The sequence below is a fragment of the Curtobacterium sp. PhB137 genome (genome assembly GCF_003814955.1).
GTDB lineage: Bacteria > Actinomycetota > Actinomycetes > Actinomycetales > Microbacteriaceae > Curtobacterium.
On the sequence record NZ_RKQO01000008.1, the window covers coordinates 1 to 115343 of the forward strand.

Annotated in this window: 106 protein-coding genes, 2 tRNA genes and 1 pseudogene (1 of these 109 running past the window's edge); 27 read left to right on the top strand and 82 right to left on the bottom strand. The window is 71.2% G+C overall.

Annotated elements, in window-relative coordinates:
* Positions 1–543 precede the first annotated feature (543 nt).
* The 9 genes from EDF28_RS14465 to EDF28_RS14505 form a co-directional block, all read right to left on the bottom strand.
* Complete coding sequence (locus tag EDF28_RS14465; protein ID WP_123938785.1) at positions 544–1386, bottom strand: hypothetical protein; 843 nt, start codon at positions 1384–1386, stop codon at positions 544–546.
* Between the two features lie 528 nt (positions 1387–1914).
* Positions 1915–2514: a hypothetical protein gene (locus tag EDF28_RS14470; RefSeq protein ID WP_123938786.1), complete on the bottom strand. Its 600-nt coding sequence runs from the start codon at positions 2512–2514 to the stop codon at positions 1915–1917.
* 109 nt (positions 2515–2623) lie between these two features.
* Complete coding sequence (locus tag EDF28_RS14475) at positions 2624–2803, bottom strand: hypothetical protein (RefSeq protein WP_111092345.1); 180 nt, start codon at positions 2801–2803, stop codon at positions 2624–2626.
* Positions 2804–2881: 78 nt separating this feature from the next.
* On the bottom strand, positions 2882–4426 hold the full coding sequence (locus tag EDF28_RS14480) for a hypothetical protein (protein ID WP_123938787.1): 1545 nt from the start codon (positions 4424–4426) through the stop codon (positions 2882–2884).
* 1879 nt (positions 4427–6305) lie between these two features.
* A complete protein-coding gene (locus EDF28_RS14485; RefSeq protein ID WP_123938788.1) occupies positions 6306–6968 on the bottom strand; it encodes a hypothetical protein in 663 nt (220 codons plus the stop codon).
* A gap of 225 nt (positions 6969–7193) precedes the next feature.
* Entirely contained in the window at positions 7194–7718 is a 525-nt protein-coding gene (locus tag EDF28_RS14490) for a hypothetical protein (RefSeq protein WP_123938789.1), read from the bottom strand.
* Between the two features lie 331 nt (positions 7719–8049).
* Positions 8050–8123, bottom strand: a tRNA-Pro gene (locus EDF28_RS14495).
* A 153-nt stretch (positions 8124–8276) separates the two neighbouring features.
* Entirely contained in the window at positions 8277–8873 is a 597-nt protein-coding gene (locus tag EDF28_RS14500) for a hypothetical protein (RefSeq protein WP_123938790.1), read from the bottom strand.
* Positions 8870–9700: an endonuclease/exonuclease/phosphatase family protein gene (locus EDF28_RS14505; protein WP_123938791.1), complete on the bottom strand. Its 831-nt coding sequence runs from the start codon at positions 9698–9700 to the stop codon at positions 8870–8872. Before EDF28_RS14505 ends, EDF28_RS14500 begins: the two co-directional genes overlap by 4 nt.
* A 70-nt stretch (positions 9701–9770) precedes the next feature.
* Between EDF28_RS14505 and EDF28_RS14510 the strand changes: the two genes are divergently transcribed.
* The gene (locus EDF28_RS14510) at positions 9771–11261 is read left to right on the top strand and encodes a hypothetical protein (RefSeq protein ID WP_123938792.1); all 1491 of its coding nucleotides are present in this window, start codon (positions 9771–9773) and stop codon (positions 11259–11261) included.
* A 77-nt stretch (positions 11262–11338) separates the two neighbouring features.
* Entirely contained in the window at positions 11339–13468 is a 2130-nt protein-coding gene (locus EDF28_RS14515) for an ATP-dependent DNA helicase RecQ (protein WP_123938793.1), read from the top strand.
* Between the two features lie 93 nt (positions 13469–13561).
* On the opposite strand, the gene EDF28_RS14520 is transcribed toward EDF28_RS14515, so the two are convergent.
* The 15 genes from EDF28_RS14520 to EDF28_RS14590 all read right to left on the bottom strand — a co-directional run bounded on the left by EDF28_RS14520 (position 13562) and on the right by EDF28_RS14590 (position 27742).
* Positions 13562–14083 (bottom strand): hypothetical protein, encoded by a 522-nt coding sequence (locus tag EDF28_RS14520; protein WP_123293894.1) that lies wholly within the window; start codon positions 14081–14083, stop codon positions 13562–13564.
* Between the two features lie 143 nt (positions 14084–14226).
* Complete coding sequence (locus EDF28_RS14525) at positions 14227–14868, bottom strand: hypothetical protein (RefSeq protein WP_123938794.1); 642 nt, start codon at positions 14866–14868, stop codon at positions 14227–14229.
* 127 nt (positions 14869–14995) lie between these two features.
* Positions 14996–16516: a ribosome biogenesis GTPase Der gene (der, locus tag EDF28_RS14530; protein WP_123938795.1), complete on the bottom strand. Its 1521-nt coding sequence runs from the start codon at positions 16514–16516 to the stop codon at positions 14996–14998.
* A 108-nt stretch (positions 16517–16624) separates the two neighbouring features.
* Positions 16625–17308, bottom strand: a complete 684-nt coding sequence (gene cmk, locus EDF28_RS14535; protein WP_260155057.1) for a (d)CMP kinase — start codon at positions 17306–17308, stop codon at positions 16625–16627.
* A 212-nt stretch (positions 17309–17520) separates the two neighbouring features.
* Entirely contained in the window at positions 17521–18633 is a 1113-nt protein-coding gene (locus tag EDF28_RS14540) for a prephenate dehydrogenase (protein WP_123938796.1), read from the bottom strand.
* Between the two features lie 105 nt (positions 18634–18738).
* On the bottom strand, positions 18739–19530 hold the full coding sequence (locus EDF28_RS19600; RefSeq protein WP_240347709.1) for a pseudouridine synthase: 792 nt from the start codon (positions 19528–19530) through the stop codon (positions 18739–18741).
* 1267 nt (positions 19531–20797) lie between these two features.
* Positions 20798–21517 (bottom strand): SMC-Scp complex subunit ScpB, encoded by a 720-nt coding sequence (scpB, locus tag EDF28_RS14550; protein WP_243692392.1) that lies wholly within the window; start codon positions 21515–21517, stop codon positions 20798–20800.
* Positions 21507–22310, bottom strand: coding sequence for a ScpA family protein (locus EDF28_RS14555; RefSeq protein ID WP_111084610.1), 804 nt, complete (start codon positions 22308–22310; stop codon positions 21507–21509). The genes scpB and EDF28_RS14555 overlap by 11 nt, the downstream gene beginning before the upstream one ends.
* Positions 22294–23169 (bottom strand): ParA family protein, encoded by an 876-nt coding sequence (locus tag EDF28_RS14560; protein WP_111084609.1) that lies wholly within the window; start codon positions 23167–23169, stop codon positions 22294–22296. Before EDF28_RS14560 ends, EDF28_RS14555 begins: the two co-directional genes overlap by 17 nt.
* A gap of 103 nt (positions 23170–23272) precedes the next feature.
* Positions 23273–24100: an SseB family protein gene (locus EDF28_RS14565; protein WP_123938798.1), complete on the bottom strand. Its 828-nt coding sequence runs from the start codon at positions 24098–24100 to the stop codon at positions 23273–23275.
* 4 nt (positions 24101–24104) lie between these two features.
* On the bottom strand, positions 24105–24851 hold the full coding sequence (gene priA / locus EDF28_RS14570; RefSeq protein WP_111084607.1) for a bifunctional 1-(5-phosphoribosyl)-5-((5-phosphoribosylamino)methylideneamino)imidazole-4-carboxamide isomerase/phosphoribosylanthranilate isomerase PriA: 747 nt from the start codon (positions 24849–24851) through the stop codon (positions 24105–24107).
* A 100-nt stretch (positions 24852–24951) separates the two neighbouring features.
* Positions 24952–25587, bottom strand: coding sequence for an imidazole glycerol phosphate synthase subunit HisH (gene hisH / locus EDF28_RS14575; protein WP_123341022.1), 636 nt, complete (start codon positions 25585–25587; stop codon positions 24952–24954).
* Positions 25584–26186 (bottom strand): imidazoleglycerol-phosphate dehydratase HisB, encoded by a 603-nt coding sequence (hisB, locus tag EDF28_RS14580; protein ID WP_111084605.1) that lies wholly within the window; start codon positions 26184–26186, stop codon positions 25584–25586. Before hisB ends, hisH begins: the two co-directional genes overlap by 4 nt.
* On the bottom strand, positions 26183–27289 hold the full coding sequence (locus EDF28_RS14585; protein WP_123938799.1) for a histidinol-phosphate transaminase: 1107 nt from the start codon (positions 27287–27289) through the stop codon (positions 26183–26185). Before EDF28_RS14585 ends, hisB begins: the two co-directional genes overlap by 4 nt.
* 75 nt (positions 27290–27364) lie before the next feature.
* Positions 27365–27742 carry a LysM peptidoglycan-binding domain-containing protein gene (locus EDF28_RS14590; RefSeq protein WP_123938800.1) on the bottom strand — a complete coding sequence of 126 codons (378 nt, stop codon included), beginning with the start codon at positions 27740–27742 and terminating at the stop codon, positions 27365–27367.
* A 235-nt stretch (positions 27743–27977) separates the two neighbouring features.
* Between EDF28_RS14590 and lexA the strand changes: the two genes are divergently transcribed.
* Complete coding sequence (gene lexA / locus EDF28_RS14595; RefSeq protein ID WP_123293903.1) at positions 27978–28622, top strand: transcriptional repressor LexA; 645 nt, start codon at positions 27978–27980, stop codon at positions 28620–28622.
* 164 nt (positions 28623–28786) lie between these two features.
* On the opposite strand, the gene hflX is transcribed toward lexA, so the two are convergent.
* A complete protein-coding gene (gene hflX / locus EDF28_RS14600; protein WP_123938801.1) occupies positions 28787–30325 on the bottom strand; it encodes a GTPase HflX in 1539 nt (512 codons plus the stop codon).
* A 61-nt stretch (positions 30326–30386) separates the two neighbouring features.
* On the opposite strand from hflX, the gene EDF28_RS14605 reads away from it, so the two are divergent.
* Positions 30387–30998, top strand: coding sequence for a class I SAM-dependent methyltransferase (locus EDF28_RS14605; protein WP_123938802.1), 612 nt, complete (start codon positions 30387–30389; stop codon positions 30996–30998).
* 198 nt (positions 30999–31196) lie between these two features.
* On the opposite strand, the gene dapF is transcribed toward EDF28_RS14605, so the two are convergent.
* The 14 genes from dapF to EDF28_RS14675 form a co-directional block, all read right to left on the bottom strand.
* Entirely contained in the window at positions 31197–32087 is an 891-nt protein-coding gene (gene dapF, locus EDF28_RS14610) for a diaminopimelate epimerase (RefSeq protein ID WP_123938803.1), read from the bottom strand.
* Positions 32084–32995, bottom strand: a complete 912-nt coding sequence (gene miaA, locus EDF28_RS14615; RefSeq protein ID WP_123939006.1) for a tRNA (adenosine(37)-N6)-dimethylallyltransferase MiaA — start codon at positions 32993–32995, stop codon at positions 32084–32086. Before miaA ends, dapF begins: the two co-directional genes overlap by 4 nt.
* A 94-nt stretch (positions 32996–33089) precedes the next feature.
* Entirely contained in the window at positions 33090–34583 is a 1494-nt protein-coding gene (gene miaB, locus EDF28_RS14620) for a tRNA (N6-isopentenyl adenosine(37)-C2)-methylthiotransferase MiaB (RefSeq protein ID WP_123938804.1), read from the bottom strand.
* A 26-nt stretch (positions 34584–34609) separates the two neighbouring features.
* The gene (locus EDF28_RS14625; RefSeq protein ID WP_123938805.1) at positions 34610–35476 is read right to left on the bottom strand and encodes a regulatory protein RecX; all 867 of its coding nucleotides are present in this window, start codon (positions 35474–35476) and stop codon (positions 34610–34612) included.
* Positions 35473–36534 (bottom strand): recombinase RecA, encoded by a 1062-nt coding sequence (gene recA / locus EDF28_RS14630; protein ID WP_111084595.1) that lies wholly within the window; start codon positions 36532–36534, stop codon positions 35473–35475. Before recA ends, EDF28_RS14625 begins: the two co-directional genes overlap by 4 nt.
* 282 nt (positions 36535–36816) lie before the next feature.
* A complete protein-coding gene (locus EDF28_RS14635) occupies positions 36817–37041 on the bottom strand; it encodes a DUF3046 domain-containing protein (protein ID WP_111084594.1) in 225 nt (74 codons plus the stop codon).
* A gap of 93 nt (positions 37042–37134) precedes the next feature.
* Positions 37135–37443: a helix-turn-helix domain-containing protein gene (locus EDF28_RS14640; protein WP_027464765.1), complete on the bottom strand. Its 309-nt coding sequence runs from the start codon at positions 37441–37443 to the stop codon at positions 37135–37137.
* Between the two features lie 154 nt (positions 37444–37597).
* Positions 37598–38143 carry a CinA family protein gene (locus EDF28_RS14645; RefSeq protein ID WP_395875290.1) on the bottom strand — a complete coding sequence of 182 codons (546 nt, stop codon included), beginning with the start codon at positions 38141–38143 and terminating at the stop codon, positions 37598–37600.
* Positions 38140–38784: a CDP-diacylglycerol--glycerol-3-phosphate 3-phosphatidyltransferase gene (gene pgsA / locus EDF28_RS14650; protein ID WP_185094255.1), complete on the bottom strand. Its 645-nt coding sequence runs from the start codon at positions 38782–38784 to the stop codon at positions 38140–38142. The genes EDF28_RS14645 and pgsA overlap by 4 nt, the downstream gene beginning before the upstream one ends.
* 5 nt (positions 38785–38789) lie before the next feature.
* Positions 38790–41699: a DNA translocase FtsK gene (locus tag EDF28_RS14655; protein WP_123938806.1), complete on the bottom strand. Its 2910-nt coding sequence runs from the start codon at positions 41697–41699 to the stop codon at positions 38790–38792.
* A gap of 119 nt (positions 41700–41818) precedes the next feature.
* On the bottom strand, positions 41819–43495 hold the full coding sequence (locus tag EDF28_RS14660; RefSeq protein ID WP_111084591.1) for a ribonuclease J: 1677 nt from the start codon (positions 43493–43495) through the stop codon (positions 41819–41821).
* A 49-nt stretch (positions 43496–43544) separates the two neighbouring features.
* Positions 43545–44522 carry a 4-hydroxy-tetrahydrodipicolinate synthase gene (gene dapA, locus EDF28_RS14665; RefSeq protein WP_111084638.1) on the bottom strand — a complete coding sequence of 326 codons (978 nt, stop codon included), beginning with the start codon at positions 44520–44522 and terminating at the stop codon, positions 43545–43547.
* A gap of 248 nt (positions 44523–44770) precedes the next feature.
* A complete protein-coding gene (locus EDF28_RS14670) occupies positions 44771–45271 on the bottom strand; it encodes a dihydrofolate reductase (RefSeq protein WP_123938807.1) in 501 nt (166 codons plus the stop codon).
* Positions 45271–46101 (bottom strand): thymidylate synthase, encoded by an 831-nt coding sequence (locus tag EDF28_RS14675; protein WP_123293913.1) that lies wholly within the window; start codon positions 46099–46101, stop codon positions 45271–45273. The genes EDF28_RS14670 and EDF28_RS14675 overlap by 1 nt, the downstream gene beginning before the upstream one ends.
* A gap of 38 nt (positions 46102–46139) precedes the next feature.
* Between EDF28_RS14675 and EDF28_RS14680 the strand changes: the two genes are divergently transcribed.
* Positions 46140–47060 carry a TIGR01777 family oxidoreductase gene (locus tag EDF28_RS14680; RefSeq protein ID WP_123938808.1) on the top strand — a complete coding sequence of 307 codons (921 nt, stop codon included), beginning with the start codon at positions 46140–46142 and terminating at the stop codon, positions 47058–47060.
* 7 nt (positions 47061–47067) lie between these two features.
* On the opposite strand, the gene EDF28_RS14685 is transcribed toward EDF28_RS14680, so the two are convergent.
* Together EDF28_RS14685 and EDF28_RS14690 are read right to left on the bottom strand one after the other, a co-directional pair.
* Positions 47068–47538 carry a tetratricopeptide repeat protein gene (locus EDF28_RS14685; protein WP_395875293.1) on the bottom strand — a complete coding sequence of 157 codons (471 nt, stop codon included), beginning with the start codon at positions 47536–47538 and terminating at the stop codon, positions 47068–47070.
* A 4-nt stretch (positions 47539–47542) separates the two neighbouring features.
* Complete coding sequence (locus EDF28_RS14690) at positions 47543–48289, bottom strand: 4-hydroxy-tetrahydrodipicolinate reductase (RefSeq protein ID WP_228505012.1); 747 nt, start codon at positions 48287–48289, stop codon at positions 47543–47545.
* A gap of 23 nt (positions 48290–48312) precedes the next feature.
* On the opposite strand from EDF28_RS14690, the gene EDF28_RS14695 reads away from it, so the two are divergent.
* The gene (locus tag EDF28_RS14695; protein WP_123938810.1) at positions 48313–48804 is read left to right on the top strand and encodes a GNAT family N-acetyltransferase; all 492 of its coding nucleotides are present in this window, start codon (positions 48313–48315) and stop codon (positions 48802–48804) included.
* Here EDF28_RS14695 and EDF28_RS14700 read toward each other — a convergent pair.
* Together EDF28_RS14700 and EDF28_RS14705 are read right to left on the bottom strand one after the other, a co-directional pair.
* Positions 48801–49403 carry a histidine phosphatase family protein gene (locus EDF28_RS14700; RefSeq protein ID WP_111084585.1) on the bottom strand — a complete coding sequence of 201 codons (603 nt, stop codon included), beginning with the start codon at positions 49401–49403 and terminating at the stop codon, positions 48801–48803. The two genes, EDF28_RS14695 and EDF28_RS14700, sit on opposite strands and share 4 nt — an antisense overlap.
* A gap of 8 nt (positions 49404–49411) precedes the next feature.
* Complete coding sequence (locus tag EDF28_RS14705) at positions 49412–50746, bottom strand: pitrilysin family protein (protein ID WP_123938811.1); 1335 nt, start codon at positions 50744–50746, stop codon at positions 49412–49414.
* Positions 50747–50992: 246 nt separating this feature from the next.
* Between EDF28_RS14705 and EDF28_RS14710 the strand changes: the two genes are divergently transcribed.
* Entirely contained in the window at positions 50993–51640 is a 648-nt protein-coding gene (locus tag EDF28_RS14710; protein ID WP_123938812.1) for a TetR/AcrR family transcriptional regulator, read from the top strand.
* 238 nt (positions 51641–51878) lie between these two features.
* On the opposite strand, the gene EDF28_RS14715 is transcribed toward EDF28_RS14710, so the two are convergent.
* Positions 51879–52844, bottom strand: a complete 966-nt coding sequence (locus EDF28_RS14715; RefSeq protein ID WP_123293918.1) for a ferritin-like domain-containing protein — start codon at positions 52842–52844, stop codon at positions 51879–51881.
* 259 nt (positions 52845–53103) lie between these two features.
* Here EDF28_RS14715 and EDF28_RS14720 point away from each other — a divergent pair, with 259 nt between their 5' ends.
* On the top strand, positions 53104–53631 hold the full coding sequence (locus tag EDF28_RS14720; RefSeq protein WP_123313522.1) for a YbhB/YbcL family Raf kinase inhibitor-like protein: 528 nt from the start codon (positions 53104–53106) through the stop codon (positions 53629–53631).
* 69 nt (positions 53632–53700) lie between these two features.
* On the opposite strand, the gene EDF28_RS14725 is transcribed toward EDF28_RS14720, so the two are convergent.
* On the bottom strand, positions 53701–55968 hold the full coding sequence (locus EDF28_RS14725) for a polyribonucleotide nucleotidyltransferase (RefSeq protein WP_123938813.1): 2268 nt from the start codon (positions 55966–55968) through the stop codon (positions 53701–53703).
* 281 nt (positions 55969–56249) lie between these two features.
* Between EDF28_RS14725 and EDF28_RS14730 the strand changes: the two genes are divergently transcribed.
* On the top strand, positions 56250–57464 hold the full coding sequence (locus tag EDF28_RS14730; protein ID WP_123938814.1) for a lytic transglycosylase domain-containing protein: 1215 nt from the start codon (positions 56250–56252) through the stop codon (positions 57462–57464).
* A 25-nt stretch (positions 57465–57489) separates the two neighbouring features.
* Here EDF28_RS14730 and EDF28_RS14735 read toward each other — a convergent pair whose 3' ends face one another.
* From EDF28_RS14735 to EDF28_RS14765, 8 genes are all read right to left on the bottom strand, one after another.
* The gene (locus tag EDF28_RS14735) at positions 57490–57723 is read right to left on the bottom strand and encodes a ferredoxin (RefSeq protein WP_123938815.1); all 234 of its coding nucleotides are present in this window, start codon (positions 57721–57723) and stop codon (positions 57490–57492) included.
* Entirely contained in the window at positions 57720–59036 is a 1317-nt protein-coding gene (locus EDF28_RS14740) for an NADH-ubiquinone oxidoreductase-F iron-sulfur binding region domain-containing protein (RefSeq protein WP_123938816.1), read from the bottom strand. The genes EDF28_RS14735 and EDF28_RS14740 overlap by 4 nt, the downstream gene beginning before the upstream one ends.
* Complete coding sequence (locus EDF28_RS14745; protein WP_123938817.1) at positions 59033–59590, bottom strand: ferric reductase-like transmembrane domain-containing protein; 558 nt, start codon at positions 59588–59590, stop codon at positions 59033–59035. Before EDF28_RS14745 ends, EDF28_RS14740 begins: the two co-directional genes overlap by 4 nt.
* Positions 59590–60555, bottom strand: coding sequence for an FAD:protein FMN transferase (locus tag EDF28_RS14750; protein WP_221182569.1), 966 nt, complete (start codon positions 60553–60555; stop codon positions 59590–59592). The genes EDF28_RS14745 and EDF28_RS14750 overlap by 1 nt, the downstream gene beginning before the upstream one ends.
* Positions 60552–60911 (bottom strand): hypothetical protein, encoded by a 360-nt coding sequence (locus EDF28_RS19295; RefSeq protein WP_185094275.1) that lies wholly within the window; start codon positions 60909–60911, stop codon positions 60552–60554. The genes EDF28_RS14750 and EDF28_RS19295 overlap by 4 nt, the downstream gene beginning before the upstream one ends.
* Positions 60912–61037: 126 nt before the next feature.
* Positions 61038–61655 (bottom strand): CE1759 family FMN reductase, encoded by a 618-nt coding sequence (locus tag EDF28_RS14755; RefSeq protein WP_123938818.1) that lies wholly within the window; start codon positions 61653–61655, stop codon positions 61038–61040.
* Positions 61656–61792: 137 nt separating this feature from the next.
* The gene (gene rpsO, locus EDF28_RS14760; protein WP_070416523.1) at positions 61793–62062 is read right to left on the bottom strand and encodes a 30S ribosomal protein S15; all 270 of its coding nucleotides are present in this window, start codon (positions 62060–62062) and stop codon (positions 61793–61795) included.
* A gap of 102 nt (positions 62063–62164) precedes the next feature.
* Positions 62165–62611 (bottom strand): VanZ family protein, encoded by a 447-nt coding sequence (locus EDF28_RS14765; RefSeq protein ID WP_123293926.1) that lies wholly within the window; start codon positions 62609–62611, stop codon positions 62165–62167.
* A 143-nt stretch (positions 62612–62754) separates the two neighbouring features.
* Between EDF28_RS14765 and EDF28_RS14770 the strand changes: the two genes are divergently transcribed.
* Genes EDF28_RS14770 through EDF28_RS14780 form a run of 3 tightly spaced genes read left to right on the top strand, consistent with a single transcriptional unit; the run spans position 62755 to position 65215 of the window.
* The gene (locus EDF28_RS14770) at positions 62755–63810 is read left to right on the top strand and encodes a glycoside hydrolase family 6 protein (RefSeq protein WP_185094256.1); all 1056 of its coding nucleotides are present in this window, start codon (positions 62755–62757) and stop codon (positions 63808–63810) included.
* Between the two features lie 41 nt (positions 63811–63851).
* Positions 63852–64901 carry a M4 family metallopeptidase gene (locus EDF28_RS14775; protein ID WP_123938820.1) on the top strand — a complete coding sequence of 350 codons (1050 nt, stop codon included), beginning with the start codon at positions 63852–63854 and terminating at the stop codon, positions 64899–64901.
* 38 nt (positions 64902–64939) lie between these two features.
* Complete coding sequence (locus EDF28_RS14780; RefSeq protein WP_123938821.1) at positions 64940–65215, top strand: protealysin inhibitor emfourin; 276 nt, start codon at positions 64940–64942, stop codon at positions 65213–65215.
* Positions 65216–65369: 154 nt separating this feature from the next.
* Here the strand turns inward: EDF28_RS14780 and EDF28_RS14785 are convergent, their stop codons facing one another.
* From EDF28_RS14785 to EDF28_RS14795, 3 genes are all read right to left on the bottom strand, one after another.
* Positions 65370–67613, bottom strand: coding sequence for an AAA family ATPase (locus tag EDF28_RS14785; RefSeq protein ID WP_243649878.1), 2244 nt, complete (start codon positions 67611–67613; stop codon positions 65370–65372).
* A gap of 73 nt (positions 67614–67686) precedes the next feature.
* Positions 67687–68523 (bottom strand): aldo/keto reductase, encoded by an 837-nt coding sequence (locus EDF28_RS14790; RefSeq protein ID WP_123938823.1) that lies wholly within the window; start codon positions 68521–68523, stop codon positions 67687–67689.
* Positions 68523–68894: an FKBP-type peptidyl-prolyl cis-trans isomerase gene (locus EDF28_RS14795; protein ID WP_123293932.1), complete on the bottom strand. Its 372-nt coding sequence runs from the start codon at positions 68892–68894 to the stop codon at positions 68523–68525. Before EDF28_RS14795 ends, EDF28_RS14790 begins: the two co-directional genes overlap by 1 nt.
* 69 nt (positions 68895–68963) lie before the next feature.
* Here EDF28_RS14795 and EDF28_RS14800 point away from each other — a divergent pair, with 69 nt between their 5' ends.
* Positions 68964–70283, top strand: a complete 1320-nt coding sequence (locus EDF28_RS14800; RefSeq protein ID WP_123293933.1) for an MFS transporter — start codon at positions 68964–68966, stop codon at positions 70281–70283.
* A 237-nt stretch (positions 70284–70520) separates the two neighbouring features.
* Positions 70521–71606, top strand: coding sequence for a YihY/virulence factor BrkB family protein (locus tag EDF28_RS14805; RefSeq protein WP_123293934.1), 1086 nt, complete (start codon positions 70521–70523; stop codon positions 71604–71606).
* 36 nt (positions 71607–71642) lie between these two features.
* Here EDF28_RS14805 and EDF28_RS14810 read toward each other — a convergent pair whose 3' ends face one another.
* From EDF28_RS14810 to EDF28_RS14820, 3 genes are all read right to left on the bottom strand, one after another.
* Positions 71643–73133: an aspartate ammonia-lyase gene (locus tag EDF28_RS14810; RefSeq protein ID WP_111084566.1), complete on the bottom strand. Its 1491-nt coding sequence runs from the start codon at positions 73131–73133 to the stop codon at positions 71643–71645.
* 314 nt (positions 73134–73447) lie between these two features.
* Complete coding sequence (locus EDF28_RS14815; RefSeq protein ID WP_123293936.1) at positions 73448–73744, bottom strand: hypothetical protein; 297 nt, start codon at positions 73742–73744, stop codon at positions 73448–73450.
* A 55-nt stretch (positions 73745–73799) separates the two neighbouring features.
* The gene (locus EDF28_RS14820) at positions 73800–75056 is read right to left on the bottom strand and encodes an inorganic phosphate transporter (RefSeq protein ID WP_123938824.1); all 1257 of its coding nucleotides are present in this window, start codon (positions 75054–75056) and stop codon (positions 73800–73802) included.
* 117 nt (positions 75057–75173) lie between these two features.
* Here EDF28_RS14820 and EDF28_RS14825 point away from each other — a divergent pair, with 117 nt between their 5' ends.
* The 3 genes from EDF28_RS14825 to EDF28_RS14835 all read left to right on the top strand — a co-directional run bounded on the left by EDF28_RS14825 (position 75174) and on the right by EDF28_RS14835 (position 79000).
* Positions 75174–76862: a sodium:proton antiporter gene (locus EDF28_RS14825; RefSeq protein ID WP_123341057.1), complete on the top strand. Its 1689-nt coding sequence runs from the start codon at positions 75174–75176 to the stop codon at positions 76860–76862.
* A gap of 231 nt (positions 76863–77093) precedes the next feature.
* Positions 77094–78482, top strand: coding sequence for an ABC transporter permease (locus tag EDF28_RS14830; protein WP_123938825.1), 1389 nt, complete (start codon positions 77094–77096; stop codon positions 78480–78482).
* A gap of 230 nt (positions 78483–78712) precedes the next feature.
* Complete coding sequence (locus EDF28_RS14835) at positions 78713–79000, top strand: hypothetical protein (protein ID WP_111084562.1); 288 nt, start codon at positions 78713–78715, stop codon at positions 78998–79000.
* 30 nt (positions 79001–79030) lie between these two features.
* On the opposite strand, the gene EDF28_RS14840 is transcribed toward EDF28_RS14835, so the two are convergent.
* Positions 79031–79549 (bottom strand): 8-oxo-dGTP diphosphatase, encoded by a 519-nt coding sequence (locus EDF28_RS14840; protein ID WP_159573127.1) that lies wholly within the window; start codon positions 79547–79549, stop codon positions 79031–79033.
* 64 nt (positions 79550–79613) lie between these two features.
* Between EDF28_RS14840 and EDF28_RS14845 the strand changes: the two genes are divergently transcribed.
* Positions 79614–79964 (top strand): tryptophan synthase subunit alpha, encoded by a 351-nt coding sequence (locus EDF28_RS14845; protein WP_123938827.1) that lies wholly within the window; start codon positions 79614–79616, stop codon positions 79962–79964.
* Positions 79965–80044: 80 nt separating this feature from the next.
* On the top strand, positions 80045–80935 hold the full coding sequence (locus EDF28_RS14850; protein WP_123938828.1) for an aminodeoxychorismate lyase: 891 nt from the start codon (positions 80045–80047) through the stop codon (positions 80933–80935).
* Between the two features lie 111 nt (positions 80936–81046).
* Here the strand turns inward: EDF28_RS14850 and EDF28_RS14855 are convergent, their stop codons facing one another.
* Positions 81047–82246, bottom strand: coding sequence for an amidohydrolase (locus EDF28_RS14855; RefSeq protein ID WP_111084558.1), 1200 nt, complete (start codon positions 82244–82246; stop codon positions 81047–81049).
* A gap of 74 nt (positions 82247–82320) precedes the next feature.
* Between EDF28_RS14855 and EDF28_RS14860 the strand changes: the two genes are divergently transcribed.
* Complete coding sequence (locus EDF28_RS14860) at positions 82321–83703, top strand: Fic family protein (RefSeq protein WP_123938829.1); 1383 nt, start codon at positions 82321–82323, stop codon at positions 83701–83703.
* Between the two features lie 40 nt (positions 83704–83743).
* Positions 83744–85888: a S9 family peptidase gene (locus tag EDF28_RS14865; RefSeq protein ID WP_123938830.1), complete on the top strand. Its 2145-nt coding sequence runs from the start codon at positions 83744–83746 to the stop codon at positions 85886–85888.
* A gap of 95 nt (positions 85889–85983) precedes the next feature.
* Here EDF28_RS14865 and EDF28_RS14870 read toward each other — a convergent pair whose 3' ends face one another.
* From EDF28_RS14870 to EDF28_RS14875, 3 genes are read right to left on the bottom strand one after another with little or no spacing between them, the layout of a single operon-like run.
* Positions 85984–87513 (bottom strand): CYTH domain-containing protein, encoded by a 1530-nt coding sequence (locus EDF28_RS14870; RefSeq protein ID WP_185094257.1) that lies wholly within the window; start codon positions 87511–87513, stop codon positions 85984–85986.
* Positions 87510–88349, bottom strand: a complete 840-nt coding sequence (locus EDF28_RS19300) for a hypothetical protein (protein ID WP_185094258.1) — start codon at positions 88347–88349, stop codon at positions 87510–87512. Before EDF28_RS19300 ends, EDF28_RS14870 begins: the two co-directional genes overlap by 4 nt.
* Positions 88346–88672 (bottom strand): PadR family transcriptional regulator, encoded by a 327-nt coding sequence (locus tag EDF28_RS14875; RefSeq protein ID WP_123938832.1) that lies wholly within the window; start codon positions 88670–88672, stop codon positions 88346–88348. Before EDF28_RS14875 ends, EDF28_RS19300 begins: the two co-directional genes overlap by 4 nt.
* Positions 88673–88740: 68 nt before the next feature.
* On the opposite strand from EDF28_RS14875, the gene EDF28_RS14880 reads away from it, so the two are divergent.
* Positions 88741–89013 carry a mycoredoxin gene (locus EDF28_RS14880; RefSeq protein WP_123293947.1) on the top strand — a complete coding sequence of 91 codons (273 nt, stop codon included), beginning with the start codon at positions 88741–88743 and terminating at the stop codon, positions 89011–89013.
* Positions 89014–89145: 132 nt separating this feature from the next.
* On the opposite strand, the gene EDF28_RS14885 is transcribed toward EDF28_RS14880, so the two are convergent.
* The gene (locus tag EDF28_RS14885) at positions 89146–91272 is read right to left on the bottom strand and encodes a DEAD/DEAH box helicase (RefSeq protein ID WP_165901102.1); all 2127 of its coding nucleotides are present in this window, start codon (positions 91270–91272) and stop codon (positions 89146–89148) included.
* 622 nt (positions 91273–91894) lie between these two features.
* Positions 91895–93139, bottom strand: coding sequence for an aminoglycoside phosphotransferase family protein (locus tag EDF28_RS14890; protein ID WP_111084551.1), 1245 nt, complete (start codon positions 93137–93139; stop codon positions 91895–91897).
* Positions 93140–93219: 80 nt separating this feature from the next.
* On the opposite strand from EDF28_RS14890, the gene EDF28_RS14895 reads away from it, so the two are divergent.
* Entirely contained in the window at positions 93220–94293 is a 1074-nt protein-coding gene (locus EDF28_RS14895; RefSeq protein WP_123938833.1) for an aromatic acid exporter family protein, read from the top strand.
* Between the two features lie 60 nt (positions 94294–94353).
* On the opposite strand, the gene EDF28_RS14900 is transcribed toward EDF28_RS14895, so the two are convergent.
* Positions 94354–94677, bottom strand: a complete 324-nt coding sequence (locus EDF28_RS14900) for a hypothetical protein (RefSeq protein WP_123938834.1) — start codon at positions 94675–94677, stop codon at positions 94354–94356.
* A 225-nt stretch (positions 94678–94902) separates the two neighbouring features.
* On the opposite strand from EDF28_RS14900, the gene EDF28_RS14905 reads away from it, so the two are divergent.
* Positions 94903–95580: a response regulator transcription factor gene (locus tag EDF28_RS14905; RefSeq protein ID WP_111084549.1), complete on the top strand. Its 678-nt coding sequence runs from the start codon at positions 94903–94905 to the stop codon at positions 95578–95580.
* On the top strand, positions 95577–97088 hold the full coding sequence (locus EDF28_RS14910; protein ID WP_123293948.1) for a HAMP domain-containing sensor histidine kinase: 1512 nt from the start codon (positions 95577–95579) through the stop codon (positions 97086–97088). Before EDF28_RS14905 ends, EDF28_RS14910 begins: the two co-directional genes overlap by 4 nt.
* Positions 97089–97138: 50 nt before the next feature.
* Here EDF28_RS14910 and EDF28_RS14915 read toward each other — a convergent pair whose 3' ends face one another.
* The 7 genes from EDF28_RS14915 to rsfS all read right to left on the bottom strand — a co-directional run bounded on the left by EDF28_RS14915 (position 97139) and on the right by rsfS (position 106298).
* The gene (locus EDF28_RS14915; protein ID WP_123341069.1) at positions 97139–100564 is read right to left on the bottom strand and encodes an error-prone DNA polymerase; all 3426 of its coding nucleotides are present in this window, start codon (positions 100562–100564) and stop codon (positions 97139–97141) included.
* Positions 100565–100586: 22 nt separating this feature from the next.
* Positions 100587–102215: a DNA polymerase Y family protein gene (locus EDF28_RS14920; RefSeq protein ID WP_123938835.1), complete on the bottom strand. Its 1629-nt coding sequence runs from the start codon at positions 102213–102215 to the stop codon at positions 100587–100589.
* 72 nt (positions 102216–102287) lie between these two features.
* Entirely contained in the window at positions 102288–103148 is an 861-nt protein-coding gene (locus tag EDF28_RS14925) for a hypothetical protein (protein ID WP_123938836.1), read from the bottom strand.
* A 66-nt stretch (positions 103149–103214) separates the two neighbouring features.
* Positions 103215–104759: an anthranilate synthase component I family protein gene (locus EDF28_RS14930; protein ID WP_123938837.1), complete on the bottom strand. Its 1545-nt coding sequence runs from the start codon at positions 104757–104759 to the stop codon at positions 103215–103217.
* Positions 104738–105661: an aldose 1-epimerase family protein gene (locus EDF28_RS14935; RefSeq protein WP_123938838.1), complete on the bottom strand. Its 924-nt coding sequence runs from the start codon at positions 105659–105661 to the stop codon at positions 104738–104740. Before EDF28_RS14935 ends, EDF28_RS14930 begins: the two co-directional genes overlap by 22 nt.
* Before the next feature lie 78 nt (positions 105662–105739).
* Positions 105740–105815 (bottom strand) — tRNA-Ala (locus EDF28_RS14940).
* A gap of 108 nt (positions 105816–105923) precedes the next feature.
* Complete coding sequence (rsfS, locus tag EDF28_RS14945; protein WP_111084542.1) at positions 105924–106298, bottom strand: ribosome silencing factor; 375 nt, start codon at positions 106296–106298, stop codon at positions 105924–105926.
* 44 nt (positions 106299–106342) lie between these two features.
* On the opposite strand from rsfS, the pseudogene EDF28_RS19710 reads away from it, so the two are divergent.
* Positions 106343–107200 (top strand): annotated as a pseudogene (locus EDF28_RS19710) (hypothetical protein); the annotation flags it as partial.
* A 782-nt stretch (positions 107201–107982) separates the two neighbouring features.
* Here EDF28_RS19710 and nadD read toward each other — a convergent pair.
* From nadD to rplU, 7 genes are all read right to left on the bottom strand, one after another.
* Positions 107983–108582, bottom strand: a complete 600-nt coding sequence (gene nadD, locus EDF28_RS14955) for a nicotinate-nucleotide adenylyltransferase (protein ID WP_111084540.1) — start codon at positions 108580–108582, stop codon at positions 107983–107985.
* Between the two features lie 10 nt (positions 108583–108592).
* The gene (locus EDF28_RS14960; protein ID WP_123293955.1) at positions 108593–108793 is read right to left on the bottom strand and encodes a hypothetical protein; all 201 of its coding nucleotides are present in this window, start codon (positions 108791–108793) and stop codon (positions 108593–108595) included.
* Between the two features lie 41 nt (positions 108794–108834).
* Positions 108835–110100 carry a glutamate-5-semialdehyde dehydrogenase gene (locus tag EDF28_RS14965; RefSeq protein WP_123938840.1) on the bottom strand — a complete coding sequence of 422 codons (1266 nt, stop codon included), beginning with the start codon at positions 110098–110100 and terminating at the stop codon, positions 108835–108837.
* A gap of 306 nt (positions 110101–110406) precedes the next feature.
* The gene (proB, locus tag EDF28_RS14970) at positions 110407–111225 is read right to left on the bottom strand and encodes a glutamate 5-kinase (RefSeq protein WP_228505024.1); all 819 of its coding nucleotides are present in this window, start codon (positions 111223–111225) and stop codon (positions 110407–110409) included.
* Positions 111226–111232: 7 nt separating this feature from the next.
* The gene (gene obgE, locus EDF28_RS14975; RefSeq protein WP_123938841.1) at positions 111233–112822 is read right to left on the bottom strand and encodes a GTPase ObgE; all 1590 of its coding nucleotides are present in this window, start codon (positions 112820–112822) and stop codon (positions 111233–111235) included.
* Positions 112823–112980: 158 nt separating this feature from the next.
* Positions 112981–113232, bottom strand: coding sequence for a 50S ribosomal protein L27 (gene rpmA, locus EDF28_RS14980; RefSeq protein ID WP_071257351.1), 252 nt, complete (start codon positions 113230–113232; stop codon positions 112981–112983).
* A gap of 12 nt (positions 113233–113244) precedes the next feature.
* Positions 113245–113553 (bottom strand): 50S ribosomal protein L21, encoded by a 309-nt coding sequence (gene rplU, locus EDF28_RS14985; protein WP_111084536.1) that lies wholly within the window; start codon positions 113551–113553, stop codon positions 113245–113247.
* 179 nt (positions 113554–113732) lie between these two features.
* On the opposite strand from rplU, the gene EDF28_RS14990 reads away from it, so the two are divergent.
* Positions 113733–114005 (top strand): DUF4031 domain-containing protein, encoded by a 273-nt coding sequence (locus EDF28_RS14990; protein ID WP_123313478.1) that lies wholly within the window; start codon positions 113733–113735, stop codon positions 114003–114005.
* A 449-nt stretch (positions 114006–114454) separates the two neighbouring features.
* Here the strand turns inward: EDF28_RS14990 and EDF28_RS14995 are convergent, their stop codons facing one another.
* Positions 114455–115343, bottom strand: the 3' portion of a protein-coding gene (locus tag EDF28_RS14995) for a hypothetical protein (protein WP_123938842.1). It continues 32 nt past the right edge of the window; only the last 889 of its 921 coding nucleotides appear in the window; its start codon lies beyond the right edge, outside the window; its stop codon occupies positions 114455–114457.

Consider the following 115343-nt stretch of genomic DNA (forward strand, 5'->3'; position numbering starts at 1 on the left):
GGTGTCGCGCTCGGCGCGGCTGCTGTGTGCGCGCCGAACACACCCTGGTGCAGGGTGGAGAACCAGCAATGTGCGGCTGGTGAGCGCTCCGGGTGGTTCCCGGTCTGTGCAAGCTATTCGGCGCCCTCCGACGAGGAGATTGGAACCCCGTACCCCGTTACCGCATCGTAATATTTGTTGTGGGAAATGTAACCTGTTCGAGGGTCGTGTATTTTGTCGGAGCCCGTCTCGATTGAGGATCGCTCATTGGTCAGCCAACAGCGGATAGACCACCCACCGGCGATCAGCGGCCCGACCAACCGGCTTATCCCGACACGATGAGTACCGCGAACGCCAAGACGATGAGCACTGCCCAAGGAGCTCAGCGGCAGGCCCGAAGGCATCACGAAGAGGCCAACTCCGCAGGCCGCGAGAACAATCAGGGGGGGTGAGAGCCCCGGGGTGGATGCGCATACGTCTGTCTACAATCGCCGCGACCTCAGGTGGCGAGGCCTCGGATCTATCGCGACGCATCCGGAGTCGTCGGCCTTGGTCCTTCCGCAGCTACGCCGAAGCCACCGGGATTGGAGGATCCACGCGGTAGTAGAAGAGCGTCATCCCGTCGACACCCTCCGCCCACCTGAGGTACTCCCCCGAGGACTTCATCCTGACGAAGGCCACCGACTGCTGAGCAACGTGCTTCTCGGTCACGACCCACGTCAGTTCAACCTCGTCCCCGTCAGCGGTGACGTCGGCGGTCGGGTCTAGGGGGTAGCTCGTGAGCGTCCAAGTGAGTGTCCGGCCCTGGGGGTCCCACCCGCGGCAGCGGAACGTCACGACATCTCCCGGGTGCAGCACTTGCCCAGTCTTGACCGGAGGATTTGCCGTCACTAGCGTCCGTGCAGCATCGGCTTCATTGCCGAAGCTATCGACGATCGATTCGATGCGCGCGTAGAACTCGCCAGTCGGTGCTTGCGTACTCATGTAGATCGTGATCCGGTTCCTGATTTCTCCAGCGATGCCGGAGAGGAGATCTTTCTCGAACGGCAGAAGCTCGCGGCTGTGAGCGACGGTGTTCCGCAAGTCGTCGAATCGTGTCAAGAGTGCCGTGATGACGGCCTTGTCCTTCAATGCCGGCGCGACCAGGTCCCACTGTTTTCGCACGAGCTCCCGCAGGTCATAGAAGTTCGTGTACTGCAGCAGGTTTTCGGCAACAACCGCAACTCCTCTGCCGTGGCGTTTCTTCCGCTCCACGTCGCGGAGCTCTTCGAGCTTGGCACGTTTCTCGACGGTGAACACAGTGCTTGCCCAGTCCGCCCCATATCTGTCGACGAACACGCGGTCGAGGAGTTGGCGGAGTGCCGACTCGCAGCTTGCGAGCGCGAGTGCTGGTGCCATTCGGGCCATAGACGGATCTTATGCCTACGACATAAGCGATGGAGACCTCCGCCGCGAACTCGACATACTCGGACTCCGGACTGAGTCCGAAGTGCTGCATGCCTAAGTGCACGCGCAGACAGTACACAAGCGACCCAGCAGACCGTTTCGATGTCCGCTTCACCACTGCCCAGGGTGTTCGGCGGCAGATCTGTCCTCCTCGCTGCAGGGCGCTAGCCGGGAGCGATGCTCACTGCCATGATCAGCGCATCCGGACCTCGGGTGAGGAAGGCTGGCCAGTGTGGTGGCCGCTGCGACGGCTGCCGCGATTTTCGCCGCGCAAGGCCAGGTCGGAGCGCGTCTTGCAGGTACGGCCCGGTGGAGACTTACTCCTGTTGAATGGGTGGTCCTCAAACCGGCGCCCGACTTCCCGCCGGCGCCCAGACCGACGGGATGAGCGCTACTTCGATCGCAGCTAAGCCCATCCGATGGTTCCTTGTTGCGAAGGACCGCGAAGGGTGTCTACAAGTTCTCGGATCCCCGTTCGAACGGTGAAGATCAGCTCTTCACACTGCCGAGGGCGAGCACTTCTGCATAGACGCGTTGCGCCAGACCCGTCTGAGTTGAGTCGGCGGCGACCGCAGCGTCGATGAGGACGGACAGCCGGTCCGTCAACGCCCCGCCGGGATCAGTAGCCTCCACGCGCTCCAGCCCTCCCTGGACCAGCCCCTCGATGTCACCGCGCTCTCGATGTGACGCTCTCACCGCAGCGACCGCGTTCATCAAGGCGCTCTCTGCCCGTGACCATCCGCGATCCCACGGTGCGCGCCCGCTCTGGAACGAACCGACGACTTCGAGGTCCACCCGCTGGAACAGAGACCAGTCTCTGAACCGTACGAACACCAGACGACTGTCCGGATCGAGCTCGGGGTCGAGGCGAAGTGACTCGACCTGCCCCGCCGATTTGAGTGCGTGCGGCAAGGCTTCGAGGGCGTCGTCGCCGTCGCTCACCCGCCACGAAAGATCGATGTCGCTCCACGCATCCGCAGTCCCTTCCGCAAGTGAGCCTCTGAGGCTCAAGCCCGACCCCGGCTGAGCTGCCTGGAGCGCCCGACGGAGCTGTACTACGCGGTTGAGGCGCTCGACTTCAGAGTCCATGTCGCCATCCTCACGTATCGCCGCCCGGCAAACAGAAGTGCCGCCCGGAGCCGTCCCGGTAGCGGATCGGCTACCGGGACCGCCGTGGGCTCGCTGGCCCTTGAGAGCGTCAGAAGTACATGCGCCCCCGCGCGATGTCAGCCTCGGCCTGCCGAAGGGCTTCCGCGACTTCGGGGTCAGTCCCCTCGAACTTCGCCGCCCGAGAGCCAAAGTTAGTGTAGCGGTGCATGACGAACCACAGCACGAGGAGCACCGCCAAGACCAAACCGGTTCCGATCCACCACCACATGCGGGCAGCGTAAGTGCGACCAACCGCGGGCGCAAGCAAAGCGATGCTCCGTTGAAGGATGGCCGAGCGGGCACCTGATCAGCCCTTCAAGCTGATTCCCTTTGCGATGAGGAGCTGCGTGGCAGCGTCACGTGCTGCCTCCCGCGCTCTGTGGATAGCGGTTGCTTCGTCGGCAAGTTCTTTCAGACGTTGCAGGATCGCTGGTATCACCCGGGCGATGTCGTCGACGCCGGCCTCCACCTCGAGAGCGGCGCCATACCCCCAGACGTTGACCCCAGCCGCTTCGCGGACGGCCTCGCGCGCCGACCAGGCTTCGATCGTCGGGTGGTCGACTGTGAGTTCCACGACGATCCCACGCCCATTCTCGAGCTGTCGGGCGGTGAGTGCTATCCATTCCGGTGCGCCTGCAGGGACGGCTGCGGCGATTGCCGCGTTCATTTCGGTCAGCGCGTGTGCGATTGCGGCCGCATGGTCAGCTGCTTTCGTCTTCGCGGACTGCAGCGCGGCTTCTGCGTCGCGGAGGGCGTCGGCGACCAGCTCGATCGTTGTCCCGATGTCGTCACTCAGCGGGATGGTGACGGTGCCGTCGGGCGAAGCGCTGACGTTCAGCTCCCAGTGGAATTTCTCGTAGAGCTGCCGGTGGAGTTCCTGCAACCATCCGGGGAAGGCGTCGCTGGGGGGCACGTCCTGGAGCGTCAGCACAACAATGTCAGCTGGGTCTCGGGGGACGATTTCGAACGCCATGATCGACGCGACGCCCGCTGGACTCTCACGAACCCGACGCGCAGCCTCGTCGCGTCGCCGCTGGCGGTCCTCCATGATCATCGCCGGGCTGGCTTCCACCGCTGCCGAAAACGCGAACACGAAGGCGAGCGCGCGTTGCACCTCTCGTTCATCTAGGACCGCGGCGTCCTGTCGCGCCCGTTCGAACCACATCGCTTCACCGGGACTAACGGAGATGGCGCTAATGGCTGCCAGCTTGCTGACCGACTCCACACGCGGGTCATTGCCCATGTCCGATCCGTCCAGACGAAAGCTGGATGCGCGGTTGAGGCCGGGGTGCGCGTCCCGTACGTACCGATCCCAGGTGCGGAAGGCAGCGTCGAACGCGATGGCTGTCTGCCCCATAGCCGTTTGAGATTGACCGGCAGCGAGCGCTTCCTCAGCCCGCTCGAACGCGTCCGCGATGGTGTCATCGTGCAGCGCGGACGAGTACCGGACGGCATCGATGGCAACATCGAACCCGAAGTCGACGAGGGCAGCCAGCGTCTGCCGGGCCGTGACGACCCACATCGGGAGCTCGTCCGCGTCAACGCCGACACCGGCATGCTGCACGAGGTTTCGCACCCGGTGCATCCGCTCCCGATTGGCTTCGGTCCCTCGACCCGGTTTCCAGCCGGCCGCCCGGAGTTTTTTCAGTGCGTCGTCGAGGTGAGCGCGTTCCGGGAGCGAAAGCTGCTTGCTATCGCAGGCCGCGAACGCGGCCCGTTCGATCGCCGCATCGAGCAGGATGACCGCAATCTGTCGAGGTACCGCGCCGGGCACTTGGGCATGTCGATCCCCGAGGTCCCGAAGCGAACGGATCGTCAGCAACGTCAACACTTCAGTGGGAGCGAGATCCATGCCTCCATCGTGCTGCATACGGTGCGCAGAGCGAAGCGATCCAACGACCGCCAGAAACTCTCAGTCAGTCGCGTGCCTGTTCCCTGCCACGTGGAGCGCGCGTGGGGGCGTGCCACGGTCGCGTCGTATCGACGCATGATCGATCGGCTGCGGCACGGCGATCTGCGGTCGGCATTCACATCGGCACCCGACTTCGGAGTGAGGTTGCCCTGACGAAAGGCCGTGCGGATGTCGAAGGTCTGATCAAGGCGCCCTGACTTCCATCGCCCCGCCGCCATCGGCCTGCGGGGGGCTTTCAAGGTAAGAGGTGCTGCGCACATAGCTGCCGCCATGTCAAACATCCCTCCCGTCGCGTTCGACGTTCGAGCCAGCGGACCTGTCGGTCCGTGAGCTAAGTCGCGCTGAACGCGTCCCGTGACCGATGGGTCACCGGACGCGGTCATTGACCTACGCGCATGAGCGGCCTCCGAGCGACCACGAGAAGAGCTACCCAGGGAGGAGTATTAGGGCACCAAGCGAGTTAAAATGATGCCGGCCACGACGTTCTGCCTTCCTACGAGAAGGATGACGCCGACACGACCAAACGGCCGCCGGCGAGCAGGCTGAAGTGCCCACGGGCTGGCCGATCGTCACCGTCGGGGGCCCTCACCTCTCGAACGGTACCGTGCCCGCTGGGCGATCGGCAGTGGGACAGCGGTTCAAACCCGCAGCGGGGAGGCCGCTCGTATGCGGCGCGCTGCGCAGCAATCGCCTCATCGGTTGGAACCAACTAAGCGGTGCCTTGACGTCAGCAATCACGTCGACATTCAAGAGTGCCGATGTGCCCCGACGAGCTCGTGGCATCGGCGGCTCGATTTCTGGAACGCGCCGTCACTACGACACATCGCGGCCTTGTCTCCGTCAACCTTTGTATTTTTCTTACAATCGCGGGAGAGCTCGAAGGGACGCTTCGGGGGCCGCGGTAGCAGGGCCAGCAAGACCGACCATCGCGGCGGCACCTCGTTCGTCAGTCACAAGTTGCCCAATCAACGCCAACCGGCGCCGCTCCGCTTCCCATCGACCAGTCGATCGACGCTCTGCCCTGGGTGCTAGAGCTCAGGGCCACTGCAAACCACCTCTTTGAGTTGGCGCCGCTCGCTTGTTGATCCGCCAGGACCAGATTCTGCCCGACGTCGAGATTGGCTTCACAAGACGCCGCATCCGTGGTGGCGCGAATGTTGGCAAATGTGTCAAAAATACTGCCGGCGGATACCCGCCAGCCGGTGGCATCTATTCGCTGAGAGGTACCTTCCGACAATTCGATGGTCCCTGCTTCCAAAGTTCTCGTTTCGCTTCCGGGGTCGAGCGAAGGCGAACCCGACGGGCTTTGGGGCCGATCCGACGGAGACGACACCCCGTCCGGCGGCAAGCCCGAGGTGTTGCTCTCTCCTGTTGGAATGTTCTGCGCCGAGCTGCACGAACCGAAGGCGGGGCACAGCGGCCGCCAGTCTCCAATCCCGGTCCATGCCACTGGCACGGCTATGAGCGCGCTGACGAGCGCGCCACCGAGCCACCCCATCGCCTTGCGGTGCCTGCTCCAGAACGATTGCGTCCGAGGGGAATCTGCCACAACGCAAGTATCCCTCATGTGAACATCGCGCCTGTGCCTATCGACCGGAGGCTGCGGGCGGGTTTTCTTGACCGGGGCATCAGTGCGTGACGGAGATCCAGAAGCGTCGGGGTTGCCCTGTCGGGGTTGCCCCGTTTGGTCGCGAGCTTGCGCCCTAGGTGCTCGCGGTGCCCGGTCATCGTGACCCGACTTCCTGGCCGATTGCGGGAGCCCGCTGGGTAGCCCCTTGCGACGGGCTTGAGCTCACTGGCGAGCTGGGCACTCTCCGTGTCAGAGGTCGAGGGTCGAAGACTGGAATCGGATGGAGTCCGCCATCTGATCTACTTCCCTGTCGGTGACGAGGCGGCGCGGGCGATAGTACCGATGATCGAAGCGGTCCTCCTCGCTCATCCCTGGACCAAACTCGAAGTCAGCGACCCACTCAGTAGGACCGGTAGTCCCCAGGTACCGCAGCCAAAGGCGTTCGACGGTGCCGGAACCGGGTATGAAGCCCGGGAGGCTCACACGGTGCATCGGACCTCGGTGCCCGAAAGACAGTCCTCTGCTGGTGAGGGACATGCCGTCGAGCACATCGAGGCGGCACGTCCCTTCAACTCCATCAACAAGCCGCCAGGCGAGAATGAGACCCTCAGCCCTGTGAGGCGACACGTTCTCGATCACTGCGTAGCGCTGCCCAAGTTCCTCTTTCAGGAAGAGCTCGACCTTGGGCTTGCTCGCGTAGCTCAGCGCCCTCGTAGCCTGTTGCGCGGCAGAGGCTGACTCTCTGGCCGCTTGATTACTCGCCAGAGCCGAGAGAAGAGCAGCGATGGTCGCCAGTGCTGTCGCCATCGATGCGACGACTGAGAGCCGTTGGCCATCTAGAGGAAGGAAGTAGGAAGCCGCAAGGACAACCGCCGCGAGCACGAGGATAAGCAGAGTCCGACGTGACCGCATGCATCAGACCCAACTACACACATTCGGGCGACGCAGGTAGGTGCGTCGGCGATTCGACCATACTGGCGTGCTCCTGGCACCGGCGGGCGCACCATATTCGGTCGGGTCAGCGCCGCCCAGGCCGAGGCGCACGTCCGTAAGCCGGTCGCTCAACCGACGCTCCGCGGCTCATCGCTCAGCCCTACTTGCTCCGCTGACGAACTGAGTGTCAGCGAAGCGACGCCGTCAGCGGTGGCGTGCGTCAATCCGGTCGATGATCACCTGCAGCTCCCTACGGAGCTGCGCCGATCTGGTGATGAAGCCTCCTCGACGTTCGTCGAAAAGCGCAAACGCTGCATCGACGTCTTCGCCGCTCCGCCACAGGCCCTCGTTCTCGGGATCTTGTCGAGCCTCGTCCCACCACTCCCATGCGTTGATTGTGTCGACCCAATGAGCGCCCACGGTGTCGATCGACGTGGCTAGTTCACCGACTGCCTTGCGATCTTCGGCCGCTCGAAGCCGCGGGGCCAGGGCACGCAGTCCGTTCGTCTCGAACTCCGTGAAAATCGACGGAGGCTTCTCGAACTCATACGCCAACTGCGCCGAGCTCTCGGCATACTCCAGAGGCCGAAGCGCTGCGAACGCGATGTCGCGCACTTGCTCTTCGACTCGCATTCTCCGCTGCCTGCGAGACTCACGCCACGTGTAGAGGGCACTGCTCGCTGCCACGGTCAGCGCTAAAAACGCGATGCCGTTCGATATCCAATCCACTCCGCCATCCCATCACGCGTCGCAGTAGCTGAGCCACGGCTGAATGTACGCATCTCAGCGCCGCCAAGGTGCTGGCGCAGCCTACGGCCGCGACTCCGACTTCACCGGCCGTCGCGATAGCCGGTCCCTCAGCAGACCGCCGGACCGGACTCGAACCGGACGCAGCTTCGAGCAGGGTCGTGTCTCACATGGGTGGTCCGCTGATCGTCGCAGTGAGGGAGCCCCATGCGTACGACCCCACGACAGCCACCGAAACGAAGAAGCCCACCGAGATCCTCGGTGGGCTTCTTCGTCGTGGCGACTCAGGACGATGTCCGAGCCGGCCGTTCGGTCGGGCTGACAGGATTTGAACCTGCGACCCCTTGACCCCCAGTCAAGTGCGCTACCAAGCTGCGCCACAGCCCGCGAGTTCCGGAGAACTCAGGATCCCGGAGGACCCTCGCCCACGTCCGACCGGAGCGCGAGCGACCGGTCCAGCATAGCGGACGCCAGACCTCCTCCGCGCCACGGCGAGTCGGAGCGAGCAGCAACCAGAGCCACCGGAACGAGCACGCACGGTCACCCCGGCCGCGCCACCTCGCGCCGCACCACCTCGCGCCGCGCCGCCAACCACGGCAACCCGAGCCCGACGAGCAACCCTCCGGCCCCGTCCGCCGCCAGGTCGCCGATCGTGTCGTCGTACCCGACGTAGATCGCCGAGTCGACGAAGTTGTGCCCGAGCCACTCCCCCATCTCCCACGCCGCCCCGATGGCGAGTCCCGCGCACAGCCCGAGGACCGCGACGACCACCCGTCGCTCCCCGTCCGGCGCCGGCACCGCGCGCAGGTCGGCGCCGATGACGTACAGCACCGCAGCGAGCAGCCCGGTGAGCACGACGTGCATGAACTTGTCCCACAGGAACACGCTCGTGTACCACTCGAGCACACTCGACCACCCGGCGAGCAGCACGAGCACGCACACCGCCAGGTCGAACGCCGGCCGCAGTCCGAGCATCCGCGGCACCACGACCCCGAGCAACGACAGCGCCATCACCGGCAGCGCGGTCCCGCCCCACCCGATGCTCGCGACGACCAGGCTCACGACCGTCAGGGCACGCACCACGTCGGCCACCAGGAACCTCGGCCGCAGGAACGTCGGCCCGAGCGCCCGGATCACGACGCCCACCGCACGACCGCGTGCACGGCCGCGTGGTCGGACGGCCACACGCCGCCCGGCCGCCGGTTCGACACGGCCACCCGCTCGACGGTCGCGTCCGGCGTCACCAGCACGCCGTCGATCCGCCGGCCGCCGACACGCGGACTCCCGTAGTGCGGGTACGTCCCGTACGGCTCACCCACCTGCCTGGAGGCCCGTCCCCAGCTGTCGACGACACCAGCGTCCGCCAGTGCTCGCCATGGTGCGGATCCTGCCGCGCTGTTCCAGTCGGCCATCACGACGGCGGGCAGGCCGCGCTGTCGCACGATCCGGCCGAGGAGTTCGGCGGATCGCAGCCGGGCCCACGGCGATGCGACGTCGAGGTGCGTCGCGATGGCCAGGAACCGGACGCCGGTCGCGCGGTCGTCGACGACGGCCCCGACGGCGTGCCGGGGGAAGGACGTCGCCCACGAGCGGGATCCCGGACGGCTCGGCGTGCGGGACAGTGCCCACGTGCGCTGCTCGACGACGTCGAGGCGGGAGCGGTCCAGGAAGAGCCCGACCTGCTCGCCACCGCCGCGCGCGCCGCGCCCGACCAGGACGGGCTCCCAACCCGACCCGAGGCCGGCGGTGAGGTCGTCTGCCTGCGTGGGGAGGGCCTCCTGGACGGCGAGGACGGTGGGCGCTTCGGAGGTGACGAGCGCGGTGATGGCATCACGGCGACGCTCCCAGGCGTCCGGGTGTGCGGACGGTCGCGGCACGCGGCGCCGCACGTTGAGGGTCATGCAGTGGACCTCGGGCGACCGGACGGCTCCGATGAGCGGGTGGTCGTCGGGGTGGTGGGGCATGCCTCCCTTCTACGAGACGACACCCGTCGGATTCCCAGGGACCTCTCCGCGTGGCTCGTAGGGTGGCCCGATGCGTTCTCGTTCCACCCCTCGTGTCCTCGTCGCGATCGCCGTCTCCGGACTGCTGCTGGGAGCCGCCGGGTGCACGTCGAGCGGGCCGGACACGAGCCGCCCGAGGTTGGCGAAGGCCACGGCGGGGACGGTCACGGTCGCCGACGCCTCGGACGCTGCGGCTCGGTCGGTGCGGGTGAGCACGGCCCTGTTCGCGAGTGCTCCCGGCGCGATCGTGGCGACGGCCGGCGATGCCGACGCGATCTCCGATGCCGCGAAGGCCGCGGCGAGCGCCCACGTTCCGGTGCTGCTGACCGCGAAGGACGAGCAGGACACGAAGGGCGGCGCTGCCGTCGCCCGCGAGCTCGATCGGCTCGGGGCTGATTGGTACCAGGCCGAGGGCGACGTGTCGGTCGACACGGACGTCGAACAGCGGAAGGCGCCTGAGGGCGGCGACGCGCCGGAGTCGACCCGGGCCTCCCGGCAGGCCACCGTGGTGGTGGCGGACGCGAGCGCGGACGCTGCGGCCGTGGCGACCGCGAAGGCCGCCGGTGCGGAGGTGGTGACCATGCCGGAGGGCGTGACCGACCCGGCTGCCGCACCCGACGTGGTGACGGCGCTGCACGAGCGGAGGCAGCACCAGACGGTCCTGGTCGGTGCGGCGTTCGACGCGCTGCAGGACCCGGAGTGGACGGTACGGGCGGCCGAGGGCGGCTTCCAGCTGCGGAACGGCGGCCAGCGGCCGTTCGACGGGCACCGCTACGTGGCGCTCTACGGGGCTCCCGGCGCGCCGGCGCTGGGCGTGCTCGGCGAACAGGGGCCGGAGGCCACCGTCCAGCGCGCCGAGCAGGTCGCGAAGCCGTACCGGGCCGAGTCCGACGAGCTCGTGACGCCCGCGATGGAGGTCATCGCGACCGTCGCCGCGGGTGACGCCGGGGCGGACGGCGACTACTCGACCGAGCTGCCGGTGTCGACGCTCGAGCCCTACGTCGATGCTGCACACGACGCCGACATGCCCGTGATCATCGACCTGCAGCCGGGCCGCTCGGACTTCCTGTCGCAGGCGAAGAAGTACGAGTCGCTGCTGAAGAAGCCCGGGGTCTGGCTCGCGCTCGACCCGGAGTGGCGGCTGACGGAGGACCAGGTGCCGCTCGAGCAGATCGGCAGCGTGTCGGCGTCCGAGGTGAACGAGGTGTCCTCGTGGCTGGCGTCGCTCGTCGAGAAGGAGGGGCTGCCGCCGAAGGCGCTCGTGCTGCACCAGTTCCGGCTCTCGATGATCCAGGACCGTGATGCGCTCAAGACGCACCCGGAGCTCGACATGCTCGTGCACGTCGACGGGCAGGGCTCGCAGCCGGACAAGCAGGCGACGTGGAAGGCGCTGCACCAGGGCGCTCCGGAGGGCCTGCACTGGGGCTGGAAGAACTTCTATGACGAGGACACGCCCATGCTGACGCCGTCGCAGACCATGCAGGACGTGCACCCGACGCCGTCGTTGGTCACCTACCAGTAGCGGCTCGCCTGTCAGCGTTGTCCACAGACGGGAGGCGGTGCCTCCGTTTCGTCGGATGCTCCTGACAGCATGGGGGTATGGAAACCACCGCCCCGCCTTCTGCAGACATCGCCGCCGAGGCACAGCAGGCGCTCGCTGCGCTCACGGGGCGCCCCGACGCGGTCTTCCACCCCGGACAGCTCGAGGCGATCTCCGCCCTGGTCGAGCACCGGCAGCGCGCCCTCGTCGTGCAGCGCACCGGGTGGGGCAAGTCCGCGGTGTACTTCCTCGCGACGCTGCTGCTCCGGCGCCGTGGTGGTGGCCCGACCGTCCTGGTCTCGCCGCTGCTCGCCCTGATGCGTGACCAGGTGGCTGCGGCTGCCCGCGCGGGGGTTCGTGCGGTGTCGATCAACTCGGCGAACGCACACGAGTGGGGTGAGACCCAGGCGGCGCTCGCCCGTGACGAGGTCGACGTGCTCCTCGTCTCCCCCGAGCGCCTGAACAACCCGAAGTTCCGCGACGAGCAGATGCCGACCCTGATCGCCCGGATGGGCATGCTCGTGGTCGACGAGGCGCACTGCATCTCGGACTGGGGCCACGACTTCCGACCGGACTACCGGCGGTTGGCCGAACTCATCCGGTCCCTCCCCCACGGGGTCCCCGTCCTGGCGACCACCGCGACGGCGAATGAGCGCGTGGTCGAGGACGTCGCCGAACAGCTGACCGCCGGCCCGGCCGACCCGGTGTTCACGATCCGCGGGTCGCTCGCCCGGGCATCGCTGCGGCTCGGGGTGCTGACGCTGCCTGACGCCCGGCAGCGGCTCGGCTGGCTGCTCGCGCACCTCGGCGACCTGCCCGGCAGCGGCATCATCTACACGCTCACGGTCTCGGCGGCCGAGGACATCGCCCGCCTGCTCCGCGACAACGGGTACGCCGTCCGGGCCTACACGGGGCGCACCGACACCGACGAGCGGGAGCAGCTCGAGCAGCAGCTCAAGGGCAACGAGCTGAAGGCCCTGGTCGCCACGAGTGCGCTCGGCATGGGGTTCGACAAGCCGGACCTCGGGTTCGTCGTGCACGTCGGCGCTCCCTCGTCGCCCGTCGCGTACTACCAGCAGATCGGTCGTGCGGGTCGTGCCACCGACAACGCCGACGTGCTGCTGCTGCCCGGGCGTGAGGACCGTGAGATCTGGCAGTACTTCGCGAGCGCGTCGATGCCGACCGAGGCTCGGGCCTCCGCCGTGCTCGGCGCCCTGTCCACCGACACCGCGATGTCGACGGTCGCGCTCGAGGGTCTGGTCGACATCAAGCGCTCCACCCTCGAGCTCCTGCTCAAGGTGCTCGACGTCGACGGGGCGGTTCGACGCGTCACCGGCGGCTGGGTCTCCACCGGGCAGCCGTGGCAGTACGACGCCCCGCGGTACGAGCGGGTCGCCGCGGCACGTTCCGCCGAGGCCGCCTCGATGCTCGACTACGAGTCCACCTCGGCGTGCCGCATGCAGCTGTTGCAGCAGGACCTCGACGACCCGTCCGCGGAGCCCTGCGGCCGGTGCGACAACTGCGCCGGGGCGTGGTTCCCGACCGCGGTCTCCGACTCGGACTCGTCCGGTGCGGCTGCCGCGCTCGACAAGGTCGGTGTCGAGATCGCGCCGCGTGCCCAGTGGCCGTCGGGCATGTCGTCGCTCGGAGTCTCGGTACGGGGCAAGATCGGCGCCGACGAGCTCGTGCAGCCCGGCCGTGCAGTGGCTCGTCTGACCGACCTCGGCTGGGGCGGGCCGCTCCGTGCGCTGTTCTCGCCGTCCACGCCCGATGCCCCGATCTCCCGCGAGCTCGTCGACGGCTGTGTCCGGGCGCTCAAGGACTGGCCGTGGGAGACCCGGCCGACCGGGGTCGTGGCGATGTCCTCGCGGTCGCGGCCGCAGCTCGTGGGGTCGCTCGCCCAGGCGCTGTCCACAATCGGGCGGCTGCAGTTCCTCGGCACGCTCGACCGGAACGGCGGCACACCCCGCGGCGACGGTGCGACGAACAGCGCGTACCGGTTGTCGGGCGTCTGGGACACGTTCCAGGTCGGACCCGAGCTCGCTGCGGCGTTGCAGTCCCACGAGGGTCCGGTGCTGCTCGTCGACGACCTGGTCGACAGCCGGTGGACGATGACCGTCGCGGGCCGCGAACTCCGGCGTGCCGGGGCCGCCGCCGTGCTGCCCTTCGCGCTGGCCACCGTCGCCTAGTGTCAGGCGCGCTCGCACCGGTTCCGCGACAGTCCACGAGTCGATCGACGCGTGTTCCGTCGCAAGAGTGGTGCGGACCGGCGCGGGCGGGCGCTAGCGGCGGGCGGGCTTGGGGAACGTGGCGCGCATGTGGTCGGTGGTGAGCACGTCGCCGATGCCGATCATGAGCAGTGAGAACACGATCTGCTCGATCACCATCCAGAACGGGTACAGCCCGGGGATCGCCGCCACGATGAGCGTCACGATCGGGAAGATCCGGCTGAACAACCGCACCCGCTGGTACGCCCAGTAGTACCCGAGCTGCGCCCGCCACGCGAACACGTAGAGCGTCAGGGTGATGAGCAGCACGACCGTCGCCCGGAACCACACCGCCCACGGCACGGTCTCCCCCGCGCGGGTCAGCAGCACGGCCACGACGATGGCGGCGAGTCCGACGATCGTCTCCGCGACGAGCAGCCACCGGATCCACCGGAAGGAGCGCACGGTGTCGGGGTGCTCGAGCATGTCCTGGCGGATGACGTACCCGCCCTGGCGACCTCCGGCCAGCCGGTCGAGCCGCAGCCGGCACCACAGACGGTCGGCGAGGCCACCGAGTCCGTCGTTGCGCTGCGTCACCAGTACATCGTGCCGCATCGAGCGACCGCCGGCGTACCGCGCCGTCGCCGACCCCAACCCCGACCCCGACCCCGAACGACGTCATCGAGGTCGCACGACGTCGATGATGTCGTTCCGGGTCGGCGCGGGACTGCCCAGCCGGCTCAGTCGCTCGGCACCAGCGCCGCGCCACCCAGCACGGTGCCGGTCGCCGCATCGAGCAGGACGAGGGAGCGGACCTCGTCGGGCAGGGTCCACGGGTCGCTCAGCACGACGGTCAGCCCCTGTTCGACGCCGGCGGCCTGGAACACCTCGAAGGACTCCCCCGCCGGCGTCCACTCCGGGTCCTTCCCACCGGTGACGGTCCCACCGGACAACACGACGTCGACCGGGCCACTCGTGCCCGTCTTCAGGTGCGAGATGTCCACCGCGAGGGTGGCGTCACCCGTGTTCCCTGCGATGTGGACGTGTCCAGAGGCGGCGGCGCCGTCGATGCCGACGATGTCCCCGGAGACCGGCGGGACACGGCGCCACCACGGCTCGATCGGCGACGAATCGACGGGCTGCACGGCCGGGGACGCCTCGGGCAGGGGGACGCCGAGGCCGTTCGAGGGTCGCAACCCCTCCGCGGGCGACTGCGCGGGCTCGGGCACGGGCGCAGCGCGTTCGGAGCGGGTGACTGCGTCGTCCTCGGAGGGTCCGTGCGAGACCGTCCAGAGTGACACCGAGCCGACGACGACCACGGCGACGAGGGCACCCACCAGGGCGAGCCGACGTCGATCCGTTCCCCACCGCCCGATGCGCACGCTCCCATGATGCCGCGCCGACGCTGCGGACGCGCTCCGGGCCTCCCGGCCGAACGCGAACGTACTACGCACAACGCACAACGCGCCCCGTGCAGACGGGACGCGTTGTGTGTGACGGAGCTGCGACTCAGCGCTTCCGGCGCTCGCGCACGCGCATGTTGACGTTGATCGGGGTGCCGGAGAAGCCCCAGACCTCGCGGAGTCGACGGGTGATGAACCGTCGGTACTGCGGGTCGAGGAACGCCGACGTGAAGAGCACGAAGGTCGGCGGCTGGCTCGACGCCTGGGTCCCGAACAGGATGCGGGGCTGCTTGCCGCCGCGCACGGGGTGGGGGTGCTCCTGGACGAGCTCGGCGATGAAGGCGTTGACCTTGCCCGTCGGGATGCGGGTGTCCCACGACGCGAGGGCGGTCTCGAGCGCCGGCACGAGCTTCTCGAGGTGGCGGCCGGTGCGGGCCGAGATGTTCACGCGCGGGGCCCAGGCGACGTGCGCCAGGTCCTGCTCGATCTCGCGCTCGAGGTAGCGGCGGCGTTCGTCGTCGAGCAGGTCCCACTTGTTGTAGGCCAGGACGAGCGCACGGCCCGACTCGAGCACCAGGTCGATGATGCGCAGGTCCTGCACGGAGACGGGCTCGGTGACGTCGAGGACGACGACGGCGACCTCGGCCTTCTCGAGCGCGGCGGTGGTGCGGAGCGAGGCGTAGAAGTCGGCACCCTGCTGCATGTGGACGCGCTTCCGGATGCCGGCCGTGTCGACGAAACGCCACACCTTGCCGCCGAGCTCGATCTGCTCGTCCACCGGGTCGCGGGTGGTGCCGGCGATGTCGTTCACGACGACGCGCTCTTCACCGGCGGCCTTGTTGAGCAGCGAGCTCTTGCCGACGTTCGGGCGGCCGAGGATGGCCACGCGACGGGGGCCACCGACCTCCTGCTTGGCGACGGCCGAGGTGTCGGGCAGCGTCTTGACGATCAGGTCGAGCAGGTCCGCGACGCCACGGCCGTGCAGGGCCGACACGGGGTGCGGCTCGCCGAGCCCCAGGTTCCAGAGCTCGTAGGCGTCGAGTTCGCGGCGCTCGTCGTCGGCCTTGTTCGCGACGACGATGACGGGGCGGTCGGTGCCGCGGAGCATCTTGACGACGTGCTCGTCGGTGGCGGTGATCCCGACCGTGACGTCGACGACGAACAGCACGGCGTCGGCGAGGTCGATCGCGACCTCGGCCTGCGCGGCGACCGAGGCGTTGATGCCCTCGGCGCCGGGCTCCCAGCCGCCGGTGTCGACGAGCGTGAAGCGCTTGTCGTTCCAGTCGGCCTTGTAGCTGACGCGGTCACGCGTGACGCCGGGGACGTCCTGCACGACGGCCTCACGACGACCGAGGATGCGGTTGACGAGCGCGGACTTGCCGACGTTCGGGCGGCCGACGATCGCGAGCACCGGGTAGGCGGGCAGGTAGTGGACGCCGTCCTCGCCGACCTGACCGGCCTCGAGCAGGGCGAGGTCGTCGTCCTCGAGGTCGTACTCCTCGAGTCCGGCGCGGAGCGCGGTCGCGCGCTGCTCGGCCTCGGCCTCGTCGAGTCCGGCGAGCCGCTCGCCGAGGGCGTCGTCGTACTGGGGGAAGTCGTCGTTGTCCGGGTTGTCCAACTGAGCCATGGTGGGTTCCTCGCGAGCGGCCGGAGCCGCGGTGTCGGTGGCCGTTCCCGGCCGGGCCGGAGATCCGGCCGTGGTGTGACCAGGCGGCCGAAGCCGTCCGGTCGTGCGTCAGTGCGTGGCCGCGCGGGCCAGGTCGACGACCGCCTGCACGGTCTGGTCGAAGTCGAGGTCGGTGGAGTCGAGCGTCGTGACGCCGTCTGCGGCGTTCATGAAGTCGACGACCTTCGCGTCCGCCGCGTCTCGACGAGCGAGTGCGGCGGAGGTCTCTGCGGCCGACTGGGTCGTGACCTCCGCCGAGCGCCGGGCCATTCTAACGGACTCGTCGGCCGTCAGCAGGATCCGGACCTCGGCGTCGGGTGCGACCACCGTGGTGATGTCCCGACCCTCGGTGATGATGCCCGGTGCGTCGGTCTTCCGCATGACGTTCCGGAACAGCTGCACGAGCCGGTTTCGGACGTCGGGGAGCTTCGCGATGTGGGCCACCGCGCCCGTCACGTCCGGGGTGCGGATCGCGTCGGTGACGTCGGTCTCCCCCACGCGCACGTAGTAGTCGTCGGGGTCGGTGCCGATGGCGTAGTCGAAGGTGTCCCAGCTCGCCAGGATCGCCGCCGCGTCGTCGAGGTCGACCCGCTGCTGCAGGGCGTGCCAGGCGAGGGCGCGGTAGGCGGCGCCGGTGTCCTGGTAGCCGTAGCCGAGGGCCCGGGCGGCCGCGCGGGAGACGCTCGACTTGCCACTGCCCGCTGGGCCGTCGACGGCGATGACGATCTTCGCGACGTAGGCGCCGTCGGTCAGACCGGCCGGTACCGGGGCGCTGGTCGAACCGGGCTCGCCGCCGGGCTCGCCGAGGCCGCCGGCCGGACCGCCGAGCGGGCCGCCGTCCGCGCCACCGCGGGCGCCGTCACCGGGGGTCGGGGTCGGCAGACCGGAGTCCGGACCGTCCGGCCCGCCGGTCACGCCGGAGTCGGCGGTCACACCGGAGTCGTTCGTCGCTGCGTTCGTGTCGTTCAGGCCCATGCTGCTGCGATCCTCCATCCGCGACCCTCGAGTTCCTCGACGAGTCGCTGTTCCTGCTCGGGCAGGACCGACACCTCGACGATGCCGATCTGCGCGCCCGGTGAGTGCTCGAGGCGCATGTCCTCGAGGTTGATGCCGATCTCCCCGATGAACGTCAGGAGGGCGGCGATCTGCCCGGGGGTGTCGTCGACGAGGACGACCACCTGGGCGAAGCGCTTGGTGGTGCCGTGCTTGCCGGGCAGCCGTTCGACCCCACGGTTGCCGGCGGCGATCGTCTCGGCCAGGGTCCGCGGTGACCCGGCAGCGGCGGGGTCGTCGAGCGCCCCGATCACGCCGCTCAGCTCGTCGCGCAGGTCGGACAGCACCCGCCGCACGTTGGCCGCGTTCGCGCCGATGATCTGCACCCACAGGCCGGGGTCGCTCGCGGCGACACGGGTGACGTCGCGGACGCCACCGCCCGCCAGGCCGAGGGAGCCGTCCGGGGCGTCACGCAGCCGTGAGGCCATCAACGTCGAAACGAGCTGCGGCACGTGCGAGACGTAGGCCACGGCCAGGTCGTGCGACGCCGGGTCCATCGGCACGACGGTCGCACCGACGTCGAGCGCGAGGTCTTCGACCACGGCGGCGCGCTGGTAGCTGATGGCGTCGTGCCCGGCGATCACCCACGGGCTGCCGACGAACAGGTCGGCGCGGGCGGCGCTCGGTCCGCTGCGTTCACGTCCGGCCATCGGGTGCGACCCGATGTAGCGGGTGACGTCCGCGCCGGCTGCCACGAGCTCGGTCAACGGTCCGGCCTTGACGCTCGCGACGTCGGTCACGATGGCGTCCGGGTACGCGGACAGTTCGCGGGCGACGACGGTCGCCACGACGTCCGGCGGGACCGCGACCACCACGAGTTCCGGCTGGTCACCGGGTTCGGGCCGCCGGCCGGCCCCGTAGTCGACGGCGAGCGCCAACGCGCCGGGTGAGACGTCGTCGAGGACGACGTCGACCCCCTTCTCGCGCAGCGCGAGACCGATCGAGGTGCCGAGGAGCCCGGTGCCGACGACCCGCACCGGGCCGCGCACGCGGCGGTCGATGTCGGGTGGGCTCAGGTCGGTCACCGGGCAAGCCTACCGACCGACACCCGGGCATCGGTCGACGCCCGGGTGGCGGTCACGGCCCGGGTGGCGGTCACGGCCCGAGGGCCGGTCGCAGGCCGGTCGCGGTCAGTCCGCGGTCTCGTCGTCCCACTCGTCGTCGTCGCCCTGGTCGAGGGCGACGTCGCGGTCGTCACGAGCGGAGGGCTTCGCGTCGCGGACGGTGCCGAGCAGCTTCCCGACCTCGACCGTGCCCAGCTCGCGCATCTTGCCCGGCGGCAGGCTGCCGAGGTGCAGCGGCCCGAACGAGCGGCGGACGAGTTCGAGGACCGGGTGGTCGACGGCCTCGAGCATGCGACGGACGATCCGGTTGCGGCCGGAGTGCAGCGTGATCTCGACGAGCGACTCACCCCGCGAGGACTCGAGCAACCGCACCTTGTCGGCCTTGATCGGACCGTCCTCGAGCTCGACGCCCTCGGTCAGACGCTGGACCACGGCGGGGTTCACGTTGCCGTGCACCTTCGCGATGTAGGTCTTCTGCACGCCGAACGACGGGTGCGCGAGCACGTGCGCCAGGTCGCCGTCGTTCGTCAGGACGAGCAGCCCGGAGGTCTCGGTGTCCAGGCGACCGACGTTGAACAGCCGCTCCTCGTAGCGGTCCACGAACTCGGTCAGGTCGCGGCGACCGCGCTCGTCCTGCAGGCTCGAGACGACACCGGTCGGCTTGTTCAGCACGATGTACCGCCGCGAGGAGTCGATCTGCACCGGCACGCCGTCGACCGAGATCGCGTCCGTCGCGGGGTCGACACGACGCCCGAGGGCGTCCACCACCTGCCCGTTGACCGTCACGCGGCCCTCGACGATCAGGTTCTCCGCGACGCGACGAGATGCCACGCCCGCAGCGGCGATCACCTTCTGCAGGCGCTCCCCCTCTGCCTGGAGGCCCGGCTCGGCCCCGGCAGACGTCGTCCCGTCCGCCGCGTCCCAGTCCTCGATGATCGGGCGTTCGGGCGTGCCCTCCACCGGAGCACCGTGGCTGTCGCGCTCACCGCTCGGCTTCGGCGTGGTGCGGTTGCCCGCGCTGTTGCCGCCCTTGCCGGGGCGGTCGCTGTTGCGGACGCTCGTGGTTCCGCCGACGTAGCGGCGGCCGTTGTGCCAGACGCGGCTCTGCTGGCCGTCGGGACCGCGGCGGTCCTCGCGGCTGTCGCGGTTGTCGCGAGGTGCCGAGCTGCGGTCGTCACGGCCGCGGTAGCCACCACGGTCGTCACGGGGAGCTGCGCTGCGGTCATCGCGGCCGCGGTAGCCACCACGGTCGTCACGGTTGTCGCGGGGTGCCGAGGTGCGGTCGTCGCGGCCGCGGTACCCACCACGGTCGTCACGCGGAGCCGAGTTCCCGCGGTACCCACCACGGTCGTCACGCGGGGCCGAGCTGCGGTCATCGCGCCCGCGGTAGCCACCACGGTCGTCACGCGGGGCCGAGCTGCGGTCATCGCGACCCCGGTACCCACCACGGTCGTCGCGCGGCGCGGGGCTGCGGTCGTCGCGACCCCGGTACCCACCACGGTCATCACGCGGAGCCGAGTTGCCCCGGTAGCCACCACGGTCGTCGCGCGGGGCCGAGCTGCGGTCATCGCGACCCCGGTAGCCACCACGATCGTCACGCGGCGCGGAGTTCCCGCGGTAGCCACCGCGGTCATCGCGCGGAGCCGAGCTGCGGTCATCGCGACCCCGGTAGCCACCACGGTCATCGCGCGGCGCGGAGTTCCCGCGGTAGCCGCCACGGTCGCCGCCGCCGGCACGGTCGTCACGGCCTCGGTACCCACCGCGGTCGTCACGCGGAGCCGAGTTGCCCCGGTACCCGCCACGGTCGTCGCGCGGAGCCGAGCTGCGGTCGTCACGGCCGCGGTACCCACCACGGTCATCACGCGGCGCGGAACTACGGTCATCGCGACCCCGGTACCCACCACGGTCGCCACCGCGGTCGTCGCGCGACTGGTAGCCGCCACGACGGTCGTCGTCACGCGGCGGACGTGCGCCCCCGCGGTCGTCGCGACCGTACCCGCCGGAGCGGCCACCGGCACTGGAGCCGGCCCCGCCGCGGCCGGGAGCCGAACGCCCGGGGCGATCCGGGCCTCCTGAGCGTCCGTTGCGGTCGTCTCGGTCTCGGGGCGCGCCGCGCCCCCGGTCGTCAAACCCGGCCATCGGGGATCCCTTCGTTCTGCCCGAAGCCGTCCGCACCGTCGTCCAGGAGGGGCGAGATGAGCGGCAGCTCGTCGAGCGAGTTGATGCCGAGCTGCTGCAGGAGCAGATCGGACGTGACGTAGTTGATGGCGCCGGTCTCGGAGTCGGTGAACGACTCCTCGATGAGACCGCGCGCGACCAGCGTTCGGACGACGCCGTCGACGTTGACGGCGCGGATCGACGCGATCTGGGATCGCGTGATCGGTTGCTTGTAGGCGACGACCGCGAGGGTCTCGAGTGCGGCCTGCGACAGGCGCGAGGGACGCTCGGCCTCGACGAACTGCTCGACGACGGCGTCCAGGTCCTGGCGGACGTAGAAGCGCCAGCCGCCGCCGACCTCGCGGAGTTCGAACCCGCGGCGGGTGGTGCCGTCGACGCCGTCGAAGTCCGCGACGAGGCGTTCGACGGCCTGGCGGACGGCGGGGACGGGGGCGTTCACGGCGGCGCCGAGCGCGACGAGCGACTGGGGCTCGTCCGCGATCATCAGGATCGCCTCGAGCTGGCGGTCGATCGGGATCGCCGGGTGCGCCTGCGGGGCGCGGTCGTGCTCGTGCTCGTGGTCGTGCTCGGCGCGCGCGTGGATCTCGTGCTCGATCGCGCGGGCGTCGGCCATCTCGTCGGCGCCGCCGGGTTCGGCGCTGGACGTGTCGTGCACGTCATCCGTCATAGTCGGCTCCCAGGTTGGCGAGGCTCTCGTCGGACCAGTCCTCGGCGGTCCATCGGAGCGTGAGTTCCCCGAGCGGCTCGAGTTGTTCGAACGAGATCGATGCGTTCCGGTACAGCTCCAGGATCGCGAGGAAGCGAGCCACCACGATACCCGTCTGGTCGACACCCGCGACCAGTTCGCGGAACGAGACCCCCTCGCCGTCGCGTGTCCGCAGGATCGAGACGACGATCGCGGCCTGTTCGCGGATGCTGATGAGCGGCGCGTGCAGGTGGTCGAGTCCGACCGTCGGGATCTCCCGCGGGGCGAACGCCAGCGCTGCCAGTGCGGCGAAGTCCTGCACCGAGAGCGTCCACACGAGCTCGGGCGTGCGGGCGCGGAACCGCTCCTCGAGCCGGACGCTCCGGACGTGCCGACGCGACTCCACACCCCAGCGTTCGCCGAACCAGTCGGCGGCCTGCTTGAACGCCCGGTACTGCAGCAGCCGCGCGAACAGCAGGTCTCGGGCTTCGAGCAGGGCGACGTCCTCGGCATCGACGAGCTCACCCTGCGGCAGCAGCCCGACGATCTTCAGGTCGAGCAAGGTGGCGGCGACGACGAGGAACTCGCTCGCCTCGTCGAGTTCGTCCGCCGACTCGGCCTGACGCACGTACTGGATGAACTCGCCAGTGACCGCGCCGAGCGAGACCTCGGTGATGTCGAGCTCATGCTTCGTGATGAGCGACAGCAGGAGGTCGAACGGGCCGTCGAAGTTGGTGAGTCGGACCCGGAACCCCGACTCAGGCGACGGCGCCACGCTGGACGAGCTCTCGTGCGAGCTGCCGGTAGGCGTGGGCGGCGGCGTGGTCCGGCGCCGTCTGGGTGATCGGTCGAGCGGAGACCGTGGCGTCCGGGAACTTCACGGTCCGCCCGATGACGGTGTCGAGGACCCGGTCGTCGAAGGTGTCGACGACGCGCTCCATGACCTCGCGCGAGTGCAGGGTGCGCGAGTCGTACATGGTGGGCAGGATGCCGTCGAGCGTCAGCGCCGGGTTGAGGCGGTCGCGCACCTTGTCGATCGTCTCGATGAGCAGGGCGACACCGCGCAGGGCGAAGAACTCGCACTCGAGCGGAATGAGCACCCCGTGCGCCGCGGTCAGGGCGTTGACGGTGAGCAGGCCGAGCGACGGCTGGCAGTCGACCAGGATCACGTCGTAGTCGTTCGCGACCTTGCGCAGCACGCTCGCCAGGATCTGCTCGCGGGCGACCTCGTTGACCAGGTGCACCTCGGCCGCGGACAGGTCGATGTTCGCCGGGATCACGTCGAGCCCCGGAGTGTTCGTCGGCTGGATGACCTGGATCGGGTCCTTCACGGCGCCCATCAGCAGGTCGTAGACGGTGTGGATGTCGTGCGTGCGGACACCGAGGCCCGCAGAGAGCGCACCCTGCGGGTCGAAGTCGACGGCCAGGACCTTGCGGCCGTACTCCGCCAGGGCTGCACCGAGGTTGATCGCCGTGGTGGTCTTGCCGACGCCGCCCTTCTGGTTGCAGAGAGCGATGATGCGCGCGGGGCCGGTGCTGTCGAGTTCCTCGGGCACGGGGAACTCCCGGACAGGACGACCCGTCGGACCGATGGAGGTCGCGCCGGTGGGGTTGGTCGTCGGGTTCGTGCTCACCCGGCCATCGTACCGGCGACGCCGGCCGGCCCGGGGCCGCACCGCCGCGCACGGCCGGGTCTGCGTTGCTCGTGGCCGGGTGCGTGGCCGACGCGGTCGCCGCTCAGGCTGCCCGCAGGGCCACGCGCATGCTGTCGACGCGCTCGGCGATGACGGCGTCCGTCGACCACCGCTGCTGCAGGCGTCCGACGAGCTCGCCGACCTGCTCGCGGTCGAGCCCGGGGTGCAACACCAGTCCGACGGTCAGCTCCGGGCCGGCGAAGCGTCCGACCGGGTCACCGGGGGTCAGTTCGACACGGGCGACGCTGCGCTCCCCCACGACCGAGTCGGCGAACGCCTGGGCGACCTCGGGGTCCTCGAAGCACGGGGTCCACGGCAGGTCCTGGCCGAGCGCCCACACCGCGGGACGGCGCAGCACGAACTCGGTGGCCGACTTCGGGTCGAGCACGACGAGCTGCGTCTCCTCGCTCGCCGCGGCCATCGCCACCCGGCGTGACTCGACGGGCACGGGCCGGGCATCGGCGTCCCAGACGTGCATTGCTTCGACCGAGGTGAACGCGGGTATCACGCTCCGCCCGTCCGGCCCGGCGACCGTCACGATCGAGAGCTCCTGGGTCTTGTCCACGAGCTTGCCGGCGTCGGTCTCGCCGAGGTCGCCGGCCTCGGCGATGAGCGGGATGAGCAGCCGGGCGGTGCGCAGTGCATGGACGACCGCCGCCTGCGATGCACCGGCGGCCACGCCTGCGATCGCCGCGGTCAGCGCCGGGTCGGCCAGACCGTCGTCGTCGGCGAACGCGGTGTCGTGATGGTCGAACGTGCGGCCTTCCCACGTGAAACCGGCCGAGTCCGCCGCGCCACCCGGGGTGTGTGCGTCGTCGGGACCGGTTGCCGCGTCCGGACCGGTTCCGCGCCCGTTCGAGATCCCCGCCACGCCGCTACTCCGAGGCGATGTCGAGTGCGGCCGGCAGCGTGAACGCCCCGGAGTACAACGCCTTACCGATGATCGCGCCCTCGAGCCCGAACGGCACGAGCTCGCGCAGCGCCCGCAGGTCGTCGAGCGTCGAGATCCCACCAGAGGCCACGACGGGCTGGTCGGTCCGGTCGCACACCTGGCGCAGCAGCTCGACGTTCGGGCCCTGCAGCGTGCCGTCCTTCGTGACGTCAGTGACGACGTACCGGGCGCAGCCCGCGGCCTCGAGCCGGTCGAGGACCTCCCACAGGTCGCCGGCGTCCTCGGTCCAACCGCGGCTGGCGAGGGTCGTGCCACGCACGTCGAGCCCGACGGCGATCTGCTCGCCGTACTCGCCGATCACCCGAGCGGCCCAGTCCGGGTTCTCGAGCGCCGCCGTGCCGAGGTTGACCCGGGCAGCGCCGGTGGCCAGCGCGGCCTCGAGCGAGGCGTCGTCGCGGATGCCACCCGACAGCTCGACCGAGACGCCGTCGACCTCGCGGATCGCGTGCGCGATGACCTTGCGGTTGTCGCCCCGACCGAACGCTGCGTCGAGGTCCACCAGGTGGATCCACTCGGCGCCCTGGTCACGCCAGGTGCGCGCGGCGGCGACGGGGTCGCCGTAGCCGGTCTCGCTCCCCGCCTCGCCCTGGGTCAACCGGACGGCCTGGCCGTCGACCACGTCGACGGCAGGCAGCAGGACGAGGGGCGAGGTGTCGGTGAGGTCGGTCATGGTCCTGTCGATTTCGTCACGGTGGATAAGGTGCGGTGTTGTTCGGCCTGGAGGCCCGTGGCGCGTCCGGCGGCGCCGTCGCGCCCGTTGCGGGTCGGGTTCAGAGCGAGCGCACCCAGTTGGTCAGCAGGCGGATGCCCGGCTCGCCGGACTTCTCGGGGTGGAACTGGGTCGCGGTGAGCGGCCCGTTCTCGACCGCGGCGATGAAGCGCTGCCCGTGTTCGGCCCACGTCAGGCCGGGAGCACGGAACGGCCCGTAGGCGTCGAGGGGGAAGTCGGTCACGCCGTACGAGTGCACGAAGTAGAACCGCTCGTCGTGCAGCCCGTCGAACAGCACGGAGTTCTCCGGTGCCTGGACGGTGTTCCAGCCCATGTGCGGCAGGACCTCGGCCTGGAGCTGCTCGACGGTGCCGGGCCACTGCCCGAGCCCCTCGACGTCGGCTCCGCGTTCGATGCCGCGGGAGAACAGCACCTGCATGCCGACGCAGATGCCCAGCACCGGACGGCCACCGGCCAGACGGTGGTCCACGATCTCGCCGCCCTGGACGCCCTCGAGCTGGTCGATGACCGCGGCGAACGCCCCGACCCCGGGCACGAGCAGGCCGTCGGCACGGAGCGCCGCCTGCTTGTCGGAGGTCAGCGTGACCTCGGCCCCTGCCCGCTCGAGTGCCTTGGCGGCGGAGTGGACGTTGCCCGACCCGTAGTCGAGGACGACGACGTTCGGCTTCGCGGTCACAGTGCGCCCTTGGTGGAGGGGATGCCGTCGACGCGCGGGTCGAGCTCGACCGCCTTGCGCATCGCACGCGCGAACGCCTTGAACTCGGCTTCCGCGATGTGGTGCGGGTCTCGGCCACCGAGCACACGGACGTGCACGGTGATGCCCGCGTTGAACGTGATCGCCTCGAACACGTGGCGGATCATCGACCCGGTGAAGTGACCGCCGATGCGGTGGAACTCGAACCCCTCAGGCTCACCCGAGTGCACGAGGAACGGACGCCCGGAGACGTCGACGACCGCCTGGGCCAGCGCTTCGTCGAGGGGCACGAGGGCGTCGCCGTAGCGGCCGATGCCGGACCGGTCGCCGAGGGCCTGCTTGAGCGCCTGCCCGAGCACGATGCCGGTGTCCTCGACCGTGTGGTGCACGTCGATGTCGGTGTCACCGGTCGACCGCACGCGCAGGTCGATGAGCGAGTGCTTGCTGAACGCGGTCAGCATGTGGTCGAAGAACGGCACGCTCGTCGAGATGTCGGACGAGCCGGTGCCGTCGAGGTCGAGCTCGAGTTCGACGCTCGATTCGCTCGTGCTGCGGCTGATCGAGGCGGTGCGCGCGGTCATGCCCCAACCCTAACCGGCGGCTGCTCGGCGGCGACCTGCCGCATGGCGTCGAGGAACGCGGTGGTCTCCTCTTCGGTGCCGGCACTCACCCGCAGGTGGTTCGGGATGCCGAGGTCGCGCACGATGACGTCCCGCTCGAGCAGCGACTCGAACGCAGCGTGCGGGTCGGCGACCCCACCGAACAGGACGAAGTTCGACCAGGTCTCGTACGTCCGGTAGCCCATGGCCTGCAGCTCGGTCACCATCCGGTCGCGCTGCTGCTTGATGTCGTCGACCATCGCGAGCATCTCGGGCGCGTGGCGCAGTGCGGCGACGGCGGCTGCCTGTGTCAGGACGGACAGGTGGTAGGGCAGTCGGACGAGGCGAACAGCGTCGATCACGGCGGGGTGTGCCGCCATGTAGCCGACCCGTGCACCGGCGAACGCGAACGCCTTGCTCATGGTCCGGGAGACCACGAGTCGCTCGCGTCCGGGCAGCAGCGTGAGGGCGCTCGGCACGTCGGCCGGCATGAACTCGGCGTAGGCCTCGTCCACCATCACGATGCCGTCGGTCGCGGCGTACGCGGCCTCGATCGTCTCGATCGGCAGCGGTGTGCCCGTGGGGTTGTTCGGCCCGCACAGGAACACGATGTCCGGTCGGTGCTGCTCGATCGCCGCCACGACGGTCTCGGGTGAGATGCGGAACTCGTCGTCGCGCTCCGCCGGGATCCAGGTCGTGCCGGTTCCGGACGCCAGGATCGAGTGCATCGAGTAGGTGGGCGGGAACCCGAGGACGGAACGCCCCGGGCCGCCGAAGGCCTGCAACAGCTGCTGGAGGATCTCGTTCGAGCCGTTCGCCGCCCACAGCTGTTCTGCCGTGAGGCCGTGCCCGAGGTACCCGGCCAGCGACTCGCGGAGCTCCGTGAACTCGCGGTCCGGGTAGCGGTTCACTGTCGCGAGCGCCTGGCGGATCGAGGCGACGATGTCGTCAGCCACGTCGTCCGGCACGGGATGCGTGTTCTCGTTGACGTTCAGCTGGACGCGGACGTGCTTCTGCGGAGCGCCGTAGGGGCTCTGACCGCGGAGGTCGTCTCGGATCGGGAGGTCTTCGAGCGTGAATGCCACCGATCCATCGTAGGCCGCTGTGGCCACCGGACGACCAGCCGTCCGGACGGGACTGCCCACGACCACGTCTGGCGACTACTGGCCGGAGGTGTACTTCGTCGGGATGGCGATCTGCTCGCCGGCCTGCAGACCGGAGCCGTCGAGGGCGTTGAGGCTGATGACGTCCTGCACGAAATCGCGCGGGTCGGCGTTCGGCGCGGTGTCCTCGGCCAGCTGCCAGAGCGTCTCGCCCGGCTGGATCGTGACCTTGTCGAACTGCGTCCGAGCGCCACCAGCGGCGGCGTCACCGGCGGACGCCTGGCCGCCGTTGAGGACGAAGAAGGCGACGACGATGAGGAGGGGGAGCGCGGCGAGCGTCGTGAAGACGATGCGGCCGCGGCGCGTCAGGCGCAGGCGGACGCGCACGGCGGGGGCCGCGGTGCGCTGGATGTCAGCGATGGCGATGGTGCTCATGTCGTTCTTGCCTTCCCGTTCGGGTGAACCGAAGTCGTGTACCGAACATAGTTTCGAATCAGACGACGCACAAGTCCTGGGAGAGGATTTCTGCGGGGTTTTCTTGCGACACGCTCGAACAGGTGTTTGTCCGGGGTTGACCGGTCGGATACTGTTTCGATCGACTGGGACAAGTCAAACGGGGACCACCGACATTCCCGCCACGGCCGCTCAGCACCGACGAAAGCGAGACGACGTGGTGGACGAACTGCGGGGCCAGAAGCCGCTGACCGCGAAGCAGCAGACGATCCTCGACGCCATCCGCGCGTCCATCGCCTCGCGGGGCTACCCGCCGAGCATGCGCGAGATCGGCGATGCAGCCGGGCTCTCCTCGCTGTCGAGCGTGTCCCACCAGCTCGGCCAGCTCGAGCTCGGCGGCTGGATCCGCCGCGACCCGAACCGTCCCCGTGCGCTCGAGGTCCTGGTCGACGAGCCCACGCCGGACGTCACCGGACCCGACGTCGACGCCACCACGCTCGTGCCCCTGGTCGGTCGGATCGCCGCCGGTGTCCCGATCACGGCGGAGCAGCACGTCGACGAGATCGTCCCGCTCCCCCGGCAGCTCGTCGGCTCGGGCGACCTCTTCATGCTCAAGGTCGTCGGCGAGTCGATGATCGACGCCGCGATCTGCGACGGCGACTGGGTGGTCGTCCGTGCGCAGCAGACCGCCGAGAACGGTGACATCGTCGCCGCGATGCTCGACGAAGAGGCGACCGTCAAGGTCTTCCGCCAGCGCGACGGCCACACGTGGCTGCTCCCGCGCAACACCGCGTTCGAGCCGATCCTCGGCGACGCGGCCTCGGTGCTGGGCAAGGTCGTCGCAGTCCTCCGCTCCCTCTGAAGCACGCCGGGCACTGACCGGAGCACAACCGAAATCGGCTCGAACCACGAGATCTCGTGGTCCGAGCCGATTTGGGTTGTGCGGCGCTGAACGGAACCGCGGCCGGAGCGCACCCGCACGACGGACGTGGGGCGGGCCTCCCGGCCGTCAGCCGGTACCGGGTGTCAGGACGTGACGGGGGCGACCACGTACGGATCGAGCTCCGCGACCTGGCGCTGGAAGACGCGCACGCGCAGGCGGGTGCCGTCCTCGACGTAGTCGACGGAGTCGACCGCGCCGGCGTCGTGCAGCGTGGAGACGAGGTCACCGCGGTCGTAGGGCACGACCACCGTGAGCTCGACGTCGGGCTCCGGCAGGCGCTCCTCGATGGTGCGGAGCAGCTCCGGGATGCCCTCGCCGGTCCGGGCCGACACGAAGACGGCGTCCGACGCGAGCCCGATCAGGACGAGGCGCTGTGCGTCGTCGATCAGGTCGGCCTTGTTGAACACGACGATCTCGGGGATGTCGTGCGCGCCGACGTCGCCGATGACCCCGCGCACCGTCGCGAGCTGGGCCCCGGGGTCGGGGTGCGAGCCGTCGACCACGTGCACGATGACGTCGGCCTCGCCGACCTCCTCGAGGGTGGAGCGGAACGCCTCGACCAGCTGGTGCGGCAGGTTCCGGACGAAGCCGACCGTGTCCACGAAGGTGAACTCGCGGCCTTTGGTGCTCTCGGTCCGGCGGACCGTGGCGTCCAGCGTCGCGAACAGCTGGTTCTGCACCAGCACGCCGGCGCTCGTCAGACGGTTCAGGAGCGAGGACTTGCCCGCGTTCGTGTAACCGGCGATCGCGACGCTCGGCACCTCGTTGCGGTGACGGTCGGCACGCTTCGCCTCGCGCGCAGGACGGAACCCGGCGATCTGGCGGCGGAGCTTCGACATGCGGGTGTGGATGCGACGTCGGTCGAGCTCGATCTTCGTCTCACCGGGACCACGCGAACCCATGCCCGCACCGCCGGAGACCTGACCACCGGCCTGCCGGGACATCGAGTCACCCCAGCCGCGCAGTCGTGGCAGCAGGTACTGGAGCTGCGCGAGCTCGACCTGGGCCTTGCCCTCTCGGGTCTTCGCGTGCTGGCTGAAGATGTCGAGGATCACGGCCGTGCGGTCGATGACCTTGACCTTCACGACGTCCTCGAGCGCGCGGCGCTGCGACGGGGCGAGCTCGGTGTCCGCGATCACCGTGTCGGCGCCGGTGGCCTTGACGACCATCGCGAGCTCTTCCGCCTTGCCCTTGCCGAGGTAGGTCGCCGGGTCGGGGTTCGGTCGACGCTGGAGGAGTCCGTCGAGGACCACCGCGCCGGCCGTCTCGGCCAGGGCGGACAGCTCCCGCAGGGAGTTCTCGGCGTCCTGGGCGTCACCGTGCGGGTACACGCCGATCAGGACGACCTGCTCGAGCCGCAGCTGGCGGTACTCGACCTCGGTGACGTCCTCGAGCTCGGTGGAGAGGCCGGCGACGCGGCGCAGGGCCGCCCGGTCCTCACGGTCGTACTGGTCGCCGTCGCCGTCCCACCCGTGCTCGTCGACCGAGCGGGTCTGGATCGCCTGGGCGGGGGCGAAGATGGACGATGCTGCGCGGCGGTCGGCGTTGCGCAACACCCGTTCGACGACACCGTCTGCGCTGTCGTCGTTGGTCTGGTCGTTCTGCTGATGGGTATCCGTCATCCTGTCCACAGGGTACCTCCGGCGGGCCTCGGACACACCGGGTTCCCGCTACGGTTCATCCATGGCGAACGACCACTACTTCTCCGCGAACCCGTCATCGGACACCCGCGAACGCCAGATCGACGTCACCCTCGCCGGCCGGTCGCTCACGCTGACCACGGCAGCAGGGGTCTTCAGCCCGGACGGCCTCGACCGCGGCACCCGTGTGCTGCTCGGTTCCGTCCCGCCGCCCGCGCACGACGGCGCGCTGCTCGACGTCGGCTGCGGCTGGGGCCCGATCGCGATCACGATGGCGCTGCACTCCCCCGACGCGGCGGTGTGGGGCGTCGACGTCAACGAACGGGTGCTCGGGTTGGCGCGGGCCAACGCCGAGGCCGCGGGTGCGTCGAACGTCACCATCGCCCTGCCCGACGACGTCCCGGACGACCTGCGGTTCCGGACGATCTGGTCGAACCCGCCGATCCGCGTCGGCAAGGACGAACTCCACGAGATCCTGCTGACGTGGCTGCCCCGGCTCGAGGTCGAGGGCGACGCCTGGCTCGTGGTCTCGAAGGACCTCGGGGGTGACTCGTTGCAGAAGTGGCTCGTCGGTGCGCTCGGGGCCGGGTTCCACGTCGCGCGGGCGTCCACCGACAAGGGGTTCCGCGTCATCCGGGTGCGCCGGACGGCGTAGGCGGGCGCGCGGCGCCGGGCGCCGCGCGCGCCGCCCGGCCGGGCCGCGCCGGGCGCGCGCTGCGCGCCCGCGCCACTTCGTGAGCAGAAATGGTCGAGTCGCCGCAGCGCACCCGACCATTTCTGCTCACGAAGCGAAGCGCGCCGCGCGGCCCCGCCCCGCCCCGCGGCCCGCGGCCCGCGGCCCGCGCGCCCCGCGTCAGACCGTCAGGTCGCCGGAGAACACCAGCTCGGCGGGACCGGACAGCGACACGTGCTCGCCGTCCTCCGCCGCGAACATCCGCACCGTCACGACGCCACCGGGAACCCGCACGCGCCAGGTGTCCGGCGCACCGGAACCCACCCAGTACCGCGTCGCGAGGGCCGCAGCCACCGCACCGGTGCCGCACGACAGCGTCTCGCCACTGCCCCGCTCGTGCACCCGCATCGTGATCTCGCCGACGCCGTCGTTGATCAGGGGGTCGCCGGGCAGCACGAACTCGACGTTGGCGCCGTGCTCGGGCGCCGGGTCGAGCACGGGCAGGAAGGTCAGGTCGAGGTCGGCGAGTTCGTCTTCGGTCGCGACGGCGACGACCACGTGCGGGTTGCCGACGTCGATGCCGATGCCAGGCCGGGCACCGTCGAGGTTCTTGGCGCGCACCATGACGTCGTCCGAGCCGCCGTCCTCGATGCCCAGCCCCCACCGGCCGAGGTCGGCAGCGAAGCCGTTCGTGGTCCGCTGGATGTCGACCAGGCCCTTGCGGCTGCCGACCGTCAGGGTCTCGCCGGGTGCGAGCTCGACCAGGCCGGACTCGGTCAGGTACCGCGCGAACACCCGGATCCCGTTGCCGCACATCTCGGCGACCGTGCCGTCGGCGTTGTGGTAGTCCATGAACCACGTCGCCGCGGGTTCGACGGCCACCAGGGTGCGACCTTCGGGGATCGCTTCGGACCGCACCGCACGGATCACGCCGTCGCCGCCCACGCCGAAGCGTCGGTCCGCGATCGCGCGGATCCGCTCGGGGGTCAGGTCGACGGTGGCGTCGGGGTCGGCGAACAGGACGAAGTCGTTGCCGGTCCCCTGGCCCTTGGTGAAGTGCAGCTCTGTCACGGGACGATCCTACGGGCCAGTTCCGACAGGTCCCCGCGGTCGGCTCCGGTGACGTCGAGGGTCTCGGCGTCGGCGTAGCGGCGGAACCACGACACCTGCCGTCGGGCGTACTTGCGCGTCGCGATGCCGGTCGCCTCGACCGCGGCCTCGATCGTGGAGGTCTCCCGCAGCACGTCGAGCGCCTGCGAGTACCCGATCGCGGCCCGCGCGGTCTTCCCTTGCTCGATGCCCTGCTCGCGCAGAGCCGCGACCTCGTCGACGAGTCCGGCGGCGAACATCCCCGCCGCACGCGCGTGCAGCGCCGCGACCAGCTGCTCACGATCCCGTCGCAGGTGCAGGATGCGGGACGGTCGCCAGGCGCGGGGCGCGGACGGGAGGCTCGGGGTCACGACCTCGGACCGGCTCGCGATCTCGAGTGCCCGGATCAACCGCCGTGGGTTGCGTGCATCGATCGTCGCTGCGGCCGCCGGGTCCAGGCCGCGGAGCCGCTCGAGCAGGATGCCCGGACCGAGCTCGTCGTGCTCGCGCTCGAGCTGCGCGCGGAGTTCCGGGTCGGTGCCGGGGAACGCCAGGTCGAACAGGACGGAGGACACGTAGAGACCACTGCCGCCGACGAGCACGGCGACGCCGCCGTCCGCCTGGATCCGGTCCACGTCGGCTCGGGCAGCCACCTGGTACGCGGCGACGCTCGCCTCGTCGGTGACGTCGAGCACGTCGAGTTGGTGGTGCGGGATGCCGTGCCGTTCGTCGAACGACAGCTTCGCGGTGCCGATGTCCATGCCCCGGTACAGCTGCATGGCGTCCGCGTTGACGATCTCGGCGTTCCGGCCGGCGGCGCGGAGGCGTTCGGCGATCGCGATCCCGAGGTCGGACTTGCCCGTCCCGGTCGCGCCGACGACGGCGATCAGATCAGCGTCGGAGGCTTCGAGCCCGCAGTGCTGGGCCGGGCCGCGCTCGGAGTGCTGGACCGGGTCGCGCTCGGGGCCGTCCCCGACGGGGGCGTCAGCGCCCGACACGGAGCGTCGGCAGCCCGAGCGACACCGGGCGCGGACCGTCGCCGGGCGCCGCCGGGGTCGGCACGCCGCAGCTCTCGGCCTCGGCGCGGTCCCAGGCGTCGCCCGCTCGGGTGCGTCGGATGCGCAGTGGAGCGTCGTCGTCGGCGATCAGGAAGTGCGGGGCCGCGCGGGTGATCTCGACCGTCACGACGTCGCCGGGTCGCGGGACCGCGGAGCCCTCCGGCACGGCGAAGTGCACGAGCCGCGAGTCCTCGGCGCGTCCGGACAACCGGCGGGTGGCGTCGTCCTTCCGCCCCTCGCCCGTCGCGACGAGGACCTCGACGCTCCGGCCGACCTGCGCGGCGTTCTCTTCCGCGGTGATGCGTTCCTGCAGCGCGACGAGCCGCTCGTACCGCTCCTGCACGACGTGCTTCGGCAGCTGGTCGTCCATCGTCGCAGCCGGGGTGCCGGGGCGGATCGAGTACTGGAAGGTGAAGGCGCTGGCGAACCGTGCCTGCTCGACGACGCGGAGGGTGTCCGCGAAGTCCTCTTCCGTCTCGCCGGGGAACCCGACGATGATGTCGGTCGAGATCGCCGCGTTCGGGATCTTGGCGCGCACCCGGTCGAGGATGCCGAGGAACCGCTCGCTCCGGTAGCTCCGCCGCATGGCCTTGAGGACCCGGTCGGACCCGGACTGCAACGGCATGTGCAGCTGCGGCATGACGTTCGGGGTCTCGGCCATGGCGTCGATGACGTCGTCGGTGAAGGCTGCCGGGTGCGGGCTCGTGAAGCGGATGCGCTCGAGGCCGTCGATGGCGCCGGCCGCGCGCAGCAGCTTGCCGAACGCCTGACGGTCGCCGAACTCGACCCCGTACGAGTTCACGTTCTGCCCGAGCAGCGTGACCTCGATCGCACCGTCGTCGACGAGCGCCTGGATCTCGGCGAGGACGTCACCCGGGCGGCGGTCCTTCTCCTTGCCGCGGAGCGACGGGACGATGCAGAACGTGCACGTGTTGTTGCACCCGACCGAGATCGACACCCAACCGCTGTGGGTCGAGTCGCGCTTGGTCGGCAGCGTCGACGGGAACACGTCGAGCGCTTCGAGGATCTCGATCTGCGCCTCGTCGTTGTGCCGCGCACGTTCGAGCAGCGTCGGCAACGAGCCCATGTTGTGCGTGCCGAAGACCACGTCCACCCACGGCGCCTTCTCGAGGATGACGTTCTTGTCCTTCTGCGCGAGGCACCCACCGACGGCGATCTGCATGCCCGGGTGGTCGCGCTTGATGCCCGCGAGCTGCCCGAGGTTGCCGTACAGACGGTTGTCCGCGTTCTCGCGCACCGCACAGGTGTTGATCACGACGACGTCGGCCTGCTCGCCGTCCGCCGCCGTGTAGCCCGCCGCCTGCAGCGACCCGCTCAGCCGCTCGGAGTCGTGCACGTTCATCTGGCACCCGTAGGTGCGGACTTCGTAGGTGCGCTGGCGCGCTGCGACGGTGGCCATGGTCGTCCCAGTGTAGGTCGGGGCGACTACTCGAAGCGCACGGTCCCGCGGCCCGTCGGAGGGCGGCGTCCGCCGCCGTCGAGGGCCCGCTGGACGGCGATCCGCACCACGCCCGAGCCGTAGCCCTTGCGCATCAGGAACCCCGACAACCGACGCTCGGCGGTCGCACGGTCGAGCCCACGCATCTGCGGCGCACGCTTGTCGGCGAGCTCCTGGGCGCGGATGAACTCGTCGTCCTCGTCGTCGGCGGCTTCGTCGAGCGCGGTGTCGATCGCGATCTGGTCGATTCCACGACGACGCAACTCGGTGACCACGCCCTGCCGCCCCAGACCCTTGCGGGCGTGCAAGCGGTCCACCAGGTCGGTGGCGAGGGCGACGTCGTCGAGCAGCCCGACGCGGGTCAGGCGTTCGATCTCGTGCTCGACCACGTCGGGGTCGAGGTCCTGCTGGGTGAGCAGTGTCCGCATCTCGGACTCGCTCACGCCCTTGCGGCCGAGCGCCCGCATGCTGAGCCGCTCGGCGTCGGCGCGTTGCTCGTCCAGGGGACGCGGAGCATCCGCAGGGTCGAGTTCTTCGCCACCGGCGATCGAGAAGACCGACGCCGTCGTGGCGTCCGCCCCGTCGTCGTTGTAGCCGTCCTGCTCGGCCCGCGCGGTCCGGCCGGAACCGTCGCCGATGACCGGCGAGACCCAGTCGGCCTGTGCACGCGGCCCGCGGATGGGCAACGGGACAGGGGTGTCCGCATCGTCCTCGAGCACGGGCTCCGGAATGCTGGGCATCGTCTGCTCGGGTTCGGGGGTGGGCTCCGCAGCTGCCGGGGCCCGACGACGGGACCTCGCACCGAACAGGTCGGTGACCGGTGCGAGGCCGTCGTCGTCGTGGTCGGTGCTCACGCGCCCTTGCGCTCCGCGAGCTTCGGCGCGATCGACTCGACCGGAGCCTCTTCCGCCTTGGCGCCACCGACGCCGAGCTTGGCGAGGATCTTGCCCTCGATCTCAGCCGCGGTGTCGGGGTTCTGGATCAGGAAGGAACGCGAGTTCTCCTTGCCCTGCCCGAGCTGGTCGCCGTCGTAGGTGTACCAGGCACCCGACTTCTTGACGATGCCGTGGTCGACACCGAAGTCGAGCAGCGAGCCTTCGCGCGAGATGCCGACGCCGTACAGGATGTCGAACTCGGCCTGCTTGAAGGGCGGCGCCATCTTGTTCTTGACGACCTTGACACGCGTGCGGTTGCCCACCGCGTCGGTGCCGCTCTTGAGCGTCTCGATGCGACGGATGTCGAGGCGGACGGACGCGTAGAACTTCAGCGCCTTACCGCCCGAGGTGGTCTCCGGGGAACCGAAGAACACACCGATCTTCTCGCGCAGCTGGTTGATGAAGATCATCGTGGTCTGCGTCTGGTTCAGCCCACCGGCGAGCTTGCGCAGCGCCTGGGACATGAGGCGGGCCTGCAGACCGACGTGGGAGTCACCCATCTCGCCCTCGATCTCGGCGCGCGGCACCAGTGCTGCGACCGAGTCGATCACGATGAGGTCGATCGAGCCGGAGCGGACGAGCATGTCCGCGATCTCGAGCGCCTGCTCGGCGGTGTCCGGCTGCGACACGAGCAGGGCGTCGATGTCGACACCGAGCTTCTTGGCGTACTCCGGGTCGAGCGCGTGCTCGGCGTCGATGAAGGCCGCGATGCCACCGGCGCGCTGGGCGTTGGCGATGGCGTGGATGGTGAGGGTCGTCTTACCCGAGGACTCCGGGCCGTAGATCTCGACGATGCGGCCGCGGGGCAGTCCGCCGATGCCGAGCGCGACGTCGAGCGCCACCGACCCGGTCTGGATGACGTTGACGGGTGCGCGTTCGTCCGAACCGAGGCGCATGATCGCACCCTTGCCGAACTGCCTGTCGATCTGTGCGAGTGCGGTCTCGAGGGCCTTTTCGCGGTCTGCCGGTGATGGCATGGGGTGCTCCTTCGTGCTCGTGTTCGGCCGCCTGTAGGCTGTCGCGTCCACGCCGGCCGGTGGTGCAAGGCCGATGGTTCTGCGACAAGGCTTCGGGCTGTTCCCGATGTCCATCAACCTATGGCTGGCCACCGACATCACTGCCGACGGTCACGCGATCTGTGGATGGAACACCCGGGCGACGCCGCTGTGGAGGAACGTACCACCGATCGAACACCCGTTCGAGCAACACGCCGAACACAGTTTCGGGTGACGACGGCGGCGCGACGGAGCGCGGACGCCTCAGTTCTGCGGCTCGGCCAACCCCTTGCCGTGCCGCCGGTCGAGCGGGACGTCCTGCGAGTCGCAGAGGGCGTCCCACACCCGACGGGCGTCGATGCCGGCGGCGAGGGCGTCCACGGCCGAGCGGCCACCGAGGTCCTCGAGCACGACGTCACGGCTGACCACGGACCCGTAGGCCTCGCCGAACACCTGGTCGACGGCACGCCAGAACTCACTCACCCGCATCCGACAAGCCTAAAGCGTCCCCGAACACACAGCGCCCCGGACGCAGAACGCCCCCGCCGGGAGGTTCCGGCGGGGGCGGTCAGTGCGAGGCGCTCAGCGCACCGCGAGGTCGTTGTCGAACTCGGCGACGAGGTCGTCCGGGAGCGTGTCGGGGACGGGAGTGAGTCCCTCGACGATCGCGAGGCGGTCGCCCACCTCGCGCATGATCGTGGAGATGGGGGTGTCCAGCGCGTCCGCGACGGACGCGAGGATCTCCGAGCTGGCCTCTTTCTGACCACGCTCGACCTCACTGAGGTACCCGAGAGCCACACTGGCCTTGGACGCGACCTGACGGAGGGTCCGGCCCTTCTGCAAGCGGAAGTCCCGAAGCACATCGCCGATTTCCTGACGAACGAGAACCATGAGAACTCCTCCTCTCTGTCGTCTCCGCGCCCGCCCGATCCGGAGGATCGAGTTCGGGTTCAGCAACTTTAGCGTTGCCGGTTGAAGCATGCTAACCAGGCTGGCTGCCGTCCTGCTGGAGATTGCGTGAGATGTAACCCAGTGGAAACGGGACCTATTCCCGGCCCCGGACCACGGACGACATCCGTGTCAGGAGTTCGGAGACGGACGCCGTGCGGATTGCACCGCGGTCCCCGTCGAGGTGGAGTTCCCAGGCAGTGGCGCCGTCCGCCGACGCGATGCCGACGTAGACGGTGCCGACCGGCTTGCCGTCCTGCGGGTCCGGCCCGGCGACACCGGTCGTGCTGATCCCCCACGTCGCCGGCTCACCATCGACGGACAGCGCGATGCGGACACCGGCCGCCATCTGCCGCGCGACCTCGGGATCGACGGCCCCGTTGGCCGCCAGCAACGCCGACGACACCCCGAGCACGGTGTGCTTGACGGGCGTCGCGTAGGCCACGACTCCCCCGCGCACCACGGCGCTCGCCCCCGGAACACCGACGAGCGTCGACACCACCAACCCGCCGGTGAGCGACTCCGCCACGGCGACGGTCTCACCGCGACGCGTCAGGTCGGCGACCAGGTGCTGCGCGATCGCGTCGACCGTGTCGGCAGGGCCGGGAGGCACGGCGCCGGTCGCGTCGTCGGCCTGCGTCACGCGGTGGTCCGGTTGTGCTTCCACGCCTGGTACAGGTAGTCGATGCCGCTGAGCACGGTCGCCAGGAAGGCGGCGCTCATCAGCACCACGTTGACCCAGTGCGCCCAGTCGCCGACGAGCTCCCACCACGGGAAGAGTGCCGACGTCAGGGCGACGGCCTGCAGCACGGTCTTGATCTTGCCACCGCGACTGGCCGGGATCACCCGGTCCGACAGCACCGCGAAGCGGAACACCGTGATGCCGATCTCGCGCACCATGATGAGCACCGTCACGTACCAGGGCAGCTCGAGCAGGATCGACAGGGCGACGAGCGCGCCGCCGATCAGGACCTTGTCGGCGATCGGGTCGACGAGCTTGCCGAAGTCGGTGACCAGGTTCTGCCGCCGGGCGATGATGCCGTCGGCGCTGTCGGTCACGATCGCGACGACGAAGACGATCGCCGCCCAGATGCGCAGCGGGCCGTCGTCGCCGGCGTCGGCGAGGAGCAGCACGAAGAACAGCGGCGCCATCAGGATGCGCACCACGGTGATGATGTTCGCGACGTTCGCCGTCGATGCGGGGCCGGGACCCTTGCGGAGCAGTCGCCCGCGCCAGGGGAACTTCGCGCCGTGTGTCGTGTCCGTGCCGTCCGAGGCGGTCATCGCCTTCACTCCCTGCCCGTCAGTCCCCACGCGTCCTCATCGGGCTCGTCGTGCACTTCATCGTACCCGCGGGTCATGTCGCCCACGGGGTCGGCGCCGTAGCGATCGCCGTCGTCACTCGGGCCGGGCACGGGGGCCACGGGCGCCGGAGCAGCCGGCGGCTCCTCGCCGCGGAGCTTCGCGAGCACCGCGGGCAGCTGGTCGGTGGTGACGAGCACGTCCCGGGCCTTCGACCCCTCGGACGGCCCGACGATGTCGCGGGACTCCATCAGGTCCATCAGGCGACCGGCCTTGGCGAAGCCGACCCGGAGCTTGCGCTGCAGCATCGAGGTCGAGCCGAACTGCGTCGAGACGACCTGTTCGACCGCCGCGAGCAGCAGTTCGAGGTCGTCGCCGATGTCGGCGTCGATCTCCTTGCGCTCGACCACGGCCTGGACGTCCTGGCGGTACTCGGGCTGGGCCTGGCGGGTGACGTGCTGGACGACCTCGGCGACCTCGCCCTCCTGCACCCACGCTCCCTGCACGCGCAGGGACTTCGACGACCCCATCGGCAGGAAGAGCGCGTCGCCCTGACCGATGAGCTTGTCCGCGCCGGGCTGGTCGAGGATGACGCGGGAGTCCGTGACGCTCGTCACCGCGAAGGCGATGCGGGACGGCACGTTCGCCTTGATCAGGCCGGTGATGACGTCCACCGACGGGCGCTGCGTCGCGAGCACCAGGTGGATGCCGGCGGCACGGGCGAGCTGGGTGATGCGGACGATCGACTCCTCGACGTCGCGCGGGGCGACGAGCATGAGGTCCGCGAGCTCGTCGACGACGACGAGCAGGTACGGGTACGGCTTGAGCTTCCGCTCGCTGCCGGCGGGCAGGACGATCTCGTTGTTCTCGATCGCCTTGTTGAAGTCGTCGACGTGGCGGAACCCGAACGACGCCAGGTCGTCGTACCGCATGTCCATCTCCTTCACGACCCACTGCAGCGCTTCGGCCGCCTTCTTCGGGTTCGTGATGATGGGCGTGATGAGGTGCGGGACACCCGCGTAGATCGAGAGCTCGACGCGCTTCGGGTCGACCAGGACCATGCGGACCTCGGACGGTTTCGCCCGCATGAGCAGCGACGTGATCATCGAGTTGATGAAGACCGACTTGCCGGAACCGGTCGAACCGGCGACGAGCAGGTGCGGCATCTTCGCCAGGTTCGCGACGACGAAGCCACCCTCGACGTCCTTGCCGACGCCGATCGTCATCGGGTGCTTCGACTTCCGCGCCGCGTTCGAGCGCAGCACGTCGCCGAGGGACACGATCTCGCGGTCGGAGTTCGGGATCTCGACACCGATGGCGCTCTTGCCCGGGATCGGCGAGAGGATCCGGACCTCGTTGGAGGCCACCGCGTACGACAGGTTCTTCGACAGCGCCGTGACGCGCTCGACCTTGACACCCGGGCCGAGCTCGATCTCGTAGCGGGTGACCGTCGGACCGCGGGAGAACCCGGTGACCTTCGCGTCGACCTTGAACTCCGTCAGCACGCCGGTGATGGCGGCGACGATGTCGTCGTTCGCCTGGCTGCGAGCGACCGAGGGGGTGCCGGAGCTCAGGGTGGTGGCGGCCGGCAGGCGGTACGGCTTCGACGGGTCGTCGTCGGTCGCCGCCGCGGAGAGTTCCTCGGGCTCGTCGACGACCGGGTCCTCGACGAGGGGTGCCGCGACCACGTCGGGCACCGCGGGGCGGATCGCCGCGGTCGGCTCCGGACGCGCGGGGACGTCGGTGCCGAAGTCCCGCAGGGCCTGCTCGGCGACCTGCAGGTCCTGTTCGACGGAGTCGTTGAGGTTGACCGACGCGGGTTCGGCCGGCGTCAGGTCCACGAGACCGGCCGCAGCGCCCGCGTTGGGGTTGACCACCGGGGCAGCGGGTGCTGCCGCCGCGGCGGGTGCTGCCGTCGGTGCGACACCGGTGGCCGGGGGCAGGACGGGGCTGTCGTACGCCGGGTCCTCTTCGCGCCCGGACTTGTTCCGCCGCCACCACGGCACGTTGTCGCCGCCGGCGTCACCGTCGGCAGCGGCCTGCTCCTCGCCGAAGCCGAGGTCGTCGAACAGCTGGAAGTCGGTGTCGCCCTTCTTGCCGCGCTTGGTCGTCTTGGTGCGGGCGGCGGGTGCCGTTGCTGCCGCTTCGACCTCGGGCTCGGCGGCCGGGGCCGGCGCTCCGAACAGGTACGCGTACAGCTCGTGCAGCCGACGCCCGACCTTGTTCGGCGGCGTCTTGGTGATGATGAAGAGGGAGAGCACGAGCAGCACGATCGCCACCGGGACCGCGACCCAGGCGGTCGCGATCGTGACGAGCCAGCCGATCACGACCCAGCCGAGCACACCGCCGGCCGCAGCCAGGGCGGGCATGCCGTCCGCTGCGCTCGGCTGCCCGCCGAAGACGTGGCAGAGCGAGGCGATCGCGACGAGCAGGATCCCGAGGCCGATGCCGATCCGGGTGTTGTCGTGCACCGAGGCCGGGTGCCGGAACAGCCATCCGGCGAAGACGATCATGATCACCGGCAGAGCGAACGCCAACCGGCCGAACAGCCCGCCGAACGTGTACGCGTCGAGGGCGACCGACACCCCGTTCGTCGGGTTGAGCCACTCGACGACCGCACCGGCGATGGCCAGCACGAACAGCAGGAACGGGAACCCGTCACGCCGCTGGTCCTTCTCGAGGGACTCCTTGCCGAGCAGTCGGAACATCGCGCCGACGCCGTGCGCCATCGCGAGCCAGAACGTCACGAGCGGGTTCTGCTCGCGGAACACCGGTGTCGGTGCCGCCTGCGGCAGCTTCTTCGTCGTGGCCTGGGTGCGCGACGAACCGCGCGTCCCGTTCCCACGGGACGACGTGGACGCGCGCGAGCGCGTGGTCGACTTGGTGCCTCCGGCCATGGGCAGAACCCTAATCCCCTCCCAGGACAAACCAAGGGAGGCCCGCCGCAGCATCCGTGACGGACGCTGGACGGGCCTCGCGGTCGACCGCGATGAACGCGACTGACGCGACGAACGTGCTACGCCTCGATGACCACCGGGACGATCATCGGACGACGGCGGTGCTTGGTGTTGACCCAGCGGCCGACCGTGCGGCGGACGACCTGCGCGAACGCGTGCGAGTCGCGCGTGCCGTTGGCGGCCGCCTCGGCGATCGCCTTGGCGATCTGGGGACGGACGTCGTCGAACACGGAGTCGTCCTCGGCGAAGCCGCGCGACTGGATCTCCGGGCCGATGACGCACTGGCCGGTGGTGAAGTCCACCGCGGCGAAGACCGAGATGAAGCCCTCTTCGGACAGCACGCGGCGGTCCTTGAGGTCGGCATCGGTGATCTCGCCCACGGTCGAGCCGTCGACGTACACGTAGCCGATGTCGAGCTGCCCGGCGACCGTCGCGACGCCGTCCTTCAGGTCGACGACGATGCCGTCCTGCCCGAGGATCACGTTGCGCGGCGGCACACCCGTCTGGATCGCCAGGTCGGCGTTCGCGTACAGGTGGCGGTGCTCGCCGTGCACGGGCAGGACGTTGCGCGGACGCAGGATGTTGTAGCAGTAGAGCAGTTCGCCGGCCGAGGCGTGTCCGGAGACGTGCACCTTGGCGTTGCCCTTGTGCACGACCTTCGCGCCGAGCTTCGTCAGCCCGTCGATGACGCGGTACACGGCGTTCTCGTTGCCCGGGATCAGCGACGAGGCGAGGATGACGGTGTCGCCCTCGCCGATCTCGATCTGGTGCTCGAGGTTCGCCATGCGCGCGAGCACGGCCATCGGCTCGCCCTGCGACCCCGTCGACATGTAGACGATCTGGTCGTCGGGGACGTTCTTCGCCTTCTTCGTGTCGATGAGGACGTTCTCGGGCACGCGGAGGTAGCCGAGGTCGGCGGCGATGGTCATGTTGCGGATCATCGAGCGCCCCATGAACGCGACCTTGCGGTTCGCGGCCGCGGCGGCGTCGAGGACCTGCTGCACACGGTGCACGTGCGACGAGAAGCTCGCCACGACGACCTTCTTGCGGGCGCGCGTGATGATGTTCTCGAGGACCGGGCCGATGTCGCGCTCCGGAGCGGTGAAGCCCGGCACGTCGGCGTTGGTCGAGTCCGGCAGGAACAGGTCGACGCCCTGCTCCCCCAGACGCGCGAACGCACGGAGGTCGGTGATGCGGTCGTCCAGCGGGAGCTGGTCCATCTTGAAGTCACCCGTGTGCAGGACACGACCGGCGGGGGTCGTGATCGAGACGGCGAGGGCGTCCGGGATGGAGTGGTTCACGGCCACGAACTCGAGGTGGAACGGGCCGAGCTGCTCGGTCTGGTCCTCGGCCACGACGAGCGTGTACGGCTTGATCCGGTGTTCCTTGAGCTTCGCCTCGACGAGCGCGAGGGTCAGCGTGGAGCCGATCAGCGGGATGTCGTCGCGGAGCTTCAGCAGGTACGGGACGGCGCCGATGTGGTCCTCGTGGCCGTGCGTGAGCACGACACCGAGGACGTCGTCGAGACGGTCACGGATCGGCGCGAAGTCCGGCAGGATCAGGTCGACCCCGGGCTGGTGCTCCTCGGGGAAGAGCACGCCGGCGTCGACGATGAGCAGCTTGCCCTCGTACTCGTAGACGGTCATGTTGCGACCGATCTCGCCGAGTCCCCCGATGGGGATGACGCGGAGGGTGCCGGGTTCGAGCGGCTGCGGTGTGGAGACTTGTGTGGGCATTCGGTCCTACGGATTCAGGCGACGCGCGAGGAGCGCGCCGCGGTGTTCGCTAGCGGGTGGTGCCTGGCACCTTTGGTAGTGCGCCGCCGGCCGCAGCGTTGCGGTCGGGGCGGAAGTTCGAGAAGTCGGCGCCGGGCACGTCGCGCACGGCTTCGAGCGAGGTCTCGATGGCGTACGCCTCGGAGTCCTCGGGGCCGACGAGCGGCAGACGGACGCGCGGGCTGCCGATGCGGCCGAGCCCGTGCAGGATGTACTTCGCCGCGACGGTGCCGGGCACGTGGGTCATCACGGCGCGGACGAGGGGCTCGACGCGCTTGTGCTCGGCGGTGGCGGTCGCCAGGTCGCCGCGGTTCACGGCGTCGATGATGGTGCGGTACGGCGTGCTCGTGATGTTCGCGGTGACGCCGATCAGGCCCGTCGCGCCGATCGACAGGTGCGGGAGCACGTTGGTGTCGTCGCCGGAGAAGTACATGAGGTCGGTGTTGTTGAGCACGCGGGACACCTCGGCGAAGTCGCCCTTGGCGTCCTTCACGGCGAGGATGTTCGGGTGGTGCGACGCCCGCACGATCGTCTCGTACGTGATCGGGATGCCGGTGCGCCCCGGGATGTCGTACAGGATCACCGGCAGGTCGGTGGCGTCGGCGATCATCCGGAAGTGGGTGAGCACACCCGACTGGGTCGGCTTGTTGTAGTACGGCGTGACGATCATCACACCGTCCGCGCCGGCCTTCTCGCTCTGCTTGTACAGGTGGATCGCGTGCGCGGTCTCGTTCGACCCGCCACCCGTGATGATCTTCGCGCGGCCGGCGGCGACGGACTTGCCGACCTCGACCAGACGGAGCTTCTCGGGGTCGGTCAGGGTGCTGGTCTCGCCGGTCGTCCCGGTGACGACGATGCCGTCGGCGCCGGCGGTGATGCAGTCGTCGATGTGCTGCTCGACGCCGGGCCAGTCGACCTCACCGTCGGCCGTGAACGGGGTCACGAGGGCGACGAGGACCTGACCGAAGGGATTCTCACGCGGGGACACGGGCACCAGCGTACCGGGGATGGACGCGATGGCCGCCGTCCGGGTGGACGGTCGCCTGCCTGCGGCGCGGACGGGAGGCCCGGATCGCCTCCGTCCTGCCGCTCACGCCCGGTGTCGCGCGCGCCCGGCGGTGTCCGGAACCTGGTTCCGCGCCAGCTGCGCCCCGCTGCGGTCTTCGCGCCCCGACTCTTCGGGGCGCGGCGCCCGCACGGGGGCGCGCGGCGCACACCGACGCGGCGCCCGCACGCTCAGGCGCTGCTGCGGCGCCACTCGAGGAAGCGGTAACGGGTCCCGGTGCGGGACACCTGCCACGGGCCCTCGTCGGTGAGCGTCCAGCCGGCCGACTCGCCGAGCGTCGGTGCGACGGTGTCGCCGGGCACGTCGACGTCGATGACGGTCTCGGACACCCGGTCGGCACGGTCCAGCGCCGCGGCGTAGACCTGGCCGCCGCCGATGACCCAGACGGGGCTGTCGGCACCGTCGGCACCGTCGAGCGCGGCGCGGAGGTCGTGCACGACCTCGGCGCCGTCGGCGGTCCAGGACGCGTCGCGGGTGAGCACCACGTTGCGCCGACCGGGCAGCGGGCGGAAGCGTTCCGGCAGGGACTCCCAGGTGCGACGGCCCATGAGCACCGTGGCGTCGCCGGTGACCTGCTTGAAGTGCGCGAGGTCCTCGGGCACGTGCCAGGGCATGCCGCCGTCGGCCCCGATGACCCCGTCGGTCGACCGGGCCCAGACCATGCCGATCATCAGACGGCGACCGCGGCCTTGATCGCCGGGTGGTGGTGGTAGCCGACGACGGTGAAGTCCTCGTACTCGTAGTCGTCGATCGAGTCGCGCGGCGCGAGCTCGAGCGTCGGCAGGGCGTACGCCGTGCGGGACAGCTGCTCCTCGACCTGCTCGACGTGGTTGTCGTAGACGTGGCAGTCGCCGCCGGTCCAGACGAAGTCGCCGACCTCGAGCCCGGTCTGCGCGGCGATCATGTGGGTGAGCAGGGCGTACGAGGCGATGTTGAACGGGACGCCGAGGAACATGTCGGCGCTCCGCTGGTAGAGCTGGCACGAGAGCTTGCCGTCGTTGACGTAGAACTGGAAGAACGCGTGGCACGGCGCGAGCGCCATGTCCGGGATCTCGGCGACGTTCCACGCCGAGACGATGAGCCGGCGGCTGTCCGGGTTCGTGCGGATCTGGTCGATGACCTGGGCGATCTGGTCGACGTGCTCGCCGGACGGGGTCGGCCACGAGCGCCACTGCACGCCGTAGACGGGGCCGAGGTCGCCGTCCTCGTCCGCCCACTCGTTCCAGATCCGGACACCGTGCTCCTGCAGCCAGGTGGCGTTGCCGTCGCCGCGCAGGAACCAGAGCAGCTCGTACGCGATCGACTTGAAGTGCACGCGCTTCGTGGTCACGAGCGGGAAGCCCTTCGACAGGTCGTAGCGGAGCTGCGCGCCGAACAGGCTGCGGGTCCCGGTGCCGGTGCGGTCACCCTTCGGCGTGCCCTCGGTCAGGACCCGGCGGAGCAGGTCCTCGTACGGGGTCGGCACGGTGGGGTCGGGCTGCACGGTCTCGCTGTCGCTCACACACAGAAGCCTACGTCGGCGTGAGTAGCGTTGCCGGCATGGCAGACACGGCGGCAGAGCCCCTCTCGATCCTGATCGCCGGCGCGTCCGGTTTCATCGGCACCCCGCTCGTCCGCGCGCTGCGCGAGGCGGGCCACCACGTAACCACGCTCGTCCGGCGCGAGCCGCACACGGCCACCGAGTTCCGCTGGGCTCCGGGTCGCCGGCCGCTCGACCCGGCCATCGTCGACGGTGCCGACGTGGTGATCAACCTGGCGGGGGCGAACATCGGCAAGCTGCCCTGGACCGCGAAGTACCGCGAGGAGATCCGGCGCTCCCGCGTCGACGCGACCGACACCCTGGTCGAGGCCATGCGGCACGCCAGCACTCCCCCGGCGCTGTTCCTGTCCGGATCGGCGTCCGGCGTGTACGGCGACCGCCCGGCGGACGTCCTGCAGGACGACGCGGCCCCCGGCACCGGGTTCCTCGCCGAGGTCTGCACCGCGTGGGAATCCGCGGCGAACGCTGCCCCGGACGGCGTCCGCGTGGTGACCCTGCGCACGGGCATCGTGATCGGCGAGGGCGGCGGCGCGCTCGCACCCCTCATCCCGCTCACCCGGGCAGGGCTCGGCGGTCGCCTCGGCACCGGCGGGCAGCACTGGCCGTGGATCGCACTCGAGGACGAGGTCGGGGCGATCGTGCACCTGGCGACGAGCCCGTCGGCGTCCGGTGTCAGCGGACCGGTGAACCTCTCCGGGCCGGAAGCCGTCGTCGCCGACCGCATCACGAAGCGCGTCGCCGAGGACCTGCACCGGCCGTACCTGTTCCGGATCCCGGAGTTCGCGCTGCGCCTCGCGCTGCAGGACGCCGCCGACGAGATGCTGCTGTCGAGTCAGCGGATGGTGCCGACGAAGCTGCTCGAGTCCGGCTACACGTTCCGGTACACGCGTGCCGTGGACGCCGTCGACGCGGTCCTCTGACCAGGTCTCAGGCGCTCGATCGCGACAGGGCCGTGCGCATCGCGGCTCGAGCGCGCTTGCGGTCCCCCGCGGCGTCGTAGACCACCCCGAGCCGGTACCAGGCGCGCCAGTCCGCCGGGTCCTGCTCGACGGCGGCCTTGTACTGCGGGAAGAGCTCGTCAGCGGCCTCGCGCGTCGGACGCCCGGACGGACGCACGGGCACGACGTCCTCCGGTGCACCGCCCTCGGCCTCGAGCCGGGAGCCGAGCCGGGTGATCCGGATGCCGAAGCGGAACTCGAGCACGAGCAACAGCGCCCCGATCGCGGCGACGACGAACAGGGCGACGCCGATGCCGATCCCGATCGGGATGCCGGTGGCGATGAACGCCACGGCCCGCTGCCCGACGAGCACGATGTAGAGCGCCAACAGCAGGGTCATCAGCGCTGCTCCCCAGAACGGCGACCGGATCGCGCTACCGGCACGCGCTGCACGTCCCACCGGGTCAGCCGATGCCGAGGACGCTGCCGAGGCCCACGGTGAGCCCGCGGGCGGATCCGAGGGCGGACAACGCCGCCCGGATCCCGGCGACGTAGGCGACGTCGTCGTTGGTGTCGTGCCGGATCGTCAGGGTCTCGCCGGGACCGCTGAGCAGGACGTCCTGCACGGCCTTCACCCCGGGCAGCCGGAGCGAGTGGATCGGCACGCTCGCCACCTGCTGGCCGCGGGCGCGCTGGTCGACGTGCGGAGCCTCGACCGGGCCGACGTCGCGACGGGCCTCGGCGATGAGCTCGGCGGTGCGCACCGCGGTGCCGGACGGCGAGTCGATCTTGCCGGCGTGGTGCGTCTCGACGATCTCGACCGAGGGGAACCACGGCGCCGCGATGGTGGCCAGGTGAGTGCCGAGCACCGACCCGATCGAGAAGTTCGGCACCACGAGGACGCCCTGGTCGGGACGCTCCTGCAGGGCGGTACGGAGCTTCGCGAGACGGTCGGCGGACCACCCGGACGTGCCGACGAGGACGTTCGCCCCGCTCGACAGCGCGTTCTCGACGATCGCGGGGCTGAGCGCCGGCACCGTCACGTCCACGACGAGCGCGGCACCGCCGAACACCGACGGCGGTGCTTCGTGGGCACCGTCCTTCGACGACAGGCGGGCGACGAGCTCGAACTCCGGGAGTTCCTCGACGACGGAGGCCACGAGGCCCCCGAGACGACCGGTGGCGCCGACGACGGCGACGGGAGTGACCATGCGGTCCATCCTAGGATCGACGCATGTCAGTCGAGGTCAGGACCGTGCCGGCCGATCTGCCCGAGGTCGACGTCCTGCTCGACGCGTACCTCGACGAGCGCGAGGCGACGTTCCCCAGTGCGCAGGGCGCGTACTCGCGGAAGCGCACCCCGGCGGCGGAGTTCACGCCGCCGAACGGGGTCTTCGCGGTGGCGTACGACGGCGGGGTCGCGGTCGGCTGCGGCGGCCTGCGGCGGATCGCGGACGACCCCGACGCGACCACCACGGACGTCCGGTTCGAGGTCAAGCACGTCTTCGTCACCCCGGCGGGACGGGGCAAGGGCGTGGCCACGGCGCTGATGGACGCGCTGGAACGGGAAGGCGCCGCGCTGGGGGCGACGAGCATCGTGCTGGACACGAACGACTCGCTCATCGCCGCGGGCGCGATGTACCGCAGCCGGGGCTACGAGCGCGTCGCGCCGTTCAACGACAACCCGAACGCGACCGCCTGGTTCCGCAAGCCGGCCTCCCGCTAGACGGGCTGGTCGACCGGCAGCCCGGTGCGGAGCTCCACCGGCAGGTGGGCCAGGTCGTTCAGGGCGACCACCTCGGCCGGTTTCGCGGAACGGATCCGGATGATCGTGAGCGCGGTGTGCGCGACGTTCGTGCCCATCCAGCGCCACTCGGGTGCCTGGAACGCCTCGCGCACGAACCAGCCGATCACGGCGTTGTGGGTGATGAGCAGGTCGTGCCGGTCCTCGCGCGCCGGGGTGAACCACTCGGAGACCGCGTCGCCCATCTGCGCCTGGCCGGCGATGATCTCCTCTTCCGTGACGCCGCCGTACCAGCCCTGGTAGGCGTGGGGCATGTCCGGGGTCGGGCCGGAGGGGACGCAGTCGAACAGCAGCGTCGACGGTTCGGGCTGGATCGACGGCAGTCGCTGCGCCAGGAACGCGGCGGTCTCGCTCGGGGCCTCCAACGGGGAGTGGTACACGCCGTCGAACGGCAGCCCGCCGAGACGGTCGGCGACGAGCATGGCCTGGCGCTTGCCGCGTTCCGACAGCTTGCCGTCGCGGAGGCCGTGCTCGGCGTCCTGGTGTTCGCCGTGCCGGACGAGGTACAGGTAGTGCGACATGTCCGTGCTCAGCTGCCCATCCCGATCGCTGCGGCGAGCTCGTCCTGCTGCACCGCCCCGACCACCGACGTGATCGTCGGGCGGGTCAGGAGGTCGCGGGCGAGTTCGAGCACGCCGTCGGTGGTGACCCGGTCGACACGCTCCAGTGCGGTCGACAGGTCGGTGTACTCCCCGGTGCCGAGCTCGGACCGGCCGAGGCGGGTCATCCGGGCGTCGGAGTCCTCGAGCGAGAGCGTCAGGGCGCCCTCGATCTGGCCCTTGGCACGGCGGAGCTCGTCGTCGGTGATGCCGTCGTCCACCATGCGGCGGAACTCGGCGTCGATGATCTCGATGACCCCGGGGACGTTGTCGGGCGCACAGCCCGCGTAGACGCCGAAGGCGCCGTTGTCGAGGTAGGCGGGCGCGAAGGACGACACCGCGTAGGCGAGGCCGCGTCGCTCGCGGACCTCTTGGAAGAGCCGGGAGCTCATGCCCCCGCCGAGCACGGCGTTCAGGACGCTGAGGGACGGCCGGCGGTCGTCGCGCAGGTCGAGTCCCTGCGAGCCGCGCAGCATGCTGACCTGTTCCGTCGGACGGTGGACCACCGACAGCTTCGGTTCGATGGGGTCGGCGACGGTCTGTGGCGTCCGGCGTGCGAGCGGCTCGGCGGGCGGGGCGTCGTGGAACACCGCGGCGACCGCGTCGCAGAACCGGTCGTGGTCGACGGCACCGGCGGCGGTCACGACGATGCCGTTCGGTGCGTAGTGCTCGCGGTAGTGGGCCAGGACCTCGTCCCGCTGGACCGCGCGGATGCTGTCCGGGGTCCCGCCGATCGGACGACCGAGCGCGTGTCCGCCGAAGGCCGCGGCGAAGAACGCTTCACCCGCGACGTCGGCCGGGTCGTCGGCGGCCATCGCGAGTTCTTCGAGGATGACGCCGCGCTCGACGGCGAACGCCTCGGGGTCGAGCACGGAGCCGGTCACCATGTCACCGATGACCTGCACGGCCATCGGGACGTCGGCGTCCCGCACCCGTGCGTAGTAGCAGGTGTACTCCTTGGCCGTCGCGGCGTTGTGCTCGCCGCCGACCGAGTCGAACGCGATCGCGATGTCGAGCGCCGACCGGGTCTCGGTGCCCTTGAACAACAGGTGCTCGAGGAAGTGGGTCGATCCGAACTGGCCGTCGCGTTCGTCACGCGAACCGACGCCGACCCAGAACCCGATGCTCGTCGAAGCGGCCCCGGGCACGGCTTCGGTCAGCACGCGGACACCCGACGGCAGCACGGTGCGGCGGACGAAGGCCCCTCCGGACGTCAGGAAGGACGTGTCCGGGGCCCCGAGCGGCAGTGGCACTGGCTGGTTCATCGCAGACGAGCCTACTGATGCTCCGGAGCCCACCGCCCAGTTTCCACAGGCCCACGGACTGTCACTCGAAGAGGGGTACAGAAATTGCGGACAGACCGACTCGTCTGTCTGTCCTCCTTGTGGTACAGTCGTTCACGCCGGATCGAAAGCCCCCCTAAGTTCCGATCCGGCGGCTCGGGACATCAGTCCTCGCGGCCACGAGTCCCCCCACTCGTCCGCGGAGCCGATGAACCAAGGAGCCACGCTGTGACGGTCGATTCCCCCCAACCGGCCGTCCAGCGTCTCCCTGGTCCGAGCACGAACCTCGCGTCGCCGGACGGGTCGAGCGTCCCCCCGACTCCCCGCTCCGGCGGCGCGAAGGTCCGCATCCTCGAGACGGCCACGCGACTCTTCTACGAAGAGGGCATCCACAGCGTCGGCGTCGACCGCCTCATCTCCGAGGCGAGCGTCACGAAGGCGACGTTCTACAAGCACTACGGGTCGAAGGACAACCTGATCCTCGCCTACATCCGCACGCAGCACGAGCGGGTGCAGGAACGCCTGGAACAGCTCGTCACCGACGCCGGCTCCTCCGCCGCAGCGGTCCGCGCGTGGGTCGCCGCCCTGGCGGACGAGGTCAACGACCCCGACTTCCGCGGGTGCGCGTTCCTCAACGCCGCCGCCGAGTACCACGACTCCCGCGACCCCGTGCGCGAGGTGGTCGCCACCCACCGCGACTGGTACACCGACCGGCTCGCCACCCTCCTGCAGGAGTCCGGCCACCAGCTGCCGGGCGACGGTGCCGACGAGCTCATGCTCGCGCGCGACGGTGCGATGGCCGGCGCCTACGCCGGTGACGCCATCGCGGCGACGGCAGCGCTCGGTCGCGTCGTCGACCGCGTCCTCGCCGCCTGACCGGCGGCGTCGGGGCCCCTCCCGGCTGCGGCCCGTCTGCCGCCCGCCTGCCGCGAAAGCGACAGTCTGCCGCGAACTGTTCGCGGCACACTGTCGCCCTCGCGGCACGGACCCGCCGACGTGACGGACATCCGTCGCTTTCGCGACCACGAGCGGACGGGAGGCACGGTGCCAGCTGACACCGTGCCTCCCGTCCGCACTGTGGTCGCGCTCACCGCGACCGGTCGCGTCGCGCGGATCAGGCCGGTCCGGTGGCGCTCCCGGGGTTGCCGCTCGAGACGATGGAGCCGTTGACGCCGTCCGGGAAGAACCCGCCCTTGTCGATCTGGTTCGGGTTCAGGAACACCACGTTCAGGACACGCTCCGCGGTGCGGCCGTAGGCGAGCGAGTTCGCGTCCGTCGGCACGAGGTTCACCGCTCCCGACCGGGTCGTCACCCCCTGGTCGTCGTCGGTCGGACCGTCGAGCGAGTCACGGGCGTCGGAGATCTTGTTCGCCGGCACCTGCAGCCCCTTGTCCGAGAGCTTCGACCGGATGATCCCGGCGTGGTAGGCCTCGACGGCGAGGATGCCCGCCGCGGCACTGAGGTACGTCTTGCTGGTGATGAGCGGCGCGGCCCCCTTGTAGGCGGTGACCCCGACGTCCTCGAAGATGTACGCCCCGAGCAGGAAGTTCTCCTCGCTGGCGAACGGGTCGAAGGTGCCGGTCGGGCCGACCACACCCGCAGCGCGCGCCGCCGCGGTGAAGCTCGACACGAGGTCGATCTTCGGACGTGAGACCGTCGCACCGCCGAGGGCGGATCGGAGGAACGCCACGTGCGCGCGCTCGTCGTTCGCGATCTCGGTGGCGATGCCGCGGATGGCCGCGGTCTTGAACGGCACCTTCTTGCCACCGATCACCGGCCCCTGCGGGTCGATGCCGGTGATCATGCTGTCAGCGAGGCCCGCGCCGAACACGGCACGCAGGTAGAACTCGGCCTCGAGGTACTCGAGGTTCAGGGCGAAGTTGAGGATTGCGGCGTCGGAGACGGCACCGTCCTCTTCCGGGGTGGCGGCGGCGCGGTCGGTGGTGAGCACCGACGAGCCGAGCGCGGCGATGCCGGCTGAGGCGCCGGCGACGCCGGCGGCTGCGAAGAACCGTCGTCGGTCGAGCGCGTTCTCGGCGCTGCGATCGATGGCGTGGTGGATGAAACGCTTGTCGAACATCGTTGTCCTCATGTCGTGCTGGCAGCACGGGACCCCACCGACGCTGCAGGGAAACGGGTCGGTCGAGCCGCGATCGGCGGGATGGTCGATCGTGCGGCGAAGATACCCCCGAACAGGGGGCGCTTCCAGCGTTCCCGGTCATTCGGCGGAGTTCGGACAGGGCGACCGAACGGGCGGCCGCGTCGGGCGGCCGCGTCGGGCGGCCGCGTCGGGCGGCCGCGTCGGGCGGCCGCCGAGGCTGTGGGTGTTGGCTGGGCACATGGCCAACGACCCCAACTGGAACCTCCCCGAGGTCCCCTCGTTCACCCTGACCAGCCCCGACTTCACCGACGGCGGCGAGCTGCCGACCTCGGCGCGCGGCACCGACGCGGGAGGCGAGGACCGCTCTCCCGCACTCGAGTGGTCCGGCGCTCCCGAGGGCACGAAGAGCTTCGTGCTCACCGTGTACGACCCCGACGCCCCGACCGGTTCGGGCTTCTGGCACTGGAGCCTGACCGACATCCCGGGCTCGGCGACCTCGCTGCCCGCCGGCGCCGGCACCGACGACGCCCTGCTGCCGGCCGAGGCACTCCGCCGCCGCAACGAGTTCGGCACCGACACCTTCCTCGGCGCCGCTCCGCCCGCGGGCCACGGCGTGCACCGCTACTTCTTCACGCTGAGCGCCCTCGACGTGCCGCTGCTCGAGGCGCCGGCCGACGCCACCCCCGCGGTCGTCGGGTTCGTGCTGCGCGAGCACCTGCTCGGTCGCGCGCAGCTCGTCGGCACGCAGGAGACCCCCGCCGCGTAGGACGACCCCGCAACGACGAACGGCCGCCGCCCCGGAAGGGACGACGGCCGTTCGGGCGCCAGGGGTAGATCAGACGGTGGCGTCCGTCGACTCCTCGCGGGCACCGCTGGAGTCGGTGTCCGACTCCTCGGCGACGACCGGCGCGAGCGACAGCTTGCCGCGGTCGTCCACCTTGGTGACCTCGACCAGGACCTTCTGGCCGACGCCCAGAACGTCCTCGACGTTCTCCACACGCTTGCCACCGGCGAGCTTGCGCACCTCGGAGACGTGGAGCAGACCGTCACGGCCCGGGAGCAGCGAGACGAAGGCGCCGAACGTGGCGATCTTCACGACGGTGCCGAGGAACTGGTCCCCGATCTCCGGGTTGGTCGGGTTCGCGATCGCGTTGACCGACGCACGAGCGGCCTCGGCCGACGGTCCGTCGACGGCACCGATGTAGACGGTGCCGTTGTCCTCGATCGAGATGTCGGCACCGGTCTCGTCCTGGATGCCGTTGATCGTCTTGCCCTTCGGGCCGATCAGCTCGCCGATCTTGTCGACGGGGATCTGCACCGAGATGACGCGAGGAGCGGTGTCCGCCATCTCGTCGGGGGCGTCGATCGCCTCGTTCAGCACACCGAGGATGGCCGAGCGGGCCTCCTTGGCCTGCTTCAGCGCCGCGTCGAGCACCGTCGACGGGATGCCGTCGAGCTTGGTGTCGAGCTGGATCGCGGTGACGAACTCCGAGGTACCGGCGACCTTGAAGTCCATGTCGCCGAGGGCGTCTTCCGCACCGAGGATGTCGGTCAGCGCCGCGTAGCGGGTCTGCCCGTCGACGGTGTCGGACACCAGGCCCATCGCGATGCCGGCGACCGGGGCCTTGAGGGGCACACCGGCGTTGAGCAGCGAGAGGGTCGAGGCGCAGACGGAACCCATCGAGGTCGAGCCGTTGGAGCTTAGCGCCTCGGAGACCTGACGGATGGCGTACGGGAACTCTTCACGCGTCGGCAGCACCGGCACGAGGGCGCGCTCGGCGAGGAAGCCGTGCCCGATCTCGCGACGCTTCGGCGAACCCACACGGCCGGTCTCACCGGTCGAGTAGGGCGGGAAGTTGTAGTGGTGCAGGTAGCGCTTCTTCGTGACGGGCGACAGCGAGTCGATCTGCTGCTCCATCTTGAGCATGTTCAGCGTGGTGACGCCGAGGATCTGCGTCTCGCCGCGCTGGAAGATCGCCGAACCGTGGACGCGCGGGATCACGGCGACCTCGGCGTCCAGCGGACGGATGTCGGCGAGGCCGCGACCGTCCATGCGGACCTGCTCGGTCAGGATGCGGCCGCGGACGACCTTCTTCGTGACCGACTTGTAGGCGGCACTGACCTGCGAGTTGGCGACGTCGGGCAGTTCGCCCGCCGACACCTTCGACGCGATGGCCTCCTTGACGCGCGACTTGAGTGCGTCGTCGGCGTCCTGGCGCTCGGTCTTGGCGGCGATCTTGTAGACGTCACCGAGCTCGGAGAGCGCGATGGCCTCGACGGCCGAGTAGACCTCGGGCGCGTACGGCGGGAAGACCGGGTAGTCCTGGATCTCCTTGGCCGACTGCGCGGCGAGCTTCGCCTGGGCGTCGACGAGGGACTTGAGGAACGGCTTGGCCGCCTCGAGACCCTGCGCGACGACGGCCTCGTCGGGCTTGGTGGCGCCGCCCTGGATGAGCTCCCAGCTGTGCTCGGTGGCCTCGGCCTCGACCATCATGATGGCGACGTCCTCGTTGCCCGCCTCGTCGGTGACGACACGGCCGGCGACGGTGAGGTCGAAGACGGCGTCGGCGAGCTGCGATGCCTTCGGGAACGCGACCCACTGTTCGCCGATCAGCGCGAGGCGCACACCGGCGATCGGGCCGGAGAACGGCAGACCGGAGATCTGCGTCGACGCGGACGCGGCGTTGATGGCCAGCGCGTCGTAGAACTCGTCCGGAGCGATGCTCAGGACGGTGATGACGATCTGGACCTCGTTGCGCAGGCCGTCGACGAACGACGGGCGCAGCGGCCGGTCGATGAGTCGGCAGACCAGGATGGCCTCGGTCGACGGGCGGCCTTCGCGGCGGAAGAACGAACCGGGGATCTTGCCGGCGGCGTAGGAGCGCTCCTCGACGTCGACGGTCAGCGGGAAGAAGTCGAATCCTTCACGCGGGTGCTTGCCGGCGCTGGTGGCCGAGAGGAGCATCGTTTCCTCGTCGAGGTACGCGGCGACCGCGCCCTGCGCCTGCTGTGCGAGCCGACCGGTCTCGAACCGGACGGTGCGCTTGCCGTACTTGCCGTTGTCGATGACGGCTTCGGCGAACTTGATCTCGGGACCCTCCAAAAGGGTGCCTCCTTGATGTGTGTTCGGCAGGCCGTGGCGACGGCACTCGATGGTGCGTGCGCGCCGATCGTTCCGGACGCATGTCTGGCCAGCAGTAGAAGCACTCGGGAAACCGTTCCGGCCCGCGAGCCACCACCGATGACCAGCTCCGTGCCCGGCCTGCGCAGTGTTGTGTCGAACATCCGGGGAAACGGTCCTCGGACACGATGGACTTTACCAGTCCACAGGGAATCGGCGGCGCGGCTCGCTGACGGCCGGGCGAGCCTCGGTAACCTGCTGCCATGCGTCTCACCCCCTCGCGGGGCGTGCTCGTCGCGGCCGCCGTGGTCGTCGGCGCGCTCGTCGCCCCGGTCCTCACCGCTGTCCCGGCGTCCGCGACGGAGTACCCGACCTGGCAGGACGTGCAGCGGGCCAAGGGGAACGAGACCGCCAAGCGCGCCGAGGTCACCAAGGTGCAGGCCGCCCTGCAGTCGGCGCAGGACGAAGCAGCGGCGAAGTCGCAGGCCGCGCTGACGGCCTCGTCGAAGGCGGACGCGGCCGAGGCGGAGCTGGCGGAGGCCACCCAGGCCGCCACGAGCCTCCAGGCCCAGGCGCAGCGCGCGTCCGAGACGGCCGAGCGCGCGCAGACACGCGCCGGGCAGCTGGCGGCGAACCTGTACCGCGACGGCAGCACGAACCAGATGACCACCCGGATCGCGACCGCGGGCAACCCCGACCAGCTGCTCTACCAGCTGGGCGCCCTCGACCAGCTGTCGTCCACGTGGTCCGGCGTGATGGACGAGGCGTCCGTCGCGGCCGGAACGGCATCGTCACTGCACGAACAGGCCGAACGCGCCGAGACCGAACGCGCGACGCGTGCGCAGGCGGCCGAGGAACGGTCCGCGGCGGCGAAGTCCGCCGAGGCCGTGGCGAACGCCGCGGTCGAGTCGACCGAGCAGCACAGCGACGAGCTGTACGCGCAGCTCGCGTCGCTCCGGGACACCACCGCCAAGCAGGCCGCCGGGTACGAGCTCGGGCAGAAGGTCGCGGCGCAGAAGGCCGAACAGCAGCGCAAGCGTGCGGCGGCGGCCGCGGCACAGGCGGCGGCATCGGCCTCGGCGAGCGTCGACACCGGCAGCGGCGGGAGCACCAGCGCCAGTGGCGGCGGGGGCACGAGCTACCCGAGCACCGGCGGTGTCGTGGTGGACCCTGCGGCCGCGCAGGCCTACGCGCGGAGCGCCCTGGGCTCGTACGGGTGGGGCGACGACCAGTTCTCCTGCCTGGTGTCGCTGTGGACGCAGGAGTCCGGCTGGCGGGCGAACGCGCTGAACGCCTCGAGCGGCGCCTACGGCATCCCGCAGTCGCTGCCCGCTGACAAGATGTCGGCGGCCGGGGCTGACTGGCGGACGAACGCGAACACGCAGATCAACTGGGGACTCGCCTACATCAAGAGCGCGTACGGGTCGCCGTGCGGTGCGTGGGGCCACGAGATGAGCGTCAACCCGCACTGGTACTGAGCACGACTGCTCGGCGCGTCCCCGCTCACCGCTCCACCAGCCGCAACGCCTGCAGCGGGCACATCGCCACCGCGTCCGCAGCGGCGGCGCGTTCGTCCGGCCGCACCGGCACGTCGCGGGTGCCGCCGCCGTCCCGCGCGATCGGGTAGCCCCACTCGTCGCGCGCCAGCCGCTCGGCGAACAGTTCGGTGCACAGGCCGCGTCCCCGGCAGCGGGTCCAGTCGACGTGCAGCACGACGGGACCTGCGGCGGCGGTCATCGGAGTCCACCGACCGAGCCGGACCCCGCCGAGCCGGACCCGGCCGCACCGGGCCCGACCAGGCACGCGCCCCGCAGGTGCGCCTGCACGTCGTCGTGGAACACGTCGAGGGCGCTCCGCACCATCCGCGCGACGCCGTCCGGGTGGTGGCAGGCCCCACGTCCGTCGACCAGGGCAGCGACCCGCCGGACCTCCCCGGCCAGGTCGCCCGCCCGACGCCCGGAGGCCAGGTCGGCGACCACGTCGGCGATCCGCGGCAACCCGTTCACGCACGGCCCGCAGCGACCGGCAGACGCCCCGGCGAGCGCCGCGGCGAGGCCTGCGGTGACCCCGACCGGGCAGGTCCGGTCGTCGAGCACGGCCAGCACGCCCGCCCCTGGCGCCGCACCCCACGGTGCGAGTCCGTCGACGTCGAGGGGCGCGTCGAGCGCTGCGGCCGGCACCCAGGTGCCGCCCCACCCGCCGAGCAGGACGGCTCGCGTCCGTCGCGGGTCGGCCGCCGATAGCCGGGAGGCCCCCAGCAGCTGCCCGAGCGGCGTACCCCCGGCGGTCTCCAGCACCACGGCACCACCCGGGTCGGTCACGTCGCTGACCGACACGAGACGGGTGCCGGGAGCACTCGCGCTGCCGACGCTCCGCGCCCACGCCGCCCCGTACCGTGCGACGAGTGCCGCCTGGGCCAGGGTCTCGACGTTCGACACGAGGGTCGGGCGACCGCTCGGGCCACGGTCGGCGAGCCGCACGACGCGGTCCTCCGGCAGCCCTCGTCCACCGGAGACGGCCGAGGCGAGCGCCGTGGCCTGCCCGGCGACGAAGGTGGTGTGGGGCAGAGCACGGACCTCGATGGCGACCGGGTCGGTGCCGGTGACGCGCCGGCCGTCGGTGCGTTCAGCGAGTGCCTGCCGGACCCGGTCGGCGAGCCGCGCGCTCGTGGCGACCACGGCCTCGGTCGCACCGATCGCGAGCGCCGCGACGACGATGCCGTCGAGCACCAGGTGCGGTGCGCGTTCGAGCAGGACGGCGTCCTTGCGACTGGCGGGTTCCCCCTCGGCACCGTTGGCGATGACGATCGGGGCACCGCGGCTGCCGCGCCGGGTCCGGCCCGCCACGGCGTCGAGCTTGCGGGCGAGCGGGAACCCGGCTCCGCCGCGGCCGTCGACCCCGGCGAGACCGATCTCGTCGATGATCCCGGGTCCCACGTGCGGCAGCGGCCCGTGCGTGCGGTGGTGGGCGTCGAGTCCAGGGCCGGGGGCGGCGAGGAGTCGCTGCGTGCCGGTCGGTGGTGGCACGGTGAGCGGGTGGGCCAGGGTCATCGGAGGGCCTCCTTCGGGGTCGGACGGAACGCGGTGACGCCGGCCGTGCAGCGCCAGACCACGGCGCCGAGGACGGCCGCGGCGCAGACCCCGGCGACCACCAGGAACCAGGCGGAGGTGCCGTCGGTCCCGGTGCCGATCGCGTGCGCCATCGCGATCGGCCACATGGCGTAGGCGGCCCAGTGCACGGCGCGGAACACCCGCGGACCGATCACCCGGCGGAGCATCGCCGTGACGACGAGCACCACGAGCAGGTCGACCGCCAGGGTGCCGAGCCCGAGCCAGAACCAGCGGTACGCACCGACGAACGGCACGACGGCGTCCAGCAGGCGCAGTTCGGCCTCGGTGTCGAGCAGCAGCGTCACCACGTGCACGGCCACGAACACGGTGGACGCCAGGGCGACGTCCCGGTGCACGAGCTGCACGCCGAACCGCGGCAGGCCGGGGAGCGGTCGTCCGCCGCGGGTCACGATGCCGAGCAGGACCGTCAGGGTCAGGAGCACGACGGCGGCGACGCCCGTGCCGCGGCCGACCACCCAGAGCGCGGTGTCCATCAGGCGGCGTCCGCCCCGTCGAAGGTGTCAGTGACGGCACCGTCGGCAGCCTGGTCCTCCGGCCAGCCGCCGAGCCGCAGCACCGAGCCGTCGGCCGCGACGAGCCGGGCCGCACGACCGCTCTGCCGGAGCCACTCCACGGCGCCGTGCCCCCGGACGACCGCGGCGGTGGTCATCGTGTTGGCGGTGGTGCACGAGGGGGCGACGACCGTCACCGACCGCCACACCGGGTCGGCGGGCAGGCCCCACCGGGGATCGAGGATGTGGTGCCGCGCGGTCCCGTCCTGCTCCCAGCGGCGCTTCTGCGTACTCGAGGTCGCGACGGACCACCCGGAGGCGATGCGGACGTGGTCGACGGGGTCGTCCGCCAGGTCCTGCACGCGCACCTGCCAGCCGCCGGAGGGGTCAGGGCCGGCCGTGGCGACGTCCCCGCCGAGCGAGACGAGGGCACCGACGCCGAGCCGCGCGGTGATGCTCGCGGCCGCCATGTCCGCGGCGGCGGCCTTCGCCGTGGCACCGAGGTCGAGCGTGACGCCCTCGGGGACCCGCAGGAACGTGCCGGACAGCAGGATCCGCTGCCACGCCGGGCGGTCGTCGAGCGATCGGGCCACGGCGTCGGATGACGGGACCGGTAGCGCGTCGGCGAACGCGGCGTCGTACCCGAGGGACACCATCCGTCGGCCGAGCGTCGGGTCGACGTCCCCGTCGGACAGCCGGGCGGCGTCGACGGCCTGGTGCACGAGCGTCGCCAGCAACGGCGAGACCTCGGTGCCGCGCACCAGCTCGTCGGCGCGGGACAGGAGCTCGGAGTCGTCGCGGAACCGGCTGCACGCGGCGTCGACGGCGGCCGTGACCTCGCGGACGCAGGACTCGGCGGCGGCGAGGTGGCGGCGGTCGCGGTGGTCGAGGACGACCCGGGCTGTGGTGGTCCAGAGGTCCCACTCAGCGGCGGCGCGCACGGTCACGATCCCGTCGTCGTCGTGTCGGACGACCCACCGGTGCTGCCCTGCGAGACGCCGGTGTCGCTGCTGCTCGTGCCGCTGTCGGTCGACGTGTCGTTCGACGAGTCGTTCGACGTGTCGTTCGACGACGAGGAGGACGAGGACCCGGAGTCGGTGGTGGCGTCGCTCGACGTCCCGGTACCCGAACCGGAGTCCGTCGTGGTGCTCGTGCTCGTGGACGTGTCGGTCGTCGTCGTGCTGGCCTGCTCGTGCCCGAACCACAGCCCCGCACCCGTGACCGTCGCGACCGCGAGTCCGCCCAGGCTCACGAGCGCACTCGTGATCCGTGCGGATCGCTTGCCGTTGCCTCTGGTGTCCATCGGTCCTCCTCGTCGTCATGACGAGGTTCCCGAGCGCACCGATGAGCGAGCCGCCAGCCGGCCGCACTCCGACCCCACGAACCCTGTGGTCCGCCTAAGAGCGGGCCGCGGGGTCAGCGGTCCGGGTCAGTGCCCGAGGCCACCGAGCAGGCTCGCGAAGTCCGCGGTCGCGGGGAGCGCGTCGGCTTCCTGCGGGGCCCGCCGGGAGGCCCGGATCGCCCAGGCCAGGTCCGCTCCGGCCCGGCGGATGCGTCCGTCCAGGGCCGCGGCGTCGCCGTCGCTCCCCCAGTCGTCGGTCGCGGCGAACACGCCGGTCGGCACCACCGCTGCACGGAGGTACGCGAAGACCGGACGCAGGGCGTGGTCGATGGCGAGCGAGTGCCGCGAGGTCCCGCCCGTGGCGCCGAGCAGGACGGGCAGGTCGGCGAGCGCGTCCTTGTCGAGGACGTCGAGGAACGACTTCGCGAGGCCGCTGACGCCGGCCGTGAAGATCGGCGTGACGAACACGACGGCGTCGGCCTCGACCACTGCAGCCATGGCGGCGGACAGCGCGGGCGCCGCGAAGCCGGTGAGCATCGCGTCGGTGATCTCGTGCGCGAGCGGACGGAGCTCGACGTGCAGGACGTGCGCGGGCGTGCCCTCGGCGACGAGCGCGGCGACGGCGGCCTCGCCCAGGCGGTCGGCGAGCAGGCGGGTGGAGCTGGGCTCGGAGAGTCCGGCGGAGACGACGGCGATGGTGGTCATGGTGGTTCCCGACTTTCGATGCGTTTGCATGAACATCGTACCGAACCGTGCGCCGCGCGCAACCATTCCCGGGAACGGAGAACGCCCCGGTCCTTGCGAGGAGGACCGGGGCGTTCAGTCAAGCCGTGAGGCGTCGACTAGCGGCGCAGGCCGAGGCGCTCGATGAGCGCACGGTAGCGGGCGATGTCGACGTCGGAGAGGTAACCGAGGAGACGGCGACGCTGACCGACCATGAGCAGCAGACCACGACGCGAGTGGTGGTCGTGCTTGTGCTCCTTGAGGTGCTCGTTCAGGTCGTTGATACGACGCGTCAGAACGGCGACCTGGACCTCGGGGGAACCGGTGTCGCCCGGGTGGGTCGCGTACTCTTCGATGATCTCCTGCTTGACCTTCGCGTCAAGTGCCATGCGTAGATCCCCTTTCAGTCCGTTGCGCGGTGCCCGTGCCTGATGCACGAGCGCTCTTTGTCCGCGGCCGTTCGACGGCAACCGCGCAAGACTACCAGAGTCCTAGGCGGTCCTGGCGCGCAGGCGACGACGACGGGGCGCCGGCAGCAGACTGCGGACGAGTCCGACGAGCGTCGCGCCGAGCAGTCCACCGAGGCCGTTCGACAGCACGTCGCGGGGGTCGGCGACGCGGTAGGGCAGGTAGGTGGCCTGCGCGAACTCGATGCCGGTCGACAGGGCGACCGCGACCAGGGCCCCGAGGATCCACCAGCGCCGCGGCAGCCAGAGCGCGGCGAGCATGCCGACCGGCACGAACATCGCGATGTTGGCCAGGAACTCGGTGCGCTCGTACGTGAACCAGGTGCCGTGCGGCAGCTGCTGCACCCAGGCGATCGCGTGCAGCACGAACGAGTTCTGTGCCGAGGTGAAGACCTGCGGGGTCAGCGTCATCCGCCAGATCACCCAGGCGTACGCCGCGGTCACGGCGAGGAGGAGGAGTCGACGGAACATCCCGGTATTCTGCAACACCGTCCTGCGGGGTCGCTGGAGCGCTCCTGGCAGAAGCCGTCGGCCGACCTGAACGAACACCCCGGGGTCCTGGTCAGGACTCCCCCGCACCTGTCAGCATGGGTGCGAACAGGGAGGACCGCCGGATGCCGGAGCACCAGGGGAAGCGTGCGTCCGCGCGACGTCAGTGGCTGTGGATCGCGGCCGCGGTCGTCGGTGTCGCGGCGGTCGTGACGACGCTCGTGGTCGTCGTGCCGCACGGCAGTGGGCCGGACGCCGACCCGACGGCGAGCGGACGGGACGTGGTGACGCGGAAGACCGTGGAGCAGGCGTTCCCCGGCGGCCTCGCGCACCAACCGTCGGACGTGAACCAGCCGGGCATCCGCGAGCGCCAGGCCCGCGCCGCCGGGCACGACGACACCGCGGCGCAGATCGCCCGCATCGCCGACCAGCCGATCGCGACCTGGCTCACGAACACCTCGCGGTCCGAGACGCGCGCGACGATCCGCACCGTCGTCCGGAACGCCGAGCAGCAGCGGGCCACCCCGGTGTTCGTGCTGTACACCGTGCCGGACCGCGACTGTGGCAGCTACTCGAAGGGCGGCACCACCGACGACGCGTACCTGCCGTGGGTCCGGTCCGCCGTCCGCGCGATGGCTGGCTCGAAGGCCGTCGTGCTCGTCGAGCCGGACGCGATCGCGCAGATCCAGAACTGCGAGCGCCTCCGCGACTCCCGACTCCCCCTGCTCCGCGAGGCCGTGGACGCCCTGACCGGGCACGGATTGACGGTGTACCTCGACGGCGGCAACGAGAACCGTGTCCCGACCGCGACGATGGCCGACTGGCTGCGGCAGGCGGGTGTGGACGAGGTGCAGGGCTTCTTCACGAACGTCTCGAACTTCTACCGCGTCGACCAGGAACGCGCCTACGCCGACGAACTCGCCGACGCGATCGGTGGGGATCCGCACTTCGTCATCGACGTCTCCCGGAACGGTCAGGGCTGGCGCGGGACGTGGTGCAACCCCGAGGGCGCCGGTCTCGGCCAGGCGCCGCACGTCACCGGCGGATCGAGCCGGCTCGACGCCCTGCTCTGGGTCAAGACCCCTGGGCTCAGCGACGGCACGTGCAACGGTGGACCGGCCGCCGGGCAGTGGTGGGAGTCCTACGCGCTCGGCCTGGTCGAGAACCGCAAGCGCGACTGAGCCGGTGCCGGGGTGTCGGTGCCCGGTGGTTGCATGAGCGCATGACCCCGACCGACAGCCGGCGCTCCGTCGTCCCGCCCTACCTGCTCCACGCCGTGGCCCAGGCGGCCGAGTTCCCCCGGGCGGCGTCTGCCGCGCGCACCGCACTGGCGTCGCTCGAGCTCGTGCAGAGCCCGAAGCACCAGCACCTGGTCGCCCCGCGCCGTGTCAGCGGCACGGTCGACCGGTCGCCCCAGCGCACGATCGCCGACGCCCGCGGCACGACGACCCTGCCCGGCACGGTGGTCCGGAGCGAGGGCGCCCCCGACACCGGCGACGCGGCCGTCGACGAGGCGTACGCGGGCCTCGGTGCGACCCACGCCTTCTGGCTCGACGTCTTCGGCCGAGTGTCGATCGACGGTGCCGGACTCCCCCTCGACGCCACGGTCCACTTCGGGCAGGACTACGACAACGCCTACTGGGACGGCAGCCGGATGGTGTTCGGCGACGGCGACGACGAGGTCTTCCGGCGCTTCACCATCGCGCTCGACGTCATCGGGCACGAGCTGGCGCACGCCGTCACGCAGTACACCGCCGACCTGACCTACCAGGGGCAGTCCGGGGCGCTCAACGAGTCGATCAGCGACGTGTTCGGCTCCCTCGTCGCCCAGTACGCGGCCGGGCAGACCGCCGAGCAGGCGAGCTGGCTCATCGGCCAGGGGCTCTTCACCGATGCCGTGCACGGCGATGCCCTGCGCTCGATGCGGGCCCCGGGTACCGCCTACGACGACCCGGTGCTCGGCAAGGACCCGCAGCCCGCGACGATGGCCGACTTCGTCGTGACGACCGACGACGCCGGTGGGGTGCACACGAACTCCGGCATCCCGAACCACGCGTTCTTCCTGACGGCGACCGCGATCGGCGGGTACGCCTGGCAGGGCGCCGGTGCCGCGTGGTGGGACGCCCTGACCTCGGACGCCGTCACCGCCTCGATCGACTTCGCCGGGTTCGCCGCCGTGACGATCGACGCCGCTCGGTCCCGGTTCGGCGCCGGTTCCGCGGAGCACACCGCGGTGCAGGATGCCTGGCGCACGGTGGGCGTCCTCGACTGAGACGATCGAGCGCCACGCACCGGCGTACGGTCGGGAGCATGCGCATCGAGGTCCGTCGTTCCGGGGGCTTCGCCGGTACCACGCGGCACTGGCGGGTCGACACCGACACGAGCGCGGACCCCGCGGCGTGGTCCGAGGTCGTCGACGCGCTCCCCCGGACCCCCGCGACGGCGACGGCCGGGCCGCCGGTCCCCGACGACTTCACGTGGACGATCACCGTCGAGCGCACGACCGTGACGATCCCGGGCCGCCGTCTCGACGGCGCGTGGGCCGACCTCGTCGCGCGCGTCCGCTCTGCAGGCGACCAGTCCTGAGACGGCAGGCCCGTGCCGGAGCCGCCACGGGCCTCCCGTCCGCCCCGCGCCGGCCGGACCGCCGCGGATCGTGAGCAGGAATGGTCGCCTCCGCGCGGCGAACTCGACCATTTCTGCTCACGAAGTGGCCGCGCGCGATGCGCGGAGCGTCCCCTCAGTCGACGTCGATGACCGTCAGGCGCCGCGTCGGACGCGTCATCGCGACGTAGACCGCGGCCGCCGGGCGCGCGGCGTCGGCACCGACCCGGTCGGGGTCGACGAGCAGCACGCCGTCGAACTCGAGGCCCTTGGCGTCCGCGCCCGTCAGCACCGTGAGCGACCCGGCGTGCGGCGAGGCGAGCCCGCGCACGTCGGCCTCGGTGCGCGTGAGCCGCTGCCGGACGGCGTCGACCTCGGACTCCGGGACGATCACGCCGATGGTGCCGGCACCGATCCGCGACCGTTCGGCGTCGGCGACCGACACGACCGTGTCGAGCAGGTCGGCGCGGGCGACGCGGACGCGCTCGACGGGGTCGCCGTCGCGCACGGCCTCGTTGCGGGTGACGGTCAGGCCGGCACCGTCGGCGAAGACGCCGGCGGCCTCGACGATCGACCGCGGGGTGCGGTAGTTCACGGTGAGCTGCTCGATGCGGTGGTCGAGCGGCACGAGCGGTGCCCGCCCACGGCGTCGGCGGGCGAGCGCGCCGAGCACGTCGTCCCAGGTGCGCGCGGCCCCGGGCGAGGAGCCCTGCGCCATGTCGCCGACGATCGTGAAGGAGCGCAGCGGGTTGCGGCGTGCGAGCACGCGCCACTGCATCGGCGAGAGCTCCTGCGCCTCGTCGACCACGATGTGCCCGTAGGTCCACTCGCGGTCGTCGGCGGCACGCTCCGCGGTCGAGCGGGGGTCGCCGCCCTCGGCGAACGAGCCGGCGACCTGTTCGGCGGTGACGATGCCCTCGACGCCCATGTTCTCGATCGCCTGCCGCGCGTTCTCGATGTCTCGGTTCCGGCTGGCCTTCGCCGCGCGCTTGGCGGCGCCGCCGGTCGGGTCGAACGGGCCGAGCAGTTCGGCGGCCTCGTCGAGCAGGGGGACGTCCTCGACCGTCCAGGCAGCACCGCGTGCGCGCTGCAGCAGGGCACGGCGTTCCGGGGTCCAGTCCGGGGTCAGCGAGGCGAGCCAGTTCGGACGCGCGTACAGGTCCTCGAGGAACTTCTCCGGGGGCAGCGGCAGCCACGCGGTGTTGAGCAGCACCCGGGCGTCGTAGGAGCTCCGGATGTCCTCGCGCAGGACCTTCTCGTCGGCCTCGTCCACCGTCGTGCCGCGCTCGCGCAGCTGTTCGGCGAGCAGTCGGGTCATCGCGTCGAGCGCGAGCTTGTTGAACGTCACGCGCGCGGCGTTGTGGGGCTTGCCGCGGTCCTGCGCGCGCTTCATCGCATCGGCCACGAGCTGCGGCGTCACCACGAGCCGCTCGCCCTCGACGTCGAGCGTCACCGACTCGGTCGGCACCACCTGGCGGGACCGCACGGCGCGGCGCAGGAGTGCGGCCGTCTGGGCGGAGCCCTTCACGGCGGCGACGTCGCGGGCGTCGTGCGTCGTCGCGTGCACCCCCGGGTAGAGCGAACCGAGCGAGGCCATCACGACGCCGGTCTCACCGAGCGACGGCAGGACCTGTTCGATGTACGTCAGGAACGCCGGCGACGGGCCGACCATCAGGACGCCGGAGCCCCGCAGCCGCTCGCGGTACGAGTACAGCAGGTACGCCGCACGGTGCAGCGCCACGGCGGTCTTGCCGGTGCCGGGGCCGCCCTGCACGATCAGCACGCCCTCGAGCGGGGAGCGGATGATGCGGTCCTGCTCGCCCTGGATGGTGGCGACGATGTCGGTCATCCGGCCGGTGCGCTCGGCGGTCACCGCGGCCAGCAGCGCCCCCTCGCCCTGCAGGTGGGTGCGCTCGTCGTCGTAGAGCGAAGCGTCGAACACCTCGTCCTCGACGCCGACGACCCGACGGCCCTCGAGCGACAGGTGGCGACGCGAGCGCATCCCCATCGGGTGCGCCGCGGTGGCCTGGTAGAACGCGCTGGCACCGGGCACACGCCAGTCGAGCAGGAGTGGGCGGTGGTCGGCGTCACGCAGGCCCACGCGGCCGATGTACCGGAAGGCGTCCTCGGAGCTGTCGGGCTCGGAGACCTCGAGCCGGCCGAAGACCAGACGGTCCCCCACGCGCTCGAGCGTCGCCACGGTGTCTTCGTAGAGTCGGGCGTACGCGTCGCGTTCGCTGCGGCTCTGGTGGTTCCCGCCGACCGCCTGACGACGGGTCTCGGCGAGACGCTGCTCGGCCTCGGCGGTCAGCTCGTCGAGACGGCGGAAGAGGCCGTCCACGTAGCCGCGCTCGCGGTCGATCTCGGTCGGTTCGGACACACGCAACCCTTCGGGAAGAGGGGAATCCAGTGTACTGCCCGCTAGAGGCCCGCAGTTCCCGAAGGGTCGTCGGTCACATCTCTTCGTGCGTGTCCGGGTCTGCGTCCCACAGCCGGCCGCGCTCGAGGCCGGAGATGGCCTGCACCTCGGCGTCGGTCAGCTCGAAGCCGAACACGTCGAGGTTCTCGCGCTGCCGGGTGGCGTCGGCCGACTTCGGCACCGGCACGGCACCGAGCTGGACGTGCCACCGCAGGACGACCTGGCCGGGGGTCACGCCGTGGGCCGCTGCGGCGTCGGTGATCGGCTGCTCGGTGAGGAGCTCCGACCGCACGGCGAGCGGGCTCCAGCTCTCGGTCACGATGCCGAGCTCCTGGTGCACCTTCCGCAGTTCTGCCTGCGGGAAGTACGGGTGCAGCTCGACCTGGTTCACGGCCGGTGCGACACCGGTCGCGTCGATGATGCGGCGCAGGTGCTCCGGGGTGAAGTTCGAGACGCCGATCGAGCGGACCTTGCCGCTGTCGCGCAGGTCGACGAACGCCTTCCACGTGTCGACGAAATTGTCCACCGACGGGTTCGGCCAGTGGATCAGGTACAGGTCGACGTGGTCGAGCCCGAGGTTGCCCAGGGTCTCGTCGATCGAGCGGTGCGCCTCGTCGTAGCCGTGGTGGCGGCCGGGGAGCTTCGACGTGACGACGAGGTCCTCACGCGCGACGTCGGACTCGCGGACGGCACGGCCGACGGCGTCCTCGTTGCCGTAGTTCAGTGCGGTGTCGAGCAGCCGGTAGCCGCTCGCGATGGCGGTGCCGACCGCGGCCGCACCCTCGTCGCCGTTCAGGCCGTAGGTGCCGAGGCCGAGCTCCGGGAACCGGTGGCCGTCGTTCAGCTCGATGGTCGGGGCACCGACCTGCATCAGCGCACCCCGAGCAGGTCGATCACGAAGATCAGGGTCTTGCCGGACAGGAAGTGGCCACCGCCGGCGGGACCGTAGGCGAGCTCCGGCGGGACGACGAGCTTGCGGCGACCGCCGACCTTCATGCCGGGGATGCCCTCCTGCCAGCCGCGCACGAGCGCTGCGAGCGGGAAGTCGATGGGCTCACCGCGGTTCCACGAGCTGTCGAACTCCTCGCCGGTCTCGTACTCGACGCCGGCGTAGTGCACCTTGACGGTCGAGCCGGCGGACGCTTCCTCGCCGGAGCCCTCGACGATGTCGGTGATGACGAGGTCGGTGGGGGCCGGGCCCTCGGGCGCGTCGAACTCGGGCTTGCTGTTGAGGTCAGTCATGCGATCCAGTCAACCAGAGCGCGGCAACGGCAGACGCAACGGCCACCCAGGCCGCAGAATGGTTCCACCGTGACACGACCCACTCCCGCACCGCCGCGCCGCCGCCTGCTCGCCGACCTCACCCCGCTCCGCCGATCCCCCGCCTTCGCCCGGCTCTGGGCGGGCACCGCGATCGCCGGCATCGGCACGCAGATGACCACGGTGGCGGTCGGGCTCGAGGTGTACGAGATCACGCACTCCACCTTCGCCGTGGCGCTCGTGGGGGTCATCGCCCTGCTGCCGATGGTGGTCGCCGGCCTGTACGGCGGCATGCTCGCTGACGCCTTCGACCGCCGCACGGTCGCACTCGTGTCGTCGATCATCGCCTGGGTCGCGGTCGCCCTCATCGCCACCCACTCGTGGCTCGGGCTGCACAGCGTCCCACTGCTCTACGTCCTGGCGACCGTGAACGCCGTCGCAGCGACCGTCAGCAACGCCTCGCGCTCGGCGATCGTCCCGCGACTCGTCGGTACCGACCTGCTGCCCGCGGCGAGCGCCCTGGGCGGGATCGCCTCCGGGTTCCAGGTCACCGTCGGACCGGCCGTCGCCGGTGTCCTGATCGCGAGCGTCGGGTTCGCGCCGACCTACACGATCGACGTCGTCCTGTTCACCTTCGCGTTCCTCGGGGTGTTCACGCTGCCGCGGATGGCGGCCGACCACGGTGCTCTCCGCCCGGGCCTGAGCTCCCTGGTGGAGGGCGCGCGGTTCCTGCGGAGGTCGCGCAACATCACCATGACGTTCGTGCTCGACATCGTCGCGATGACGTTCGGTCAGCCCCGCGTCCTGTTCCCCGCGATCGGGGCGCTCGTGATCGGCGGCGGATCGATCACCGTGGGCACCCTCACGGCCGCCTACGCGATCGGCGCGCTGCTGTCGAGCGTCTTCTCCGGGCCGCTCGGGCACGTGCGCCGCCAGGGCGAGGCGGTCGGCTGGGCCATCACCGCGTACGGCGCAGCGATCGCGGCGTTCGGCGTCGTCATCGCGCTCGCGCACGTGCTCGGAGGACGCTCGGGCGAGTCGTTCTCGGTCGGGATCCTGCCGGCGCTCGGCCTCGCAGCGCTGTTCCTCGCCGCGGCCGGAGGCGCCGACAACGTCAGCTCGGTGTTCCGGAACACGATCCTGCAGGCGGCGTCGCCGGACGGCATGCGCGGGCGGCTGCAGGGCATCTTCATCGTCGTGGTCACCGGTGGACCGCGGCTCGGTGACCTCTACGCGGGCCTGGTCGTCGCGGCCGGCATCGCGTACCCGCCGATCATCGGCGGCGTGCTCATCGTGGCGCTCGTCGCGCTGCTCCTCCGCCTCGTCCCCTCCTTCCGCCGCTACGACGCCCTGCACCCCCACGCCAACTGACCGGCGAGCGGCCGCAGGCCCTCCCGCGAAAGCGACAGATCTGCGCGAACCTTCCGCGGGCGTCTGTCGCTTTCGCGAGACGGACGGCAGACCGTGGCGGGATCGTGTCGCTCTGACGGGGTCGACGCGACCACGGGCGGACGGGAGGCGCGGGGCGGGCCCGCCACGGGCCTCCCGTCCGCCCCGCGGCGCGACCACGGCACGGCGTGACGTCACGTGTCGGGTACCGTACAACGCATGCCGGACAGCGCATCGCGCGATCTCCAGCGGACGGGAGTCCGCGCCGTCGTCCGGCGCACCTACCACTCGGTCATCCGGCACCGCGTCGTCGACGCGGCAGCGTCGCTGACGTTCTTCGCGCTGCTGACCGTGTTCCCCACCGCGCTGACCGTGGTCTCCGCACTGTCGATCGTCGACCGCAAGGGCGACAGCCTGGCCGACATCATCGGTGTGCTCGGGTTCATCCTGCGCCCGGAGACGGCGCAGCACCTCGAGACCCCGCTGCGCCAGCTGCTGACCCTCGACAACCCGTGGCTCGGGTTCGCGACCGGCGTCGTGCTGACACTGTGGTCGCTGTCCGGGTACGCGACGGCGTTCGGGCGGGCGATGAACACCTCGTACGAGGTCGAGGAGGGGCGGCGGATCTGGAAGTTCCGCAGCATGATGCTCCTCGTGACCCTGCTCGTGATGGCGGGCGGGGCGATCGCGATCGTGATCCTGCTCGGCACCCCGACGATCTCGGCGGCGATCGTCGCGTCGTTCGGGTGGGCGCCGTGGATCGACGACGTGTGGAACGTCGTGAAGTGGCCCGTGCTCGCTGCCGACCTCGTCGTGATGGTCGCGGTCCTGTACTACGCGACCCCGAACGTGAAGACGCCGCAGCTGCGGTGGGTGTCCGCCGGTGCCGCGTTCGCCATCGTCACCTGGGCGCTCGCGACCCTCGGCTTCGCCGTCTACGTCGAGACGATCGGCGGCGGGAACCGTGCGTACGGGTGGCTCGGCGGCGGGATCCTGCTGCTCGTCTACCTGTACATCTCGAACTTCGTGCTCGTGGTCGGCGGTGAGCTCGACTCCGAGGTGATCCGGATGCGGCAGCTCCTGGCCGGCATCGAGGCCGACGAGTCGATCCGGTTGCCGCTGCGCGACGTCACGCGCAACTTCACGCTTGCCCGCTGGCGGGACGCCGACATCGCTGCGGCGCGGAACGTCCGGACCACCGCGGCCCAGGTCGCCGCCGACGAGGACGCCGAGCCGACCCCGGAGCAGGAACACCTGCGCGACGTGGCCCAGCAGGTGCGCGTCGGCGAGGCGCCGATGCCCTGAGGTGGTCGCGCGGGTTGCGCTGGTTGCGCGTGGGCGTCAGCGCTCGCGTGCCGCTTGGTCCAGCATCTCCTCGGTGACCACCGGGATCGCACCGGTCGCGAGCTCGATACCGGACAGCCGCGCCGGGCTCAGCACGCGCTGCACCTGGTCCTCGTCCATCAGGCCGGCGGCCACGACGAGCGTCGAGATCGGCGTCGACGTGGTCAGTGCGGTGTGCGCGATCGACGCCGCAGCCGCGTAGCCGATGTACGGGGTCAGGGCCGTGACCACCCCGACGTTCGTGTCGACCTGCGCAGCGAGCTTCGCCTCGTTCGCCTCGATGCCCGTCACGCAGTGCTCGCGCAACGTCGCACAGCCCCGTGACATCCACTGCAGCGACTGCAGGATCGAGTGCGCGATGATCGGCTCGAACGCGTTGAGCTGGAGCTGACCGCCCTCGGCCGCCATCGTCACGGTGGTGTCGGCGCCGACCACGGCGAACGCGATCTGGTTCACGACCTCGGGGATCACAGGGTTCACCTTGCCCGGCATGATCGACGAGCCTGCCTGGCGCGCCGGCAGGGTGATCTCGCCGAGTCCCGCCTGCGGCCCCGACGCGAGCAGCCGCAGGTCGTTGCAGATCTTCGAGAGCTTCGCGGCACTGCGCTTCACCGTGCCGGACAGCGTCATGAAGGCGCCGGCGTCACTCGTCGCCTCGATCAGGTCCGGTGCCGTCACGACGTCGATGCCGCTGGCGTCCTGCAGCTGCCGGCGGACCTCGTCGCGGTAGAGCGGGTCCGCGGTGATCCCGGTGCCGATCGCCGTCGCACCGAGGTTCATCTCGGCCAGCAGCGGCAGGACCTTGCGGAGCAGGTCGGCGTCCTCCTGGATCGTGTGCGAGAAGCCGGTGAACTCCTGCCCGAGAGTCATCGGCACGGCGTCCTGCAGCTGCGTCCGGCCGACCTTGAGCACGTCGGCGAAGGCGTTCCCGCGCTCGGCGAACGCCGCGGAGAGCTGCTCGAGCTGCTCGATGAGCCGCCGGGCGGAGAAGATCATCGCGATCTTGATGCTCGTCGGGTACGTGTCGTTCGTCGACTGGCTGCGGTTCACGTGGTCGATCGGGTGCAGGTACCCGTAGTCGCCCCGCTCGCGACCGAGGAGCTCGAGTGCCCGGTTCGCCAGGACCTCGTTCGTGTTCATGTTCGTGCTCGTGCCGGCACCGCCCTGCACGATGTCGACGACGAACTGCTCACGCAGGGCGCCGTCCCGCACCTCCTGCGCAGCACGGTCGATGGCGTCGGCACGCTCGTCGTCGAGGACCCCGATCGCCCGGTTCGCCCGCGCTGCCGCCTGCTTGACGGTGGCGAGCGCCTCGATGAGGTCCGGGTACACCGAGATTGGCACCGACGTGATCGGGAAGTTCTCCAGGGCCCGCAGGGTGTTGATGCCCCAGTAGGCGTCGATCGGGACCTCGCGCGACCCCAGCGAGTCGCTCTCGGTACGGGTCTGCGCCCCGGTGGGGGCCTGTGCTGCTTCGTTGCCGGTCACACGTCGAGGCTAGCCCAGTCCGTCCGGCCGGTCCGGGAGCGAGCTCGGGGTGTGCCGGGCGGGGGCGCGCACATGGTGAGCAGGAATGGTCGGGTCGCCGGAACGCACCCGACCATTTCTGCTCACGAAGCGCGCGTCGCGTCAGCGCCGCCCACACCCAGCCGGACGGGAGGCACGGTGCCAGGCCGCCACGGGCCTCCCGTCCGGTGGACGCGAGCGATCGCGTGCCCGTGGATGGTGAGCAGGAATGGTCGGGTCGCCGGAACGCACTCGACCATTTCTGCTCACGAAACGCGCGTCGCGCGCGCCCCGCGTCAGTGGAACTGGGGGACGATGAGGTAGATGCCGTAGAGCACGACGGCGCCGCAGACCGCGTAGCAGAGGATCGCGAGCGCACGGAAGGCACGCACCGCGGTCGTCGCTCCGGCGGGGTTCGGGAACCCGGCGGTCGCCGGACCGATCGTGCCGTCGTCCTTCACGGTGAACTTGCCCGCTCGGGTGTCCGCGGCGCTCCAGAACCGGAGACCGACGGAGTACACGGCGACGACGAAGCACGACGAGACCACGGCGACCAGCGCCACGGTGACGAACGCGAACCAGTCGATACCCATCAGCGATCTCCCACCGTGAGGAATGCGAAACGGCGTCCGTCAAGCGCGATACCCATCAGCGACGGCCTCCCTTGCGTGCGGCCATGCGGCGGAGCGTGCGCTCGCGGCTCAGTGCGGCGCGGCGGTCGGCAACGGCGTCCGCGCGCTTCTTGCGCTGCAGGTCGCGCAGTTCCTTGCGGGTGTACACGGCGTTCGCGGCGACGTCGACCTCGATGGCCGAGGCACCCTCGTGCGGCTTCCGGAGCGACCACAGGTACAGGCCGAGGATCACGGCGGCGCCCACGATGGCATCGATGACGAGCCCCATGACGCCCAGACGTGCGATGCCCGAGGCCACCGCGCCCACGGCTGCGGCGGCGGGCAGCGTGATGAACCAGGCGATGACGATCTTGCCGGCGGTGGACCACTGGATCTTCGAGCCGCGGCGGCCGAGCCCGGCGCCGATGATCGAGCCGGAGGACACCTGCGTGGTCGAGAGCGCGAAGCCGAGGTGGCTGGACGCCAGGATCGTCGCGGCGGTCGAGGCCTCGGCGGCGAAGCCCTGGGTGGCCCGGATCTCGGTGATGCCGGACCCGAGCGTGCGGATGATGCGCCACCCGCCCGTGTAGGTGCCGAGCGCGATCGCCAGGGCACAGGCGACGACGACCCAGAACTGCACGCCCTGGTTCGACGACTGCGCCCCCGAGGCGATCAGCGTCAGCGTGATGACACCCATCGTCTTCTGGGCGTCGTTCGTGCCGTGCGCGAGCGACACCATCGACGAGGTGAAGATCTGCCCGACACGGAAGCCACCGCGCTCGTTCGGGAACACCGGGCGCTTCGTGATCCGGTACGCGATGCGTGTCGACAGGAACGACACGAGCGACGCGATCACCGGGGACGCGAAGGCCGGGATGATGACGACCGTCAGCAGCGCGACGTAGTTGACGGACTGGAACCCGGCGCCGACGATCGCAGCTCCGATCAGTCCGCCGAACAGCGCGTGCGACGACGACGAGGGCAGCCCGCGGAGCCACGTGATCATGTTCCACACGACCGCTCCGATGAGCCCCGCGAAGATCATCTCCGGTGAGATCGCGACGCCGCCCGGGCCCTCGTTGATGAGGCCGTGCGAGATCGAGGTCGCCACCGCGGTGCTGAGGAACGCACCGACGAGGTTGAGCACCGCGGCGACCGTGACCGCGACCTTGGGCTTCATGGCCCCGGTCGCGATCGGAGTCGCCATCGCGTTGGCGGTGTCGTGAAAACCGTTTGTGAAGTCGAAGAAGAGGGCCAACGCGATGACCAGGACGACTATGAGTGTGATGTCCACCGCGGGCCAGTGTTCCCCATCGACGGCCTCCGGAGCAAACCTGATCGGCAACCTGCTGTTCACCGGAGCTTCAGACTCGTTCAGATTCGGAACCATGCCGATGCGAGAATGAATCCCATGGACACCGTCGAGCTCCTCATCCTGTTGGTCGGATCGCTCGCGGTGACCGGGTTCGCACGGGCGAAGGGACTCCCCGCTCCCCTGCTCGTGACGGCGGTCGCGCTCGCAGCGTCGTTCCTGCCGGGACTCCCCGCGATGGAGATCGACTCCGAGGTGATCCTGACGGTGATCCTGCCGCCGCTGCTCTACTCGGCGGCGCTCGACGTGTCGTGGCAGAGCTTCCGGACGTCGATCAAGCAGATCCGGCGTCTCGGCATCTTCCTGGTCATCGTGACGGCACTCGTGGTCGGCGCGGTGGCGTACTTCCTGATCCCGGACATGACCCTGCCCGCGGCGATCCTGCTCGGTGCGATCGTCGCCCCGCCGGACGCCGTGTCCGCCGCCGCGATCGGTCGCAAGCTCGGGCTCCCCCGCCGGGTGATGACGGTGCTGTCCGGCGAGAGCCTGATCAACGACGCCGCGTCCCTGACCCTGGTGCGCGTGTTCACCCTGATCATCGCGGGGACGTCGCTCACCATCTGGCAGGACCTCGGCATCTTCGGCCTGGCGATCGGCGTCGGCCTGGCCGTCGGCATCGTGCTCGGCGTCGTCGTGCACTGGATCCGGATGCGGCTCAACGACCCCGTGGTCGAGACGATCATGAGCATCCTGCTGCCCTTCGTCGCGTACATCCTGGCCGAGGACCTCTCCGGCTCCGGCGTCATCGCGGTCGTCACGGCCGGCCTGTACATCGGCTACAACTCGCCGAAGGAGGGCTACGCCACCCGCCTGCAGGAGCGCCCGCTCTGGACCAGCATCGACGTCATCCTCGAGGGCTTCGTCTTCGCCCTGATCGGCCTGCAGCTCAACACCGTGGTGCAGGATCTGGTCGAGAGCGAACGGAGTCTCGGCCAGACGCTCACCGCCGCGGCCGTGGTGCTCGGCGTCGTGATCCTGGTGCGGCCCCTCTTCATCTTCGAGTCGTACGTGCGCAACCGCTTCAACGGGCGATGGCTCCGTCCGCTGCGCATCAAGCTCTCCCGCGGCCACCCGTCACTGCGTTGGATGCGCGGGACGGCCGAGCCGAAGCTCAACTGGCGCGAGCTCACCGTCATCTCGTGGACCGGCATGCGCGGCGTGGTGACCCTCGCCGCCGCGGTGTCCGTGGTCGCGAGCCCGACGCAGATCCCCGCGCAGGACACGATCTTCATCATCGCGTTCTTCGTCACCGTCGGCACCCTGCTGCTGCAGGGCCTGACCCTGCCCTTCGTCATCCGTGCACTCAAGGTGCAGGACCCGGCCGAGGGCGAAGAGGACGTCCGGAGCGAGATGCGGCTGAACCAGCGCACGACCGAGGCCGCCATCGAGCTACTCGAGAAGCGACGTCCGGACTGGTCGAAGCAGTACGGCGACGTCGCCGTCGACTCGGTGGTGAACCGGCTGAAGGCACGGCTCGAGCGGCAGGTCGAGACGTTCCGGCAGGACGCCGAGGAAGAAGAGGTCGAGGAGCGCAACGCCCCGATGCGCCTGCGTGGCTCGCAGATCCAGGACATCCGGCGCGAGCTGCTCGACCGACGACGCGAGATCGTGCTCGAGGAGCGCGAGAAGGGCAACCTCGACGAAGAGGTCATGCGCCGCGTGCTCGTGACCCTCGACGCCGAAGAACTCGCGATGGACTCGGCGCAGGCGTCACGCAGCCGCTCCTGAGGGCCTCGGCGTATCCTGGCGCTCCGTCCGAGAACAGGAGCACAGCGCCGAGTGAGCACGCCGCGGAACGACGTCAACAGGAACGACGACACCCCGGAACGTCCCGGAGGGTCCCGGCCGACGTCGGCGCCGAAGCCACGCAGCACCCGGCCCTCAGCCCGCGGGACCAAGCCCCGTCGCGGCGCGAAGGTCGCCGGTTCCACCCGACCGGCTCCGCGCCGACAGGCACCCGTGCCGGCACCGCAGCAGCACGGTGCGTACCGCCGCTGGTACTCGACGTTGCACCCCTCGCTCCAGCTCATCGGCCTGCAGCTCTGGATGCCGCTGTTCTTCATCGTCGGCTTCTGCCTCTGCTACGTCTTCGCGTTCCACGCACCGCACCCGCACGACGTCCCGATCGCCCTGGTCGGCAGTGACCCGACACTCGTCGCTGCGGTGCAGAAGGCCTTGCCGGGCGAGTTCGTGTTCCACACCTACGACTCCCTGGCCGCAGCGAAGCGTGACGTCATCGCCGGCTCGATGGCGGTCGCCTACGACCCCGCGACGAACGAGTTCTTCAAGGCGAGCGCCCACCAGTTCCAGGTCGCGAGCCTCGTACCGGCGACGCTGAGCGCGGTCCTGACCGGGATCGGGGTCGCGACCCCGAAGATCACCGAGCTCGCTCCCCTGCCCGCGTGGGACGAGTACGGCACCGTCCCGATGTACGTCATGCTCGCCTGGTGCATCGGCGGCTACATGGTCGCGATGTTCATCGGGATCATGGGCGGCCCGCTCCGGCACCGCACCCGGATGACCGTCATCGTCGTCGGCGGCCTCGTCATCTCCCTCATCACGAACACGCTCGCCGGTCCGGTCGTCGGGGCCATCCACGGCCACTGGATCCAGCTCGTGCTCATCGCGTGGGGGTGGATCGTCGCGATCGGTCTCGCCGTCAACGGGCTGAGCTACTTCGTCGGCCGGTTCATCGCGGCCCCCGCCATGATCTGCTTCGTGTTCCTGTCGATGCCGTCGTCCGGCGGGGCGTACCCGAAGTGGTTCATGCCGGAGCCGTTCGCCTGGCTCAACAACGTCGTGGTCGGGTCGAGCATGGTCGACATGATCAAGCACCAGATCTACGGCGTCGGCCCCGGCCCGGCCCGCGGTCTGATCACGATGGGCTGCTACGCCGCGGTCGGCCTCGTGCTCATGTACTTCGGCAAGAAGTGGTGGGAGCGGCGACGCATCCGCGCCATCGTCACCGGCCGGACGACGATGTTCCAGGACGCCAACACCGCGAACCGTGAGTTCCTCGGCAAGGAACGCGACGCCGAGCTCGAGCGCCACGGCCTCGAGTCCACCGAGACGGGCACCCTGAGCGTCCTGAGCGACGACGACTGGGAGGACGCCCGCGTCGGCGGCGACGTCTTCACGGGCGGCCGTGACGGCCTCGAGACCGAGACCACCCCCACCGGCCGCATCCCCGTGCAGCGGACCGGGGACCGCACGGGAGGCGCGGGGACCGGACCGCGCACCCGTCCCGTCCCACGCACCGGGGGCTCCAGGGCGCCGGCTCGGTCCGACACGTCGGCCCGAGTCGACGTCGGGGACGAGCCGCCGCACGGCCGGCACGCGGACCGGTAGCTCGTTCCTGAGGATCGCACCGCTCGCGCAGACCGACTGCGTGCGCATGTTCCGACGATGCACCAGTCGATCGACGCGCACTCTGTCGCATGATGCACATGCATCGACTGCGTGCGCATGTTCCGACGATGCACCAGTCGAACAACGCGCACTCTGTCGCATGATGCACGTGCATCGTCCGTGCCGGCACGCGGACCGGTGAGGCGTCGGCGGCGCGTATCCTGGGAGGCATGAACCCCCGCATCACCTGGCACCGCGTCCTCGTCACCGTCGTCGTCGTGCTCCTCGTGCTGACGGTCGGCTTCTACGTCGCGAGCATCGTGCTCGCTCCCGCCGACGGCCGGAACACCGCCGGGCTCTTCGTCGGCTGGGCGATGTTCGCCATGGTCGGCGCGATCGTGTTCGGGATCATCGACTTCTTCGTCCGGCCCCTCGGTGGTCGCAGCGGGGACGCCGAGGTCATCGCCGCCGCCGAGGAAGCACGCACCGGCAGCACCCGCACCCAGCAGACCCGCTGATCCGCTGATCCGCAGACCCGCTGATCCGCTCTACGCGGGCGTCTCGACACCCGTCCCGGTGAAGCCCGCGACCGTCGCGTCGTCGTCGGCGAACGTGAAGCGTGCACGCACCGCACCCCCACGGAGCACCGCCGGTAGCCAGTACTTCGCGTCGTCCCACATCGCCTCGTAGGGGACGTCGGCGACCGGGATCCACCGCGGCTCGAGCTCGTCGGAGCCCGACGGGCTGCCCTGCCAGCGGCGGCACACGAAGACGTCCGAGACCTGGGACCAGGACGGCCGGTACGGGAACCGGTAGTCCAACGTGCCACGGGCCTCCAGGTCGACCGTCTCGAGACGCAGGCCGACCTCTTCGCGCACCTCGCGCACGGCGGTCTCGACCGCCGTCTCACCGGGCTCCCGCTTGCCGCCCGGGCCGACCAGCCGGCCGGTGCCGAGGCCGCGGCGCTTCTCCCCGAGCAGGACCTCGGGCCCGCTCGCGCCGTCGCGCAGCAGGTAGACGACGACCACTCGGGGGTGTTGGGACTTGCTCTCGTCGCGCGGGGTCACCCGTCCAGTCTGGCCGAAGATGTGTCGTACGCTCTTCCCATGGCAGGCGTGCTGCGGGGGCACCATGGCTGAGCCCCGCAGGACCGGGCGCAGCCTCGAAGTGCTGCGCGCCGAGGCTGCCGAGGAGATCTCGATGCTCGTCGAGCACCGGAGCCGTCAGGGCGAGGACCCGTGGGAGTTCATGCCGACGCTCCCCACGGTGGACGAGCAGGTCGTGCTCATCCTCCGGGCCGACGCGGTCGACCTCGACGCCGCGATCGGCAAGCGGCACGCCCAGTGGTCGATGCACCCCGCGTCCGGTCAGGGCACCGTCCTCGGCGAGGAGTACCACCGGTTGCGCCGGATCGCGCTGCAGCACCCCGAGCTCACCCAGGCGGTGTGGAAACTCATGGGCGCCCTGCCCGACGCGAACTGACGCCCACGCACCGAGCGCGGCCACGCCCGAAGCGCGCCCACGCACAACGTGCGCGGACGCGTGTGCGGTTGGATGGGCGCATGACCGAAACCGTGCTCGCGATCCTCAACCAGCCCTCCCGCGACGCCGCGCCGCACGACCCCGCAGCGGACGCCTTCACCTGGGCGAAGCCGCTCGAGGAGCACCTGCAGGTGCAGGACCTCGGCATCACCCGGGGCGACGGCGTGTTCGAGACGATCACGGTGGTCGACGGTCGTCCGCAGGCCCTCGAGGCGCACCTCGCCCGGTTCGGCCGCTCCGCCGCGATGCTCGACCTGCCCGCGCCGGACCCCGACGCCTGGCGGCAGGCGATCGAAGCCGTCTGCGCCCGGCTCGACCCGGTCCGCGAGGCCTTCGCGAAGACCGTCCTGACCCGTGGCGTCGAGGGCACCGACCGACCCACCGGCTGGGTCTACGCCGCACCGTCCGTCGACTCGACCGCCGCGCGCACCGAGGGCATCTCCGTCGTCGTGCTGGACCGCGGCTACCGTCACGACGTCGAGCGCACCTCGCCGTGGCTGCTGCAGGGCGCGAAGACCCTGTCGTACGCCGTCAACATGGCCGCCCTGCGCGAGGCCGCCCGGCGCGGTGCCGACGACGCCCTGTTCGTGTCGAGCGACGGCTACGTGCTCGAGGGCACGCGCGCGAACCTGATCCTGAAGGTCGGCGACCGGCTCGTCACACCGCGCACCGACATCGGGATCCTGGCCGGCACCACGCAGGCCGACGTCTTCCGCTTCGCCGAGCAGGCGGGCATCGAGACCGCCTACGAACTCGTCACACTCGCCGACCTGCATGCCGCTGACGCACTCTGGCTCGTGTCGAGCGTGCGGCAGGCGGCGCCGATCCGCTCCGTGAACGGCGACGCCCGCGCGATCGACGCGGACCTGACGGACCGCATCAACGAGTTCCTGCTGGCGCGCGAGGTCTGAGCCGGCCGGGTCCGCCGGCCGTCACCACCCAGCGCCCCCGGCGCCACGGACGGGAGGCCCGGATCGCGACGTGCGGGCACGTCGCGATCCGGGCCTCCCGGCTCTCCCCCGCTACCAGCGCGGGGTGGTGACGCCGACGCCGTCCGCCCACTCGAAGACCTGGCGGCCGTCGATCCAGACACGTGTCGCGCGACTGGTCGCGTCGAGCGGGTCGCCGTCCCAGAGCACGAGGTCGGCGTCGTGGCCCACGGCCAGCCGACCGACACGGTCACCGAAGCCCAGGAACTCGGCTGGGTTGACGGTGAGCGCCTCGAGCGCGGTCTGGGCGGGCAGTCCCTCCTTCACCGCGGCGGTGGCCTGGTCGACGAGCATGCCGATCGGCACGACGGGGGCGTCGGTGGTGATCGCGACCCGGACGCCGGCGGCGGCGATGGTGGCGAGGTTCGGGATGCCGCGGTCACGGAGCTCCACCTTCGAGCGGCTCGTGAACAGCGGGCCGTAGATGACCGGGATGTCCTTCTCGGCGAGCAGGCTGGCGATCTTGTGCGCCTCGGTGCCGTGGTTCACGACGAGTCGGTACCCGAACTCCTCGGACAGCCGGATGGCGGTCGCGATGTCGTCGTGGCGGTGGGTGTGCTGGTCCCAGACGAGTTCGCCGTCGAGGACCCGGACGAGTGCCTCCTTCGTCAGGTCACGCGCGAACGGCTCACCCTTCGCGGCGGCGGCGTCACGGGCGGCACGGTAGTTCTGGGCCTCGACGAAGGCGTCACGGATGATCTTCGCGACGCCGAGGCGCGTCGACGGCGTCTGGCCCTTGCCGCCGTACACCCGCTTCGGGTTCTCGCCGAGCGCGCTCTTGATGCTCACCGAGTCCGAGATGAGCTGTTCGTCGACGGTGCGCCCGCCCCAGGTCTTGATGGCGACGGTCTGGCCGCCGATCGGGTTGCCGGACCCCGGCTTCACGACGATGCTCGTGATGCCCCCGGCGAGCGCGTCGCGGAAGCCCTCGTCGTCGATGTCGATCGCGTCGATCGCACGGACCCCGGCCATGTTCGGGCCGGTCATCTCGTTCGTGTCGTTGCCGGCCTCGCCGTTCGCCTCCTCGTGGATGCCGACGTGGCCGTGCGACTCGACGAACCCGGGGACGAGCCACGCACCGGCTGCGTCCACCACGGTGATCCCCGGGGGCGGTGTGACGTCCGGGCCGATCGCGGTGATGCGGCCGTCCTCGACGACGACCGCGCCGCCGTCGAAGGCGGGGGCGGAGACGGGGACGACGTGGGCACCGGTGATCGCGAAGGAGTTGCTCATGCCACCAACGCTACGCGGACCGGCGAAATACGAATTCCTGGCGTCGGGCGTCCGGGGGTCCCTACGCTCCCGGCATGGTGCATCGGAACGAGACCCCGGACGTCCACGACGGCTCGACCGCGCTCGGGGGCCAGACCGCGCACAGCGGCGTGCTCGTGCACCGCGGATGGCCCGTGCACGGCAGCGCGGAGCGTCCGTGGCGCAGCGCCCACAGGGGTTCCCGCGCCGATCGGATGACCACGTCCGTCCGGGTGTCGCTCCCGCCGCGGATCGCTCGTGCTCGGTGGGAGCCCGATGCCCGGACCGAGGCGCTGCTCGACCGCGCAGCCGCGGCGCTCCGGTCGCTCGACGTCCACCACGGTTCCCGGCTCGCCCCGCTCGGGTCGGTGATCGGTCGGACCGAGGCCGTCGCCTCGTCGCGGATCGAGGACGAGTCCGCGTCGCTCGACGACTGCGCCCGAGCACTCGTGGGCATCCGCGCGAACCCGAGTGCGACCGTCGTCGTCCGCGCCGCCGGTGCGATCGAGGGGTTGGTCGCGGCAGCGGACACGGGCGTGATCACCGAGGCCGCGCTGCTCGAGGCGCACCGGCTGCTCATGCGCGACGACCCGGTCGACGGGCGGTACGCCGGGCGCTACCGCAGCGTCCAGAACTGGATCGATGGCGGTGACACCCCGCGGCTGGCGACGTACGTCCCGCCGCCGCCGGAGCTCGTCGCGCCCCTGATGGCCGACCTGTTCGCGTTCCTGCACCGGACGGACCTGCACCCGATCGCCCAGGCCGCGATCGGGCACGCCCAGTTCGAGTCGATCCACCCGTTCACCGACGGCAACGGCCGGATCGGACGTGCGCTGATCAGCGCCGTGCTGCGACGCCGGGGCGTCACGACGACGGTGACCGCGCCGATCGCCACTGCGCTCGCCGCGGATCGGGGCCGGTACTTCCGGCACCTCGAGCGGTACCGCGACGGGGTCGTGGACGCCCTCGTGGCAGACGTCGCGATCGCCATCGGCACCGTGTGCGACGAGGCGACCGTGACCGGCCTGCTGCTCGACGAGCACGCGGCCGACCGGATGGCGGGTCCGTGTGCCACGAGAGCCCACGCCGCCGTCGGACGGGCGCTCTCCGACGACCCGGTCCTGACCGAGGCCCGACTGCAGGACCTCCTCGCCGGTGTCGACGGCGGACCTGTCGACGAGGACCTGGCCGGCTCCGTGGCCGCAGACCTCGTGCGCGCCGGAGTGCTGCGTCCGGTCACCGAGCGGCGGCGTGACCGTGCCTGGGTCGCACCGGCCGTCGCGGACGAGCTCGAGGCCTTCGAGCAGCGGGTCCGCGCGGGGGTGGCGGGGCGGGCGCGGTCCGACCGGTTCCGGGCGGGGCGGCCGGCGGACGGTGCGACCGGTTCCGGGCGGGGCGGGCGGCGGACGCGGTGCCACCGGTTCCGGGCGGCGGCGTGACGCCCGGCTCGCCACGGGGCCGTGCGCATAGGGTGGGACGGTGAGCACCGAGCACTCCCAGGCCACCCCGCCCACCGCCGCCAAGCGGCCCGTGACGCGGACCCACCACGGCATCGACTTCGTCGACGACTACGAGTGGCTGCGTGACAAGGAGTCGCCGGACACCCTCGCCTACCTCGAGGCCGAGAACGCCTACACCGACGCCGCCACCGACCACCTCGCCCCGCTGCGCGACCGCGTCTTCGCCGAGGTCAAGAACCGTGTCCAGGAGACCGACCTCTCAGTGCCGGTGCGCATGGGCGGCTGGTGGTACTTCACCCGCACGGCCGAGGGCAGCCAGTACGGCGTGCACTGCCGTGCGCCGATCGCCGGTCCGGACGACTGGACCCCGCCGGCCGTCGTCGAGGGCGAGTCGACCCTCCCCGGCGAGCAGGTCGTCCTCGACGGCAACGCCCTGGCCGACGGCCACGAGTTCTTCTCCCTCGGCACCTACGACATCAGCGACGACGGCACCCGCCTGGTCTACGGCATCGACGTCGAGGGCGACGAGCGGTACACCCTGCACGTGCGCGACCTGGCCTCTGGCACCGACCTCGGCGACGCCATCCCGAACACCGGGGCAGGCGCGACCTTCGACCCGGCCGGCCGCTACGTCTTCTACCCGACGGTCGACGAGTCGTGGCGTCCGGACAAGATCTGGCGGCACGCGGTCGGCACTACAGCGTCCGACGACGTCCTGGTCTTCGAGGAGCCCGACGACCGCTACTGGGTCGGCGTCGGCGTCACCCGGTCGTCGCAGTACATCGTCATCGAGCTCGGGTCGAAGATCACGTCCGAGGCCCTGGTGCTCGACGCCGCCGACCCGACCGGCGAGTTCCAGGTCGTGTGGCCGCGACGCGACGGCGTCGAGTACGAGATCGAGCATGCCATCGTCGGCGGCAGCGACCGGTTCCTGGTGCTGCACAACGACGGTGCCGAGAACTTCGAGCTCGTCGACGTCCCCGCGGACGACCCCACGTCCGAGCGCGACCGCCGGGTCGTCGTGGCGCACCACACCGAGCGCCGCATCGAGTCCGTCGACGCCTTCGCCGGGCACCTCGCGCTCGAGTACCGCTCCGAGGCGCTCCCCCGCATCGCGATCATCCCCATCGAGGGTGACGGGTACGGCGACGCGCACGAGGTCCCCTTCGACGAAGCACTGTTCTCGGCCGGGCTCGGCGGCAACCCCGAGTGGGACCAGCCGACGCTCCGCATCGGGTTCACCTCGTTCGTCACCCCATCCGAGGTCAGCGACCTGGACCTGGCGACCGGCCAGGTGACGGTCCTGAAGCGCCAGCCGGTGCTCGGCGGCTACGACCCGGCCGACTACGCGCAGGAGCGCGACTGGGCCACCGCGTCGGACGGCACCCGCGTGCCGATCTCGCTCGTCTGGCGCCGCGACGCCGTCGACGCGGACACCCCCTCGCCGCTCCACCTGTACGGCTACGGCTCGTACGAGCACTCGATCGACCCGGGCTTCAGCGTCATGCGCCTGTCGATGCTCGACCGCGGCGTCGTCTTCGCGGTCGCCCACGTGCGCGGTGGCGGCGAGATGGGTCGCCACTGGTACGAGAACGGCAAGACCCTGACGAAGAAGAACACGTTCACCGACTTCGTCGCGGTCGCCGACCACCTGATCGAGTCCGGCCGCACCACCGCGGACCGGCTCGTGGCCGAGGGCGGCAGCGCCGGCGGGCTCCTGATGGGTGCGGTGGCGAACATCGCACCGGACCGGTTCGCCGGGATCGTCGCCGCGGTGCCGTTCGTCGACGCGCTCACGAGCATCCTCGACCCCGACCTGCCCCTGACCGTCATCGAGTGGGACGAGTGGGGCGACCCGCTGCACGACGCCGAGGTCTACCGCTACATGAGCGAGTACACCCCGTACGAGAACGTCCGCGACGACGTGCAGTACCCGCGGATCCTCGCCGTGACGTCGATCAACGACACCCGTGTGCTCTACGTCGAGCCAGCGAAGTGGACCGCGAAGCTGCGTGAGTTCGGGGCGCCGGTGCTGCTGAAGACCGAGATGTCCGCGGGCCACGGTGGCGTGAGCGGTCGGTACGCCTCGTGGAAGGAGCGGGCGTTCGAGCTCGCTTGGCTGCTCGACGTGCTCGGGCTGGCCGACGAGGCGCCCGCCGCCTGATGACTTGGTGAGCAGAAATGGTCGGGTTGCCCTCAGGCACCCGACCATTTCTGCTCACGAAGCGAACGCCCGCGCCCGCGCCCGCGGCCCGCGCCTCACACGCGGTTGAGCGCGTGCACCGCCTCGTCGTAGGACTCCTCGGCCAGGCGCACCCGGTCCCCCGCGAGCACGCCGTACCCGAACGTCCCCTCGCCACCGCGTTCGGCGATCGCCGCGTTGGTCCGCAGCGCGTCGAGGGCGTGCAGCGATCGGACCCGCTCGGTCAGCACGTCGGCCGCGCTGCCGATCCGCTTCCACAGCGCGTGCGGGAACGCGTCGTCACCGAGGACGTCCATCGCCATCCGCGCCCGCATCGTGCCCTGCCAGGCGGCTTCGGTGGTCGCACGGTCGGCGGCCTCGCGCTCGGCGGCGGTGTCCGAGGTGTCGTCGGCGACCGCGGCCCGGACGAGCTCGCGGATGTGCGGCTTCACGACGGCGCCGACGTCCTGCGCGACCTTCTTCGGCGATCGGAGCGACCACTCGGTCGGGGTCGGCCGTTCGACGGCGTCGTCGAGCGCGTCGAGCAGCTCGAGGAACGGCTCGCCGTGCACGAACGCGACGACGTCCCGCACCGACTGGTCGCGACGCTCACGGGTCGAGGCCAGGATGCGTTCGCGGGTCATCGAGTCGACCAGGTCGTCCTGCGCCGGGGTCGACGCGCGCGGCAACCGGTCGATCAGGTACTCGTTGAGTGCTGCGCGCGCGGTCACGGCAGCCAGGCCGTCGGCCGCCTCGGCGGCGCGGTCGACGGTGTCGCCGGCGGCGAACGCCGGACGGTAGGCGCCGAGGATCGACGCGATCTCGAGGGCGGTCTCAGCCGTCTGCCGGAGGTCGGCCGCGTCGCCGGAGCGGAGCCGCGATTCCTGGCCGAGCAGCGCAGCGCGCAGCTTCCGCAGTCGCTTCGCGAGGACGCGTGCGGTCGTGCCCTTGTCCGGCTTCTCCTCGGTCTGGAGGCGCGGTGCCGGTGCTCCTGCCAGCCCGCGTGCCAGCTTGGACGCGACGGCGGCGGGGCCGGCACCCACGGCCGCGAAGCGCGCGTCGAGGGCAGCGAAGAGCTCGTGCGCGACCTGCGGGTCGACGTCGGCGACGGCCTCGACCTCGACCTCGCGCCACGTGCGCGGTGTCTCCGGAGCGTCGTCGTCGAGGCGCTGCGCGGTCACCTGGTCATCGGCGAGCTCGGCGACCTGGTCGCCGTCCTCGTCGAGCAGGCGGGTGACGGTGCGGGTGGTCGTGATGCGGACCACGGGGCGCAGGCCACGGCCGCGTCGCTCGGTGAAGAGCGCCGCGAGGACCTCGGTCGGCACCGTGTCGGCGTCGTCGGTCAGCGGGAAGTGCTGCTCGTGGCGGACCGTGTCCGACTCGGAGCGCTTGATGTGCCACCCGGCGTCGGGGCCACCGGTCCGCCGGCGGACCGTGACCCGCGCCGCCACCAGGTCGTACCGCTCGGTGTCCCAGTACGTCGCATCGAGCTCGAACGGCTCCTGGTGCTCGGTGCGGAGGATGCCACCGGCGCCGACGAGGTCGGGCAGGGCACCGCCCTCTGGCAGGTCGTAGGTGCGCTCGATCTCGAGGTGGGTGTCACTCACACGGTCTTGTCTACCAGGGCTTCGCCGTGCGCCTCGACCAGCGCGGGCGCATCGGTGGAGAACCGTGACGCCACCACGGCTCCGACGACGGCGACCAGGAACGGGACGAGCTGCCCGATCCACGACACGAGCGCCATCGCGGAGTACGGGATCCCCGAGCCGTTCGCTGCTTCTGCGAGTGGGAACACCAGCACGGCAGCGACGACGGGCAGGACGAGGAGCGAGTACGTCCACACCGGTCGGCGGAGCACCACGAGCCAGACCGCGAGCAGCCCAGCCGCGATGACGCCGACCTGGACCGGGGCGTACACGGGGACGTTGAGCGAACCGCTCGTGATCGCCCACCACACTGCGGCGATGGCGAACACGGCAACGGCGCCGAGGACCCGGCGGCGGCGTGCGACGTCCGACACCAGCAGGACGCTCGTCGCGACAGCGGCGCCCGGCACCACCGCGAGCCCGATCCCGACCATGTCGAAGACGAAGCGCGCCTCCGGCAGGCCGTTGTACCGCTGCAGGAGCGCGAGGACGCCCACCGAGACGACGTAGGACAGCACCGCGAGCGCGATGAGGACCGGGATCGTGCGGATGGTGTGCGGTGCAGAACGGACGGGTGTCGGCAGTGCGGTCATGGTGTCCCCCCAGGTGGATCGGTGGCCGGCGCGTCGGTGGAACAGCGCCGTGGTGAACGCGCCGAACGCGAGTGCGGTCGGCGAGAGGTCGAGTTCGTGGGCATCGCGCACGTCGGCGAGCCACTGCTCGCGGCGGGCGGCGCGGTGTGCTGCGGGTGAGACGGCGACGGCGACCCCCACGAGCGCCCGGTCGAGCGCGCTCACGAGGTCACCGGCCGGTGGGCCGAGCGAGCCGGACGAGCGGGCGTCGCGGCGGGCGGACGCGCGGCGACGAGGTCGCGTGCGGCGTCGACCCCGTCCAGCGTGAACTCGTAGAGCCGACGACGCGGCCCCGGCCGGCTGGTCTCGTCGTCCCACGACGACGTGATCCACCCCTGCCGCTCGAGTCGCTCGAGGATCGGGTAGACGGTGCCGGCCTGGCGCCCGGTGGCCTTGATGACGAGCAGCCCCCATGCCGGGCCGTCGACGGTCAGCAGCGCGTCGAGCACGTCGAGCGTCGGGGCGGTGATGCGTTGGATCGGATCCATGCGGCTTAACCTAGCTATATCGGATAAGCGCGTCAAGGCCGTCCAGAAAGCGGGGTTAGCCTGGCGCCATGAGCGACACGATCACCCGCGAGCAGTTCACCCCCGAAGCCGGCGGCGTCACGATGTTCACGACCACGTGGTGCGGCTACTGCGCCCGGTTGAAGAACCAGATGACGAAGGCCGGCGTGCCCTTCACCGAGGTCGACATCGAGCAGACCCCGGGCACGGCGGAACTCGTCGCCGAGGTCAACGGCGGCAACCAGACCGTTCCGACGCTCGTGTTCCCCGACGGCAGCACCGCGACGAACCCGTCGCTGGCCGAGGTGCAGTCCCGCATCTGAGCGGCGAAGTACCGCACACACGCATCTGAGCGGCGGAGCCCCGCACAACCGAAGTCCGTCCGAACCGCGTGATCACGTGGTTCGGACGGACTTTGGTCGTGCTGAACGGGTGCGCGCCGCGCGACGCGGTCCCTAGCCCCCGAGCGCCTCGGTCAGCAGCGCGGCCATGGCGTCGAGCTGGATGTCGCCGGAGTCGACGAGTTCCTCGTCCGAACCGTCGAGCGCGCGAGCGGCCAGGGACGCCTTCGAGTCGATGAGCTCGGCGATCTTGGTGTCGATCGTCTGCGCGGCGATGATGCGCCACGCGGTGACGGGCTCTTCCTGCCCGATGCGGTGCACGCGGTCGATCGCCTGGGTCTGCTCGGCGCTCGTCCACGACAGCTCGGCGAGCACGACGTTGGACGCCACCTGCAGGTTCAGACCCACGCCGGCCGCGGTGAGCGAGCAGACGATCACGGCGACGTCGGGGTCGTTCACGAACGAGTCGATCTGCGCCGTGCGCTGCGTGGCCGTCTGGTCGCCGCGGATCGTGGCGGTGCGCAGGCCACGTCGAGCGAAGACCTCTTCGGCCTGGTCCATCACGTCGAGGTGCTTCGCGAAGAACACGACCTTGCCGACGTTCGACGCGAGTTGCGCGGCGTAGTCCGCTGCGAGCTGGGCCTTGGCGCGACCGATGCGTCGGACCATCGAGAACACGTTCTCGCCGGTCGACGAGGCGTCCTGGTCCTCGAGCTCCCAGCGGGCGACCTGCCGGACGAGCTTGTGGTCGATGCCGACGACCGGGTCCTGCCCGGTACGGGCGTCGAGCGCCTGGTGGTACCGGCGGACGAGCTTCGCGGTGAGCTCGCGCTCGGCGTCGCGGATGGAGCGGCCCTCGTCGCCGTCGAGCTCGACGGGGATGTCGGCGATCCGGCGGGCCGGGATGTCCGCGGCGACGTCGACCTTGCGGCGTCGGACGATGCCCTGGTCGATGACGGCACGACGGGCCTCGACGAAGAAGCCCTGGTCGGCCGGGGTCAACCCGATCTCCTCGAGCTCGTTCATGAGCTTCGCGCGGGGCTTCTTGTCGTCGATCCAGCCGAGGTACTCCCAGATGGTGCGGAAGTCCTCGACCGAGTTGATGAGCGGGGTGCCCGTCAACGCCATGAGCAGCGGTGCTGCGGTGCGCTGCCGGATGCGGTCGGCGATCTGCAGCACGAAGCGGGCGCGCTGCGAGTCCTTGTTCTTGATGAAGTGCGCCTCATCGACGACCATGCCCTTGAAGCCGAAGCCACCGAGCCAGCCGGCGTGCCGGTCGAGGATCTCGTAGTTCACGATGATGATGTCGGCAAACCCGTCGAGGTCGTTGCCGTCCCCGTGGATGACGGTGGCGCGGTGGTTCGGCACCCAGCGCTCGGCTTCGCGCGCCCAGTTCGTCTTGACGACGTTCGGCACGACGACGAGCAGCGGGAACGCGTTCGCGGCGTCGGCGGCGAGCAGCGACTGTGCCGTCTTGCCGAGGCCCGGCTCGTCGGCGAGCAGGAACGTGCGGTGCCCCTGCGACGCGGCGGCGACCAGTTCGGCCTGGTGCTTCATCAGCGTGGTGCCGGAGCGGGAGTGCAGCGAGGTCGGCTCGGGCAGCGGCATCGTCGCCGCTCCCCCGCCTGCGCCGTACTCGAACGACTTGAACAGCGGCCCGAAGAGCTCCCAGTTCGCCAGCCGACGCGGGTGTGCGACGGGCTGGTCGGCGAGTGCGAAGTCCGGCGGCAGGAACGGGTTGGCGAGCTGACGCTGCACGACCGCCTGCGGGGTGACCGCGCGCACCGGGGTCTCGGCGACCGGGGTGGGCTCGGCCGCGATGACGAGGTCCTCCGGCTGCAGCTCCATGCCGCCGGCGATCATCATGTCGCGCTTGACGGCGCGGGTCGCCTCGGAGACCTGCACCTCTTCCGCCAGCAGCTGGATGACGCTGGTGTCGCGGGCCGCGGTCTTCGCGAGGATCGTCGCCACGCCGTCGAGCCGCTTGAGCTGCTCGGCGCGCTGCGAGTCGGTGAGGTCGGTGTCGCCCTTCACCCGTGCGCGCTCTTCGCGCATGAGCAGTGCGACGGCCTGGAACTTCGTCCGGTTCGTCGCCTTGAGCGGTCCGCGCTGCGCCGCCGCCTCGACCTCGCGCACCGCGCGGGCGAGGACGGGGATCACGCCGTCGTTGTCCAGCGGCCTCGTCCGACGTGACGCGGTCCGCGTCCCGCCGGCAGCTCGCCGGGTGCCTGATCGAGCCAACGCTCCTCCTGTTCCGCCCACGCATCGGGGCGAGCCGCCCGTGGGGCGGAAGTCCTGCACCGGGGCCTGACACGGCTCCGGTTCGGCTGCGGGCCACCGTGGCCCACCGCATCGCCGGTCCCCGCTTCGGGACGTCCGGTGGAGTCCCGCGGACCGTTCCACCGCGAGCGCCTGCTCGGCGCCGGGTGCGACGGTCCGCGCCGGGATCCGGCGTCGTCACACGCACGTGACGCCCCCGCGGGGCGGTCACGGCCCGGTTCCCGCGTCGATCAAGTGATCGACGGCTGCGTCCGGAATCGACGCGGCACGCGGGAACGCGGTGCGTGCGCGCTCAGTTTACTCCCCGACCCCCGACAGGGGCGACTCCTCGTCGCCCGCGCGCGTCGCGCCTCCTGGAATGCCCCGTGTGCCGGCCGGGAGGCACGGTGCGGGCCCGCCACGCGCCTCCCGTCCGACGCCGGTCGCGTCCACCCCGCCGACGCGACAGATCCCGGGTCCCCACGCCGACCACCCCGCGAAGCGACAGATCCCGGATCCCCTCGCCGACCACCCCGCCGAAGCGACAGATTGCCGCCAACGTTCCGCGCAGATCTGTCGCTTTCGCGACGGGGGCCGCGAGCCGTCAGACGCGGGGCGCGGACCGCGGGCGGACCAGACCGGCCGCCGGCAGGACCGGAGCAGCCTCGGCCAACGCGGCCCGCGTCGCCGCGAGGAGCTGCTCGGCGGTCTGGATGCCGTTCGCGGAGCCGGTGGTCGCCTGGCCGCCGGCGTGGGCCAGCAGCTGGGCACCGATGGCAGGCCCGATGCGGTCGGCCTCGCGCGGGTTGCGGGCGACCCAGTCGCGGGCGATCGCGTCGGCGAGGCGCTCGGCCGCGGCTCCGCGGTCGGCGTCTCCGCGCGATCGGTGCCAGAGGCCTGTGACGACCAGGTGCGCGACGACCGCCCCGATGTCACGGACCGGGAAGCCCCACCCCGCGGTGTCGATGTCCAGCAGGCCGGAGATGCGCCAGGGCTCGTCCTCGTCGACGAAGACCTGCTCGAGGTGCAGGTCGCCGTGCACGACCTGCTTCGTCGCGCTCGTCCAGCCGATCGACCGGCGGCCGATGGCGTCGTACAGGCGGTCGATCTCGTCGGCGTCCTGCGGCAACGCGGCGATGAGCGTGCGGCGGTGCCAGTCGGCGTGGTCCATCGCGTCGGCACGGGCCTGCTGGGTCATCGGGACGGTCGCGACCCGACCGCTCAGGGCGGCCAGCGACGCGACGAACCGCGGGTCGTCGGCGATGTCGAGGATGCGGCTGCCGGCCGGCACGCCGCGGATCCGCTCGAGTACGAGGAGCCCGTCGCCGCGGCTGGACAGCACGCGGGGCACCGGCAGGCCCGCCGCCACGAACTGCTCGTGCGACTTCACGATCGGCGCGACCCGGTGCGGACGGACGATCTTCAGGAACAGGGTGCGCTCGGGGGCGTCCACCCGCACCACCGCACGCTTGCCCGGTCGGTACGCGGCCACCGTGAGCACCGGGTCGGTGACCGGCATGCCGAGCGTCGTCAGGAGCTCGGCGACCGCGTCGCGGTAGGTCACCTGCGGCAGCACCGGCAGACCCGGGTCGTTCGGGTACGCCCACACCGAGACGGGTTCGCCGGTCGCGGGGTCGGTGACGATCGCACTGTTCTGGTCGTGCGCGCCGCCGGTGTCGACGTACGTCAGGACGGTGGCGCGCTGGCCGTTCCGGTCGACGGTGTCGACCTCGTAGCCGTACAGGTAGCCGTTGCCCGAGGGCTCGACGGAGTGCGCCCGTGCGGCCACGACGGAGGTCCCGGAGCCGGCGAAGGCCTGCGGGATGACGCGCTCATGGTTGGGCCACACGACATCAGTCAACCGTGTCCGGACGTTTTCGTCGCGTTCGTGCACGGCTCGGCGTGCGGGCGGTGGCTAGCGTGGTCGGGGTGAACCCGGTCGCGCGTCTCCGCAGCTCCAGTCGCACGCCGTTCCTGCAGGTCGTGAAGACCGCGGTCGCGGTCGTCGCGGCGGTGCTGCTGTGCCGGCTGCTGATCCAGGGACCGTTCCCGACCTTCGCCGCGATCGCCGCGCTGCTCGTCGTGCAGCCGAGCATCAACCAGTCGTTCGTCAAGGGCCTTGAGCGGAGCGCCGGTGTCGTGCTCGGCGTGCTGCTCGCCACCGGGTTCCACCTGCTGCTCGGCGACTCGGTGTGGGTCGTCCTGCTCGTGGTCGTGCTCGCCATCCTCATCGCCTGGGTGCTCCGGCTGACCCCGACCTCGGCCACCCAGGTCAGCATCAGCGGGATGCTCGTGCTCACCGCGGGGGTCGTCACGCCGAACTACTCGGCCGACCGGATCCTCGAGACCGTGATCGGTGCGGTCGTCGCCCTCGTCGTGAACGCCCTGATCATCCCGCCGGTCCTGCTCGAGCCGGCGCACCTCGCCGTCGCCCGACTCGCCCGCGACACCGCCGTGGCCTTCGAACGCGTCGCGATCGGCCTGACCGAGGGGTGGGACCGCGACCGGTGGCAGGACGCCCTGGTGCGGGCGCGCGCGCTCCGGCAGCAGCACGCGAAGACCGAGGCATCACTGAACGCAGCCCGCGAGTCGCTGACGATGAACCCGCGTGGTGGCCGGCACCGCACGATCCTCGACCGCGACGTCGCCATCACCGAGCACCTGCGCGTCCTGGTCACGCGCGTCACCGGCATGACCCGGGCGATCCACGACAACACCGCACCAGACCTGCGCGCCGACCCGGTGGTCGGCGGCATCGCGACCGAGGTGGCCCGGATCGGATCGGACGTCCGCGCGCTGAGCGCCCGGGTCGAGTCGACACGGCTGGACCCGTCGTTCGCCGCGGGCGCCGGTCGGGACGATGCCGGGGTGGCGACCGCGGAACCCGCGCTGACCGCGCCGATGGAGATCGTGCGACCGAACTCACGGCACTGGGTGCTCATCGGCGCCCTGCTCGAGGACGTCCGACGCGTGCGCGAGGAGCTGCTCGGCGAGGACGACTGACGCCGGTCGGTCGCGGCGTGCCAGTGCCGGCGCCGCTCGGGCGCGGCGTGCCGGTGCCGGTCAGCGCGTGGCGCGTGCGGCTTCGGCCGCCGTCTGCACGACGTCGTCCCAGATCACCGCGGCCGGCACGGCGGGATCGGTGCCGGGCACGCCCACGTCGGCGAACCGGCTGATCTCCGCGACGACGGCCTCGGTGCCGACTTCGCGCGCCGCGCGGCTCGCCACGTCGGGGACGGCCGTCCGCAGTTCGGCGACCACGCGGTCGCGGCGGACGCCCTCCATCTGGCCGAGTGCGCCGATGCCCTTCCACGCGGCATCGAGCTCCGCGCGGAGACGGACGATGGCCGGGTGGTCGACGGACGCGTGGTCGATCGGGTCGTTCATGGTGCCCCCTGGTGCAACGGACCGCCCTTCGGGTAAGCGCTGTCCGCCAGGTGATCCTACCAATGAAGCAAGAAGTCCTCATGTCCCTAGAACGCGGGACAGACCGTTCTGCCCGGTGGCCTGGCAGCCACGGTACCCGCTCCTGTGACGAGATTCAGTGAGTTCGGCCCGGGCATCGACCCTCCGCGCCCGTTCGATGCCACGATGGGTCCGAGGAGGTCCACTATGCGGCTGTTGGTGGTCGAGGACGACGACGAGATGCGTGCCCTGATGGAGCGCGGTCTCGCTGCCGAGGGGTACCGCGTGACGGCGGTGGAGAACGGGGTCGAGGCGCTCATCGCCCTCGGCGAGCAGGCGTTCGACCTGGCCGTCGTGGACGTGATGATGCCCGGCATGTCCGGGTTCGAGCTCGCACGACGCATCCGCGAGCGCGAGGACCCCGTGCGGATCCTGCTCGTCACCGCGCGCGATGCCGTGGACGACCGCGTGTTCGGCCTCGACGCCGGCGCGGACGACTACCTCACCAAGCCGTTCGCGTTCGCCGAGCTCACCGCCCGGCTCCGCGCCCTCGGTCGCCGCGAGTCCGCCGGGGCACCCCGCACGATCGAGGTCGGCGACGTGTCGATCGACTCCGAGGCCCGTCGCATCTCGATCAAGGGCCAGCGCGTCGCCGTCAGCCCGACCGAGTTCGCGCTGCTTCGCCTGCTGGCGCGCTCCGCCGGCAGCGTGGTCGACCGGCCGAAGATCCTCGAAGAGGTCTGGGACGGCTCGCAGCACGTCGACCCGAACGTCGTCGAGCAGTACATCTCGTACCTCCGCAAGAAGCTCGTCGCTCATGAGGCCACCGTCGCGATCGCCACCGTGCGCGGCCGCGGGTACCGCCTGGATCTGCTCGGGGCGTGAGCGGGGCCTCCGCTCGCCCGGGGCCGGACCGCCCACGACGCGGTCTGGTCCGCCCCCTGCGCCTGCTGTCGCTGCGGGCACGGATCACGATCGGCTCGACGGCGATCGCCGCGGTCGTGATCGTGCTGCTCGTGCTGGTGATGCGGTTCCAGGTGGTCAGCGTCGTCGCGAGTGCGACCCGCACCCTGTTGGACGCCGACGCCGACCCGTACGTCGCCACGCTCGAGGTGGACAGCGATCCCGACCTGTCCCCGCCGGGCAACGCGCAGCTCGTCGCCGTGGTCTCACCGTCCGGCGACATCGTGCTCTCGACGATGCCCACCCGGGTGGAGAGCGCTCTCGGCAGCCTGACCTCCACTCCGGCCGGCACCTCGATCATCCGGGTGTCCGGGTCCGAGTACCGCGTGGTCGTCGAACACCCCGTGAACCAGGCCGGCCGGTGGACGGTCGTCGCCGCCCGGAACTCGCAGGCCGAGGCGATCGTGGTCGACGACCTCACCTCGACCCTGTCGCTCACCGGCGTCGCGATCCTGCTCGCCTTCGGCGTCGCTTCGTGGATCCTGGCGACCGCGGCACTCCGTCCCGTCAACCGGATGCGCCGTGAGGCCGAGCGGCTGTCGGTCGCGCCCGAACGGGCCGAGCTGCCCGTCGGCCCCGCGCAGGACGAACTCGCGTCCCTCGCCACGACCCTCAACGCCTTCCTCGCTCGCACGCGCCAGGCCACCGAGCGGGAACGGCAGATGGTGTCCGACGCCAGCCACGAGCTCCGCACACCGCTCGCGATCCTGACCACCCAGCTCGACCTGGCGTCGCTCGACGGTGACGACGCCGCTGCCCTGGCCGCCCACATCGAGCGCGCCAAGCACAGCGTCGCCCGGCTCTCCCGGTTGGCGAACGACCTGCTCGCGCTGTCGCGGATCGAGGAGTCCGAACGGCGGGAACAGGACGGCGACCAGCGCCCGGAGACCGCCTGGTCCGACCTCGGCGACGAGGTCATGGCGGCCGTCGACCGGGTCCGGCTCATCGCATCGGCCAAGGACGTCACCGTCGACTTCGACCTCGAGGCCCCGGTGGCCGTCGGTGGCTCCGGACCCGGCATCGGCGGTGGGACCCACGAGCCCCGCTACCGGCTCGACACCGGCGGCATGGCACAGCTCGTCACGAACATCGCGGGCAACGCGGTGTCGGCGCTCCCCCGCGGCGGCGGCATCTTCGTGTCCTGGCGCAGCACCGGCGGCGAGGGCGTCCTGCAGGTCACCGACGACGGCCCCGGTGTCCCCGAGTCGTTCATCCCGGTGGCGTTCGACCGGTTCACCCGACCGGACGAGGCCCGGAAGTCGCGCCCGAACCCCGATCCGGCCACCGGTGCGATCGCCCTGCCGGGTGGATCCGGGCTGGGGCTCGCGATCGTCCGTGCGGTGGCCGAACGCGCCGGCGGGACGGCATCGCTGCGGAACGTGCGCTCCGGCGGACTCGAGGTCACGGTGCGACTGCCCGAGGTCGAGTAGCCGCGCGCCTCCTCCGCGCCCGCCGCGCGCGGACCGCTGCCCGCGACCACTCACTGGAAGTCCCGCGACCGCGTGCGCACGGACAGCGACAGGTGCTCGATCCGGTCCGCCACCAGGTTGACCACGCCGTCGGGCGACCGCTCGAGGATGCCGCGGACGATCACCGCCGGGGATTCCCGGGCGACCCGGCGGTAGCGGCCCCACACCCCGACGCTGCAGATGACGTTGACCAGCCCGGTCTCGTCCTCGACGTTCATGAACGTGATCCCCGACGCCGTCGCCGGACGCTGCCGGTGCGTGACGATCCCGCCGATCTCGACCCGCCGCCCGGTCTCGGCCGTCGCGGTGTCCTGCACGCTGAGCACCCGGCGGGCGGCGAGCCGGTCGCGCACGTGCCGGACGGGGTGGTCGTCGGTCGTCATGCCCGTCGACCACATGTCGGCGATCAGGACGTCGCCGCTCGTCATCTGCCCGAACAGCGGCGGTTGGACGACGACCTGCGTGTCCGGCAGCTGGTCGGCGCGCTCCGCAGCGGCCTGGGCCGCCGACCACATCGCACCGCGGCGGTCGATGTCGAACGGGGCGAAGGCGTCGGCAGCGGCGAGCGCCTCGAGCTGCGCCGTCGTCAGCCCCACCCGGCGGGCCAGGTCGGACATGTCGACGAAGGGACCGTTCGCGTCACGCTCGGCGACGATCTTCTCGGCGCTCTTCCGGCTGAGCGAGGCGACCTCGGCGAGTCCGAGCCGGACCGCGAACGCGCCGTCGCGGCGGTGCCGTGCGGTGTCGTCGGGCAGTGCCTTGTCGAAGGGCAGCACCGGCGGCTGCTCGGTGTGCAGGCAGGCGTCGTCACCGCACGGGGGCACCACCTGGTCGTCGCCGAGCGGTTCGAGCGTCGCGTCGACACCCGAGCGCAGGATGTCCGGTCGGAGCACCTGGACGCCGTGCCGACGGGCGTCGGCGACCAGGGTCTGCGGTGAGTAGAACCCCATCGGCTGCGCCCGGAGCAGCGCGGCCAGGAACGCCCCCGGGTAGTGCAGGCGCATCCAGGCGCTCGCGTAGACGATCAGGGCGAAGCTGATCGAGTGGCTCTCCGCGAAGCCGAAGTTCGCGAACGCCTGGATCTTCGCGTAGATCGCGTCGGCGTCCTCGCCGTGGATGCCGTTGTCCGACATGCCCGCGTAGAGCTTGTCGCGCAGCCGGTCGATCTTCTCGTGGCCGCGCTTCGAGCCCATCGCCCGCCGCAGCAGGTCGGCGTCGTCGCCCGAGCAGTTGCCGACCGCGATCGCCATCTGCATGAGCTGCTCCTGGAACAGCGGCACGCCGAGGGTGCGTTCGAGCACCGGTTCGAGCGACGGGTGGATGTAGGTGATCGGTTCCTCGCCGGTCCGACGCCGGATGTAGGGGTGCACGGCACCGCCCTGGATCGGGCCGGGGCGGACGAGGGCGACCTCGATCACCAGGTCGTAGAACCGCCGTGGGAGCAGCCGGGGCAGGGTGCCCATCTGCGCGCGGGACTCCACCTGGAACACCCCGATGGTGTCGGCTCGGCAGAGCTGGTCGTAGACGCCCTGTTCCTCCTTCGGCATGGAGTGCATCTCCCAGCGTTCCCCGCAGTGCTCCGCCGCCAGGTCGAACGAGTACTGCAGCGCCGCGAGCATGCCGAGGCCGAGCATGTCGAACTTCACGAGCCCCATGAAGGCGCAGTCGTCCTTGTCCCACTGCAGCACCGTGCGGCCGTCCATCCGCGCGTGCTCGATCGGCACGACCTCGCCCACCGGCCGGTCGGTGAGCACCATGCCGCCCGAGTGGATGCCGAGGTGGCGCGGGAAGCCCAGGACGTCGCTCGCCAGCCCGACGACCGCCGGCGGGATGTCGTGGTCCTGGCTCTCGGTCACCGAGCCCCACCGTTCGACCTGCTTCGACCAGGCGTCCTGCTGCCCCGGGCTGTGGCCGAGGGCCTTCGCCATGTCGCGGACGGCACCCTTCGGGCGGTACGTGATGACGTTCGCGACCTGGGCGGCGTTGTACCGTCCGTACTTCTCGTAGACGTACTGGATCACCTCTTCGCGGCGGTCCGAGTCGAAGTCGACGTCGATGTCGGGCTCTTCGTCGCGCATCGCCGACAGGAACCGCTCGAACGGCAGGCCGTAGCGGATCGAGTCCACCGCGGTGATCTCGAGCAGGTAGCAGACCGCGGAGTTCGCGGCGGAGCCCCGCCCCTGGCAGAGGATCCCCCGGCCGCGGGCGTACTGCACCATGTCGCGCACGATCAGGAAGTAGCCGGGGAAGTTCTTGTCCTCGATCACGGCGAGCTCGCGTTCGATGCGCTCGCGCTTCTGCGGGTCCACGCCGTCGGCGCTGCCGGGGTAGAGCCGACGTGCACCCGTCCAGGTGAGCTCCCGCAACCAGGACATCGCGGTGTGGCCGTCCGGCACGTCGAGGTCGGGCAGCCCGGGCTTGACCGTGCGCAGCCGGAACCCGAGTTCGTCGGCCAGCGTGACGGTGTTCTCGATCGCCCCCGGGTACCGCCCGAACCGTCGGGTCATCTCGGCGCCGGAGCGCAGGTGCGCGGTGTCGGCGGCCGGCAGCCACCCGTCGATCTCGTCGAGGCTGCGCCGGGCCCGGACCGCGGCCAGCGCCGTCGCCACCGGGAACCGGTCCGGGGTGGCGTAGTGGACGTTGCCGGTCGCGACCAGGGGCAGCGTGTACCGCTCGGCGAGGGTCGCGAGCACGTCGTTCCGCGCGCTGTCGAGCGGGTCGCCGTGGTCGAGGAGCTCCACCACGACGTTGCTGCGCCCGAAGCGGTCGAGCAGCACGCGCAGCGCGGTCTCCGCCGCGGACTCCCCGCCCTGCTCGAGCGCCTGTCGGACGGTGCCCTTCCGGCACCCGGTGAGCACCCGCCAGTGTCCGTCGGCCCGTCCCGCGAGCTCGTCGAGGTCGTAGCGCGGGCTGCCCTTCTCGGACCCGGCCGCGAGGTGCGCACTCGTCACCGCGCCCGCGAGCCGGTGGTAGCCGTCCTGCCCGTCGGCGAGCAGGAGCAGGTGGGAGCCCTCGGGATCAGGGACGCCGTTCTGCGGTTCGGTCAGGCCCAGCGAGAGCTCGGTGCCGTAGACGGTGCCGACCTGCGGGTACGCCTCGGCGACCTCGGCCATCCGGGCGGCACCGTAGAAGCCGTCGTGGTCGGTGAGGGCGAGGGCGTGCAGGCGCAGCCGTGCGGCTTCCTCGAACAGCTGCTCGGGCTGGCTGGCGCCGTCGAGGAAGCTGAAGGCCGAGTGCGCGTGCAGCTCGGCGTACGGCACGACCGGAGGGCCGTCGTCCGCAGCCGCCGGCTGGTCCGTGGGGACGTACGGCTCGCGCTTCCGCGACCACGCCGGGCTGTCCCCGCCGTCGCCGGCCTTCGCCGTCCCCGGACTGCGCTTGTCCGACAGGGCGCGTTCGAACTGCGACCACGGCACGGGTGGGTTGCTGTAGCCCATCAGGTCCTGCTCCTGGATCGGTTCACGTGGCGATCGCCTCCGCCCACCAGCGGTGGTCGGCCAGCACCAGGTACCAGGCACGGCCCTCGGCGTCGACGAGCTGCAGTCGGTGCAGTCGTCGACCGCCGGACTCCCACCACCGCACGACGAGCGGCCAGGGGCCCGCCCAGGCCGTGACGGGTGCGAACCCGCCGCCCCGGTCCCCCTCGGCGCGGAAGCGTTCGGGTGCGCCGGACAGCACGCCGCGGTCGTCGACGTCGACGCTCGCGCCGTCGCCGGAGACCACGTCGACCGGCCGGGGACGCTCGAGCACCGTGGCGGGCGGCGGGCCGGGCAGTTTGCCGGGCCACGGTCGGTCGCGCACGGTGGCCAGGGCACGCTCGCCGCCGGGTGGGGCGTCACCCCACGGCACGAGCACCACCCGCTCGGACAGGGTCCGGCCACCACCGACCCGCGGGCTCACCACCCCGTCGTGCCCGACCATGCCCTGGATCCGGGCCAGCCCGTGGTGCACGCGCTCGTCCGGTCCGGAGCCCCAGAGTCCGCGTTCGTGGTTCGCCATGTCGTCGACGGCGACCGGCTCGAGCACGACCGAGATGACGGGGGCCTCGAGCCCGGTCGGGTCGACCCCGCCGGCGAGCTGCCACCGCACCCGGTCGACGACGTCGGCGGCGTCGAACCACCGGGGGTGCGCCCACGTGCGTTCGAGCAGGATGTCCCGCTCGTCGACGATCCCCACCCGGATGGTCGTCGCGACCAGCCCCGCGGCGCGGAGGCGTGCGGCGAAGTCATCGGCGGAGCGCCGGAACGCGAACGCGATCTGGTCGGCACGGTCGAGCGGGGGCTCGAAGGCGGCCTCGATCCGGAGCTCGGGCGGGATCGCGCGTGCCGAGATCTCCCGCGGGTCGCGTCCGCCCGCCAGCCGGTGCAGGAACGCCCCGGCGACCCCGAACCGGTCGCGGACCTGCTCGTCACTGAGCGACGCGAAATCGCCCAGCGTGGTGATGCCGAGCCGGTCGAGCACCGTCGCGAGCTCGGGGTCGCCGAGCACACCGAGGGGCAGGGCCGCCAGGAAGTCCGACGAGCCGGAGACCGGCACGATCCGTACCCGTTCGCCGGGACGCACCGGCCGGGCCCGTGCCGCCTGCTCCGCCGCGAACGGGGTGTCCGCCACACCGGCCCGCACCGCCGGGGCGCCGTGGTCGGCCGCGATCCCCGCCAGGGTCGCCGCGGCCGCCCGCTCGCCGCCGTAGTACCGCGCCGGCCCCCGGGCACGCAGGGCGAGGGTGCCGGGCCGCAGTACCTCGACCCCGGGGACGGCCGCCTCGACCGCGCGGATGACGGGTTCGAACGCGCGGTGGTCGAGGGCGTCGTCGTAGGGGTGCACGACGAGCTCCGGACAGCGCGCCTGTGCCTCGCGCACCCGGAGGCCCCGGACGACGCCGTGCTGCCGTGCGGACGCGGAGCTCGCGAACACCAGGCCCTTCGCGACCACGGCGAAGGGTTGCTCCGGCGGTGCCCCGGCCGCGCGGGCCGCCGCGATCACCGGCCAGTCCGGACACCAGAGCACGATGGTGCGGGTCGGCGGTGGCTCGGGCAGCGCTCCGCCGCGGGCGATCGCGTCGGCACGGACACGCCCCGGCGCGATCACGACGCCACCGCCACGCCCAGCAGCACCCCGGCGATCACGACGCCACCGCCACGGGCCGCAGCACCCCGGCGATCACGACGCCACCGCCACGGGCCGCAGCACCCGGGTGTCGCCGGACCCCACCGACGGCACGGGGGTCGCCGTCCGGACCGTGCCGTCGGCCGCGGGCAGGAGCAGTTCGGCGCTCGTGGGGCGCACCGCACCCGCACGGCCGGTCGCCGTCACGGTGGCACGACGCTCGGTCAGGTGCCCGTGGCCCTGCCCGATGCCGCTCCACACCGACGACGTGATCCGCAGCGTGACGTCGGCACCGGGCCAGGACCCGAGCGCGACGAGGGCACCGCCGCGTTGCCGGAGCCGTGCAGACAGCCGGGCGACGTCACCCGGCACGACCCGCCCGAGCGGTCGGGTGAGCACGATCTGGGCGACGTCCGCCATCGCCGCGGTCACCGCGAGCCACTGGTCGCCCGGATCGGGGACGAGCACGAGCCGCTCGAGGTCGATCCCCGCGGCGGCCGCGGCCTCGATCCCGAAGGACGGCACCCCGACGACCGCGCACCACGCACCGGACGCCGAGGCCGCCTGCAGCATGGTGATCGCGAGCAGCACCGACTCGGGGACGGCGTAGGTGCCGCCGACCCGGATCGCACCGCCGGGCAGCAGGGGTTCGAGAGCGGAGGCGGTCGGGAGCCCAGCGGTGTCGACACGGGTGGACTCCATGTCGGTGACCCGGGACCGCAGGGACGTGATGCGGTCGAGCGCCGCCCGGGCGTCACCGAGGTGGTCCGCAGCGCCCGCGCCGCCCCCACGCGCAGCACCTGCGCCCGCGCGCGCAGCACCCGAACCCCCGCGCGCAGCACCGCCCCGCCCGACCCGGTCCGGGCCGGGCGACCGGAGTGCCGCCGCCGTCTGCATGCCCTCATATTCGAACATGTGTTCGATGATGTCAATCGCGTCCGACATCCGTGGACAATCGGGTCGAACGCGTGTTCGGTCAGCTCACCACGTCGCCACCGCTCCCACCGCGCCGAGCACGGACCGCGTCTTCGTCACGACCTCGTCCGCCTCGTCCACCGCCACCGACGACCAGGTCACCGCTCCCCCGGCCCCGAGCGTCCGCGACCGGACCTCGACCGGACCCACCCCGCCGCCCGAGGCGTCCACCACCGTCACCAGTGTCCGGATGACCACCGACAGGTCGACCGCCCCGCTCGCCGAGAAGTACCCGATCACCCCCGAGTACACCCCGCGCGGCGCGCCCTCGAGCCGGTCGGCGATCGCCATCGCACTGATCTTCGGCGCGCCGGTCATCGACCCGGGTGGGAACGCCGCCCGCACCACGTCCGCCGGCGACGTCCCCGACGGCAGCACGGCACCGATCGTCGACACCATCTGGTGCACGCTCGCGTAGGTCTCGACCGCGCACAGCCGTTCGACGTGCACCGACCCGGGGATCGCCGTCCGCAGCAGGTCGTTCCGCAGCAGGTCCACGATCATCACGTTCTCGGCACGGTCCTTGGCGCTCACCGCGAGTTCGTCCCGCACGGCCGCGTCGGCGGCAGCGTCGGCGAGTCGTCGCCGCGTGCCCTTGATCGGTTCCGCCAGCACGGTGCGGTCCGCGGCGATCCGCAGGAACCGCTCCGGCGACCGGCTCGCCACGCGTAGCGGGCCGAGCCGCAGGTACGCACCGAACGGGACGGGGTCCGACGCCCGCATCTGGAGGTACTCATCCAGGTGCGGGTCCGTGCCGGGGCCGACCCGGGCCTCCCGGCCCCCGCCCGGCACGGAGAAGGAGGTGGTGAGACAGACCTGGAACGCGTTGCCCTCGCGGATCTCGGCGCGGCACGCGTCGACGGCGCGTTCGTGGTCGGCTCGCGACGTGCGTCCGGCCGCTGACGACACCCCGGCCGGGAGGCCCGTGGCCGCGTCCGCCACGTCGGCCGGCGACGGCGACCCGGTCACCGTCTCGAGCCACGCCCGGTTCTGCGCGCTGGCCGCCGGTTCCGCGTCGGCGACGAGCGTCAGCGCCCAGGCGCCACCGGTGTGGTCGACGACCACGGCGCGGTCCACGAACCGCAGGTCGGCGTCGGCGTGGCCGTCGGCGGTGCGGTCCGGGCCGCCGGACTCGCGACCGAGCTCGTACCCGAGGAACCCGACCCAGCCGAGCGCGAAGCCGCAGCCGGCGATCGGCTCGGGCAGCTGCGGCGTCCGCGCGAGGAGGTCGGCCAGCACGGTGAAGGCCGGACGGTCGTCGGAGGACGACGAGCCGAACCAGCCGGCAGCGGGCGCGGCGACCTCGACGGACGCCTGCCGGTCCTGGTGGCGGAACCGGGCACGGAACGGCCCGTCCGCCCACGTCAGCACCGACCATCGCGCCCGTGGTCGAGCGGCGTCGGGTGCGCCGTCCGGCAGCGCGGAGTCGAGCCACACCAGGTCGCCCTCGACCGCGGCGGCCAGCGCGCCGAGGTCGGGGACCGGATCGAGCCGGCGGACCTCGATGCGGGCGCCGGCCGACGGACCGGTCAGATCGCGGAGATCGTCCATGCGGCGGCGTGGGACGCACCGGCGGCGAGCACCACGAGACCGCGGTCGACACCGTCGTTGAAGGCGTCCGGGGCGCACGTCATCGGCTCGACCGCCAGCCCGGCGCGGTGGTACTCGGGGACGACGTGGTCGGCCGTGTGCACCTGCACCCACGGGCACTCCGGACCGAAGGCCGCGCGGACACCCCGGCCGTCCGCCGCGGTCAGGGCGATGGTCGCGACCCCGTCGGCGTCGCGGTCGAAGCCGGTGAAGGCGTGGTCGATGAACCGATCGCCGATGCGTGTGGCGGTGCGCAGGTCGAACTCGTCGTGCACGGGGACCAGGTCGGTCGGGATCAGCCGGTCCGGCGTGACCTCGAGCACCTCGGCCGCGGGCAGGGTGAGGGTCCAGTCGTCGACCGTGCCGGCGCCGGCGACCAGGTACGGGTGCGGGCCGGTCCCCCACGGGGCGTCGTCCGCGCCGGAGTTCGTGCCGGTGATCGTCGTGTGCAGCCCGGCGTCGTCCAGCCGGTACTCGACCAGGACCTCGACGCGGTACGGGTAGCCAGCCTGGGCCTGCACGGTGGTGGCGAGCACCACGCGGTCGGACTCCTGCGCCTCGACCCGGAAGTCGGTCCAGGCGACCAGCCCGTGCAGGGCGTGGTGCCGTGCCGGTTCGGTGAGCGCGAGCTCGTGGTCGACACCGCCGAACGAGTACTCGCCGTCGACGACGCGGTTCGGCCACGGAGCGAGGACGGCACCGCGGAACGCCGGTCGGACCTCGTCGGCGGCGAACGGCACGATCAGGTCGCGACCCTCGTGCCGCAGGGTCCGCAGCGTCGCACCGACCGTGGCGATGTCGGCCGTGTACCCGGCGGCGGAGATCGTCAGCGGGGTTCCGGACAGCGGCGCATCGTTGCTCATGCGCTCAGCGTATCGGGCACGTGCGGCCACCCGCACCACGAGGAAACCCCCGTCGTTCCGGGGAACGACGGGGGTTGTTGGTGGATCTGAGGGGACTCGAACCCCTGACCCCCTGCATGCCATGCAGGTGCGCTACCAGCTGCGCCACAGACCCAGATTGTGTTGCTTCCGTGCCGACCGGTTCCCCGGAGGCACCATAGAAGCGTACACCATGCGAACGCCGGGCAACGAAATCGAAGCCGTCACCCGGGCGCGTCGCTGATCAGGCGGTGTGGTCCACCGGGAGCTCGAGCGGGATGGTCGGGCAGTCTGCCCAGAGCCGCTCGAGCGAGTAGTACTGACGGTCCTCGTCGTGGAAGACGTGCACCACGATGTCGCCGACGTCGATGAGGACCCAGCGGCCCTCGCTCCGGCCTTCGCGGCGGAGGGTCTTGGCGCCGAGCTCGAGGAGGCGCTCCTCGACCGCATCGGCGATGGACTGCACGTTGCGCTCGTTCCGACCGGTTGCGAGCAGGAACACGTCCGTGAGCTGCAACGGCCCGGTCACATCGAGCGCGACGAGGTCCTCGGCCTGCTTGGCGTCCGCCGCGAGAGCGGCGGCCTGCACGAGTTCCAGTGCGCGAGTGGAGGCGGTCACGGATTCCTTCCGGTCGTCGACCCGGCAGGGAGCCGGATCGCTTGATGGGTCACGATCATAAGCCACCCCGCCGACGCACGGCCAGGCCGCGGCCGACGCGGGTGTCGGGATCGGTGGTTCGGGTCGGGGCGTCAGCCGCCGAAGGTGTGGGTCGTGACGAGCGCGACGATGATGACCGCGGCAGCGGCGACACCGACGGCGCCGACCGTGACGCCGAGGATGAGCGGCGTGCGCGACTCCTTCGGCTTCGCGGCGGCGAGGACGACCTGGCGGGTCGAGGTGTGGCTGGACACCGCGCGGCTGGCGCGCACCGGGCTGGCGTCGGTCTCCGGCTGCTCGTCGTGCTGCTCGAGCAAGCGGTCGACCTCGGCACCGTCGATCGGTCGGTGCGACCCCGTCGAGGACAACGACGCGGGCAGGTCGATGGACCCGGTGAGGATCACCTCGCCCGTCGCGTTCAGTGCCCCGGTCGGGTCGGCGAGGGCCGAGTTCGGCAGGATGATCGCATTGGTGTCGGTCACCGCGATCCGGCGGGTGCCGGTCGAGTCGTCGTGCACCTCGGCGTCGTTCGAGCCGTGCGCCTGCTGCGACCAGTGCCCGACGGGCGGCTCGAAGGCCGTCGTCATCGGCTTCGGCTCGGCCGGCCGCTGGAAGGACGCGGGGACCTTCGGGGGCTCGGTCCGTGCGGGCTCCGGGATCGGGACCTCGTTGGTGTCGTCGTCCTCGGGGTCGAGGGACAACGGGAACACCGCCGGGGTCGACGGAGCACCGTCCGGGATCCCCGGGAGCGGCGTGGCCGAGGGGTGCTCGGGCGCAGCGACGTCGACCGGTGCGACGGCGTCGGCCTGCGTCTCGTCGGCACCCGTCTCGTCGGCACCCGTCTCGTCGGTGCCCGTCTCGTCGGTGCCCGTCTCGTCGGTGCCCGTCTCGTCGGTGCCCGTCTGGTCGCTGGACGTCCCTGCGGGAGCCTCGTCCGCGGCCCCGGCTTCGGGCTGTGCTTCGGAAGCGTCGTCGGCGGGCGGCGACCAGGTCGACCGGTGGCGCCGGGGCTCCTCGGCGTGCGCAGCTGCTTCGTCGAGCGGCTCGATGGCGTCGGGCGACCCGTCCGCCTCGGTGGCCTGGGCGACCGCTGCCTCGTCGAGCACCGTGGGGGTCTCGGAACCGGACGGCTCGTCCGCGGCGCGCGGGGCCGAGGTCGGCTCGATGGTGTCGACCGAGCCGAGGACGTCCTCGACGGTGCGGTCGGAGGACTGCGGCGTGGGGTTCTGCAGCGGGACCGGCAGGACCGCCTGGTTCTCGGCGGCGCGCTGCTGGCGGATCTGGCGGCGGGTCAGACCACCGCTGCCGGGCACGATCTCGGTCGCCGAGGCGGGCGGGAACGGCGACACCCCGGCTGCAGGGACGGAGGTCACCGGCACGGAGGGCGCCGAGGCCGGCGTGCCCGTCGGTGCCGGCGTGCCCGTCGGTGCCGACGTGCCCGTCGCGGCGGACGCCGGAGCGGAGGACTGGGCCGGACCGCCGGGAGCGGGTGCCACGTGCGAACCGGGCCGAGGACGGGGTTCCGTCGACTCGGCGGGTGCGGCGACGGTCGGCGGCGGCGTCGCGGGCTGCGAACCGGCTGCTGCGGCACGCTCCCGCTCGCGCGCCTGGCGCCGCGACAGGGGCGGCTGCGCGTCGGACGAACTCATGCAACGCTCCGATACAGGTGGTGCTTGGAGATGTACTGGACGACCCCGTCGGGGACCAGGTACCAGACGGGGGAACCACGTCTCACCCGGTCGCGGCAGTCGGTCGACGAGATGGCCAGTGCGGGGACTTCGAGCAAGCTTACGTCTCGCTCGGGGAGTCCGCTGATGCTCAGGTCGTGTCCCGGACGCGTCACGGCGACGAAGTGCGCGAGGTCCCAAAGACCATCATGGTCTTTCCAGTCGACAATCTGCTGAACGGCGTCTGCGCCCGAGATGAAGACGAGCTGCGCGTCGGGCCGCTGTTCGTGCAGGTCGCGGAGCGTGTCGACCGTGTACGTCGGGCCGGGGCGGTCGATGTCGACGCGGCTCACCGTGAACATCGGGTTGGACGCGGTCGCGATGACCGTCATCAGGTAGCGGTGCTCGGCATCCGTGACGCCGGACTTCATGTACGGCTGACCGGTGGGGACGAACACGACCTCGTCCAGGTCGAACGCCCGAGCGACCTCGGACGCCGCGACGAGGTGACCGTGGTGGATGGGGTCGAACGTGCCGCCCATCACCCCGATGCGCGGTCGTCCGGTGCTCTCGAGCATCGGGTGCAGATCAGCTCTTGGTGTGACCGAACTCGTCGACACCCGTCTCGTGGTGGCGGGTGGCCTCGAACTTCTGCGAGTGGCGGTAAGCCACGTCGCGGAAGCTCCAGGTGACGAAGCCCAGGAAGATGAAGAACAGCGCGCCGACGAGCGGGAACACGAACGCCGGGGCCCCGGAGGCGTGCTCCGCAGCTTCTGCGAGGAAGGTCATCGTTCGGTGCTCCGTTCGGTCGGGGAAAGACGCCGTTCAGTCTAGCCGCGGATCTGGCCGTTCCCGCGCACGATCCACTTGGTGCTCGTGAGCTCCGGCAGCCCCATCGGGCCACGCGCGTGCAGCTTCTGCGTCGAGATGCCCACCTCGGCGCCGAAGCCGAACTCCCCGCCGTCGGTGAAGCGCGTCGACGCGTTCACCATCACGACCGCCGAGTCGACCGTCGCCAGGAACCGTTCGGCCGTGTCGACGTCGTTCGTGACGATCGACTCGGTGTGGTGGGTGGACCAGCGCGCGATGTGCGCCATCGCGGCGTCGACGTCCGGCACGACGCGGATGGACAGGTCGAGGTCCATCGACTCGGTCGCCCAGTCCTCGTCGGTGGCGCGCAGCACGCCCGGCACGATCGCCCGCGTGGCGTCGTCGCCACGCAGCGTGACACCGGAGGCACGGAGCCGGTCCGCGAGCACGGGCAGCAGCCGCTCGGCCGCCTGCTCGTGCACCAGGAGGGTCTCGAGGGCGTTGCAGACGCTCGGCCGCTGCACCTTGCTGTTCAGGACGATGTCGACGGCGCGCTGCTCGGGGGCCGACGCGTCGAGGAACACGTGCACCACGCCGGCACCGGTCTCGATCACGGGGACCTGCGACTCGGTGACGACGGTCTGGATGAGCGAGGCGCTGCCGCGCGGGATGAGCACGTCGACCAGGCCGCGGGCGCGCATGAGCTCGGTGGCGCCGGCACGGCCGAACTCGTCGATGGTCTGCACGAGCTCGCGCGGCAGGCCGACCGACTCGACGGCGTCCTGGATGCGGGCCACGAGCACGGCGTTCGTCCGCTGGGCCGCCGACCCCCCGCGGAGCACGACCGCGTTGCCGGACTTCAGCGCGAGCGAGGCGATGTCGACCGTGACGTTCGGTCGTGCCTCGTAGATGGCGCCGACGACCCCGAACGGCACCCGCACCTGGGTGAGCTGCAGGCCGTTCGGCAGCGACGAGCCCCGCAGGTGCTCCCCCACCGGGTCCTGCAGGCCGACGACGTCCTCGACCGCGGTGGCCAGCGCCTCGATGCGGGCGGGGTCGAGCCGGAGTCGGTCGACGAGACCGGAGGACAGGCCGCTCTCCTCGCCCGCCACCAGGTCACCGTGGTTCGCGGCGACGATCTCGTCGGTGGCGGCGCGGACCCCGGCGGCGATCGCCACCAGGGCGGCGTCCTTGACCGCCGTCGTCGCGGTCGCCAGCGCCGACGAGGCGGTGCGGGCAGCCACGAGCGTGTCGGTCAGGGTCGGGGCGGGCGCGATCGACGACATGGACCGATTCTAGGTCCGCTCGTCGGCCCGTGACGGGCCTGACGCCGTCTCGCCGGCCGACCGGTCACGACACGTTGCACCACGACCGCCGAGCGGTCGCACCGCGTCGCTCCGCGCCGACCCCGTCGACCGGTCACGACCGTTCGACACGGTCCGTCGGTGCGTCGTGACCGCCTGGAGGCCCGGCACCGGTCCCCGGGACCCGCGCCGGGCCTCCAGGCGGTCGCGTTCACCACGCCGACCGGTCACGACACGTCGTCCTGCGCCACGCGAGCGGGTCGCCGACCGTCGCTCCGCGACCCCGTGTCAGGGACGCGGCGCGGCGTGGAACCAGGTGCCGACGTGCTCGCCCGACAGGGCGCGGTCGACGAGGGCCGTGGCGGTCACCAGGACCGACGTGCCTGCCTCGGCCGCGAGCCGTGCAGCCGCGACCTTGGTGCCTGCTCCCCCGGTCCCCACGCCGGACTTGCCGACGGAGCCGAAGGTGACGCCGGCGAGCTCGTCGCCGAACGGTACCTCGTCGATGCGCTCGGCGCCGGGCTGCTCCGGCGGCTTCGTGTACAGGGCCTCGACGTCGGACAGCAGCACCAGGGCGTCGGCACCGAGCAGCCGCGCCACCAGGGCGGCGAGCCGGTCGTTGTCACCGAAGCGGATCTCGTGCGTGGCGACCGTGTCGTTCTCGTTCACGATCGGCAGCACCCGCAGGGCGAGCAGCCGGTCGATGGCGCGCTGCGCGTTGACCCGGTGCGTGGGGTTCTGCAGGTCGCCGGCGGTCAGCAGGATCTGCGCCGCGACGACCCGGTGCCGGTCGAGTTCCTTCTGGTACCGGAACATCAGGACGTTCTGGCCGGTGGCCGCCGCCGCCTGCTGCGTGGCGAGGTCGTCGGGACGGCCCTCGAGCCCGAGGAACGGGAACCCGGTCGCGATCGCACCGGACGACACGAGCACGACCTCGGTGCCACGGCCGTAGGCGCTGGCCAGGGCGTCCACCAGCGGACCGATCTGGCCGGCGGCGTCACCGCTGACCGAGGACGAGCCGACCTTGACCACGATCCGCCGCGCACGCGGGATGTCCTCTCGCCGGGTGACGGGTCCGAGGTCGGTGCGGGCGGTCGTGTCGGTCATGCCGCGGTCAGTCCTTCTGGTCGCTGGTCTCGAAGTCGCCGGCCTCGACTCCGCCGGTCTCGGGGTCGCCGGTCTCGAGGTCGTCGCTGGTGACGACCTCGTCGTTCACCCAGAGGCCGGAGACACGCTCCTGCTCGAGCTCGGCACGGGCGGCCGCCTTGGCGTCCATCCGCTCGAAGTACTCCTCGCGCCGCTCGTTGCGGGTCGGACGCGAGGTCGCACCGATGCGGGCGTCGGTCCCGCGCGCGCTCGTGATGAGCTCCGCGGTGGACGTGAGCGTCGGCTCCCAGTCGAAGACCATGCCGCCGTCGCCACCGATCACGACGGTCGAACCGGCGACCGCGCCGGCCTTGAACAAGCCGTCCTCGACGCCGAGCTTCGCGAGCCGATCGGCCAGGAAGCCGATCGCCTCTTCGTTGGTGAAGTCGGTCTGCTGGATCCAGCGCTCCGGCTTCGCGCCGCGGACGCGGAAGAAGCGGTGCTCCTCGCCGCCCTCGGCACGGACCGTGAAGCCCTGGTCGTTGACGGCACGGGGGCGGATGACGATGCGCTCGACGACGGGCTCGGCCGCGCGCTTGGCACGACCCTGCTCGACGACCTCGGCCAACGCGAAGGTCAGCTCACGCAGACCCTTGTGCGACGCCGTGGAGATCGGGAACACGCGGTAGCCGCGGCCCTCGAGCTCGGCGGTGACGAACTCGGCGAGCTCGGCGGCGTCCGGCACGTCGATCTTGTTGAGCGCGATGAGCTGCGGACGCTCGAGCAGCGGCACCTGGCCCTCGGGGACCGGGTAGCGCTCGAGCTCGCCGAGGATGACGTCGAGGTCGCTGATCGGGTCGCGGCCCGGGTCCATCGTCGCGCAGTCGATGACGTGCAGCAGGGCTTCGCAGCGCTCGACGTGCCGCAGGAACTCGAGGCCGAGGCCCTTGCCCTCGGACGCGCCCTCGATCAGCCCGGGGACGTCCGCGACCGTGAAGCGGCTCTCGCCCGACTCGACGACGCCGAGGTTCGGGGTGAGCGTGGTGAAGGGGTAGTCGGCGATCTTCGGCTTCGCGGCCGAGATCGCGGCGATGAGCGAGGACTTGCCGGCACTCGGGAACCCGACGAGGGCGACGTCGGCGATGGTCTTCAGCTCGAGGCTGATGTCACCCGCCCAACCCTCGGTGCCGAGGAGCGCGAAGCCGGGGGCCTTGCGCTTGGTGGTGGAGAGCGCCGCGTTGCCGAGGCCGCCCTGGCCACCGGGAGCCACGACGACGCGCATGCCGGGCTCGGTCAGGTCGGCGATGACCTCGCCGGCCTCGTCGTACACGACGGTGCCGATCGGGAGCGGGAGCTCCTGGACCTCGCCGCTGACGCCGCTGCGGTGGTCGCCCATGCCCGGCTGCCCGTTCTTGGACGAACGGTGCGGGGAGCGGTGGTAGCCGAGCAACGTGGTGACCTGCGGGTCGGCCACGAGCACGATGTCGCCGCCGTCACCGCCGTTGCCGCCGTCGGGCCCGGCGAGGGGCTTGAACTTCTCACGGCGGACCGAGACGCAACCGTTGCCGCCCTTCCCCGCGCTGAGGTGCAGGGTCACGCGGTCGACGAAGGTCGCCATGGTTCCACTCCTGGAAGATCGTTGCGCCGACGTGATCCGTCAGCGCGTTGTGCCGACGTGATCCGTCGGCGCGTTGTGCCGACGTGATCCGTCGGCGGGAAAAGCGAAGGAGGGGCGGGCACTCGGCCCGCCCCTCCCGCTGAAGCTGATCGTCGCGACTACGCGTTGACGATGTTGATGACCTTGCGGCCACCCTTGGTGCCGAACTCGACCGAACCGGCCGAGAGGGCGAACAGCGTGTCGTCGCCACCGCGGCCGACGTTGGCGCCCGGGTGGAAGTGGGTGCCACGCTGGCGGATGATGATCTCGCCGGCGTTGACGACCTCGCCACCGAAGCGCTTCACGCCGAGGCGCTGTGCGTTCGAGTCACGACCGTTGCGAGTGGAACTCGCACCCTTCTTGTGTGCCATGAGCTGACTCCCTTACGCGATCTTGGTGATCTTGACGCGGGTCAGTTCAGCGCGGAAACCCTGGCGCTTCTTGTACCCGGTCTTGTTCTTGAACTTCTGGATGATGACCTTCGGACCGCGCAGGTCGTCGAGCACCTCGGCGGTGACGGTCACGTTGACGAGCTCGGAAGCCGCCGACGTGATCTTGTCACCGTCAACGAGGAGCACGGGGGCGAGGTCGATGTTGCCCTTGTCGTCCGCCTTGACACGGTCGACGGTCAGGATGGTGCCGACCTCGACCTTTTCCTGACGGCCGCCGGCGCGCACTACTGCGTAAACCACGTGGAAATCCTTACGTAACTCTGCTTGAGGGAAGTCTCGGGTGCCCACTTCTGCACGAGCGGCTCCCGGAAGGCCGGGCCCGATCGGCGACGCAGGCAGAACGGCCCGCTGACACCAGGGATCGAGAATACTCGATCCCCATGGGTCCGGTCAAACGGCGACACACGTACGATTGCACGGTGACCGTGTTGATCGACCCACCGACGTGGCCCGCTCACGACACTCTGTGGTCGCACCTCGTCAGTGATGAATCCTACGCGGAACTCCACGCGTTCGCTGCACGCGCCGGTGTGCCGCGTCGTGCGTTCGACCACGACCACTACGACGTGCCGCTCGCGAAGTACGACGAACTGGTCGCCGCGGGGGCCTCTGCGGTGTCCGGTCGGGAGCTCGTGCTGCGGCTCATCCGCAGCGGCCTGCGTGTGGCGCAGCGCGACAAGCGCGCCCACTGACGCGCCGCGCACGTGCGTCCGGCACGCACGGTGCGAGGTTCTGGACTCGGTGCGGGGCACGCCGGCTCGCACGGTGCCTGCAACCGCGCACGGTGCGGACGGGAGGCCCGGCGCACCCCCGCCACGTCCGTCCTGTCGCATGGTGCGCGGCCGCGTCTCGGGCACGTGCGCACCGTGCGAGGTTGCCCACAGCGTGCGAGGTCAGCGGCACGGTGCGTCGCCAGAGGCTCGCACCGTGCCGCGGCCGCTGCACCGCCCGGTGAACCTCGCACGGTGCAGCGACAGGCGGACGCCGCACCGCGCAGGACCGCGGTCGCGGCTCGGGCACGTGCGCACGGTGCGAGGTTGGCCACACGGTGCGAGGTACGAAGGCCGCACGATGTGGTCAACCTCGCACCGTGCAGCGCCCACACGACCGCCCACACGACCGCACGAGCGACGAAGCGAGGTCAGCGCGGCGCTGGACCGCCCCAGGGGGCTGCCGGCGGCTGCTGCTGGTCCGGACGGGGCTGTGCGCCGTACTGGCCGCCGTACTGCCCGTGGGGGTCCGGCTGGACCAGACCCTGTCCGTACGGGCCCTGTTGCGGCTGCTGCGGCCCCGGCTGCACGGTCGCGGGCGGGACGGCGTCGGCAGGCCGCACCGTCCCCGGCAGGCCGGACGTCGGCGCTGCGCCACGGTTCCGTCGCGGGCGCCCGAGCCACAGCCACGCCGCGGTCGCGCTCGCCAGGAGCATCACCGTGAACGGCACGCCGTTGCGGAGCGGGTTCGTGACGACGTCGATCACGAGTCGGGAACCGCCCGAGGTGATCGCGCCGAACGCCCCCGTGAAGACACCGACGAGCGCGAGGGCGATCGTCCCGGCAGCCCCGGCGAGCACGGCGCGGAGCAGCACGGTCGGCAGCGGGCTGCGGCGGGCGATCGGCGTCAGGAACGCCAGCGCCAGGAACGCCCCCGCGTAGAACGGGAACGGCGCCAGGAACACCGAGGCGATGAAGCTGCCGACCAGGCTTGCACCCGCGCCGTAGTGCGCGAACGGGCTGACGACGAGCGACGTCCCGATGAGCCCGACGATGCCGGACACGAACTCGACCAGCACGAGGGACACCACGGCGATGAGCGCCCCGGCGGTGTTGTTCACCGAGGCGCCTGGCGCGAAGGCCCGACGTGGATCAGCCGGTGCACGCGGCGGTCGCGGCGGGGCGTAGGGCACCCCGGCAGCGGGCTGGACGCCGTGCGGCGGCTGCCCGCCAGGCTGCCCGCCGTACGGCGGCGCGGAACCGCCGGCTCCCCCGGGTCCGGGAGGTGCGGGCTGCTGCCAGCCCGCACCGTAGTACCCA

What these genes read in the sequence shown, in the direction of transcription:
- EDF28_RS14465 (WP_123938785.1), bottom strand. Translation starts at nt 1,386, where the DNA reads ATGGCCCGAATGGCACCAGCACTCGCGCTCGCAAGCTGCGAGTCGGCA.
- EDF28_RS14470 (WP_123938786.1), bottom strand. Translation starts at nt 2,514, where the DNA reads ATGGACTCTGAAGTCGAGCGCCTCAACCGCGTAGTACAGCTCCGTCGG.
- EDF28_RS14475 (WP_111092345.1), bottom strand. Translation starts at nt 2,803, where the DNA reads ATGTGGTGGTGGATCGGAACCGGTTTGGTCTTGGCGGTGCTCCTCGTG.
- EDF28_RS14480 (WP_123938787.1), bottom strand. Translation starts at nt 4,426, where the DNA reads ATGGATCTCGCTCCCACTGAAGTGTTGACGTTGCTGACGATCCGTTCG.
- EDF28_RS14485 (WP_123938788.1), bottom strand. Translation starts at nt 6,968, where the DNA reads ATGCGGTCACGTCGGACTCTGCTTATCCTCGTGCTCGCGGCGGTTGTC.
- EDF28_RS14505 (WP_123938791.1), bottom strand. Translation starts at nt 9,700, where the DNA reads ATGCCCCACCACCCCGACGACCACCCGCTCATCGGAGCCGTCCGGTCG.
- EDF28_RS14510 (WP_123938792.1), top strand. Translation starts at nt 9,771, where the DNA reads ATGCGTTCTCGTTCCACCCCTCGTGTCCTCGTCGCGATCGCCGTCTCC.
- EDF28_RS14515 (WP_123938793.1), top strand. Translation starts at nt 11,339, where the DNA reads ATGGAAACCACCGCCCCGCCTTCTGCAGACATCGCCGCCGAGGCACAG.
- der (WP_123938795.1), bottom strand. Translation starts at nt 16,516, where the DNA reads ATGGCTCAGTTGGACAACCCGGACAACGACGACTTCCCCCAGTACGAC.
- scpB (WP_243692392.1), bottom strand. Translation starts at nt 21,517, where the DNA reads ATGACGGATGACGTGCACGACACGTCCAGCGCCGAACCCGGCGGCGCC.
- priA (WP_111084607.1), bottom strand. Translation starts at nt 24,851, where the DNA reads ATGACCGACCTCACCGACACCTCGCCCCTCGTCCTGCTGCCTGCCGTC.
- hisB (WP_111084605.1), bottom strand. Translation starts at nt 26,186, where the DNA reads ATGACCGCGCGCACCGCCTCGATCAGCCGCAGCACGAGCGAATCGAGC.
- EDF28_RS14590 (WP_123938800.1), bottom strand. Translation starts at nt 27,742, where the DNA reads ATGAGCACCATCGCCATCGCTGACATCCAGCGCACCGCGGCCCCCGCC.
- hflX (WP_123938801.1), bottom strand. Translation starts at nt 30,325, where the DNA reads ATGACGGATACCCATCAGCAGAACGACCAGACCAACGACGACAGCGCA.
- EDF28_RS14605 (WP_123938802.1), top strand. Translation starts at nt 30,387, where the DNA reads ATGGCGAACGACCACTACTTCTCCGCGAACCCGTCATCGGACACCCGC.
- miaB (WP_123938804.1), bottom strand. Translation starts at nt 34,583, where the DNA reads ATGGCCACCGTCGCAGCGCGCCAGCGCACCTACGAAGTCCGCACCTAC.
- recA (WP_111084595.1), bottom strand. Translation starts at nt 36,534, where the DNA reads ATGCCATCACCGGCAGACCGCGAAAAGGCCCTCGAGACCGCACTCGCA.
- EDF28_RS14635 (WP_111084594.1), bottom strand. Translation starts at nt 37,041, where the DNA reads ATGCGGGTGAGTGAGTTCTGGCGTGCCGTCGACCAGGTGTTCGGCGAG.
- EDF28_RS14640 (WP_027464765.1), bottom strand. Translation starts at nt 37,443, where the DNA reads ATGGTTCTCGTTCGTCAGGAAATCGGCGATGTGCTTCGGGACTTCCGC.
- pgsA (WP_185094255.1), bottom strand. Translation starts at nt 38,784, where the DNA reads ATGACCGCCTCGGACGGCACGGACACGACACACGGCGCGAAGTTCCCC.
- EDF28_RS14655 (WP_123938806.1), bottom strand. Translation starts at nt 41,699, where the DNA reads ATGGCCGGAGGCACCAAGTCGACCACGCGCTCGCGCGCGTCCACGTCG.
- EDF28_RS14660 (WP_111084591.1), bottom strand. Translation starts at nt 43,495, where the DNA reads ATGCCCACACAAGTCTCCACACCGCAGCCGCTCGAACCCGGCACCCTC.
- EDF28_RS14670 (WP_123938807.1), bottom strand. Translation starts at nt 45,271, where the DNA reads ATGATCGGCATGGTCTGGGCCCGGTCGACCGACGGGGTCATCGGGGCC.
- EDF28_RS14680 (WP_123938808.1), top strand. Translation starts at nt 46,140, where the DNA reads ATGGCAGACACGGCGGCAGAGCCCCTCTCGATCCTGATCGCCGGCGCG.
- EDF28_RS14690 (WP_228505012.1), bottom strand. Translation starts at nt 48,289, where the DNA reads ATGGTCACTCCCGTCGCCGTCGTCGGCGCCACCGGTCGTCTCGGGGGC.
- EDF28_RS14695 (WP_123938810.1), top strand. Translation starts at nt 48,313, where the DNA reads ATGTCAGTCGAGGTCAGGACCGTGCCGGCCGATCTGCCCGAGGTCGAC.
- EDF28_RS14700 (WP_111084585.1), bottom strand. Translation starts at nt 49,403, where the DNA reads ATGTCGCACTACCTGTACCTCGTCCGGCACGGCGAACACCAGGACGCC.
- EDF28_RS14705 (WP_123938811.1), bottom strand. Translation starts at nt 50,746, where the DNA reads ATGAACCAGCCAGTGCCACTGCCGCTCGGGGCCCCGGACACGTCCTTC.
- EDF28_RS14715 (WP_123293918.1), bottom strand. Translation starts at nt 52,844, where the DNA reads ATGTTCGACAAGCGTTTCATCCACCACGCCATCGATCGCAGCGCCGAG.
- EDF28_RS14720 (WP_123313522.1), top strand. Translation starts at nt 53,104, where the DNA reads ATGGCCAACGACCCCAACTGGAACCTCCCCGAGGTCCCCTCGTTCACC.
- EDF28_RS14730 (WP_123938814.1), top strand. Translation starts at nt 56,250, where the DNA reads ATGCGTCTCACCCCCTCGCGGGGCGTGCTCGTCGCGGCCGCCGTGGTC.
- EDF28_RS14735 (WP_123938815.1), bottom strand. Translation starts at nt 57,723, where the DNA reads ATGACCGCCGCCGCAGGTCCCGTCGTGCTGCACGTCGACTGGACCCGC.
- EDF28_RS14740 (WP_123938816.1), bottom strand. Translation starts at nt 59,036, where the DNA reads ATGACCCTGGCCCACCCGCTCACCGTGCCACCACCGACCGGCACGCAG.
- EDF28_RS14745 (WP_123938817.1), bottom strand. Translation starts at nt 59,590, where the DNA reads ATGGACACCGCGCTCTGGGTGGTCGGCCGCGGCACGGGCGTCGCCGCC.
- EDF28_RS19295 (WP_185094275.1), bottom strand. Translation starts at nt 60,911, where the DNA reads ATGGACACCAGAGGCAACGGCAAGCGATCCGCACGGATCACGAGTGCG.
- EDF28_RS14755 (WP_123938818.1), bottom strand. Translation starts at nt 61,655, where the DNA reads ATGACCACCATCGCCGTCGTCTCCGCCGGACTCTCCGAGCCCAGCTCC.
- rpsO (WP_070416523.1), bottom strand. Translation starts at nt 62,062, where the DNA reads ATGGCACTTGACGCGAAGGTCAAGCAGGAGATCATCGAAGAGTACGCG.
- EDF28_RS14765 (WP_123293926.1), bottom strand. Translation starts at nt 62,611, where the DNA reads ATGTTCCGTCGACTCCTCCTCCTCGCCGTGACCGCGGCGTACGCCTGG.
- EDF28_RS14770 (WP_185094256.1), top strand. Translation starts at nt 62,755, where the DNA reads ATGCCGGAGCACCAGGGGAAGCGTGCGTCCGCGCGACGTCAGTGGCTG.
- EDF28_RS14775 (WP_123938820.1), top strand. Translation starts at nt 63,852, where the DNA reads ATGACCCCGACCGACAGCCGGCGCTCCGTCGTCCCGCCCTACCTGCTC.
- EDF28_RS14780 (WP_123938821.1), top strand. Translation starts at nt 64,940, where the DNA reads ATGCGCATCGAGGTCCGTCGTTCCGGGGGCTTCGCCGGTACCACGCGG.
- EDF28_RS14790 (WP_123938823.1), bottom strand. Translation starts at nt 68,523, where the DNA reads ATGCAGGTCGGTGCCCCGACCATCGAGCTGAACGACGGCCACCGGTTC.
- EDF28_RS14795 (WP_123293932.1), bottom strand. Translation starts at nt 68,894, where the DNA reads ATGACTGACCTCAACAGCAAGCCCGAGTTCGACGCGCCCGAGGGCCCG.
- EDF28_RS14805 (WP_123293934.1), top strand. Translation starts at nt 70,521, where the DNA reads ATGCCGGACAGCGCATCGCGCGATCTCCAGCGGACGGGAGTCCGCGCC.
- EDF28_RS14815 (WP_123293936.1), bottom strand. Translation starts at nt 73,744, where the DNA reads ATGGGTATCGACTGGTTCGCGTTCGTCACCGTGGCGCTGGTCGCCGTG.
- EDF28_RS14825 (WP_123341057.1), top strand. Translation starts at nt 75,174, where the DNA reads ATGGACACCGTCGAGCTCCTCATCCTGTTGGTCGGATCGCTCGCGGTG.
- EDF28_RS14835 (WP_111084562.1), top strand. Translation starts at nt 78,713, where the DNA reads ATGAACCCCCGCATCACCTGGCACCGCGTCCTCGTCACCGTCGTCGTC.
- EDF28_RS14845 (WP_123938827.1), top strand. Translation starts at nt 79,614, where the DNA reads ATGGCTGAGCCCCGCAGGACCGGGCGCAGCCTCGAAGTGCTGCGCGCC.
- EDF28_RS14850 (WP_123938828.1), top strand. Translation starts at nt 80,045, where the DNA reads ATGACCGAAACCGTGCTCGCGATCCTCAACCAGCCCTCCCGCGACGCC.
- EDF28_RS14855 (WP_111084558.1), bottom strand. Translation starts at nt 82,246, where the DNA reads ATGAGCAACTCCTTCGCGATCACCGGTGCCCACGTCGTCCCCGTCTCC.
- EDF28_RS14860 (WP_123938829.1), top strand. Translation starts at nt 82,321, where the DNA reads ATGGTGCATCGGAACGAGACCCCGGACGTCCACGACGGCTCGACCGCG.
- EDF28_RS14875 (WP_123938832.1), bottom strand. Translation starts at nt 88,672, where the DNA reads ATGGATCCGATCCAACGCATCACCGCCCCGACGCTCGACGTGCTCGAC.
- EDF28_RS14880 (WP_123293947.1), top strand. Translation starts at nt 88,741, where the DNA reads ATGAGCGACACGATCACCCGCGAGCAGTTCACCCCCGAAGCCGGCGGC.
- EDF28_RS14900 (WP_123938834.1), bottom strand. Translation starts at nt 94,677, where the DNA reads ATGAACGACCCGATCGACCACGCGTCCGTCGACCACCCGGCCATCGTC.
- EDF28_RS14905 (WP_111084549.1), top strand. Translation starts at nt 94,903, where the DNA reads ATGCGGCTGTTGGTGGTCGAGGACGACGACGAGATGCGTGCCCTGATG.
- EDF28_RS14915 (WP_123341069.1), bottom strand. Translation starts at nt 100,564, where the DNA reads ATGGGCTACAGCAACCCACCCGTGCCGTGGTCGCAGTTCGAACGCGCC.
- EDF28_RS14925 (WP_123938836.1), bottom strand. Translation starts at nt 103,148, where the DNA reads ATGTTCGAATATGAGGGCATGCAGACGGCGGCGGCACTCCGGTCGCCC.
- EDF28_RS14930 (WP_123938837.1), bottom strand. Translation starts at nt 104,759, where the DNA reads ATGGACGATCTCCGCGATCTGACCGGTCCGTCGGCCGGCGCCCGCATC.
- EDF28_RS14935 (WP_123938838.1), bottom strand. Translation starts at nt 105,661, where the DNA reads ATGAGCAACGATGCGCCGCTGTCCGGAACCCCGCTGACGATCTCCGCC.
- nadD (WP_111084540.1), bottom strand. Translation starts at nt 108,582, where the DNA reads ATGCTCGAGAGCACCGGACGACCGCGCATCGGGGTGATGGGCGGCACG.
- EDF28_RS14960 (WP_123293955.1), bottom strand. Translation starts at nt 108,793, where the DNA reads ATGACCTTCCTCGCAGAAGCTGCGGAGCACGCCTCCGGGGCCCCGGCG.
- EDF28_RS14965 (WP_123938840.1), bottom strand. Translation starts at nt 110,100, where the DNA reads ATGTCGTCGATCGCGCCCGCCCCGACCCTGACCGACACGCTCGTGGCT.
- proB (WP_228505024.1), bottom strand. Translation starts at nt 111,225, where the DNA reads ATGACCGACACGACCGCCCGCACCGACCTCGGACCCGTCACCCGGCGA.
- obgE (WP_123938841.1), bottom strand. Translation starts at nt 112,822, where the DNA reads ATGGCGACCTTCGTCGACCGCGTGACCCTGCACCTCAGCGCGGGGAAG.
- rpmA (WP_071257351.1), bottom strand. Translation starts at nt 113,232, where the DNA reads ATGGCACACAAGAAGGGTGCGAGTTCCACTCGCAACGGTCGTGACTCG.